Below are 115,343 nucleotides of genomic sequence, written 5' to 3' on the forward strand. Positions count from 1 at the left end.
TGGAAAAAAGAACCAGAAAAAAATGAAAATGCCTCTGTATATGGCAATTCAATTGAAATGATGAAGAAGATAAACAAAAAATAATGGTTGGTAAAGCTATTAATTGAATCGGAAAAAATAACAAGGTATTGGTAAATATTGGAAAAGTGTCAGTGACCACGGCGGCGATAGGAGCGGCAGGTGCTGTAGCAGGATTTTTTGGCGCTCCTGTTGTGGGCGTGGTAGGAGCAGGTATTGCAATGTCCTGGGAAATAAATTTCTTAGATAAGAAGTTTAAAGCAACAGAAAATTTAAAACATGGAGTTAATTCAATGATAAAAGGCATTCGGGGGTGGGGAAATGAAAGATATAATAAAAAATTACATTCCAAATCAATACAAAATAAGGAGCAAGAAAAAAATAACAACCAGAACAATAAAAAGAGGCTTGTATATACTTTTAGCTACATTCTTATTGCAGATTTTTTATTATGTATTTGGTAATGATATAGTAATTGACAAGCTATTTCTAGATATATTAACCTTTATCACTATATTTATAATAGTTGTAAATATAAGTATATATTTAAATTATGTTTTCAAAAGCAGTATAAATAAGTGGGCAGGAATTTTTTTCTATGTATCTATGATAGTGGATATATTTTTGATACTAGGTTGTATATCATTTTTATTAGATAATTCTTTTGAAACTTTTGTCGAAGTTAGTATAGCTACTTTAGTTACATTTGTAATAGCTGAAATTTTATATCTATTCTCTATTAAACGCTCAGTTATCAAAAATAATTATAAAATAAGAGATAAATTTTTTAACTTTCTGCTCAATGGAGTTAGTTTATTAGGGATAGTATTTCTGTTTATATCAGATTTTACAGATAATTGGTTTTTGGGAATCTTAGGTTGTGCATGTATTTTAATCATGACTCTTCTTTTAGCAACTATTCATTTAAATAGAATCCTTCTTCTGTGGAAACCAAATAATTCGAATAATGATCAAACGTCAATCTATGGTAATTCCATTGAAATGATGAAGAACAAGAGAACCAAAAAATAGCTATATTTCTTCCAGAATTAAACGAATGTCAGACGGTACTTTAGTCATCAAAAAAGCCGGGAAATGGTTGAGTAAGTTTGATAAACTAACCGGAATTGATAAATATATGAGAAAAGGCAAAGACTTTACTCGACTAAGCACCTCAGGAGGCTTAAAACAGTTTACTGATTTAGGTGATTCATTACTAGATAAATTGAAGTTAGTGGATAAAAATGTTGTATTAAAAGGATCAAAACAAGCCTTTAAAGAATCAGTTAAAGGTATTGGTAAAGGAACTTTAAAGAGTGCTGGTGGTGCGTTGAAAAAAAGCGTAAGTTTTGGGATTAATGGTGTTGTGAAAGATGCCAAATCATTAGTCAATGCAAAAGGTGCAGGAAAAATTGTGCCAGGGTTGAACATAGCCTTAGGAGCTATAGATGTCGTGCAAGGAATAAGCAAGAGTGAAAAACAAGCCAGAAAAGATGGCTTGAAAGGGCATGAATTTACCGCAAGTAAAGTTGGCGGTGCATTGATGGATGTCGGGAAAGTGGCGATAGGAGCGGCTGGGGCAGCTTTGGCTATAGTTGGAACACCTGTATGGGGAGTTGTGGTAGCAGGGATGGGAGTTGGTTGGCTTGTAAATAAAGTAGATAAAGATAATAAATTTACGGAAAAAGCTAAAGGGGCAATTAATTCAATGATAAAAGGAGTGTCTGGATGGTTCAAATAAAAGAAATCTTTAAAAACTTCCTTCCAAACTTTTATAAAAAAACTAGCAAAAAAATATATACAAAAAAATCTTTTTTGATTGTTGTAGGATCTTATTTTTCCTTTCTTATTTTTTGGTTAGTGGGTAAGTGGGCAGGAAATTCAGAAGGAGTTATATCTAAGGCATCTAATAGTTTTATCAATACTTTTTCGTACTTAATGATATTAATTATTTTATTTAATATCATGGGCTTTCTTTTATTTGATAAAAAAATTGAATTTCAGAAATATTTTGCTTTAGGTTTGTATTTTTCGGGAATGTTCTTTTGTGTATGTATAGTCGCTTTATTAACTTCTTTAGTGAATGGGTCTTATGAAACTTTTATCTTTAAATTGTTTTTTGTAATCATTCTTGTAACTATAGAGGTTCTATATAATTTTATACTGGTGAGTATTTCGCTGTCTAAATCAAATTTGTCTATTCGAGATAAAGGAGCCAATTACTATATAAATTTGATAACAATAATAGGTGGTATTTTGATTGTTTTAGCAACTCAAATAAATAATGAAAATCTTCTTCATACTGGAATGTTAATGGCAATAAGTAGTTTTTTATGTGTTGGAATTTTCCATTTCCCTCGCGTAATACGATATTGGAAGAAACCACCAGAGATTGACCTAAACAAATCTATATATGGAAATTCCATTGAAATGATGAAGAACAAGAGAACCAAAAAATAACTATATTTCTTCCAGAATTAAACGAATGTCAGACGGCACTTTAGTCATCAAAAAAGCCGGGAAATGGTTGAGTAAGTTTGATAAATTAACTGGCATTGATAACGATATGAGAAAAGGCAAAGACTTTACTTGACTCCAAGCACGCAAGGAGGCTTAAAACCAGCCTTCAAAGATTCAATCAAAGGAATTGGTAGGTATTGAAAAATTTAAAAATAGATCGATTTTAGGAAATTAATTTAATGAAAAGAGGGAAAAAGATGATTGAAAAAGTTTCATTGGAAATGAACAATTTAGTGTATATTGAAAAACGAGCAACAACAGATCAATTAGTGGATTTAATTTTACAATCAGAAGAATTAACTTATGAAGAAGGTTTTTATAAAAATGGACCAACAATGATTGAACTAAAACCAACTGAATTAAGTGAAGAAGAACAAACGTATAAATTTTATATTCCTGTGAATGAGCCAGTTGAAAGTGGCGAGATTTTTACTGTAGAAAATATTCATTATGATCATCTAGTTCGTAAAAGAATTCCTTTTGATGATGAACTTGGCGCTAATATTGAGGAAATGACGGATTACTTGCTGGAACAAAAGATTGAATTTGATGATAAATTATTGTTGGTAATGACCTTAGTTTATGATGAATATTGGGTAGATGTTTTAATCCCAACAAAAGAGTAGGTGAAAAAATGAGAAAAACAATTGGCTATAAACAATCATTACATTATCAAAATGTCATCAGTCGTTATTATGTAACGACTTCAGAGGAGATGGGTCGTTGTTTAGAAGATGCTTTGGAAACAATTTTTGAAGCAGATTATTCTTTATCAGACAGCTTTTTCTATTCAATGAATTCTGACATTCGTGAAGAAGAATTGCTGATTCAAGTTTTTTTACCTGTCAATGAAGAATGCCAAGAGAATCTTCCAGCTGAATATCGTTTCCAATCTTATTTTCAGGTGAACAATATGTTAGCAACTAGAGCAAAAGGCGATAAGTTATCTGAATTCTCTAAAGCATTAGAAGAGTTAATCACTATAGTTGTTCAGGAAGATTTGACAATTGTTTCACCAATTTTCTATTGTCCGCAAGTAATAGATAATAAGGTATACACTGATTTGATGATTGGTATTAAATAGTTTTGAACTGATTAGAGTTTTCTCGTAAGGAAAGAGGAGAGAAAAGTTTGAGTTTGCTTATAAATGAGGAAGAGATATTTGAAGTGAGACTGACTAAGGCAGATGGGTACAAAAAAATTGGTATAGGACTAGGTGTTATTTTTGTCACACTTATTTGCTTGGTATGGTTTTACTTTTCACTCTATAAAAATCCAGTGACAAGTAATATAATTTTTTTTGTTTTTTTAACAGTAGTGGCTATACTAATCAGTGCTTTATCCTTACTTAAATTAATATGTATGTTTGCTTTTTTGATAATCGAAACCGGGATTAATGAGACTAAGTATATCAGAAAATATGGTGGCATTTTATATAGAATGGACAGTCATGGTTTGTCATATCATGAAAAGGGATTTCTAATAGTGCGTAGTTGGTCGGAGGTCATTGATGTAGGACTTTTCAGACAAATGGAAAGTGAGGTTATTTATAATTATCAAATAAAATTTAGTGATGATGATAGACACACTTTTGATTTAAGAGGGAATTATCCAACGATAGCATTCAAAGAAAAAATTGAAGAATTCTGGTTTAAATACAATAGCTAAATTAATCTTCATTCCCCCTCCTAGAAAACACAAAACCGTGGTACAATAACTTACGTAATAGACACACCTACTCCGAATGTCAAAAAAGGGCAGAAAAGTAGACAAGAAATTGTTTAAGGAGTAAAGTAAACTTACTTAAAATTTTGGGGGAAATAAAATGTATGATGTAATTATCATTGGTGCCGGTCCTGCTGGGATGACGGCAGCACTTTATGCATCACGGTCCAATCTTTCTGTATTGATGATTGAACGCGGTGCGCCTGGTGGGCAAATGAACAACACTGCTGAGGTAGAGAATTACCCAGGCTTTGATTCTATTATGGGTCCAGAATTGGCCTATAAAATGTATGAAAATGTAGAAAAATTTGGTACGGAAAATGCGTATGGTATTGTGATGGGCATTGAAGACCACGGATCCTATAAAGAAGTGATTTGTGATGACAAATCTTATGAAGCTAAAGCGGTAATTATTGCAACAGGCTGTGAACACCGAAAATTGGGTGTAAAAGGCGAAGAAGAATTTGCTGGCCGTGGTGTTTCTTATTGTGCCGTTTGTGATGGTGCTTTCTTTAAAAATAAACGCTTAGTAGTCGTTGGCGGCGGCGATTCTGCAGTTGAAGAAGCAATCTATTTAACACAATTTGCTTCTGAAGTAGTGATTGTTCACCGTCGTGATGAATTGCGTGCGCAAAAAATCATTCAAGATCGTGCCTTTGCAAATGAAAAGATTTCCTTTGTTTGGGATACAGTTGTCGAAGAAATTGTTGGCAATGAAATGGTTGTGACAGGTGTGAAAGCACGGAATGTCAAAACAGATGAAGTTTCTGAAATTGAAGCAAACGGCGTGTTCATTTACGTGGGGCTAGATCCATTAACAGAACCATTTAAGAAAGCTGGTATTACGAATGAGGCTGGTTGGATTGAAACAGACCAAGAAATGAGAACAAAAATTCCTGGTGTTTATGCCATTGGTGATGTCCGTGAAAAAACATTGCGTCAAATCACGACAGCGGTCGGTGAAGGCGGTATTGCTGGACAACAAGTATTTAACTATATTGAAGAATTAAAATAAAAAAATGCTTTTGCCTTTAATAATAAGGGCAAAAGCATTTTTTTAATAGGTTCCTTTAATGACAAAATAAGAGCCGCGAATGGTTCCAGCTAATTTTGATTTTTGACGAGCAAATTTGAATTTTCCTTCAAATTCTGCAGGGATTGCCATACCATCTGAAAGTTTAAACCCAACGGCACGTTTGCCTTCCTCAGCTAATGTGTACATCACGTTAACTGCTAAGCCGTTTTCATAAAATACATAGGCTATTTTTATGCCATCTAAAGTGAAAGAAGAAATTTCAAGTGGCTTGTAAGGGAAATGTAATTCTCGTTCTAATAAAATTTTTTCAATCCAGGCCAATGTTTCTGGAGCTTCAGAGGCAGGGACGGTCGTAAAGCGATGTTTGTATTTATTCCAAAAATAGCGAGCTTCATTCGCTCTTAGTCCAGCAAGGGCAGGTGCCACTGGTGAACTTTCTAAACCAATAGTGGCTACTTCTTTAAAATCAACTGTATAAACCATGAATTGATACTCCCATCTTTTCTTTTAAACTAAGTATAACGGTAGCAGGGGTAACGAACAATTATTATTACTTAAAAGAATGAAATTGGGACAGAACGATCGGCTTCGGAAAATGTTAAGGTTTCCTAATGCGTAGTTTCTGTCCCAAAGAGTATTTTAAGATTTGGTTATTTCGTGATAAGTTATACGCTTGTGCTTATTTATTGGCATCTAAGGTAACTTTTTCATCTGCCGTAGTCGTTTTAACATCTACTGTATAAACAAGTTTATTGTTATTTTTGGTTAACTTCCAAGTCAAAATACGTGGAGAAAGTCCTCCAACTTCTTTTTTTGCTTTGGCTAAAACGTCGTTAACAGCGCCTAATTCTTTGACTTCAGCAGCTGAAAAGGCTGTCTCGTTTTCGCCAAGTTGATTTGCTTCAGTATTTTTGGTGACTTTTCCTGTTTCAGGATTCACGTAAAGTGTTTCTGTCTCGTTGGTAAAGATATAGCTGTAGTCACTTGCTGGTTCTGTATCAAATTGGACATTTACTAATGGTTTGCTGTTACCAGCTTCTTTTTCGTAGATTTCAGCAGCTTGCTGCAAACTAACTTTGTACTTAGTATCAGTGACAGCATCTTTTCCTATGCCACAACTAGCTAAAATAAAAATAGCTCCTAAAAGTGAAAAAAATAGTAAAAATGGTTTTTTTAACATGAAATTACCTCGTTTCTTTTTATTAAGCATTCACAATCATTTAGTATACGGTGGTTTTATAAAAATTACAAACAAAAAATAATCCTTTAAGAGAAATTAAAGGATTATTTTTTGTTATTTATTCTGCACGTAAAGCAACTGCCGCATCTTTTTTCGCTGCCATTCGGGCAGGAATATGGCCACCAATCATGGTTAAGATTGTGCTAATTACAATCAAAATAATCCCGTGAATTGGATTTAAGGTGGCAACATTTTCTAAATCAGTCAGGTTATAGAGCACTGCATTGATCGGAAATGTTGCGAGAAAGGCAATCACAACACCAAGAATACCAGAGGCAACGCCTAAAATAGCAGTTTCGGCATCGAACACCCGGGTAATATCTTTTTTACGAGCTCCTAACGCTTTCAGGATACCGATTTCTTTGGTCCGCTCAATGACAGAAGTATAGGTGATAATCCCAATCATAATCATACTTGTAACAAGGGAAATCCCAGCAAATGCAATCAGCACATAAGTGATGGCATCCATTAAACCACCTGTTAAGCGGGTCATTGTTCCAGCTAAATCAGAATAGATGATTTGGTCTTTTTTATCTTTTCCTTTGTTATAAGCATCTAAATAATCAAGAATTTTATCTTTTGATTTGAAGTCGTTTGGATAAATCATAATACTTGAAGGGATTTCATTCGCTCCTAAATAAGACAACAGATTTTCTTTCGCGGAAGCATCTAATGTTTCGTTAGTCATAACGTTAGTGTTGCTGGCTTCTTGCGCTTTAACAATGTCAGAGGTTTTGTTTTTGGCAATCATATTAGTTGAAAGTGCATCGCTATAAGCAATTCCAGGTGCTAATAGATTCATTGTTGAAGAATCTTTAATTCTCAAAATCCCTGAAATTGTTAATTCGGTATTTTCTGGATTATCGTAAACAGCTTGCAAATCTTGGTTAGGAATGAAGTTGCCTGTCGGTAATTTGGTGTAAAATGCATTATTATTGGCTAATTTCATTTTTGTGCCAACAATGTCTGAAAAGGCAATCTTTTGATTGTCTTTCACGTCAAAGCCAAGATTTTTTAAAGCATTAATATTGGTGGTATTGTTACTATCGACGATTAAAACGACATCGGTTTCTTTTTCTGGATAATTTCCTTCAAGCAACGAGTAATTGTCTTTTAAGAAATTGTTTTTTCCATTTTCTAGTTGTTTAGGAAAAGCAGAAACGCCGACGCCAGTTTGGGCAGCCATCATAGAAGCCATCGCGTTTGATTGGCCGTCGGGTGCATCGTTTGAAAATTTGACAGCTTGTGCTTTCCCGTTGATTTCTCTTAATAGGTTCATATTGACTAGACGAGTATAGCCGATATTATTACTTAATTCAGGATCAATGTGATTGACATAGTCAATAAACTTTTGATCAATTAAATTCGTGTGTTGCGCACGGTCTGCATCGCTAATTTTAGCAGTCACTTCTTTTTCTTTCGGGAAGGTGCCTTTTTTGTCCTGATTGTTGAAACTTTCTGGATCTTGATCTGTCGCTATTTTAGAAATGGTAATCGGAAATTGCGCTAACGTTTCCGACTGAGTTTTATCAATTTGTTTCTGGAATCCTGTTGAAAGAGAAAGGACAATCGCGATACTGATAATTCCGATACTTGAAGCAAAGGCGGTTAAAAAAGTTCGCCCTTTTTTAGTGCGGATATTATTAAAAGATAAACGCAGCGCAGTCGTGAATTTCATTTTGGTGCGTTTCAATTCGAAAGGTTCTTTTTTTTCATGTTCAATATGAGGACGCGAGTCATGCCGAATTTGGCCATCTGAAAATTCAATAATTCGATCAGCGTATTCATGAGCTAATTCAGGATTGTGGGTCACCATAATGACTAATTTTTCTTTCGAAAGTTCTTGGATAAGTGCCATAATTTGCAGGCTAGTTTCTGAATCCAATGCACCAGTTGGTTCGTCACAAAGTAAAATATCGGGATCGTTAGCTAAAGCACGAGCAATGGCAACCCGTTGCATTTGACCGCCAGATAATTGGGAAGGTTTTTTATGGATATGGTCCTTCAAACCGACACGGATGAGTGCATCTTCGGCTTTTTGGCGTCTTTCTGCTTTTGAAATACCACTCAGTGTCATACCAAGCTCGACATTATCCAGAATCCCTTGATGACTAATTAAGTTGTAACTTTGAAAAATAAAACCAATTGAGTTATTCCGATAAGCATCCCAGTCGGCTTCTTTAAAATTTTTTGTTGATTTTCCGTTAATGATTAAGTCACCAGAATCGTAATTGTCCAATCCGCCAATCACATTCAACATCGTCGTTTTACCAGAGCCGCTGGGACCCAGAATGGCTACAAATTCTTGTTTTCGAAAAGCGACAGAGACGCCATCTAAAGCTTTAGTGGTCGTTCCGCCGACAGTATAATATTTTTTTATCTCTTTGAGTTCTAGCATATTTTTCGCATCCTTCTTCCAATTTATCAACAACACAACCTTAAGTTAGTGTATAACGTAACATAATAGTTAACAAAAATCAATCATTACCATTTGATAATCAAGTGAATTTAGTATACACTAGGTGGGAAACGAGGGAGAACATATGGATAAAGAGAAGCATTCATCAAATTTAGATATTAGTGTCTTTACTGAAATTTTTTCATATATGAGCCAATTGCTTTTTAAAGACCTAGACTTGGAGGATCTAAAATTAACCAAGTTAGACATGTTAATTTTATTAATTGTGGCAACAAATGAAGGAATTAGTATGACGGAGTTAGCCAACCAAGTAGGAACGTCGAAAGTTCAAGTGAGTCGCTCTATTGCGGGGTTAGAAGAACGAGCGATTGTTCAACGTCGCCATAATCAAGAAAATCGCCGCGTGGTTAATGTTTATACGACAAAAGAAGGCGAGAAGCTCTTTAAGCAAAAAGAAAATCAAGTAAAACAGCAACTATCTGAAACGCTTAGTGTTCTTTCCTTAGAGGATTATCAAGAGGTCAATCAACACTTTTTGGCGGTCATGAAAATTTTGTCTAATTATCAAGCGCTACGAAGAAAAACGTGTAAGGAAAACAACGCCAAAAAATAAAAAACATCGTTTGGCTATAAACCAAACGATGTTTTTTCTAGCCTTTGACAGAGCCAGAAGTCACGCCTTCTACATAGAAACGTTGCATTAATATAAATAAAATAGTAATTGGAATGGCAATTAGCACACATCCTGCTGTAAAAGCCATGAATAGTGAATTGGCTGTTGATTTGGTCATCATCGAAAAGAGACCAATCGCAACGGTGTAATTTTCAACTTTATCACCCATAATAACTTTTGCGAAAATAAAATCCATCCAAGGGCCCATGAAGGCGGTTAAAGAAGTATAGACAATAATTGGTTTCGACAATGGCAACGTAATTTTTGTGAAAATTTGCCACTTGTTGGCACCGTCAATCATAGCCGATTCGTCTAAAGCCATCGGAATGGTATCGAAGAAACCTTTGGCGATGTAAAAACCTAGCGCCGAGCCTGCAGAGTAAACCAGAATTAAAGCGAATAAACTTTCAGTTAAATTTAAGGCTTTTAAAATATAGTAAACGGCAATCATGCTCATAAAACCAGGGAACATATTTAAAACGAGCGCCACTTTTAAAAATGGTTTTCTTAAGCGGAAACGCAACCGTGACAGCGCATAAGCCATTGCGATTGTAATAAAAGTTGATAACAGACAGCTTGCGATGGAGACGAACAAGGTGTTCAAAAACCAACGGACAAAGGGGAAGTTGCCAGTCTGATTTGTTAATAATACTTTATAATTTTCTAAAGTGAATGTTTTGGGAATGATATAGGGAACAAATGCACCGCCTTCGCCACGAAAACTTGTTAAGATAATCCACACAATGGGGAACATCCAAAAAACTGCTAAAATGGTTAGAATGATGTAAACGCTGGTAAGTGCAGTGCGTTGTTTTTTCTGGTAACTTTTTGCTTTAGCCATAAGTTACGCCTCCTTAAATGAATTCGTCCGTGTATAGGCAATTAAACTGAAGACTGCGGAGAGAATGAAGATTAAAATACCAATCACAGAGGCTAAATTGTAATCCATTGTATCGACAGTCAATTTGTATAGCCAGGTAACTAAAAGGTCAGTTGAGCCTGCACCGTAGAAGTTAGAATTGGCTGGCCCACCGCCTGTTAATAGATAAATGACATTGAAGTTATTGATGTTGCCAATAAACTGTTGAATCAGCGCCGGGGTCATCACAAATAGAATTTGTGGAAATGTAATACTTTTAAAAATTTGCCATTTATTGGCACCGTCAATTCTAGCTGCTTCGATTTGATCTTCAGGAAGATTTTGGATAATCCCTGTAGAGATTAACATCGTAGCAGGAATACCAATCCACATATTGACAACAATAATGGTTAATTTTGCCCAATTCGGATCTGTTAAGAAGGGGATAGAAGAATCGATTAAGCCCCAGTTTAACAACAGAGCATTGATAGGTCCGGAACCATTTAAGAGGTTTCGCATAATTAAAAGTGAAACAAACGGAGGTACGGCCATCGTGATAACAAAAATAGTCCGCCAAAACGCTTTATATTTTAAGCCTTTTGTATTAATAAGCAAGGCTAAAATGATTCCAAAAAAGAAACAAGTTGCGGTTGCGAAAACAGCCCAAATCAAGGTCCAGCCAAGTACTGGAAAGAACGTTGAAGCCATATCGCCTGTGATTACATTGCCTAGATTTGCCAATCCAACCCAAGTAAAAAGGTTTTTCGGTGGCAAATGGTTATGGTCGTAGTTGGTAAAGGCAATTGAAATCATATATAACAACGGCAAGATGGTAAAGAAAAGAACGCCTAGTAAGGGGATCGTCATTAAAGTTGCATGAAAACGTTCGTTTAACAAGCTACGTAAATCATCCATAGTTGTTGGAATTTTTTTGCCGGCTGTCTTTAATTCATATAGGTGACGGGCGCTTTTTAAATTGATTACATATAAAATGATTAGCGATAAACAGACTAAAATTGCTGCAATTCCGAATAATAATAAGAGCATTGAATTATCGCCTTCTTTTAGAACTTCAATCCCTAAAGAATCATCATATACTAATCCTTGCTGTTGGGTCCCTAGTGTTCCTAGCATCATTAATGCGTGGAAACCATTACGGATTAACCAATAGATAAAGCCAATTTCAGCTGTTAAAAAGATGATTCCCTTTAACCACTGCTTGTTGGCGAAGTTTGCAGCACCCATAACTAAAAAAGATAGTTTTGTAGCGAAGTCGCCTTTTTTAAAGACCTCTCGAAATGACGTCTGGGCTTTCTTTTTCTTGAACATCTTCGTTCACTCACTTTCTACTTAAATAAAAAAGATAGAGGAAATGGGACAGCAGATTGAAGCTCGTCCCATTTCTTTACTCTTTTTATTCTTTTGCTTCTTTTGATGTGTCTTGGACTAATTTATCTAATTTTGCTTGATAATCCGCAGGTTTGATATTGCCTTTGTACGTATCATTGATCACTGCATCCATCGCAGGCCAGAATGAAACGATTTCTGGGATTTTTGGCATTACCACAGAGTGGGTTGGTTGCGCCATTTCTAAGATAGCTTTTGCAACAGTATCTTGTGTAATTTCTTCGTTTGTTTGTAATTTTTTGTTTGAAGGGACAAAACCGATTTCTTTAAAGTAAGTCATTTGTGCTTTTTCGCTGGTTAAATAGTTTGCTAATGTCATTGCGGCCAATGGTGCTTGTGTTTGTTGGTTGACAGCAAAACTACGAACGCCCAAGAAAGCTTTCATTTGTTTTTCTCCATTGCCAAAATCAATGGTTGGGTAGGCAGCGGCCCCCATTTTGTCGCCAAGAGCTTTTTCTACATCGTTTTTAGACCAAGGGCCAGAAAGGAAGGCATCCGTTTTGCCAGAACCTAGATTAGACAATGCTTCTGTATTTGATTGGATCACACCAGGATTATTTTTTTGATCGGCAATCCATTGTAATACTTCTATACCTTGTTGGTTGTTAAAGTTGGTACCTTTTGGATCTTCGCCATTTTCACCATATAAGTAATCGCCGTTACTCATAAATAGAGGACCGAAGATATAATTTGCGCCATCTTCGCCAAAATTGGTACCGATTTTGCCTTTTTCAGTTAAAGACTTCCAAGTTTTGATTTCCTCTGGAGAATACGTATCTTTGTTATAATAAAGAACTTGTGACTCTACGGCATAAGGGTAGGCATAGACTTTGTCTTTCCAAGTGACTCCTGCTACTGCCGAGTCGATATTGTTTTCTTTGACTTCTTTTTCATATTTTGTGTTAGGGTAAATCAGACCAGCTTCTGCCATTTGACCAATTTGATCATGTGGCATCATGAAAACATCTGCGGCAGCTTTAGGATCTTTTGCAATGTCTTTTTTAGCATCTGCCGAATTTCCAGCAGTTAAGTTAACTTTAATATCGGGGTTTTCTTTTTCAAAATCGGCGACAACTTTTTTAAAGACGCCCATATATTCAGTATCAACCCATAATTTTACGTCACCAGCTGCTTTATTTGCTGAACCGCTTTCATTTTCAGCTTTCGTTTTTTCTGCGCCACCACAGGCAGTAAGTAAAACCGCGGAAGCACTTAAAAGGATACCGCCCATTAAAATCTTTTTCCAATTCGCTTTCATTTTTGAACCCTCCAAAAATTATTTTTTACAAGTCTTATTATGCAACCGATTGCGGAAATAATCAAGTGTTTTTCATCGAGAAAGTTAAAAAAGTTTTTTTGTTATAAATAACATACTGTTTGTTTAAAGTGGTGTATACCACTAATTAAGCGTTTTAAATAAAAAAATAAAAAAGGGTATACAAATGCAATCGTTTGCGCTAAAATGTGTTCGAGTATTAGAAAATACACGAAAAGCGACAATTAAAGGAGAGAATTAAATGAACACTGCTGCAATCTACCATCGTCCAGAAAGTGAATTTGCTTATCTTTATACAGAAGAAACAATGCATATTCGTTTGCGTACGGCAAAAGGCGACATTGCCTCTGTCCAATTAGTGCAAGGAGATCCTTATCTTTTAGGGAAAGAAAAGTGGTACCAACAGTCGTTAACAATGAAGAAGTTAGTATCTACGGAGTTATATGATTACTGGTTTATTGCATTAAGTGCAAAATTTAAACGCCTTTCATATGCTTTTACTTTAGTAGGGACGGATGGCTTGACGGCGTTTTATGGCGAACACGGCATTTATCCTTTAGAAGAAAAGTATTTAGCGATGGCGAATAATTATTTTCGGATGCCGTATTTTCATGAAATCGATCGTTTTAAAGCACCTGAATGGGTAAAAGAAACGGTTTGGTATCAAATATTTCCAGAGCGTTTTGCAAATGGTGATCCCGCCAATGATCCTGAAGGGACGTTGCCGTGGGGATCTAAAAGACCAGATCGACAAGATTTTTTTGGTGGGGATTTGCAAGGGGTGCTAGATCATCTTGATTACATTGAAGATTTAGGTGTTAACGGCTTATATTTTTGCCCGATTTTTGAAGCGTTTTCTAATCACAAATATGATACGATTGATTATTTAAAAATTGACCCAGCTTTTGGTGATGGCGCTACCTTTAAGCGTTTAGTCGAAGAGTGTCATCGACGGGGCATCAAGATTATGTTGGACGCCGTTTTTAACCATATGGGGGACACTTCGCCTCAATGGCAAGATGTGTTAAAAAATGGCCAGGACTCAATTTATGCCGATTGGTTCCACGTAAATGAGTTTCCAGCTAGCTATGAAGAAAGTGCTGATTTTGAAGAAGCAAGCAACATTACCTATGATACTTTTGCATTCACTCCGCATATGCCTAAATTAAATACAGCAAATCCAGAAGTGCAAGCCTATCTTTTAGAAATTGCTCGTTATTGGATTGAGGAATATGATATTGACGCCTGGCGTTTAGATGTGGCAAACGAAGTGGATCATGCGTTCTGGAAAAAATTCCGGCAAACATGTGATGACGCAAAAGAAGATTTTTATATTTTAGGAGAAATTTGGCACTCGTCGCAAAGCTGGCTCCAAGGAGACGAATTTCATGCAGTGATGAATTATGCATACACAGATGCGATTATGGGCTACTTTGTCAAGCAAGAACTGTCCTTGGAAAAGATGCTTTCTGAAATGAACAACCAGTTAATGCTCTATCGACAACAAACGAATCAAATGCAGTTTAATGTTTTAGATTCCCACGATACACCACGCTTATTGCATGAAACGAAAGAGGATAAAGAGTTGATGCGCCAAGTATTAGCGTTTACGTATATTCAACCAGGCGTCCCTTGTCTTTACTATGGTGATGAAATTGGTATGACAGGTGATATGGATCCTGATTGTCGTCGTTGTATGGTTTGGGAGGAAAATCAGCAAGATTTGGATTTGAAGGGATTTGTAAAATCATTGATTGCCCTTCGCAAAAAGTATGCGGCTGTTTTTTCTGGTGGAACAATCGATTGGACAGGCACTTCTTTTGAAACGGGGTTGATTAGACTCGCTTGTCGTTTGGATGAACAAACGATCTATGGGATTTTTAATACTGGCCAAGAGACACAATTTGTTGATAGAACTGATCGAGAAGTTTTGCTAAGTTCTTCTATCGAAACTGCTTCAGAACAGATAATGGTTTTACCAAAAGGTTTTCTTTTATATCAAGCATAATAATTAAGCAAAGGAATGTGAAGAAGAATGGAAAAACATTGGTGGCAAGAAGTCGTGGTTTATCAGATTTATCCTCGCAGTTTTAAGGATAGCAATGGAGATGGCATTGGAGATTTACCAGGAATTATTGAAAAATTGGATTATTTGGAAACGTTAGGCATTGGGGCTATTTGGTTATCACCAGTTTATCAATCACCCAATGATGACAATGGTTATGACATTTCTGATTATGAAGCGATTATGACAGAGTTTGGGACGATGGCGGATATGGATCGTCTAATTGAGGAAGCGAAAAAGCGAAAGATTGAAATTATTATGGACTTAGTGGTTAACCATACGTCAGATGAACATCGTTGGTTTATTGAAGCGAAAAAAAGCAAGGAGAACCCCTACCGAGACTATTATGTATGGGCTGATCCTGCTTCAGATGGCGGTGCGCCTAACCGATTGAAATCTGCCTTTTCGGGTTCGGCGTGGACGTTTGATGAAGCGAGTGGGCAATACTATTTGCATTTGTTTAGTAAAAAACAACCAGATTTAAATTGGGAAAACCAACAAATGCGTCAGTCGGTTTACGAGATGATGAATTTTTGGATTGATAAAGGAATTGGCGGTTTCCGTTTAGATGTAATTGACTTAGTGGGTAAAATTCCAGGAGAAGAGATCACCGCGAATGGGCCTCATTTACATCGTTATTTACAAGAAATGAACGCCGCGACATTTGGCGGCAAAGAGCTGTTAACTGTAGGTGAAACATGGGGGGCCACACCTGAGATTGCAAAAATGTACTCTAGTCCAGAGCGTCATGAATTATCTATGATTTTTCAGTTTGAACATATGAGCTTGGATCAACAACCAGGTAAAGAAAAATGGGACCTTCAGCCAATGGAAGTTGCCAAGTTGAAACAGGTTTTTGCAAAATGGCAAACAGAATTAGGAAATGATGGCTGGAATTCTTTGTTTTGGAATAACCATGATTTACCGAGAATGATTTCACGTTGGGGAAATGATCAGGAACATTGGTTGGAAAGTAGTAAGTTATTCGCTATTTTACTGCACATGATGAAAGGCACACCTTATATTTATCAAGGGGAAGAAATTGGTATGACCAATACGCCGATTACAGATATTCGTGAAGCACGGGATATCGAAACAATTAACATGTACCATGAGTATTTAGAAAAAGGATATTCTAAAGAAGAAATTTTGCTGAAAATTAATACTAAAGGTCGCGACAATGCACGCCGGCCTATGCAGTGGACCACTGAAAAAAATGCGGGCTTTACGACGGGTACACCTTGGATTGATGTTAATCCCAATTATCAAACGATTAACGTCGCTGCTGCTTTGGCAGATAAAAATTCACTATTCTATACGTACCAAGAAATGATTCGTTTGAGAAAAGAACATCCTTTAATTGTTTGGGGCAACTTTGAATTGCTAGAAACAGTGGACGAAGTGATCAGTTTTTATCGTACCTATGGTGAGGAACGCTGGCTTGTTGTAACGAACTTTTCTGACAAAGTTCAGCCATTTTCTGCAGACGTTCATGTAGAACAAGTAATGATTGAAAATATGCCGACAGATGTCACTGCTTTAGCAGATTATTCGTTAGCGCCTTGGCAAGCATTTGTTGTGAAAGTGAGTCAATAAGATGGAACAATGGTGGAAAAATGCTGTCGGTTATCAAATTTATCCTCGGAGTTTTAAAGATAGCAACGGGGATGGCATTGGTGATTTGCAGGGAATTATTGAGAAATTACCGTATTTAAAAGAACTAGGGGTCGATTTTTTATGGTTAAATCCGATTTACACTTCGCCAAACGTTGACAATGGTTATGATATTGCGGATTATCAAGGGATTCAGCCAGAATTTGGTACGATGGAAGATTTTCAAGAACTTTTGGACCAAGCGCATCAATTAGGTTTGAATATTATTCTTGATTTAGTGGTCAATCATACAAGTGATCAACATCCGTGGTTTGTTGAAGCGAAAAAAAGTTTAGATAATCCGTATCGTGAGTATTATTTATGGGCCGATGCGACACCAGATCGTATGCCGAATGAATGGCAAAGCTTTTTTGGTGGCTCGACTTGGACGTATGACGCGGGTACAAAGCAAGCATATTTTCATGTGTTTGCAAAAGAGCAACCTGATTTGAACTGGAAAAATCCTAAAGTTCGTGAAGAGATTTATGCGATGATTCGCTGGTGGTTAGATTTGGGAATTGATGGTTTCCGATTGGATGCGATTAGTCATATCCAAAAAGAACCTTGGGATTTTAAAATTACCACGAATCCGTGGGCTCCATTTATGAATGTAAAAGGCATTGAAGACTATATGCTGGATTTGAAAGCTATTTTTGCTGAGTATGACATCATGACAGTGGGGGAAGCTAGTGGCGTTTCAAGTAAAAAAGCGGTGGAATGGACCAATGATGCGGGCTATCTGAATATGATTTTTGAATTAGAGCACAATGTTCGAGAAGGAAAGCCAGGAGAAGAACGGTTAAATATTTTAGGCTATAAAAAAGTAATGGCTCGCTGGCAAAAGCATTTAGGGACAGAAGGCTGGAATGCATTATATGTAGAAAATCATGATAATCCCAGAATCAATTCAATTTTAGGCAATGAAACCTCTCATTCTGCTAAGGCGATTGGAACAATCGCCTTGCTCTTGCGAGGAACACCGTTTATTTATCAAGGACAGGAAATCGGCATGGTTAATTATCCGTTTCAACAGATTGACGAGTTAGATGCTAAAGATTCTCATAACCATTATCGTTTGCTTATAGAAAGTGGCTACGATGCGAAACAAGCATTGAAAGAAGTGGCGCATTGGACGCGGGACCATTCGCGTACGCCTATGCAGTGGACGAGTCAAGAGGCAAGTTCATTCACCTCGGTGCATCCGTGGTTAGCAATTCATCCCAATTTCAAAGAAATAAATGTGGCTGACCAAGAAACGGATGCTCAATCCGTGTTGAATTATTATAAAAAGTTAATTGCGTTGCGGAAAGACAATCCGGTCTTTACAGATGGACAGTTTGAACTATTAGCGCCCAATCATCCGTCTGTTTTTGCTTTTTTAAGAAAAACAACTGAGGCAACAGCGTTAGTGATTGTCAATTTAAGTGGAGAAAAGTGCCAATTTGACTTGCCGAATAAATTACTGGGCAGAAAGTGGCAACAATTGTTAGGGAATCAAGATTTTACAGTGGAGAAACGAATGCAGTTAGCACCTTATCAGGCAGGGGTCTTCCAATAACTGATTTGTTCTATAACGAGTGTAAGAGGCTTACTTTTAAGTGGGACTCTTGCACTCGTTTTTAGGAACTTCAACAACCGAGAGACTTCATAAATAATTGAATTTTTACAGAAATGCGTTATACTTACTTTGGGTAAGTTATTTAATTTTATGAAAGTAGGGGGAAATGATGCCGAAAACACGTGTAGAAGCATTTACAGATGCAGTCATTGCGATTATTTTAACGTTATTAATTTTAGAATTAAAAATTCCTGAAAAAGCAGATTGGTCTGCTCTGACTCAATCTGGACACAAAATCATTATTTATTTAATTAGTTTTGTTACTTTATTGATTTATTGGAACAATCATCATCATTTATTTCAAAGTGTCCGTAAAATTGATGGACGTGTCCTTTGGATGAATAATTTATTAATTTTGACGTTGACGTTTTTCCCGTTTGTTACTGGTTGGGTAGGTGAACATCCGTTTTCTTGGCCGCCACAAGCTTTGTATGGCTTAGTAGTATTAGGAGCTGATGTTGCTTATTATCTAGTGGTGCGGGCATTGATTCAGGCAAATGGGCCCAAATCCGAAGTACAACGTTTGTTTGGCCACTATCCAAAATTAACGCTTTCGATTGTGTTGAATATTATTGCGTTGATTGTAGGCAAACTAGTAGCGCCAATCGCTGTCCTGATTATTGATACGATTGTTTTAGTCATGTGGTTTATTCCTGAGCGAAAAGCAGAAATAAAGGAAATTTTAAAGTAGTTATTTTTTATTTATAACAAAAAAGTCATAAATCTTTTGACAAGAATGTCAAACTCCTCTATTATAAGAAGTGGATAAAAACTGAATAATTGTTAGGTGAGGCTCCTATTTGGACAAATGCTGCTGCCGCGAAAGGATCGAGAGACCCTTAGTTGGTTGAACAGGAATAATCGTGAAGGTTATTCATAATGTAGCTGATACATGTTATCTACGCCCTATAGTGCTAAAGCTCAACGATAGAGAATCTTATTTAAAGATGGTATTTTGGGACGTACTCTATTGTTGAGTAGGTCCTTTTTTGTGTGTTTGGCAAAAAAGCAATTATTCACTGGAAGTATAAATAAGAAAAAGAAAGGATGACTGTCATGGAAGACCCTGGAAGTGAACAGAGAAACAAAATACAGTCACCAACGAAAGGAGAAGATTTTAGCGCTCTTTTCGGCAGGTGACCACAACCTTGGAGGAAAAGAAAATGATGAACAAAAAAACAATGGATATGAGAAAAGCAACCAAAGATCAAGAATTACGTAAATTGGCGTTGCTTTCTGAACGGGAATTAATGATGGAATTACGGACATCTGAAAAAGGACTCTCGAATGAAGATGCCGAAAAAAGATTAGAGGAATTTGGACCAAACGAAGTTTCTGCACAAAAGCCAACCCCAGCAATTATTTTATTTTTAAGTGCATTCAAAGATCCGTTTGTCTATGTCTTAGCCTTATTGATGGTCGTTTCAACTTTAACGAAAGATTTCGAAGCCGCTATCGTGATGGGCGTGATGATTTTAGCCAGTGTCTTGATTGCTTTTATACAAGAGTATCGTTCTCAAAAAGCGAGTTTGGATTTAAAAGAATTAATTGAAAATACCGCTGCAGTGACACGGGAAGGGATTACGAAAGAAATTCCAATGGACGAAATTGTTCCAGGAGACATTGTAACTTTAGCTACAGGAGACATGATTCCTGCAGATGCCGTGTTGATTTGGACCAAAGATTTATTCGTTAATCAATCGTCGCTAACAGGCGAATCCATGCCTGTCGAAAAATTTGTGGATGCAGGTGTGGATCGTCAACAAACAGAGGTTTCTGCATTAGATATGCAAGACCTAGTGTTTATGGGCACAGATGTCTTGAGTGGACAAGGAAAAGCGATTATTTTAAAAACTGGGCAACATACATTTTTTGGTGATATTGCTAAAAATGCTACAACACAACGAGGAAAAACTAGTTTTGACTTAGGCTTAGCAAAAGTCAGTAAGTTTTTATTACGAATGGTAATGATTTTGTTTCCAATCGTTTTCTTGATTAATGGTTTAACTAAAGGTGCTTGGGGCGAAGCGTTTTTCTTCGCGATTGCCGTTGCAGTTGGTTTGACACCAGAAATGTTGCCAATGATTGTTACGAGTAACTTAGCCAAGGGTGCATTATCCTTATCGAAACATAAAGTCATTGTTAAAGAATTAGCGGCTATCCAAAATTTAGGTGGTATGGATGTGCTCTGTACAGATAAGACTGGAACGATTACCGAAGATCGTGTAGTTTTGGTTCAACATTTGAATCCATTAGGTGATTTGAGTGACGAGGTTCTAAATTTAGCCTACTTAAATTCTTCTTATCAAACAGGTTGGAAAAATTTAATGGATATTGCCGTTATTAATTTTTATGAAGAGCATCAATGGAAAACGCCGTTTAAAAATGTCACTAAAATTGATGAAATTCCTTTTGATTTTTCCAGACGCCGCTTAACGGTTGTCGTGAATGCAGATGATCATCAATTGATGATTACGAAAGGCGCCGTGGAAGAAATGGAAGAAGTGTGCACGCATGCGCAAATTAATGGCGAAATTGTACCATTAAGCAGTGCTGTACGAGAAGAACTACGCCGAGTAAATGTTCAAATGAACAAACAAGGGATGCGTGTGTTAGCGGTAGCTGTAAAAAAAGATGTCCATAAAGAAGCAGTTTATTCAGTTGAAGATGAAAAAGAGATGACATTGATTGGGTTTATGGGGTTTCTTGATCCAGCAAAAGAGTCAGCCGTCAGCGCTATCCGCTCCTTACATGAACATGGTGTCAACGTGAAAGTGCTAACGGGCGATAATGACATTGTCGCCAAAAAAGTCTGTAAAGATGTAGGCATTGAAGTTTCCCATGTGTTATTAGGTTCTCAAATTGAAGCAATGACAGATGAAGAGTTGCGGGCGCAAGTAGAAGAAACTAATTTATTTGCCAAATTAAATCCGATGCAAAAATCTAAAATTATTGAATTGCTACAAGCAAAAGGTCATACGGTTGGTTTTATGGGGGATGGCATTAATGATGCACCGGCATTACGAAAAGCTGATGTGGGCATTTCAGTAGATACTGCAGCTGATATTACTAAAGATGCTAGCTCGATTATTTTACTGGAAAAAAGTTTAAATGTACTGGAATCTGGTGTGATTGAAGGACGAAAAGTATTTAGCAATATGATGAAATATATTAAAATTACCATCAGTTCTAATTTTGGGAATGTCTTTTCAATTTTAGTAGCCAGTGCCTTTTTACCATTTCTACCAATGCTTTCCTTACAACTCTTGATTCAAAATTTGATTTATGATGTAGCTCAGTTGACAATTCCTTGGGATAATGTCGATGAAGAAGAGTTATTAAGCCCTGTTCGGTGGGAAACGAACGGACTAGCGAAATTTACAGTATGTATTGGCCCGGTAAGTAGTATTTTCGATATTCTAACGTATCTTGTCATGTGGTTTGTGTTTAGCGCCAATAGTTTGGCAACTCAACATTTATTCCAAACAGGTTGGTTTATGGTGGGACTTGTTAGTCAAACGTTAGTTGTTCATATGGTCCGGACGCGGAAAATACCATTCATTCAAAGTCGTGCGTCAATGCCTGTGATGTTAAGTAGTTTAGGCGCAATTTTACTCGGTTTCCTGATTGTAGCAACGCCTATAAGAGAGGTTTTTGACTTTGTGAAACTTCCGGCTAACTACTGGCCATGGTTCTTTGGAATCATCATTGCGTACATGTTAACTGTTGAAGTAGCTAAACGTTTATATATTAAAATTACTAAGGAATGGATTTAGTAAAATCTACTGAAAGAGAAAAGAAATTGCTAAGCTGTATTACTCGTTTTGCGAAAATTTGGTGATTTTAAGCAATGAATGTTCGTGATAAAACCTAAGGCAAAGTATTTGGCAAAAAAACGAGCCAAAAAAAATAAAAATTAACGAAAAAAACTTTGTTCTCTAAAAAATAAAAAACCGCATGCTGAGTAGGTTACTCGGCTGACGGTTTTTATTTTTTGGTTTTTTCAAGATAATTTTCATGAAAACGCAAAGTTCGGAAATCAGATTACTAGCCAGCTCGGGGATGAGGGGGCTCGAATTAATAGAACTGTTATATAATATTTTCAAAATAGAATATAACAGTTAGGAGAAAAATAGTACAGAAGAAGTGTGGAACAGAAACCGTTTTCTTGTTTGTGAAAATTATCACTAAACCGCAAAAACATGCGGTTTTGCTCTTTTGTGAAAAAATGAAGAAATTAGAGTTTTTTTCTTGCGCTTTTTCGAATTTAGTGATAATTTGTTAAGTGTAGTCGATAAAAAGTAATACAGTTTCGCACTCTGTTTTACTTTTATCGAAATTAAAGAAACGTAATAGAGAGGATTGTGTGACAAAATGGCAAAGGCTAAGAAACAAAAACCTATTGACTTTAAAGAGCTAATGGCTAAAGTCGACGCTGATTTCCCAACTTTCCAAATCTTGGATCAAGATGGAAAAATTGTGAATGAAGATTTAGTACCTGATTTATCGGATGAGGAATTAGTTGAATTAATGACACGCATGGTTTGGTCTCGTGTGTTAGACCAACGTTCTACTGCATTAAACCGTCAAGGACGCTTAGGATTCTTCGCGCCAACAGCTGGACAAGAAGCAAGCCAATTGGCAAGCCAATTTGCAATGGAAAAAGAAGACTACTTACTACCAGGTTACCGTGATGTACCTCAATTAGTACAACATGGTTTACCATTAAGAGAAGCTTTCTTATGGTCTCGTGGTCACGTAGCAGGGAACTACTACGCGGAAGATTTAAATGCATTACCACCACAAATTATCATTGGTGCTCAATACATCCAAGCAGCTGGTGTTGCTTTAGGATTAAAAAAACGTGGAAAAGAAAATGTTGTCTTCACTTATACTGGTGACGGCGGTTCTTCACAAGGGGACTTCTATGAAGCAATTAACTTTGCTGGTGCTTACCAAGCAAACGGTGTCTTCATTATCCAAAACAATGGTTTTGCGATTTCTACACCTCGTGAAAAACAAACAGCGGCTAAAACTTTAGCTCAAAAAGCTGTTGCAGCAGGAATTCCTGGTATTCAAGTTGATGGTATGGATCCATTAGCAGTTTACGCAATTGCAAAAGAAGCACGTGATTGGTCAGCTGCAGGAAACGGTCCAGTTTTAATTGAAACATTAACCTATCGTTATGGTCCACATACTTTATCTGGAGACGATCCAACACGTTACCGTTCAAAAGAAATGGATGACGAATGGGTACAAAAAGATCCATTGACTCGTTTCCGTAAATATCTAACAGATAAAGGCTTATGGTCTGAAGCAAAAGAAGAAGAAATTATTGAAAAAACAAAAGAAGAAATCAAAGTAGCGATTGCAGAAGCGGATAAAGCGCCAAAACAAAAAGTTTCTGATTTCTTGAAAAATATGTTTGAAGTTCAACCTCAAACAATTAAAGAACAAATTGCATTTTATGAAGCGAAGGAGTCGAAATAAAAATGGCACAAAAAACTATGATCCAAGCAATTACAGATGCCTTAGCTCTTGAATTAGAGAAAGACGAAAATGTCTTAATCTTCGGTGAAGACGTTGGTAACAACGGTGGGGTTTTCCGTGCAACTGAAGGTTTACAAGAAAAATTTGGTGAAGACCGCGTCTTCGATACACCTTTAGCTGAATCTGGTATCGGTGGATTGGCTTTCGGTCTTGCCTTGCAAGGTTACCGTCCTGTTCCTGAAATCCAATTCTTTGGTTTCGTTTTTGAAGTATTTGACGAAATCGTTGGTCAAATGGCTCGTACGCGTTACCGTATGGGTGGAACTCGTAATATGCCAATTACTGTTCGTGCCCCATTTGGTGGTGGTGTTCATACACCAGAACTTCACTCAGATAACTTAGAAGGATTAATCGCACAATCACCAGGTGTTCGTGTTGTTATTCCATCAAACCCTTACGATGCAAAAGGACTATTAATTTCATCTATTCGTAGCAACGATCCAGTTGTTTACTTAGAGCACATGAAATTATACCGTTCATTCCGTGAGGAAGTGCCAGACGAAGCTTATGAAGTGCCTTTAGATAAAGCGGCTGTAACTCGTGAAGGAACAGACGTATCAATCATCACTTACGGCGCTATGGTTCGTGAAGCGATTAAAGCAGCTGATAGCTTAGCGAAAGACAATATTTCAGCAGAAATCATTGACTTACGTACAGTGGCTCCTTTAGATGTGGAAACAATTATTAACTCTGTTGAAAAAACTGGCCGTGTGGTTGTCGTTCAAGAAGCACAAAAACAAGCTGGCGTTGGCGCTATGGTTGTTTCTGAAATTTCTGAACGTGCCGTATTATCATTAGAAGCACCAATCGGACGTGTATCTGCTCCAGATACAATCTTCCCATTCGGACAAGCAGAAAATATCTGGTTACCAAATGCGAAAGATATCGAAGCAAAAGCTAGAGAAATCGTCGAATTTTAATAGTTATTCGAAGTAGATAAACGAAGAATTAAACAGGTGGAATACGGCTATAGGCATGAAATGTTCAGCTACTATAGTCGTTTCCCCGCGTTTTGCTCCTAAGAAAATAGACAGATCCAACGAAGAAGGGAAGACTTAAAAAATGGCTTATCAGTTTAAATTACCGGATATCGGTGAAGGGATTGCCGAAGGCGAAATCGTTAAATGGTTTGTAAAACCTGGCGATACAATCAACGAAGACGATACGTTATTAGAAGTACAAAATGACAAATCAGTGGAAGAAATTCCATCACCAGTAACAGGTACTGTAAAAAATATCGTTGTACCAGAAGGAACAGTTGCAAACGTTGGTGACGTGTTAATCGAAATCGACGCACCTGGTCACGAAGATAACGATGCAGCACCAGCAGCTCCTGCACAAGAACAAACACCAGCACAACCTGCTGCTGTACCAACAACCGAAGCAGCTGGCGGATTTTTCCAATTCAAATTACCAGACATCGGTGAAGGAATTGCCGAAGGAGAAATCGTTAAATGGTTCGTTAAAGCGGGCGACACAATTAATGAAGATGATTCATTATTAGAAGTACAAAATGACAAATCAGTAGAAGAAATTCCATCACCAGTAACAGGTACTGTAAAAAATATCGTTGTACCAGAAGGAACAGTTGCCAATGTGGGTGACGTGTTAGTTGAAATTGACGCACCTGGTCATAATTCTTCAGCAGCACCGGCAGCCGCAGCACCAGCTACTGACGCTCCTAAAGCGGAAGCATCAGCTCCAGCCGCTTCAACAGGCGTAGTTGCAGCCGCTGATCCAAACAAACGCGTTTTAGCAATGCCATCTGTTCGTCAGTATGCGCGTGAAAAAGACGTTGATATTACACAAGTAACTGCAACTGGTAAAGGTGGCCGTGTCATTAAAGCGGATATTGATGCCTTTGTTTCTGGTGGCTCTCAAGCAGCACCAGCTACTGAAGCTGCCGCAACAGAAGCAGCACCTAAAGCGGAAGCAGCTGCACCTAAAGCAGCGCCAAAAGCCTTTACTTCTGATTTAGGCGAAATGGAAACACGTGAAAAAATGACACCAACACGTAAAGCAATTGCTAAAGCAATGGTTAACAGCAAACACACTGCTCCTCACGTAACATTACATGATGAAGTAGAAGTTTCTAAATTATGGGATCACCGTAAGAAATTTAAAGATGTTGCTGCTGCAAATGGTACAAAATTAACATTCTTACCATACGTTGTAAAAGCATTGACTTCAACTGTTCAAAAATTCCCAATCTTGAATGCATCAATCGATGACGCAGCACAAGAAATTGTTTACAAAAATTACTTTAACATTGGTATTGCTACTGATACAGATCATGGCTTATATGTACCAAATGTTAAAAATGCTAATACGAAGAGCATGTTTGCTATCGCTGATGAAATCAACGAAAAAGCAGCATTGGCTATCGAAGGCAAATTAACTGCACAAGATATGCGTGATGGTACAATCACAATTAGTAACATTGGTTCAGTCGGTGGCGGCTGGTTTACACCAGTAATCAACTACCCTGAAGTTGCTATTTTAGGCGTTGGTACAATTGCACAAGAACCAGTTGTTAATGCAGACGGCGAAATCGTTGTGGGACGCATGATGAAATTATCATTAAGCTTTGACCACCGTATCGTTGACGGCGCAACTGCTCAAAAAGCAATGAACAACATTAAACGCTTATTAGCTGATCCAGAATTACTATTAATGGAAGGATGATTAACAAATGGTAGTAGGAGATTTCGCCATTGAACTAGATACAGTCGTAATCGGAGCTGGTCCTGGAGGATACGTTGCCGCAATTCGTGCCGCAGAAATGGGTCAAAAAGTTGCGATTATCGAACGTGAATACATCGGAGGCGTTTGTTTAAACGTTGGATGTATTCCTTCAAAAGCTTTAATTGCTGCTGGACATCATTACCAAGAAGCACAAGATTCTTCAACTTTTGGTGTAACAGCTAAAGGAGTCGAATTAGACTTTGCAAAAACACAAGACTGGAAAGATAACACAGTTGTTAAATCATTAACAGGCGGCGTTGGTATGTTATTGAAAAAACACAAAGTAGAAATTATTGAAGGCGAAGCATTCTTCGTTGACGAAAATACATTGCGTGTTATTCACCCAGACTCAGCACAAACTTACTCATTCAATAATGCTATTGTAGCAACAGGTTCTCGTCCAATTGAAATCCCAGGATTCAAATTTGGCGGACGCGTGTTAGATTCTACAGGCGGTTTAAACTTAAAAGAAGTTCCTAAAAAATTCGTTATTATCGGTGGCGGTGTCATCGGTGCTGAATTAGGTGGCGCTTATGCTAACTTAGGTTCAGAAGTAACAATTTTAGAAGGTAGCCCATCAATTTTACCAACTTATGAAAAAGATATGGTTAAAGTTGTCACTGACGACTTCAAGAAGAAAAACGTAACAATCGTGACTTCAGCAATGGCTAAAGAAGCTGTTGACAATGGCGATAGCGTCACTGTTAAATATGAAGTTAACGGAAAAGAAGAAAGTGTTGAAGCAGATTACGTAATGGTCACTGTTGGACGTCGTCCAAACACAGACGACTTAGGCTTAGAACAAGCGGGCGTTGAAATTGGCGAACGTGGTTTAATCCCAGTTGACAACCAAGGACGTACTAACGTGAAAAACATCTTCGCAATCGGCGACATCGTACCAGGTGCTGCGTTAGCGCATAAAGCAAGCTACGAAGCAAAAATTGCTGCTGAAGCAATTTCTGGTAAGAAAGTTGCAGTTGATTACAAAGCAATGCCAGCTGTTGCCTTTACTGATCCAGAATTGGCAAGCGTTGGTATGACTGTTGCAGAAGCAAAAGAAGCGGGAATCGAAGCAAAAGGCTACAAATTCCCATTTGCTGGTAACGGCCGTGCAATCTCTTTAGATAAAACTGAAGGATTCATGCGTTTAGTTACAACTGTAGAAGACAATGTCATCATCGGTGCACAAATTGCCGGTGTCGGTGCAAGTGACATGATTTCTGAATTAGCTTTAGCTATTGAATCTGGCATGAATGCAGAAGACATTGCTTTAACAATCCACCCACACCCATCATTGGGCGAAATTACTATGGATACAGCTGAATTGGCTTTAGGTTTACCAATTCATATTTAATAGTATCACTTTGTCGCACGACAGATATAATGCGCCTTTTGCACTTGTTGCATTAGCCACAGCAAGAGCAAAGGTGTAAAAAAACAACGACTTCTCGGAGTCGTTGTTTTTTTATGCTCTGTTCTTTCTTTTACGGTATTTAAGAGGTGTTTCACCCGTTTCTTGTTTAAAGATACGGACAAAATAGCTATCTTCAACAAACCCTAAATCTTCACTGATTTGGGCGATCGTTTTATCTGTCTCCAAAAGAAGCTGTTTAGCCCATGTGATTTTTAATTGTCGATAAAATTGACTAAAGGGAATACCAAACTCCTCTTTTAATAAACGACTTAAATACGTCGGTGTCAAATGAACAAGGTCTGCCAGTTCTTGTAAATTTAAACGCAGCGATTTGTTTTCCCAAAGGGCATCTAAAACCGGTTGTAATTGCTTATTTTTAGTTTGATAGGCACTTGAAGGAGTTAATTGAGCAGTTAATAAAGTTTGTTGAATATCTTTTTGGATCATATTCAATGGCTCCAGCTCTTCTTTTCGCGAACTAATCTGTAAGGATTGTTTGTACGTATTGATTAAATAATCTTTTTTGATGGCTTCAGAAATAATATATTGGCTTAGATCAGCGATTAATGTCGCGCTCTTTTCTAAGTCTGCTAGTTCTAAAACAGGGTATTGTTGATACAGCTCTTGGTGTGTTACTAAAAATTCTTGAATGAAGGCATCATTCATGGTTAAAACCTGTTCTAACTCTTCTTGGTGATCTTCGAGCAAAACTTCACCAGCCATAATGGCTCCTACATACTGGTCATCAACAATAATGGGGATGGCCATATCAACGATGTTAAAGTGACAACGGTAGATAAAAGGCTGACCAGTGCGAACAGCTTCCAAGCCACCACGAGCATCACATTTTTCACAAAGTTTCGAGAGCTCAGGGGAGTGACGTACCAGTTGGCAAAAGGGTTGAACTTGACTATGTTTCGTCACAGGACGACCTTTATAATCGACTAAAATAATGGCTAAACGAGTGCTTAAGGCCAATGATTCTTGCAATTTTTCCCACTTTTCTAAATCTAAAATATTTTTTAATTCTACAGTCATAAGGCAATCCTTCAATCTAAAGTTTAAAAATCATAATATTTTATTATTTCACAAAATAATTCTATCATTTTTTGCAAGAAAACGATACCAAAAGTTCAATGCTTTTTGAATGAAAGCGTTCTATACTATGTATGTAAACAAAATATAGGAGGCTATCAACATGAGAAAAGCATTGATTTTACCAACGAAATATGTTCAAGGGGAAGATGAATTACTAAACTTAGGTTACTTCGTTTCAACTTTTGGAAAAAAAGCGTTACTAATTGCAAATCCTGCTGACGTTGATCGTGTACGTCCACAATTGGAAGAAACAGCGAAAAAGTTTGACATTACCTTCGTAGAGGGTGGCTTTAGTGGAGAAGTAACGCGTGAAGAAACAAAGCGCTTGCAAAACGTTGGACAAAAAGAACAAGCAGACTGTATCATTGGTTTAGGTGGCGGTAAAGCAATCGATGCTTCAAAAGTCGTAGCAGAAGGTGAAAACTTAATTATTGTACCAACGATTGCGGCTCAAGATGCACCAACTTCGCATTCAGCTGTACTATATCATGAAGATGGCTCATTTGATGATTATGCTTACTTTAAACAAAGTCCAAGCGTCGTGATGGTTGATACAAAAGTGGTTGCCAAAGCGCCAACTAGATTTTTAGTTGCTGGAATGGGGGATGCCTTATCCACATATTTTGAAGCACGCGCAACACACAATTCATATTCTCGGGTTAATGCTAGTTTGCCAATGGGTTCAAGAGAAGGCTTAACGCCCGCTGCTAGCGGCACATATGCAGCTTTGGCCATGGCGAAACTTTGCTGGGAAAACCTCCAGGAAGATGGGTTAAAAGCGAAATTAGCTTGTGATGCAAATGTGGTTACTGAATCATTGAATAAGATTATCGAAACAAATATCTTACTTTCAGGCTTAGGTTTTGAAAGTGGCGGTTTAGCTGCAGCGCATGCGATTCATAACGGTATGACAGTCTTACCTGGTGCGCACAGTTATTTACATGGTGAAAAAGTAGCCTTTGCAACGATTGCACAACTTGTATTAGAAGATGCAGCAAAAGACGAATTAGAAGCTGTTTTAGACTTTAGCGCTTCTGTAGGTTTACCATTAACGCTTTCAGACATTGGTGTCGATGAAATCACTTATGAAGAAGCGTTGGAAGTAGCCAAAATTGCTTGCATTCCAGAAGAATCAATTCATTCAATGCCATTTCCAATTGTCGTTGAAGAAGTAGCGAATGCAATCATTGTTGCAGATAAAGTCGGACAAGAATATAAAACAAGACATAAATTAGATTAAGGAAGTGTCCACATGAAAGCAGATATTTTACTCGTTTCACATAGCAAAATGATTACAGATGGTATTAAAGAGATGATTGAACAGATGAACGCCAGTGAAGAAATTACAATTCATTCACTTGGTGGTACATCAGATGGTTCATTAGGTTCAGATCCAATGAAAATCATTGACACGATTAACGAAGCGGACTCTGACCGAGAATTTTTAATTTTTGCCGATTTAGGCAGTGCCGTTTTAAGTTCAGAATTAGCTTTTGATATGCTAGAAGAAGACCAACAGAAACATTATCATTTAGTCGATGCACCATTGGTTGAAGGTGCCTTTGCGGCAGCAATTACTGCAGGTGTCTCAGATGATTTGACGCAAATTTTAGCAGAAGCTCAAAATGCTGGTAAGAAAGGGTGGAACTAAATGAAAAAAATTATTAATGAACCTGGTAAAATTGTCGAAGAAATGCTCCAAGGAATTGTGAAAAGCTATGGAAACCTTGTTCATCAAGTCGAAGATTCTCGCGTGATTGCTCGCAACGACTCAAACAAACAAGTTGGGTTAGTATCTGGTGGCGGAAGTGGTCATGAGCCTGCACATGCTGGGTTTGTTGGTGATGGAATGTTAAATGCCGCAGTTTTAGGTGATGTCTTTACTTCACCAACACCAGATCAAATTTTAACAGGGATCCAAGCGGCAGACCAAGGGGCCGGTGTTCTGTTAATCGTAAAAAATTATACAGGCGATATTTTGAACTTTGAAATGGCCAAAGATATGGCTGATATGGAAGACATTCATGTAGAAATGGTCGTTGTCGATGACGATATTGCTGTTGAAGATAGCACCTATACCGCTGGAAAACGCGGCGTTGCCGGGACTGTTCTTGTCCATAAAATTTTAGGACACCATGCCCGCCAAGGTGCTTCTTTAGAAGAGCTCGTTTCTTTAGGAGAAAAGATTGTAGCAGCCACGAAAACAATTGGAGTGGCTTTAAAAGCAGCCACTGTGCCTGAAGTTGGCAAACCAGGTTTTACTTTACCAGAAGATGAAATTGAATTTGGCGTAGGGATTCACGGAGAACCAGGCTATCGTCGTGAAAAAATCCAACCATCGAAAGAGTTAGCGAAAGAATTAGTTGAAAAAACATTAAGTAGCTATGAGCAACAACCACAAACAGTGGGGGTACTTGTCAATGGCATGGGCGGCACGCCATTAATGGAACAATTTGTATTTATGAACGACGTGCTAACATTATTAGAAGATAAAGGTGTTCAAGTGACCTTCCATAAAGTGGGTAACTATATGACGTCTATTGACATGCAAGGATTATCTTTAACGATGATTGACTTGGCGACAAAAGACTGGCAAACAGCGCTAGAAAGCAATGTAACAACAATTTCTTGGTAAGGGTGATAAAAGATGGAATTAACAGTAAAAGACATTCAAACATGGTTAGACAATTATTCAAAAGTTATTGAAGAAAAAAAAGACTATTTAAGTGAATTAGACACGCCGATTGGTGATGGGGATCACGGTAACAACATGGCTCGTGGTATGGCTGAATACAAAATTGCGTTTGACAAAAAAGTACCAACAACAATCACGGAGACATTTAAAGTCCTATCCATGGCTTTGATTTCAAAAGTTGGCGGAGCTTCTGGTCCTTTATATGGTACTGCGTTTATGAATATGACTAAAGCGACAAAAGATTTGGAAACCATCAGTTCGCCAGAGCAATTAAAAGAAATTGTTCAGCAAGGTCTAGCTGGGATTCAGATGCGTGGCAAAGCTGAACCAGGAGATAAAACGATGGTTGATGTCTGGGCACCTGTTGCTGAAGTAATTGGAACGGAACAATTTAATGAAGAAAAAATTGAACAATTTGCTGAAGCAACAAAAGATTGGGTGGCGAAAAAAGGACGTGCCTCTTATTTAGGGGAACGAGCAATTGGTCATATTGATCCAGGAGCAGCATCTAGTGCATTATTATTTGAAGAACTAGTCAAAGTAATCAATCAATAACAGTGAGAAAAAAGTTTAGCAAGTGCCTCTCTTGAAGCGCTTGCTAAGCTTTTTTATAAATAATGGTTTCTTTTGTTCATCTATGGGATAATTTAAGTAACAAAAAATAACAAAGATAGACAAATGGGGGATTTAAAAATGAAAAAGCATGTGATTGTGGGATGTTTATTAATCGTTAGCTCAATGTTTGTAAGTGCTTGTGGAAATTCATCAGACGTGACCACAGAAAAAACCAGTGTCACAAAACAAGTCGAAGCTACGGGACAAAGCACATCCTCTTCCGTAGACCAAACCAAGTATGATGCCATTATTAAAGAAGCTAAAAAGTTAACGGCAGAGGGGCAATATAAAGAATCAGAAGAAAAATTAGCTACGATCCCTGTTAGCGATTTAGGGAAACCACACTATTCGATCGTTAAAGAAACGGTTGAGAAACTAAATAATCAAAATAATGAAGGCTTAAAAAGACAAGAAGAAGTCGCGGTTGAAAAGCAAACGAAGTCGAGTCCGGCACCAACGGAATCACTTAAACCAATTCCAGATGAATTTGCTAAATGGGCAACCACGTATCTTTTTTATTATCCACGAGGAGATCAAAAGCAAGCGGGTTTAATCATTGAAGCGAATGGAGCGGTCACGCAGACGAATACGAATGGCGAAATTTACACAGGAAAAGCCGAAATAAGTGGAGCTTCGGGCACTATTTTAAGTTATGATACGACTAGTTATCGCCCGACGACCCAACCAGCTACAAAATCGATTACTCCAAATGTTAAAATCACTGTTACTTGGAACAATGGCGGCGGTGTTGATGTTTATTATGGCTACGTTTCTTATTCACAACGTTTAGCTTTGACAGATGGTATCGCCGTGACAGACGGGGTCAAAGAAGTTTGGCTTTCATAAAAAGAGCTAGACATTCAAGTTTTTGCTTGAATGTCTAGCTCTTTTGTTGATTGAATCGGGGGATTTAAATACTTAGTTTCGATAAGAACGAACGGTATTATTAATAGCAGAAATACTATATTTTAATTCATCTTCTAACGTTTGATCAATGTCTGTGTCTAAAGTTTCTGCAAACATGGCTTCATATTCAGCGATAGAAAGTTCTGTCCGATTATCCAGCAGTGCTAAATGAGTTTCTTTTTGTAAATGATTTTGATAACCAGCTACTAATTCACCAGTGAAAAATTCAGCGACAGCACCAGAACCATAACTGAATAACCCAATTTGATTGCCTGCGGTTAAAGTCGTTGCATTTTCTAAAAGGGAAATGAGTCCCAGATAAAGTGAACCCGTATACAAGTTTCCTACGCGACGACTATAGATGATGCTTTCTTCATAACGGGCTAAAATTCGTTCCTGTTCTGCTTCAGTTTGGTCGGAGATTTTTGCTAATAAGGCTTTTTTGCCCATTTTTGTGTAAGGAATATGGAACGCTAAAGCATCATAATCTGCAAAATCAAGACCGGTTCGTTTTTTATGTTCATCCCAGACTTGGGCAAAAGATTGGATGTAGGTTTCGTTTGACAAAGGACCATCGACCATAGGATATGGATGGCCTGTTGGACGCCAAAAGTCATAGATATCTTGCGTCAGCATCACATTATCCTCTTTTAAAGCCAAAATGCGCGGTTCACTAGCAACTAACATTGCAACCGCCCCAGCTCCTTGTGTAGGCTCACCGCCAGAATTTAAGCCATATTTTGCAATATCTGCCGCTACGACCAAGACTTTTTTATCTGGATGTAAGGCTACGTGATTCTTAGCTAACTGTAAGCCTGCTGTTGCTCCGTAACAAGCTTCCTTGATTTCGAAAGAGCGAGCGAAAGGTTGAATCCCCATTAAACGATGTAAGACAACTGCGGCCGCTTTTGACTCATCGATACTGGACTCAGTCCCGACAATCACCATATCAATGGCCTCTTTATCTTCTTTGGTCAAGATCGCTTCTGCGGCATTGGCTGCAAATGTCACAATATCTTGGCTGATTGGGTTCACCGCCATTTGGTCTTGCCCAATACCAATATGAAATTTTCCAGGGTCTACATTTCTGGCTTCAGCCAGTGCCGTCATATCAATATAATAAGGGGGCACAAAAAAACTAATTTTATCAATCCCAATTGTCATTTCTTTAACTCCTTTACGATAAATAGATTCATTATATAAAATAGCACGAAATGAACCAAAATGGGGAATTTTTGTATTAACTTCATAGATTATTAAAAAATATCTTATAAGTCTGTTAACATTCAGTAATTGGCACTTGTGATTCTGGGATTATATGATATATTTCAAGATGGAGGTGCATTTAGTTGAAAACAGTAGTTATTATTGATGCATTACGAACACCAATTGGAAAATATAAAGGCAGCTTAAGTCAAGTAAGTGCCGTAGACTTAGGAACACATGTTACAACACAACTTTTAAAAAGACATTCCACTATTTCTGAAGAAATTGATCAAGTAATCTTTGGAAATGTTTTACAAGCTGGAAATGGCCAAAATCCCGCACGACAAATAGCAATAAACAGCGGTTTGTCTCATGAAATTCCCGCAATGACGGTTAATGAGGTCTGCGGATCAGGAATGAAGGCCGTTATTTTGGCGAAACAATTGATTCAATTAGGAGAAGCGGAAGTTTTAATTGCTGGTGGGATTGAGAATATGTCCCAAGCACCTAAATTACAACGATTTAATTACGAAACAGAAAGCTACGATGCGCCTTTTTCTAGTATGATGTACGATGGGTTAACGGATGCCTTTAGTGGTCAGGCAATGGGCTTAACTGCTGAAAATGTGGCCGAAAAGTATCATGTAACTAGAGAAGAGCAAGATCAATTTTCTGTACATTCACAATTAAAAGCAACTCAAGCACAAGCAGAAGGGATATTCGCTGACGAAATAGCCCCATTAGAAGTGTCAGGAACGCTTGTGGAGAAAGATGAAGGGATTCGCCCTAATTCGAGCGTTGAGAAGCTAGGAACGCTTAAAACAGTTTTTAAAGAAGACGGTACTGTAACAGCAGGGAATGCATCAACCATTAATGATGGGGCTTCTGCTTTGATTATTGCTTCACAAGAATATGCCGAAGCACACGGTCTTCCTTATTTAGCTATTATTCGAGACAGTGTGGAAGTCGGTATTGATCCAGCCTATATGGGAATTTCGCCGATTAAAGCCATTCAAAAACTGTTAGCGCGCAATCAACTTACTACGGAAGAAATTGATCTGTATGAAATCAACGAAGCATTTGCAGCAACTTCAATCGTGGTCCAAAGAGAACTGGCTTTACCAGAGGAAAAGGTCAACATTTATGGTGGCGGTATTTCATTAGGTCATGCGATTGGTGCCACAGGTGCTCGTTTATTAACGAGTTTAAGTTATCAATTAAATCAAAAAGAAAAGAAATATGGCGTGGCTTCTTTATGTATCGGCGGTGGCTTAGGACTCGCTATGCTACTAGAGAGACCTCAGCAAAAAAAAAACAGCCGATTTTATCAAATGAGTCCTGAGGAACGCCTGGCTTCTCTTCTTAATGAAGGCCAGATTTCTGCTGATACAAAAAAAGAATTTGAAAATACGGCTTTATCTTCGCAGATTGCCAATCATATGATTGAAAATCAAATCAGTGAAACAGAAGTGCCGATGGGCGTTGGCTTACATTTAACAGTGGACGAAACTGATTATTTGGTACCAATGGCGACAGAAGAGCCCTCAGTGATTGCGGCTTTGAGTAATGGTGCAAAAATAGCACAAGGATTTAAAACAGTGAATCAACAACGCTTAATGCGTGGACAAATCGTTTTTTACGATGTTGCAGATCCCGAGTCATTGATTGATAAACTACAAGTAAGAGAAGCGGAAATTTTTCAACAAGCAGAGTTAAGTTATCCATCTATCGTTAAACGGGGCGGCGGCTTAAGAGATTTGCAATATCGTACTTTTGATGAATCGTTTGTATCTGTCGACTTTTTAGTAGATGTTAAGGATGCAATGGGGGCAAATATCGTTAACGCTATGTTGGAAGGTGTGGCCGAGTTGTTCCGTGAATGGTTTGCGGAGCAAAAGATTTTATTCAGTATTTTAAGTAATTATGCCACGGAGTCGGTTGTTACGATGAAAACGGCTATTCCAGTTTCACGTTTAAGTAAGGGGAGCAATGGCCGGGAAATTGCTGAAAAAATTGTTTTAGCTTCACGCTATGCTTCATTAGATCCTTATCGGGCAGTCACGCATAACAAAGGGATCATGAATGGCATTGAAGCTGTAGTTTTAGCTACAGGAAATGATACACGCGCTGTTAGCGCTTCTTGTCATGCTTTTGCGGTGAAGGAAGGTCGCTACCAAGGCTTGACTAGTTGGACGCTGGATGGCGAACAACTAATTGGTGAAATTTCAGTTCCGCTTGCTTTAGCCACGGTTGGCGGTGCCACAAAAGTCTTGCCTAAATCTCAAGCAGCCGCTGATTTGTTAGCAGTGACGGATGCAAAAGAACTAAGTCGAGTAGTAGCGGCTGTTGGTTTGGCCCAAAATTTAGCGGCGTTACGGGCCTTAGTCTCTGAAGGAATTCAAAAAGGACACATGGCTCTACAAGCACGTTCTTTAGCGATGACGGTCGGAGCTACTGGTAAAGAAGTTGAGGCAGTCGCTCAACAATTAAAACGTCAAAAAACGATGAACCAAGACCGAGCCTTGGCTATTTTAAATGATTTAAGAAAACAATAAAAAATAGTTCAGCAGAAATTATTCTGCTGAACTATTTTTTTTCACATTAGGTAGCCGTTTCAGGCCACGAATTGGTTTTACTTTTAAGACATCTAAGAAGAAAGTGAACACAGGGATTCCTACAATAAGTCCCCATACACCAAAGAGACGCTCACTAACTAATAAAATGACAAACGTATAAAAGATTGGTAACTCTGTTTTACTAGACATAAATTTAGGATTTAGCACGTAAGATTCAAATAAATGGACGATTGTAATTAAAGCTAAGATATAAATCACATCGTTCAAGCCACCTTGGGAATAAGCGATGAAACTTAGCGGAATGCAGGAAATAATCACACCAGCAACTGGGACTAAGCTCAAAATGAAGATCATAATAGCTAAACTAGGTAGCTGAGTAAAGCCGATTATCGCCAAGGCCAAGGTAGTAATGACTGTATTCACCACAGCAATGAAAAACTGAGCTTCCATTACGACACCAAATGTGTTGACGAACTTGTTGGCAAAATAATAGATATCCTGAAAAAACCAATCAAAATCACTTTTTAAAAATAACTTAGAAAAATCAGCCATTTGCTTCTTCTCAATCATAAAGAAGAAACTTAAAATAAAGGACATGACAAATGATAAACCGACAGCACCAATATCTTGAATGTAGCGTAAAATCATTGAAGCGCCATTCTGGAGTTGAGAGAGTAAATTAGATTTTTCCAAGTATTGATCAATAAATTGCAATACTTGATTTGTATCTGTATGTGGACTTTGATAAAAATCAACTACAGAATTAATCATTTGAGTCGTTTGGTTAACTAGAACGGGAACATATTTAGTAATCGCTAAATAGATGAGAAAAACAACCAATGCATAGGTTAAGAGAACGATGACAAACGTCGGGATTTTCATATAGCGTTGAACAAAATGGACCAAACGAACAGCTAAATAGGTAAAGATAAATGTTAAAAGAATTGTTGTAATCATACTTCTGGATAAATAAAGCACAAAAATAATCAAAGCAAGGACGCAAAAACGTCGCAAACGTTCATTTTGAATAAATTTTTGATACAAACTCATAGGGGAAACTCCTTCTTTACTGAATAATCAATCCTGTTAAGAATAACATAACCATACCGATGGCAGCTAGGCCGCAAACAATAATATGGCGGCGTTTGTACATCACTACAATGGCGATGAACTCTCGAATAAACGCGTTAGGTAAAAAATAAAAAGCGGTTTTTGCACCAATGCCATCAGCTTTTAAGCCAGCCATTCGAGCGAAAAGACCCGCTCGGAAAAGGTGATAATTGTTTGTAGTAAAAATGGCTTGGAAATTAGCATTTCCAAAATCCTCAATCATTGTTTCTTTGGAAAAACGCATATTTTCTAGTGTGTTTTTTGAATGAGCTTCTACTAAAATATCATCATCAGGAATACCTTGTGTTAAAGCATACATTTTCATCGCGACACTTTCAGGAAGTAATTCATCGGGGCCTTGGCCACCAGACATGACGATTTTTGGTGGATTTAACGTTGCGCGATTTTGAGCCTTGTAAAATTGAATGGCTTTGTTGATGCGGGCTTGCAATAACGGCGGCACAATCTCACCATTGATTAACCCCGAACCTAACACAACAATATAATCCTGTGTATATTTTGGCTGATTAAATTGATACAACGTAGAAACAGTTAAAAAATTATAAAAAACAAACGCGAAATAAGTCAAAATAAATGGCGCAATAGTTAAGGGTAAGGAGAGCCACGTTGGTAACAACGATTGAAAAAAGAAATTATAAATTAATAGTAATGTTAAGCCAATTGCCAGCAACAACGTCAACAAGTTCCCTAAAGAACGACCTTCTTTTCTCATAACAACGACCGCATTCCAATAGAGGAAAATAATTAAGGCATAGAGTCCTAAAGCCAAAGCGATAAAAATCGCCAGCAGGGCAATAATTGCTAAGGTGATTAGAAAGTAGTTGTTTGTACGAATCGCAGTAATCCCTAAATAAGTCGCTAGAACCACAAGAAAAATATTAAATAATGTTCCATTCAGTAAACGCCTTTTTTCTTTGAAGTAGAAGAGCGCAAACAAGCCAAAAAAAGCAATGGGAATTAAAAAGAAGGCTGTGCCACGAATGATTTCTAAATATAAAACATATGAGAAGAACATAAAGACAGTCCAGCCAAACATCCACGGCAACCAATCGTGTTCTTTTTTCTTTTTCCGCCACGAGGGAATGAAAAAGAGACCCAATAAATAAACACCTAAAAAGGTTAAATCACCATAAAATTGCATAAATAAACTCCTTTAAAACATTTTTCCTCTTCAGTATAACGAAAACTCTTCAAAAAAAATAGAGGAAGCACTTAGTTTCAGAAAGTTTTCTTGTTCTTTTTTTTATAAAAAAAACCTGACGATTAACGTCAGGTTTTTGAGTCAGTATTGTTTAATTAAGCTTTAGTAACGTTAGTTGCTTGAGGGCCACGTTGACCTTCTTCGATTTCGAAAGTTACTGCTTGACCTTCTTCTAAAGTTTTGAAGCCGTCACCTTGGATAGCTGAGAAATGTACGAATACATCGTTTCCGTTTTCTGCAGTGATGAAGCCAAAGCCTTTGTCTGAGTTAAACCATTTTACTGTACCTGTTTCCATAATAAATATCCTCCTAGATGTGTGTTATAACACATTCATATTTTGCAATTACTTGAAAGGTGAAAAATGTGGAAGATGTTTATTTGAAACAGCTACCCATATTACCGAACAAAAACTACATCTATTACTATAGCATACTAACTGGTTTTTGTATAGCGATAACCTTATTTTCTTTTTTATCGGATGTTTTTTAAAAACTAGAAAGTGAAGATAAGGCTGTTATAGTGCTGTTTCAATAAGTCTCAGAAAAAAAGCCCATTGTAAGGCGCTTTCTTACAATGGGCTTTTTGCCTGTTTTTAATAACGGAGGATAGCCGCTAAAGACTTTTCATCTGGTGCAGCTTTTTGGTCTAAAACAAAAACTTGACCGCCGTTTTGAATGACTTGGTAAGCAATGGTGTTTAAAAGTTTGCGGCGATCGTACTCTTCAGATGACATTTCATTGTTTTCAGTAACAAAGAGTGACGTTGCAATAAAAAGATGGGAAATTTTGCCGTCAGCTGCCGCTGGCGAAATATCTGTAAATTGATCTAAGAATTTACGATCTAGTAATTTGTTATAAGAAGCTGTTTCTTTTTCTGTTAACTCTGCAGCTATTTTTTCACTAGCGCTGCGGATATCTTGAATGGTTGCTTGTGCAGGTGAAGCAGCAACTGAAATTGAGCAATCATAATAAGGATTTTTAGCAATCTTTTTAAAGAGTGTTTGGTTTTCTGGTAAAGCATAAAGATAAAGCGGTAATTTTTCAGGATTATCCAGTTGATCTTTTAAGAAAGTATCGACTGCTTGATAGTAGTTCACCCAATCAATTTCAACTTCTTTATCTTTAGTATTGATGCTATGATAAGCGACACCTTCTTTAGAACCGTTAGAACTACCTTGAGTTGAAAAGTTTAAATTACCACCCGTTAATTCATCACCTAAAGCTGTGACCACGTCTGTTGGCGCGTCTTTAGGCAATTCAACAGGAGTCACAGTCGTATGATCGACTTTGTAAAGTTTCATTGAATCGCGATTTAGAGCAAGTAGGTAATAATGGTAGTTAAATTGTTTGTCTTTGACTAGTCCAAGTAAATAAGGGATCGTGTCCACGTAATATTGATCGTCAACGGGCACATCTAATCGTTGAACAAAGGTGTTTTCTGGAGATAAGATGATTGAAACACTTGCTGTGCCGTTGCGCCAGAAGGAAGCATCAGCTAGAAGTGCGTCAATTTTTTCTTGGAAAACAGCCCATTTTTCCTCAGGAAATTTTTTTTCAAAGCGTGTTTTTGCCGCTTTTGCAAAATTTTTCAAAACAAGCGAATCTTTTTCTACGTTTTGATGAGCGACATGGGTGTTAAACAAGAAAGTAACAAACGGTCCATGAACTTCTTCAGAAAATAATGTTGATAAGCTATCTTTTTTTTGATTTGCCATAATAAAATCCCCCTTCTAAAAGTAAGTGTAGCACAGGAAATCGAATGTTTAAAACAATATGTTCAATAAAAGAAAACGCTTTAAATAATCTAAATAAAGGACTGTTAATGGTGTTCTAATAAAAGTTTTATAAAAAATATAGCTGAAACTCATGATAAAAAAGGCACAAACCACTATACTTACGTTATGCCAATTATCCCGAATTGGTTTTTTCATACTTACTCCTACCAAGAGTAAATAACAACCTTCATTTCCACCACAGACGACGGTCGTGGTGGTTTTTTTGTTTAGGTTCTAGTTTTTGCTATCAATGACTAGGAGAAGTGAACGTTCTTTAAGAATTTGTCATTTCAAATTTACGGAACCGCAAGAAACGATTTGCTTCTTCCTCTAACTGAGTAATTTCTTCTTCTGTTAACTCTTCCGTAGTAATGTGAATATGTAACTCTTTTTGTGTGCTTGTCATAGGTGCCTGATGATTAATCTCTGTTTGTTGGGTGCGGCCCATTAAATAGTCCAAGGAGACAGAAAAATAGTCTGCTATTTTTAAAAGATTCTCTACTTTAGGCGAAGAGGTATCCCAACGACGAATTTGTCCATTGGAAATGCCGACGTTTCTTTCTAATTGGGCGAGGGTTAGTTGCCTTGACTGAGCTAATTGTTTAATGCGAGAAATTAAGGTCATTTCAAGTCCTCCTTGTGTTTTCCGTTTGCTAATTTTAAATTAGCGTAAAAGCGAATGGTTGTCAATTGCGAGCGTGTAATAAGAAGGTGAACATCTCATGAGTGATTTTTTAGAAAATTTCCGATGAAAAAAAGAAGAAATAGAGTTATTATTAGTAAGTAAACTGTTTTGGAGCGAGAGGGGATGAATCAATGGAGAAAATTAAAAGTTACCAAGAGGATTCTGAAGTGCAGAAAAATCGTTGGTGGATCTTAGTTTCTGTGGCTATGTTTACCTTCATGTCTACATTAGATTCCAGCATTGTAAATATTGCTTTACCGACTATTTCAAAAGAAATGTCCGTACCCATGAATCAAGCGGAATGGGTCGTATCTATTTATTTAATGGTTGTCTGTGCTTGTTTATTATTATTTGGAAAAATTGGCGACAGTTTTGGAAAAATAAAAGTTTATCGAATTGGCACGGTTATTTTTACGATTGGTTCGTTACTTTGTGGCTTTAATCAATCGCTGAGCTTTCTATTATTTGCGCGAGTCGTTCAAAGTATTGGTGCTAGCATGACCATGGCGACCAATTCAGGAATTATTACGGAAGTATTCCCTTTAAATGAAAGAGGGCGGGCGCTTGGTGCAGTAGGTGCCTTTGTCTCTTTAGGCGCGATTGCTGGTCCTGGGATTGGTGGATTGATCTTATCAAACTTTTCTTGGTCGTATATTTTTTGGATTAATGTTCCCGTGGGGCTAGTTACAATTTTAATTGGTGAAAAGTTTCTACCAAAAGATATTACAAAAACAAAAGAAAAAATCGATTTTTCAGGATTTGCTTGTATTGCCATTGCGATTATGACGTTCTTCGGCGGGATTTTCCTCGGACAAGAGAGCGGGTTTGGCTCGTTACAATCCTATTTATTGTTCATTATTGCAGTAATCGCATTAGGATTATTTATAATGGTTGAACGAAAAAGAAAAAGCCCACTTATTAAGTTCGCAATTTTTAAAAACAAAATTTTTACTTTAAGTTTATTGTCCGCCGTTTTAATTTTTGCCTCAAACTTTTTTGTAAATGTTGTCATTCCATTTTATTTGCAGGATGCACGCAAACTAAGTGCTAGTTATGCTGGTCTATTAATGATGGTATTTCCGTTATTAATGGTGGTTGGGGCTCCTCTGAGTGGCTATTTGACGGATAAAATTGGCCCAGGTATTTTAACATTTGGCGGATTGTTGCTCTTGTGCTGTACGTCGTTAATGTATATGTTTTTAGATATGAATTCGCCTATCTGGTATTATGTGATTGCAACAGCCATTATGGGCTTGGGAAATGCACTTTTCCAGTCTCCAAACAATACAATGGTTATGAGCAGTGTTGAAAAGCAAGATTTAGGTGTAGCAGGAAGTATGAATTCTTTTGCTAGAAACTTAGGAATGGTCATTGGGATTGCGTTGTCAACGACCATTTTATATCGTGGTATGAGCGAAGCCTATGGTGAACGAGTAACCACGTATCTGGCTAATCGCCCAGATATATTTATTGTGGGAATGCGTGAAACCTTTTTTGTCGCCTTTCTATTATGTGTGGCGGCCTTTATATTAACGATTTTACGTTTTCGGAAAACAACCAAATAAGTAAAAAGAAGCAGACGAGAAAGATTCATGATTTTTCTCGTCTGTTTCTTTACTAGCTAAGAAAATAAGCAAATGCGATTGTATATTTCTAATTCTCTGTTACAATAAAGAAAGTAAACTGTACTAAACTGTACTACTTTTAAGAATGAATTTGACGATTAATTATCATAAGAGTGTGTAGAAAATACCGTAGGAGGAATACAAATGGAACTGATAGGACATGGACATTCATGTATTGAAATTCGTCTAAACGACGGCACGAACCTTTTATTTGATCCTTTTATTAATGGCAACCCTTTAGCGGACGTTTCACTTGAAGATTTACACCCTGATTACATCTTAATCACCCACGGACACAGCGATCATATTGGCGATATGCTAGCAATTGCTCAAGCCAACAAGGCAACGATTATTGCGATAGCTGAAGTGGCTACGTATGCACAGTCGCAAGGGGTAAAAGCGCATGGAATGAATCTAGGTGGGCGTTATGTCTTTCCTTTTGGTTCGGTTAAATTTGTGCCAGCTTTGCATAGTTCCGGTTATGAAATAGACGGCGTAATGACCTACATGGGCGAAGCAAGTGGGATTATTTTAGAAGCAGAAGATAAAAAAATTTATCACGCTGGTGATACGGCGTTGTTTTCAGATATGCGCCTTTTTGCAAAAGACCAATCCATTGATGTAGCGTTCTTACCAATTGGCGATAATTACACGATGGGACCAGAGGATGCGCTACAAGCAGTCTCTTACTTAAATCCCAAAATAACCATTCCAATTCATTACAATACCTTTCCTGTTATCCAACAAAATCCAGCAATATTCGTAGAACAAGTAGTTGGCGGGAAAGTATTAAACCCAGGAGAGACGATCCTAGTTTAGGAGGAAATTATGGCGACGAAACATGATCAAATTTTAAAACATATTGAAGAATTACCAATTGGCGATCGAATCTCTGTTCGAAGCATTGCCAAAAGTTTAAGTGTTAGTGAAGGAACAGCGTATCGGGCCATCAAAGATGCAGAAAATATTGGGCTTGTTTCCACCATTCAACGTGTTGGTACGATACGAATTGAGCGGAAGTTAAAAAAACATATTGAAAAATTAACATTTGGTGAAGTGGTCCGGATTATTGAAGGGGATGTGTTAGGCGGTAGCTCTGGTCTAGACAAAGTCCTTAATAAATTTGTAATTGGTGCGATGACAGAAACCGCGATGACGCGATATATTACTCCCGGATCCTTAATGATTGTTGGTAACCGCCAAGGCGTGCAAAAGCTTGCTTTAGAAAATGGGGCAGCCGTTTTAATTACAGGTGGATTTGAAACATCTGAAGAGATTGCGCAGTTAGCAGATCGTCTGGGTATGCCTGTCTTGAGAACCACATACGATACATTTACTGTGGCTACTATGATTAACCGTGCTTTAAGTGATCAGCTGATTAAAAAAGACATTTTACTCGTCAGTGATATTTATACAGCGCTTGAAAAAACCAATTATTTGTTGACAACTCAAACGATTGCAGATTATCAGGCATTATCTGAAAGTACCCATCATTCTCGTTTCCCAGTAGTAAATAAGAAATTACGTTTAGTGGGGATTGTCACAGCCAAAGATGTCATTGGTAAAAGTGAACATTTAACCGTGGATAAAGTCATGACAAAGGACCCCAATGTTGTGAAAAAGATGATGAGTGTAGCGAGTGTCAGTCATCAAATGATTTGGGATGGTCTAGAAGTCATGCCGGTGGTGGAAGATGATTTAGCGCTTGTTGGGATTGTTTCTCGCCAAGATGTGATGAAAGCTATGCAATTGGTGCAACGACAACCACAAATTGCAGATACAATTTCAGATCAAATTTCCGGGGAAGTGATGCCTGTTGAAGAAAATGGCAAAGAAACAACCCGTTTTCGTTTTTCGGTTGCGCCCCAAATGGTTAACAGTGTTGGTACTATCTCGTTCGGTGTCCTAAGTGAAATTATTTCTAACGTGACACAACGAACAATGTTGATGAATCAAAAAAGAAATGTACTAATTGAACAAGTGAATCTACATTATTTGCGGCTAATCCAGTTGGAAAGTGAATTGGACATTCGTCCACGGATTTTAGAAATTGGTCGTCGCTCTGCAAAATTAGATATTGAAGTTTATTTAGAAAATGTCATTGTGGCAAAAGCAATTGTTGTTTGCCAAGTGATGGAGAGAACGTAGGAGGCTACAAAGAATGGACGTAGTAAAAGAAATTATGGCAGCAATTAAACAATATGAAACAATTATTATTCATAGACATCAAAGGCCGGATCCAGATGCAATTGGCTCACAGGTTGGGTTAGCAGAACTCTTAAGAGCGAGCTTTCCTGAAAAAAATATTTATCAAGTAGGCGGACCAGTGGAAGGCTTAGAGTTTTTAGCTGAAATGGACGTTATTACTGACGATGTCTATCGAGGTGCATTAGTCATTGTAACAGATACTGCAAATGCTCCACGAATTAGTGATGCGCGTTTTTCTTTAGGCGATCAATTAATTAAAATCGATCATCATCCGAATGATGAACCTTATGGAGATTTAGTTTGGGTGAATACAAATGCAAGTAGTTGTAGTGAAATTATTGTTGATTTTTGGCAACAGCATTTAGCAGAATTAACGATGACAGATAATGCAGCTCGTTTATTGTATGCTGGGATTGTGGGGGATACAGGACGTTTTCTTTATCCTTCCACTTCGGCGCATACACTCGCTGTCGCTGCGCAATTGCGTACGTTTAACTTTAATGCCGCAGACTTAAATCGTGAGTTAGACCAAATGCCTTTAAAGGTTGCTAAATTAGCGGGTTATATTTATCAAAATTTAGAAATCGACGCAAATGGCGCTGCTCGTGTCGTTTTACCACAAAGTATTTTAAACAGTTATGATATTGTCGATTCTGAAACGGCAGCCATTGTTTCAATGCCAGGAAAAATTGAAGATGTTCTCTCATGGGCAATCTTTGTTGAACAGCCGGAAGGTTATTATCGCGTTCGGTTACGTTCCAAAGGGCCAATCATTAATACAATTGCTAAAAAACATCATGGCGGCGGCCATCCTTTGGCAAGTGGCGCTAATGCACGTGATGCGGCTGAAATTGAAGTGATTTACCAAGAAATCCAAGCAGCTTGCCAAGAGTGGGCGCAAAAATAAATAAGTAATTAGAAAGTAGTTATCGGACGTTGATAAATCATTAGGACTACTTTTCATTCACTAGAAAATAAGGTAAAATGAAAAAGAATTATTTTTTACAAAGGAGAACGTTAATGACAGAGCAATTACCAAACTGCCCTGAATGTGGGTCGGCATATGCCTATGAAGATCGCGGATTATTTATTTGTCCAGAATGCGGTCATGAATGGTCACCAACAGAAGAAGTTGCAGAAGAAGGCTTAGTAGTTAAGGATTCAAATGGCAATCTTTTAGCGGATGGTGACAGTGTTACTGTAATCAAAGATTTGAAAGTTAAAGGTGCCAGTGGCGCAATTAAACAAGGCACAAAAGTGAAAAACATTCGTTTAGTGGAAGGTGATCATAACATCGATTGTAAGGTAGATGGCTTTGGTCCAATGAAGTTAAAATCAGAGTTTGTTAAGAAAAATTAAATTTCATTTGAATGATGAGACAGTAAGAGTCTAGGACACAACCATCGTCCTAGACTCTTACTAATGTTTATCGGTCTTGTATTTTATCATTGTACGAAGGCCGTGCCAAGCGTTGTAAAGTGTGAGGATTAACCCGATACCTAAAGGAATCCATAACCATTGCGGAGAATAAGCGGCATCTTTTAACGTTTCAGGGTTGATGGTCCATGATTCTTGCAATACTTGGAAACTAAAAACCATGAGAAATGTTGAAATAAGTAACAAAATAAACCGTAAATAATGAATCGTTGTTTGACGGTGAATCAGTGCAAAGAGTAAGTAGAGCACAAGTAAAAATAGCGGCACTCCAAACGCAAAATATGGCTGTAACATGAGAACGTCCTCCTTTTTCTTAATGATACTGCAAAGGAGAGGATTTGCAAAATAAAATTTATTGTTGGTACATTTTTTTAGAAACAAGTATAGTGTTATTGAGGCATTCATACTTGAAATTGTTTATCTTGGAGGGATTTTTATGGCAGTATATAGCGAACCAATTAAATGGGCAATCATTATTTTCCCGTTTCTAGCATTTTTTATTTCTGGGGCATTATTAATCTATGAATACCGCAAATATGGTTCATTTGTTTGGACACGAGCAATGATTTTGTATTCATTTGTTTTTTATTTATTATGTGCCTATTTCTTGGTAATTTTACCGTTGCCATCTCGAGCAGAAGTGGCTCAATACACAGGACCAACAATGGAACTGCGGCCTTTTCATTTTATTTCAGGGATTTTAAACGAAACTGTTTTTTCGATCAAAGATCCTAGTACGTATTTGCCAGCATTAAAACAACATGCCGTTTTAGAACCACTGTTTAATGTTTTATTAGTTTTACCTTTTGGTGTGTATTTACGGTATTATTTCAAATGTTCATTTTTAAAAACAGTTCTTGCGAGTTTTTTATTGTCATTATTTTTTGAATTAACACAGTTATCTGGCCTTTATTTTATTTATCCACGTTCGTATCGCTTGGCGGATGTCAATGATTTAATTAATAATACCGTCGGAGGCATGGTCGGTTATTGGTTGACGCCACTCTTTACCTTTTTATTGCCAACACGAGAAGAAATTGATGCCACCTCTTATGAAAAAGGGCAGACAGTTAGCCTGTTGAGACGTTTCTTTGCATGGGGGATTGATTGGTTGGTGATTGGCTTTGTGCAAGGCCTGCTCGTTTTTGGACTAAATTTCATTCCAGCTTATAAAAATTGGGCAACCAATTATCCGATTTTTTCAGATCGGATGTGGTTCTTTATCATGGTGTTTGCGGTCTTTATCGTCATGATGAAACTGACAAATGGTCAAACGTTAGGGAAAAAAGTTGTTCGCATTCGGGTGGTTGAAACAGGACATGAAAAAATTCGTTTAAAAGCCTTGTTTGTTCGCTACGGTTATTTGTATTTTGTGTATGGTTTAATTAGTATTTATCTAGCCAATGCCACTGATTTATTGAATTCTTCTAATCGGATGTTGCAAATGGTGTCACTGCTTCTGTATTTGTTCTGTTTAATTTTATATTTACTGTTTTTGATCAACGTTTTGTTAACCTTGATTCGTAAAAAACGGCGTTTGTTTTATGAAAAAGCCAGCCATACTTATACAGTCAGTACATTAGAAGTTGCGAAAACAAAGGAATCAGCAGGTGAGTAAAAGTTGTTTTTGTGTTATAATGCCAAAGTGCATAAAGAATTTAACGAGAAGAGGTGAGGCAAGTGCCTTCATTTAAACAATTTCAATTTCAACCTTTTATCAACGAAGCACTCGCAGAAAAAGGGTTTGAAGAACCAACAGAAGTCCAAGAAAAATTAATCCCAATCATTAAGAAAGGGAAAAGTGTCATTGGACAATCGCAAACAGGAAGTGGAAAGACGCATACTTTTTTACTTCCATTAATGGATAAAGTTAAGCCAACTATCGACGAAGTACAAATTGTGATTACTGCGCCTAGTCGTGAATTAGCCAATCAAATTTATCAAGAAGCGCAGCAACTGGCTCGTTTCAGTCAACCAGAAATTCGAGTGTCAAATTTTGTTGGCGGAACAGATAAACAACGTCAATTAAATAAATTAAAGCATCAGCAACCTCATGTGGTGATTGGTACACCAGGGCGTATTTTAGATATGATGAATGAACAAGCCTTGAAAGTGCATACGGCTTTTGCCTTTGTTGTCGATGAAGCAGACATGACATTAGATATGGGCTTTTTAGCAGAAGTCGATCAAATTGCGGGTCGTTTGCCAGAAAAATTACAAATGCTCGTTTTTTCTGCAACCATTCCAGAAAAATTACGACCATTTTTAAAAAAATATTTAGAAAATCCAGTGATTGAACATATCAAACCAAAAGCAGTTATTTCAGAAACAATTGACAATTGGTTGATTTCCACCAAAGGAAAAAACAGCAATCAAATAATTTATCAATTATTGACTATCGGGCATCCTTATTTAGCGATTGTTTTTGCAAATACTAAACAAAGAGTTGATGAAATCACCGATTACTTAAAAGATCAGGGCCTAAAAGTTGCCAAAATTCATGGAGACATTACACCACGCGAAAGAAAACGTGTGATGCGTCAAGTTCAAAATCTTGACTACCAATATGTAGTAGCTACTGATTTAGCCGCACGTGGGATTGATATTGAAGGGGTTTCACATGTCATCAATGCAGAAGTTCCACATGAATTGGACTTCTTTATCCATCGGGTTGGCCGCACAGGACGTAATGGATTGAATGGGACTGCCATAACATTATATTCACCAGCAGATGATGAAGCGATTACTCAGATTGAGCAGTTAGGTGTTTCTTTCAAACCAAAAGAAATTAAAAATGGTGAGATTGTAGAGACGTATGATCGTAATCGTCGAACAAAACGAGAAAAATCTCGAGAAGAATTAGACCCAACGTTAATTGGTTTAGTGAAAAAGAAAAAGAAAAAAATTAAACCAGGATACAAGAAAAAAATTAATTGGGCAATTGAAGACAGCAATAAGAAAAAACGTAAAATTGAACGTCGTCAAAAAGATCGTTCTGCTAGGAAAGCAAAAAAGAATTCTTCTAACTAAAAACGTTGTGGATTATAAAAAGTAAGGGACTAGAATCGTAAAGATTTTAGTCCCTTACTTTTTATATGATAAATATTTAAGTCACTTTTAAAATAACTCTTTTTTAAAAGTAGTTATCGTTAAAAGTAGAGAAAATTACCGATTAATTGTAAAGATTTTTGTCGAAAACATCAAAATGTTAGTGTTAAACATCAACATTTTGATGTTTTCTCGAGAAAAAAATAATAAAATTACAGAATTTTTGGCGTGTTTTAGCAAAAAGTAGGAAGTTTCGGCACTTTTTTTGTTAAAAAATCAGCTTTATTAGTTGATATTAAAGGAAATTCATTTTTTTTTACGGAGGATAAAAAAATTTTACACACAAAAAAAATCATTTTCTAATATAATATAAATAACCACCAAAATAAAGAATAAAGGAGCGAAGAGAGATGAAGATAAAAAGGTGTTTATTAACCAATCGATGGAGAAAACACACGATTTGGTAACGTATTTTGATTGGTGCGTTTAGTTATTGGTAGCAGAAAGAGTTCTAGGAGGAAAGAAGAAATGAGAAGGATTTTGGTATTAACAAAGAACATTTTAGTTGAGCAAACATTTCAGCAGCAATTACAACATTTAAATTATGAAGTCTTTTGTACGAACTGCTGTGAAGAAACTATAGAACATGAGTTAACTTTTTTTAATTATTTTGATGCAATTGTATTAAGCGAAACACTATCTCAGAACGATTGCTTGAGATTATTAGGAAGTCTTTCATCGTTAGAGAAGCCGATTTATCGACGTTCACAATCGATGTGTAATAAACGTGAAGCGGAGATTTGGCAGGAAAGAGGTATTATCCGGTGGTTAGGCCTCAAAGATTCATTGGAAGATATTCGTGAAAAAATTGACACTGTCGATCAAAGTTTTGCCGAAGTCACAGCCGAGCTACTTGATGACCAAGTAAAAAAGATTCGCTTTACAAAAAACGAGCAACGCTTTTTAAAAATCTTGTATCAGCATGCCCACGAAGGGTTGGATCGTGATCAAATTTGTCGCTTGCTTTGGCAGAAAGAACCAGATGCTTCTACAAAATCGCAGCTGTCTTTCGTATGTAAACGAGTGAAACAAAAATTTAGTGATGCAGGTATGAACGAAGAGATTATTACAACCTCTTGGGGAAAAGGGTATCAAATAAATGAACAAATTTTGCCTTATTTAGAGCAAACGTTATTTGAAACAGCTCAGTAAGGAAAGATTCCTACGAAAACAATTGACTTTTTAGCAGATCTTTCTTATACTTTTGACTATAAGCTAAAGGATATGAGGAATCTTATTTTGATCACAGAAAGCCGTTCATTGCTGAGAGAAGGGCATCAGATAAATTTACTTGCTCCCTTTAGATGGACTTGATAGAAATATCAACGCGACTCTGCGTTATAGAGCTTAAGAGGTAATGATCCAACATCATTGCAATCAAGGTGGTACCGCGAGCAATCGTCCTTGACTGCAATGGTGTTTTTTGTGTTCACAGTCTGCCGCTTAAGAGGGTACAAAACATAAATAGTTAATTATTAATAGAAAGTAGGAAAATCAATGAAAGAATTAACAAGTAGTCAAGTTCGTCAAATGTATTTAGACTTCTTTAAGTCTAAAGGACATTCAGTAGAACCAAGTGCTTCTTTAGTACCAGTAAACGATCCGACATTATTATGGATTAACTCTGGTGTTGCAACCTTGAAAAAATATTTTGATGGCTCTGTTGTGCCAGAAAATCCAAGAATTACGAATGCTCAAAAATCTATTCGTACAAATGATATTGAGAATGTTGGGAAAACGGCTCGTCATCATACAATGTTTGAAATGTTAGGGAACTTCTCAATTGGAGATTATTTTAAAAATGAAGCGATTCACTGGGCCTGGGAATTTTTAACTGGTGCTGAATGGCTTGCTTTTGACCCAGAAAAATTATATGTGACTGTTTATCCGAAAGATACAGAAGCAAAACGCATTTGGCGTGATGAAGTTGGTTTATCTGAAGACCATATTATTGATGTAGAAGATAACTTCTGGGATATCGGTGCTGGTCCTAGTGGTCCGGATACGGAAATCTTTTATGATCGCGGCGAAGAATTTTTAGATATTCCAGAAGATGATCCAGAAAATTATCCTGGTGGCGAAAATGAACGCTATTTAGAAATTTGGAACTTAGTGTTCTCTGAATTTAACCATACACCAGAAGATACGTACGAACCATTACCACATAAAAACATTGATACGGGCATGGGCTTGGAACGTGTTGTATCTATCATTCAAGATGCACCAACAAATTTTGAAACTGATTTATTTATGCCAATCATTCATGCGGTAGAAGCTTTAGGAACTAACGTGAAATATGGAGATGCACCACAAACGGATGTTTCCTTTAAAGTGATTGCTGACCATATTCGTGCTTTATCCTTTGCAATTGGTGATGGTGCGCTTCCTTCAAATGAAGGTCGTGGCTATGTGTTACGTCGTTTATTACGTCGTGCGGTAATGCACGGGAAAAAATTAGGCATTAATGAAGCCTTTTTATACAAATTAGTGCCTGTTGTTGGCGAAATCATGGTAAGCTACTATCCAGAAGTATTACAACAAAAAGACTTCATCGAAAAAGTGGTTCGGACAGAGGAAGAACGTTTCCATGAAACCATCAATGAAGGTTTAAGCATGTTAAATGAGGTTATTAAAGAAGTTAAAGATGCAAAAGGCGATACATTAGATGGAAAAATTATCTTCAAACTTTATGATACTTTTGGCTTCCCCGTAGAATTAACGGAAGAAGTTGCAGAAGATGAAGGCTTGAAAGTCGACCATGCTGGGTTTGAAACAGAAATGGAAGCACAGCGTGAACGTGCTCGTTCTGCCCGCAGTAAAGAAACTTCAATGGGTGTTCAATCTGCTTTATTAACAGATATTAAAGTAGAAAGTAAATTTGTTGGCTATACAGAATTAACACATGATAGTGAATTATTTGTTATTATTCAAGGTGACGCACTAGTAAATGAAGCATCTGCAGGAACAGCCGAATTAATTTTTGCTGAAACACCATTTTATGCTGAAATGGGTGGACAAATTGCTGACCGCGGCTATGTAAAAAATACCGCAGGGGAAGTCGTTGCCAACGTGGTGGATGTGAAAAAAGCACCAAACGGTCAATTTTTACACAAAGTAGAAGTTTTGGCGCCATTAGCAGAAGGTCAAATTTATCAATTGCAAGTGGACGAACGGATGCGGACACGTATTTTGAAAAACCATACGGCAACCCATTTATTGCATCGTGCTTTAAAAGATGTGTTAGGGGAGCATGCCAACCAAGCAGGCTCATTAGTTGCACCAGGACATCTACGTTTTGACTTTACTCATTTTGGGCAAGTTACATCAGAAGAACTAGCGCGGATGGAAGCCATCGTTAACGAAAAAATCTGGGAAGCTATTCCTGTTGTCACAATTGAAACAGATATTGATACAGCGAAAAACATGGGCGCAATGGCGTTATTTGGCGAAAAATATGGCAAAGAAGTCCGTGTAGTTAATATTGGGGATTACTCTATCGAATTATGTGGTGGAACACATGTTGCTAATACAGAAGATATCGGGATTTTCAAAATTGTTTCTGAATCTGGGATTGGTGCAGGAGTACGCCGTATTGAGGCAGTGACGAGTAAAGAAGCGTATCAACTTTTACAAGAAGAAGAACGTCAATTGAAAGAGATTGCTACACTAGTTAAATCACCTCAATTAAAAGAAGTGGTTACGAAAACAGAGCAATTGCAACAACAATTACGTGATCTACAAAAAGAAAACGAACAATTGGCTGGCAAATTAGCGAACCAACAAGCTGGTGACATTTTTAAAGATGTCAAAGACGTCAACGGTGTTCGTTATATTGCCGCTCAAGTCAATGTTAAAGACATGAATCAATTACGCCAATTGGCTGACCAATGGAAACAAAAAGAATTGTCTGATGTACTAGTTCTAGCAACTGCACAAGATGAAAAAGTAAGCTTGTTAGGGGCTATGACAAAAGACATGAACGGAAAAGGCTTAAAAGCCGGTGACTTAATCAAAGCAATTGCGCCAAAAGTTGGCGGTGGCGGCGGTGGTCGTCCTGATATGGCTCAAGCTGGTGGGAAAAATCCAGCAGGGATTGCGGATGCCTTAGCAGAAGTTGAAAACTGGTTGGCAAATGCCTAATTAAAAATGTTTTCCCTATTATTAATATAAGGAGAATGCTCTTTATAGCAATAATGACAGCCCTCTTCAAAGTTATGAAATTGATTTTGAAGGGGGTTCTTTTTTATAAGTGATTAGGGAGAGAAAACAGTAGATTGCACGAATGTGTAAGTTTTCATCTTCAATTGACAATGGTATAATAAGCAACGGAGGAATCAAAAATATGAATGAAAATCAATTATCAAAACGTCTCGCAACGGTTGGTGATTTAATCCCTAGAGGAAGTCGCTTAGCAGACATTGGTTCAGACCATGCTTATTTACCAGTTGCTTTAATGTTAGAAAATAAACTGTCTTTTGCTGTGGCTGGGGAAGTGGTGGAAGGCCCTTATCAATCTGCCAAAACCCAAGTCAGTAAATCCAATTTGACGGATAAAATTATCGTACGTTTAGCGAACGGGCTAGATGCAATTGAACCTGAAGATCAAATAGACGTCATTAGTATTTGTGGAATGGGCGGCACATTAATCCGAGATATTTTAGAAGCTGGACGCAAAAAAAATCGTTTAACAGGGAAGGAACGCCTTGTTTTACAACCGAATATTGGTGAACCAACTTTACGCCGCTGGTTAATGGCAAATGACTACAGTATTATTGATGAAACAATAGTGGAAGAAAACCGTAAGTTGTATGAAATTATCGTAGCTGAAAAAACAGAGCAATCCGTTTCTTATACGGACCAAGAATTACTATTTGGGCCAGTTTTAATTAAAAAACAAGGACCGGTTTTTACTAAAAAATGGCAACGAGAATTAAAACAGCGCAAAACTGTTCTTGCACAACTAGCAAAAGCAAGTGGAGAACATATTGAAAAACAAGCGAAACTACAGCAAGACCAACAATTAATTGAGGAGGTGCTGGCCAATGGCTGTGAACGGTAAGACATTGATTCGACGTTTCAATGACTATTGTCCCGAGTGGCTAGCTGAAACGGGAGATCCTGTGGGCTTGCACATTGGTACGTTAGATAAACCAATTGAAAATGTGATGGTTACCTTAGATGTTCGTCCTGAGGTCGTTGCAGAAGCAATTGAGAAGCAGGTTGATTTAATTATTGCGAAACACCCACCTATTTTCCGCCCAGTTAAGCGATTAACCACAGATAATTTTCAAGAAAAAATGTACGCTGATTTATTAAAACACGATATTGCTGTTTACGCAGCGCATACTAATATGGATATTATTGACAATGGGCTAAATGATTGGTTTTGTGAATTATTGGGAATTAAACAGACCACCTTTTTAACTAAAACACATACTGTTCCTTATAAAAAATTAGCCGTTTTTGTGCCAATTGATGAAGCTCCGCAAATGAGAGAAGCTTTAGGTCTAGCTGGCGCCGGGTCTCAAGGTGATTATTCTAAAACAAGTTACTCTTTAATTGGAACAGGACGTTTTACACCAACACAAGGAGCAAATCCCACGATTGGCGAAATTGGTCAAGAAAGTGTCGTCCAAGAAGCAAAAATCGAAGTGATTTTCCCTGAAACTAAGCAAGAACAAGTTCTTGCAGCTATGTTACAGGCGCATCCTTATGAAGAACCGGCGTATGATGTTTATACCATTGAAAATCAATCAAAAGAATTTGGTTTAGGTCGGGTTGGAGTATTAGACAAGCCTGTGAGATTCTCTGATTTTGTACAGCAAGTCAAGGAAGCTTTCCAATTGGATGGCTTGCGGGTCATTGCAAAAGATGATACTAAAATGATTCAACGGGTAGCCATTTGTGGTGGAAGTGGTGAAAAGTTCTATCATGATGCATTACGTAAACAAGCCGATGTCTATATTACTGGTGATGTGTATTATCATACGGCACATGACATGATTGCTGAAGATTTACCAGTCATCGATCCTGGTCATTACATTGAAGCGCTTTGTAAGCCAAAACTTGTGGAATTAATGAATCAATGGAAACAAGAAAATGAGTGGGCTGTATCCATTTTTGAATCAGAAGCGAATACCAACCCATTTCGTTTTAAATAAAAAAATGAAGATTAAAGGAGTGTTCTTTTATGTATGAAAATTTATTACCTCGTTTTTTACGCTATGTGAAAACAGAAACACGCTCAGATGCAACAAGCACAACGACACCATCAACACAAACACAAGTAGCCTTTGCACAAACCTTAAAAAAAGAATTAGAAGAATTAGGGATGAACGATGTTATTTATAACGAAACAAATGGTTTTGTGATTGCTACGTTACCTAGTAACGTGGAGAAAGACGTTCGTTCAATCGGCTTTATTGCCCATATGGATACCGCTGATTTTAATGCAGTGAATGTTTCTCCGCAAATTGTTGAGAACTATGACGGAGAATCAACGATTCCTTTAGATAAAGAAGGCAAATTCACTTTAAACACGAAAGACTTTCCTAACTTAAAAAATTATCGTGGTGAAACACTTATTACAACCGATGGTACCACTTTATTAGGAGCTGATGATAAATCAGGTATTGCGGAAATAATGACAGCCATGGAATATTTAATTAATCACCCAGAAATTAAACATGGCACCATTCGTGTGGCTTTCGGTCCCGACGAAGAAATTGGTGTAGGTGCCGACAAATTTGATGTCGCTCAATTTAACGTGGATTTTGCTTATACAATGGATGGCGGACCAGTAGGTGAATTACAATTTGAAACGTTTAATGCGGCGCAAGCAGAAATTACAATTCAAGGGAAAAACGTTCATCCAGGAACAGCAAAAAATACAATGATTAATGCGTTACAATTAGGAATTGATTTCCATAATGCCTTACCTGCTGACGAAGTTCCAGAAAAAACAGCAGGTGAAGAAGGCTTTTATCATTTAGCAGCGTTTGCTGGAACGCCAGAAGAAGCTACAATGACGTATATTATTCGCGATCACAATCGCGAGATTTTTGAAGCACGTAAAGCTAAAATTAAAGAAATTCAGCAAACATTGAATGCACCATTTGATGAAGAACGAATCAAAGTTGATTTATTTGATCAATACTATAATATGCGAGAAGTGATTGAAAAAGATATGTCCATTGTCGAAATTGCTAAACAAGCAATGGAAGAATTGTCAATTCAACCAATTATTGAACCTGTTCGCGGTGGAACGGATGGCTCAAAAATTTCTTATTTAGGGATTCCAACACCAAATATCTTTGCTGGTGGCGAAAATATGCATGGCCGTTTTGAATTTGTTTCATTACAAGCCATGGAAAAAGCGACCAATGTGATTATTAAAATTGCTGAATTAAATGCAAAATAAATGAGACACTCAATAGGAAAGTAAGAAAACGGGCAACCGAGAACTTACTTTCCTGTTGTAGTTTCATGAGTCATTGAAAAATTTTTTGCAATTAGAATCAGAACAAGGTATCCTAGTACAGTAACTAGTTAGGAGGCCAGAAAGAATGCTTCAGTGGATAGTAATCATTTATTTCCTCGTCATTAATTTAGTATTGTTTAGTATGATGGGTTATGATAAAAAACAAGCAAAACGTGGGAACTGGCGTATTCCAGAACGCCGCTTATTGACGATAGGACTTGTCGGTGGCGGTCTAGGTGGGCTAATGGGACAAAAGAAATTTCATCATAAAACCCAAAAACCAGTTTTTGCATTGTGTTATTCAATTGGCGTAATCGCGATGATTAGTTGCATCTATCTAACGTTTAAGTAAGAACAAAAAAGGAGAAGCGATGAAAGGAAAAGTAAAAATTGGCTTAAATATGTTGTTAATGATTATCGTTTTAGGCGTAATCTTTTATGTCATGGATAATTCATTAAGTGATATTTTTGCTCAACTGATGGAAACGAGTTGGCTGGTGCTGATTGCTGTTATTTTTTTTGGAGTAGTTTATCAATTTGCAGAAGGGCGCTCAATCAAGGAAATAGCTCGTTATTTTAACAAAGACTTTACAACAGTGGATGGTTTTTTTACTTCTTGTTATGTAGCATTTTATCGAATTATTTCATTTGGCACGGGAACCTTGCTTTCAGAAATTTATTTTTATAAGAAAAAGGGAATTCCTGTTTCTAAAAGTGTGGGGATAACGGCATTACATATGATTATGTACAAAGCAGCCGTGATTTTTTTAGCAATTATTGGTTTGATTATTCAATTTTCCCTGTTTTATGAAAATGCGCCTAAGATGATTCCATTCATTTTAGCAGGTGTTATTTTAACATTAGTAATAATTGCAGCATTACTTATTTTATCTAGTAGCTTAAAGTTGCAAGTTTTATTGGTTAAGTTTGCCAATCGTTGGTTTAAACGACCAAAACTAAGAGATTGGGTGGATAATTGTAATTTACAAATCTATTCCTTGCGGGCAGCTGTCCAAACAATTACACAAGATCGCTCAGCGTTGCTTCGAATCTTTTCATGGAATGTATTTAAATTATTATTTTGGTACATTATTCCTTACATTGTTTTAGTAGAAAATCACCCGAATATTGATTTATTATTAGTGATGTCCTTTACCAGTTTTGCTGTTATTCTTTCAGGAGTTATTCCGACACCTGCTGGCATTGGTCCATTTGAATTTGTTTACTTATTGTTGTTTAAACCATTGGTCGGCAATGTTGATGCTGTAGCATCTGTTTTACTGTATCGATTTGGTAGTTTTGTGTTACCCTTTTTGATTGGCTTGGTTTATGTCGCCATTGAGAAACGAAAATCATTACGCATTGAGATTGAAGAAATAAAACGTCAAACAGATGAATAAGGTAGAACGAGAAAAAGAGTCGCTCTTTTTCTCGTTCTTTTTTTTTAAAAGGAATTGACTTGTACGAGGGATGTCTTATAATAGACTTAATACATGACTAAAAAATATTTTTTTGAACTAACAAAAATTATGGTAAAGGGGTGGCGAAAATTATTGCTGATTGTACAGCAGTGCTGTTATGCGGCGGGAAAAGTTCACGGATGGGATTTGATAAAGCATTATTGAAAATTCAAGGCCAATACGTGATCTTGCAAACAGCTGAAAAGTTAATGGAACTGTTCGAAGAGGTTATTTTAGTAACGAATGATAGTCAAAAATTTCCTAAGGCGTTTAGAAAATGCACAATCATTCAAGATATGTATCTTGGAAAGGGGCCATTAGGTGGGATTGTGACAGCAATGAACTATACTCAGAAAGCTGAAGTGTTTGTAATTGCCTGTGATATACCAACTTTTTCTCCTAAACTTGTGTATCAGTTAGCCTCTAAGCGTGGACAAAATCAAGTAACAATCTTTGACTTTGAAGGTCGTCAAGAACCATTATTTGGCTTTTATCGATGTTCTTGTCTACCAACATTTCAAAAACAGCTTGCGCAAAATAACTATCAGATTCGGCAAGAATTTGAGCATCTATCTGTAAAAACGGTGCAACTATCAAAAGAGAATCAACTTAAAAATGTCAATCGAAAAGAAGAATTGTCTCAGTGGTATCGATAAAAAGGAGGAATCGTAATGGATTTTTTCAGTAGTGAAGAAATAGTTGCAAGCTTAGGTGATAAGGCAAAAATGAAAGGGGAATTATCGTTTGTTCGACTCTGTATTTTAGGCATCATGGCTGGTTTTTGTATTGCACTGGGTTACTTGGCGTTTATTCGTATCACTGGAACTGCCCCCACAGAATGGGGAAGTTTTAACAACTTTCTGGGTGGAGCTTTATTTCCAGTTGGATTGATAGCGCTTACTTTTGTTGGTGGTGAGTTAGCAACAGGCAATATGATGGTAATGACATTAGGCGTATTACAGAAAAAGGTTCGAGTGGGCGCTCTTTGTTATAACTGGCTAGTTGTTTTATTGACCAATTGTCTAGGCGGATTTCTTGTGGCGTATTTATTTGGCCATATTGTTGGGTTAACTGAAGGTGCGTTTCTGGATAAAACAGTCGCAGTTGCTCAGGCGAAAATTGCTGATCCACCGATAGTTGCTTTTGTTTCAGGGATTGGCTGTAATATTTTTGTTTGTTTAGCGGTTTATCTCGGAGCGTTGGCAAAATCATATTTAGGTAAAATGTTTGGCTTATGGTTTCCTGTCATGGTTTTCGTTGTTTGTGGGTTTCAACACGTGGTCGCCAATGCGTTTATTATTCCAGCGGCAATTTTTTCACAAAGTACCACAATCAGTTGGTGGGATTATTTGCAGAATACATTATGGGTATTTTTAGGCAATGCAGTAGGTGGCAGTCTTTTTATGGCCGTACCATTGATCTTTATGACAAAACCAGCAACTGTCAAACCAAGAGTTGAGAAAACGATTCAGACGGAGGAGCTCTATGGCAATTGAGGTACCAAATATGATTCAAATTGGATCTACTGGTCGGAATAGTGGCAAAACGACATTAGCCGAAGCCCTTATTAAACAGTACCAAGAAATCTATCCAATTTATGGCTTGAAGATTATTACGATTAGTGGTCAACGAGGGGTGTGTCAACGAGGCACAAAGGGATGTGGAATTTGTACCAGTATTACAGCTGGTTATGAATTAGTAGAAGAGAAAGAGACGATTGGCAATAAAGATACCATGAAATTATTAGCTGCAGGCTGTCAAAAAGTTTTTCTATTGAAAGTTTTTCAAGAAAATTTGGCGGAAGCCATTCAGCAATTTCTGAAAGCTGTGCCGGCCCAAGCATTAATCATTTGTGAATCAAATTCATTACGTAATGTTGTGCAGCCAGGACTATTTCTTATGATGAATAACCAGAATCGCCAAAAAGAATCAGCAAAAAAAGTCATAGATAAAGCCGATTTTTGTTTACTATCTGCTGAAATACCAAAAGAATTGCGTATCTATTATCAAGGAGAACAACTTCAAGTTTCACTAAAAGGGGGGAATAAAAAGGAATGTGTGCATTAAGCTTAATTGAAAAAGAAGCGATTATTCTAGAAAACGATGCTGATCCACAACGAATTTTAAATATTTTAATTGAATTACAATTTGCTTCAGAAGAAGGGTATATCGATCAGGAGACAGCTCAATTAGTTGCAGAGCATCTACATTTAACGGAAGCGCGAGTCTATGAAATCGTCAGTTTTTATGCCATTTTAAAGACGGAACCGCAAGCGAAGTATGTCTTGAAGATTTGTAACAGCACACCGTGTCATTATACTGGTGGGGCGATGGTTGCCGAAGTTTTAGAAACCATTTTAGAAGTGCCAGAGAATCAGCCGACACCAGATGGCTTATTTATGTATCACAGTATTCCTTGTATCGGGGCTTGTGATTTAGGTCCAGTAATTAAAATTAAGGACACCGTTTTTAGTCAACTAACAGAAGAGAAAATTTATCAATTAATTCAACATTTACAAAATGATTGCTATGAAGGACTGTAGGAGGTGAGTCAATGCTTAAGAGAAACCAACCAATGTTATTAGAGAGAATGGGAAAAATGCAATCTGCGACCGATGTTGCTGAATATTGTAAATACGATGGATTTGATGGTTTAAAAAGAGCAATTTCACTATCGGATGAAGAAATTTTAAACGAACTGGATGTTGCTCACTTAAGAGGTCGCGGTGGAGCAGCCTATCCTTTAGGAAAAAAATGGCGCCATCTTTATCATGCAAAAGGAACCACAAAGTACATTGTTTGTAATGCTGATGAAGGCGAACCAGGGACCTTTAAGGATAAAGTACTTTTATCTGAAGATCCATTGAGTGTGATTGAAGGAATGATCATTGCTGGTTATTTATTTTCAGCAAAAGCAGGTTATATTTATATGCGAGGAGAATATCGCAGAATCCAAAAAACATTTCAAGAAGCACTGGATAATGCACGACAAGCTGGCTTTTTAGGGGAAAACATTTTAGGAATTGAAGGATTCAATTATGATATTACGATTATTTCTGGTGCTGGCGCCTATATTTGTGGGGAAAATTCAGCACTTTTAAATTCAATTGAAGGAAAAACGGGGCGGCCGCGTGTCAAACCACCACACTTAGCAGATGTTGGTTTATATTTGCAACCAACATTAGTGAATAATGTTGAATCATTTGCAAGTGTTCCCGTAATTTTACGAGAAGGTGGACAAGCCTTTTTAGAGATGGGTACTGCCGATGGTGGCGGCACAAAGCTAATTTGTTTGTCTGGACATATTAAAAATCGGGGCTTATACGAGGTCAACCTTGGAACACCATTAGAAGAAATAATTTATGGCGAGCAATACGGCGGAGGCTCTGCAACTGGTCGAGCATTAAAATTTATTCACTTCGGTGGACAATCCGGTCCAATTGGTGCTGTCGCAACGTTAAGGGATTGTTTGTATTCCTACGAAGATTTATGGGCCCATGACTTATCTGTCGGCTCTGGTGCAATTGTAGTAATGGATGATTCAGTCAATGTTGTGGACTATTTAGTACACGTGGCGGACTTTTTTGCTCATGAGTCCTGTGGTAAATGCACCCCTTGTCGATTGGGAACAACTAGGATTTTGGAATTATTGAGTAAATTCAATCGGAACGAGGCAACAGCTAGTGATTTGCCACGATTGGAAAAGATGCTCACACATGTCACGCGATTATCAGCTTGTGGTTTGGGCCAATCCGTCGCAAATCCAATGAAGAGTGCATTGGCTTTGTTTCCAGAAGAATTTGAAACGACTGCTGAAACAGAAATTTATGCCACCAGCAAAGGAGGTTGGTAAAAATGAAAACAAAGTTGCATACGCAAACAGTTACGTTGTCTATTGATAACCAAGAAGTAACTGTGCCTAAAGGGACTACTATTCTCGAAGCAGCGAAAGGGCTAGGTGTTGAAATTCCAACGCTCTGTCATTTAAAGGAATTAGCACCTGATGGTTCTTGTCGGATGTGCGTGGTTGAGGTGGAAGGCGGCCGACGTGGTGGCTTAACAACTGCTTGTACGGCACATTGTCAAGAGGACATGGTTGTGGCAACACATTCTGAAAAAGTTGCTGATTCCAGACGTTTTATTCTTGATTTATTATTGAGTAATCATAAATTAGACTGTTTTTCTTGTGGAAAAAACGGGGATTGTCAATTACAACAGTATGCGCTAGATTATGGGATTGATGCCACTAGCTTTACCGAGGGAAAAAGAATGCCTTGCCATCAAGAAGATACCAGTAATCCATTTTTCTCTTATGATCCAGAAAAGTGTATCATGTGTCGTCGTTGTGCCCGTGTCTGTCAATTGCGGCAGGGAAGAGATGTACTTAGTATTGCTAATCGTGGCTTTGAAACAAAAATGATGCCGAGTTATGGGCAGGCGTTTGATCAATCTATCTGTGAATCATGTGGCAATTGTGTCTCTTCCTGTCCTACAGGTGCGTTAACAGCAAAAGATACGAAAGAGTACCGCAAATGGGAAACCCAGAAAATCCCTACAACTTGTCCGCATTGTGGGACAGGCTGTCAGATGAATTTACTCGTTAAAAATAATCGTTTGGTGGGTGTTGAACCCCTGGATGGACCAGCTAATAAAAATTTACTTTGTGTGAAAGGAAAATTTGCTTCATATAAATTTGTTGGGTCAGGAGATCGCTTAACGGAGCCATTAATTAAACGGAATGGGATTTTTGAACCTGCTTCTTGGGAAGAAGCCTTAGCGCTTGTTTCGTCAAAATTTAACGAAATTAAAGCAGAAAACGGCGCGGATGCTCTTGCCGGTTTTTCGTGCTCTAGAGCGACAAATGAAGATAATTATGTCTTTCAAAAAATGGTGCGTGCTGCTTTTGGTACCAATAACGTTGATAACTGTGCCCGTGTTTGTCATTCGGCTTCGGTCCATGGTTTAGCCCAAACCTTAGGCTCTGGTGCGATGACTAATCCTATTGCTGATATCACTGAAGATGTCGACATGATTTTATTAGTAGGTTCCAATCCAGAAGAAGCTCATCCAGTTATTGGTGCGCAAATTCGCCAAGCTGTCCAAAGAGGAACGCAAGTTGTTGTTGTTGACCCGCGGAAAATTAACTTAGTGAAGGATAGTGCACTGCATTTACAAGTTCAGGCGGGAACGAATGTCGCATTTGCTAATGGCATGATGCATGTGATTTTGAAAGAAGGTTTAGCAGATCGCCACTTTATTGAAGAACGGACAGAAGGATTTTCAGATTTAGAAAAAATGGTGGCTGATTATACGCCGGAAAAAGTCGCAGAAATTTGTCATATTCATCCAGAAGATCTAATTCAAGCAGCACGCATGTATGCAAAAGCAGAAAAAGCACCAATCATTTATTGTTTAGGCGTAACGGAACATTCGACAGGAACTGAGGGTGTTATGAGTATGTCTAATTTGGCAATGTTGGTTGGTAAAGTTGGAAAACCTGGCTGTGGTGTCAATCCTTTGCGAGGTCAAAATAATGTTCAAGGTGCTTGCGATATGGGCTGTATGCCTTATGATTTCCCAGGCTATCAAAAAGTCAATAATCCAGAAGTAATCGACAAATTTGAAAAAGCTTGGCATGTGCCGTTAAATCGAAACACAGGTTTAACTTCTACTAAAGTCTTGCCAGCAGCAGCGGCAGGAAACGTCAAAGGCCTTTATATTTTTGGAGAAGATCCAATTGTTACGGATCCAGACACAGGACATGTTCGTCAAGCTTTAGAAAGTTTAGACTTTTTAGTTGTTCAAGAATTATTTATGACAGAAACGGCTGCTTATGCAGATGTCGTTTTACCAGGCATCAGTTATGCAGAAAAAGACGGGACATTTACAAATACAGAACGGCGCGTGCAAAGAGTTCGTAAAGCTGTTGAACCAAGAGGACAAGCGCGAGAAGACTATGAAATTTTTTGTGAAGTCATGACACGAATGGGCTATCCTTGTGCGTATGAATCTGCAAAAGAAATTATGAAAGAAATTTCAGCTGTGACGCCTTCGTTTGGTGGAATTAATTATGAACGATTAGAGAAGGAGAGCTTACAATGGCCTTGTCGTAGCTTGACAGATCCAGGTACGCCGATTATGCATGTGGGCAGTTTTGCTCGTGGGAAAGGTTTATTTAAAGCAATTCCGTATAAGCAAGCACAAGAATTACCAGATGAAGAGTACCCGTATTTAATGTCGACAGGCCGAATGCTTTACCATTACAATACCCGAGCAATGACAGGACGAACGGAAGGGATTAACCAAATAGCGAATCACTCTTATATTGAGATAAATGCAGTCGATGCACAAGCTCTGGGAATCCAAGAAGGTGACAAAGTTGAAGTTCATTCTCGACGTGGCAAAATCGAAACCTATGCGGCTGTCGGAAATCGAGTATTTCCGCAAGAAGTCTTTATGACATTCCACTTTCCAGATGGGAATGTTAACGAAATCACCAATGCTGTATTTGATGATATCGCCACAATTCCTGAATATAAAGTTTGTGCCGTTGCGATTAAACCAGTGAATAAATAAAAAAGGATGGTTAAAACATGATCGAGTTGGAAGAAGCACGAGAGAAAATGACCCAACATATGAAGAGTCAATGTGAAACAGAAGAAGTGGCGCTGCTTGATTCCTTGGGACGGATTAGCGGAGAAACCATTTTTGCAGAGACAGCGATTCCTCATTTTCCTCGTGCCGGGATGGATGGGTATGCCGTTCGTGCAGTAGAAACACGAGGTGCGACTGCTGAAAGCCCAAGTTGTTTAAAAGTCGTCGGTTCTTTAGTGGCAGGGGATTCCATGTTTTATTGTAATCAGACGAATAACTGTGCGATTAAAATAACAACAGGTGCTTTTATTCCAACCGATTTTGATGCTGTAGTGCCACAAGAATGGACGGATTTTGGGCAAGACCATGTTAAAATTTTTCGCTCTGTCACTGCGGGCCAAAACTATGCGGAAATTGGAGAAGATATTGCTTTTCAGCAAAAAATTTTAGCAAAACATCAACAGATTAATAGTCGCATGATTGGTCTGTTGGCAATGCAAGGGATTGATAAAGTTGTTGTATTGAAGCGCATGAAGGTGGGGATTTTAACGACAGGTAGTGAGTTAGTTTCTTTGGAAGAACCGCTGTCAGTTGGGAAAATTTATAATAGTAATCTCTACATGTTAGCAGCTTTTGTCAAAGCGAGTGGCAATGAAGTAATCCACCTAGACCATTGTTCAGATGACCCTGAAGAATTAGCGAAGAGGCTGATTGAGATTTCACCAAAACTTGATTTATTAATTACTTGTGGTGGTGTTTCGGTAGGTGAAAAGGACAATTTACCTTTAGCGATTAAACGTATCGGAGGAACAGAGTTGTTTCATTTTGTAAATATGAAACCTGGAGCCCCAGTTATGGGAAGTCAATTTCAAGAAACACTCATTTTAAGCGTTTCAGGCAATCCGTTTGCGGCAATGGTTAATTTACATCTTTTTTACTGGACATTATTAGCTACTTTTTTTAATTGTGTCGAGTTAAATCTCAAGGAACGAACAGTAATTTTAGCGCATGAATTAGCCCCCAGTAGACTACGTCGATTTTACCGAGCGAAAGAAATAGATGGCACAGTAAATTTAGTGACAAAAAGTCATCTTTCATCCAATTTATCAAATACTTTAGAAACAAATTGCCTGCTAGAACAACCAGCTGGTGTACTACTCAAAAAAGGCGCGCTTGTAAAAGTCTATTATTGGCAAACTTGATGACAACCTGACCTAAGATTAGTATGAAAGTAAAAGCCTGGAACAAAAATCACTTTGGATTTTTGTTCCAGGCTTAAAAATTGATAAACGGCGGGAACAGAAGCAACACTACGCGTTGCTCCGATCTCAACAACTTCTAAGGTGTTTTCTCGACATGCGTCTCGTCACAGTACAGCCTTCAAAAGAGCTACAGCTCTAAGAGTTGCGATGTTTCACTGTGAAGCATGAACAGATGAAATCATCGTACCTACTTGGTGAAGGTCCTTCGGAAATAAGCCGAAATTGTTGAGAATCACGAAGAACGTAGTGATTCGATGATGAACAATACCTACTTGGTCTCCAAAAATTAAAGAACACCGGGTAGGTATCATGCAACATCAATTCGTACCTCGTTGTGTTTTATGACAATTTTCGGAAATTTCTTCTTATTGCTGAGAAACACTATTTGCAAAGCAAATAGATGTTGAACAGTACCTACTTGGTTCTCGGAGTTAAGCACTTCTGTCCCGACCTCTTATTGCTTATCAAGTTTTAAGACTTAGACAAAAGTCTGGTCAGGCTAAGCGAATCACGTAATTTTTGTCGCTTAACATTTTTAACTTCGATTTCTCACTAAAAAAAATTATGGATGCCAGATTGTTTTTTTGATGCAAGAGTGATACACTTGAAAAAGAAGTATTGTGTAAACGTTAACAAATGTCAAATGTGAGGTGGAGAAATGGTTCAAAGTAAGGAATTTACGCACTTGAATACACAAGGAGAAGTGCATATGGTTGATATTTCGGAAAAAAATGACACTCAAAGAACAGCCCTCGCTTATGGAGAAATTCACATGTTGGAAGCGACAGCAGAAGCGATCCAGACCCAAATGATTAAAAAAGGTGAAGTATTACAGGTAGCAAGAGTCGCTGGGATTACCGCGGCAAAACGAACGTTTGAATGGATTCCTTTGTGTCATTTGGTTGCTTTGACAAAGTGTGAAATTCAGTTTAATTGGCGCAATCAAACTTGTTTAGAAGTACGTTGCTTTACAAAAACAGTGGGTTCAACTGGCGTTGAAATGGAAGCGCTAACAGGTGTGCAGGCAGCACTCTTAACAATTTATGACATGTGTAAAGCAATTGATCGCGGAATGACAATGACAAACATTGGTTTATTAGAGAAAAATGGTGGACGCAGTGGTCATTTCATTCGTTCTTCAATTAAATCAAAGGAAAGTGATGAGTGAACAGCATGAAAGATGCATTTAACCGTGAAATTGATTATGTTCGTTTGTCTTTAACAGATCGTTGTGACTTACGTTGCACGTATTGCATGCCAGCAACAGGTCTTTGCTTTTTAAAAAAAGAGCAGCTTCTAACAGATGATGAGATTATTTTTTTATTGAGGATACTAGCGAAAGAAGGCATCAAAAAAGTTAAATTAACAGGTGGTGAACCGCTTGTTAGACCGAATTTACTCTCTTTAATTAAAAGGATAAAGCAAATCTCAGGCATCGAAAAAGTAACCCTAACGACTAATGGCATGAAGTTAGCTCGTGAGGCTCAAGGGTTAAAAGAGGCGGGCTTGGACGGCATTAATATTAGCTTAGACACTTTGGATCCAGAAGAATTTCGAGAAATAACAAGAGTTGGTCAGTTAAGGAATGTTCTGGCGGGCTTAGAACAAGCGATTGATGTGGGATTACCTAATATCAAAATTAATACTGTAGCTAGGAAAGAGCTAAGTGAAGCAACAATTGTAGAACTGGCTGAAATCGCTAAGAAAGAGACTGTGCATCTTCGTTTCATTGAAATGATGCCAATTGGATTAGGGAAGGAGCATCCAGGTAAGCAACAAGAAGAAGTAGAAGACATTTTAACTAAACATTATGGAACGTTACAACCATACCAAAAACCATTGGGCAATGGCCCTGCTAGTTATTACGCCTTAAAAGATTTTAAAGGAAAAATAGGTTTTATTAGTGCATTAGGGCATTGTTTTTGCGAGACGTGCAATCGGATTCGAATTACTGCAGACGGTCATTTAAAAACGTGCCTGCATTCTGCAGACGGCTACTCGTTAAAGGAAGCTTTAGCTATGGAACAAACAGCAGAATTGTTAGGGATTATCAAGAGTGGCATTGCCTGCAAGCCTGAAAAACATCTTTTCATGGAACAACAAGGAGAACAACGATTTATGTCACAAATAGGAGGGTAAGTATGAAAACAGGAGAAATTATTGCAATAAATATTAGCCCGCGAAGAGGCACACAGAAAAAGGAAATTCCTGAAGTCAACTTAATTAAAGGCTTTGGATTAGAAAATGATGCGCACGGCGGGAATTGGCATCGACAAGTCAGTTTGTTATCTTTTGAAGAAATAACGGCTTTCAATGAAAAAGGAGCTCGGGTTGGCAATGGTGCTTTTGGGGAAAACATAATCGTCTCAGGGATTGATTTACGTCAATTACCTGTTGGAACGAAAATGAAAATAGGCGATTCCGAATTGGTGGTTACTCAAATTGGGAAAGAGTGCCATAAACACTGTCAGATTTACGCGCGAGTGGGCGATTGCATCATGCCTAGAGAAGGAATCTTTGCAGTCGTTGTGACAGAAGGTCATATTAAAAAAGGAGACCAGTTAGACGTTGTTTAAAGTGGGCATTGTAACATTAAGTGATCGTAGCTTTCAAGGGCTTGCTGTCGACCAATCGGGTCCCTTGATTCGTGAACAGTTACCTGCGCTCTACCAGGTAACCAAACAAACCATTTTACCAGATGAAGAAAATCAATTAGTAGAGCTATTGCAAGAGTGGTCTAAGACCTGTGATTTGATTTTAACGACAGGCGGCACAGGGTTGAGTGAACGGGATCGGACCCCAGAAGCTACCTTACGTGTAGCAGAGCGAATCATTCCTGGGATCAGTGAGGGCTTGCGTCAACTTAGCTTGGAAAAAACACCATTTGCTATGTTAAGTCGAGGCGTTTCTGTTCAAAGAGGACGCACGCTCATTGTTAATTTGCCTGGTAGCCCGAAAAGTGTAACAGAACATTTGCATTTTTTGTTGCCTGTTTTGCCCCACGCTTTGGATTTAATCACAAATAAAAAAATCATACATGATGAGGAATAAACCATGAAAACAATTCGAACAGAAGAGGCAGTTGGCCTTCCATTGAGTCATGATATTACGCGAATTGACTATGGGAAGACCAAGGAAGTGTGTTTTAAAAAAGGACATATAGTTGTTCAAGAAGATATTCCAATTCTTTTATCATTAGGGAAAAAACATCTGTTTGTTTCCTTGGATCCAGCAGAAATACATGAAGAAGAGGCAGCGACATTTTTGTATAACCTGTTAACAGATGACTCATGTCAGCCGAGTGAAGTCCATGAAGGAAAAATTGTTGCTAAAGCTAGCACGAGAGGCCTTTTAAAAGTCAATCGAGAAAAATTAATTGCTTTAAATGAAATTGAAGGTCTCGCCTTGTCAACTAAAATTACCAATATAGAAGTTCAGAAAGATGAAAAAGTTGCAGCCTTTCGAGTGATTCCACTAACAATTTCTAGAGGGCAATTAGAAAAGGCACGCCAGCTCAGCACGTCTGAGCCACTAATCTCTGTGAAACCTTTCAAAAAAATACGGGTCGGGATTGTAACTACTGGCAGTGAAGTTTACACAGGATTGGTTGAAGATGCTTTTTACCCTGTGTTAAAAGCCAAGTTCTCCGCGTATCCTTTAGTTACGATTGTCAAGCAAGAAATTGTCGATGATCAGCCGCAAAAAATTACTGTTGCGATCAAAAAGATGTTAGCACAAGGGCTTGATCTGATTGTTTGTACAGGTGGTATGAGTGTAGATCCTGATGATTTGACACCGTTAGCAATTAAGCAGACAGGTGCTGAAATCGTAACCCATGGGACACCAGTCTTACCAGGCTCAATGTTTTTGCTAGCTTATAAAGGAGAGCAAACGATCATTGGCTTACCAGGTGGTGTTTTATTTTCAGAAAAAACGGTTTTTGATTTGTTGTTACCAAGATTAATGGCCAAAGAAGTGATTAAAAAATCTGAAATTATTGACTTGAGTTATGGCGGGTATTTATAAAAGAAAAGAGGCGTTCAAATGTCTAAACAAAAAAAGACTGTGTTCTTGCTTAGTTTATTCAGTTTAGTTGCCCTAATTGCTGCATGTACAAATCAGCCGCAAAAAGAAACAGTTTCAACAAAAAAAGAAGAAATAACCCTTGCGGCAGCAGCTAGCTTAGAATCAGTCATGGAGAAGAAAATTATTCCAGCCTTTGAAAAAGAGCATCCAGATATTCAGGTAACTGGAACCTATGATAGTTCTGGAAAATTACAGATGCAAATTGAAAAAGGCCTAAAAGCCGATGTATTTTTCTCGGCTTCGACAAAACAAATGAATGCATTGGTTGCAGAAAAACTAATTAATAAGAAAAGTGTCGTTCCTTTATTGGAAAACCAGCTCGTTCTAATTGTACCTAACCAAGATAAAGCAAAATGGCACGATTTTTCTGATTTAAAAAAAGCCCAAATGATAGCAATTGGTGATCCTGCAAGTGTTCCAGCTGGTCAATATGCCGAAGAAGGCTTAAAAGCTTTAGGCGCTTGGTCTTATGTAGAAAAACACGCAAGCTTTGGCACGAATGTAACAGAAGTCCTTGAATGGGTGGCTAATGCAAGTGCAGAAGCTGGCTTGGTTTATGCGACAGATGCAGCAACCAATTCAAAAGTAGCGATTGTTGCGGCCATGCCTGAAGCTGCTTTGAAAAAGCCAATTATCTATCCAGTTGGTAAAGTTGCCGCCTCTAAGAAACAAAAATCAGCAGATGCTTTTTTAAATTTTTTACAGAGTCAACAATGCAGAAAATATTTTGAAAATATTGGCTTTAAGTTAATAAAGTAGGTGGGAAAATGGATGTTCGACCAATTCTTTTATCTTTTCAGACAGCAATAATCGCCATTTTATTTACTTTTGTTTTAGGAACAGGCGTTGCGTATATTGTTTTTCGTTTGAAAAATCGTAAATTAAAAATTCTTTTGAATAGTTTATTTACGTTGCCATTAGTTTTACCGCCGACTGTTTTTGGTTTTTTTCTCTTAACTATTTTTGGTGTTCAGCAACCAGTGGGCCAGTTTTTACTTGATTTTTTTGCCATTCAAGTTGTTTTTTCATGGCCAGCTACGGTTATTGCTGCCGTTGCTGTTTCATTTCCTTTAATGTATCGTTCAGCCTTAACGGCGTTTGAACAAATGGATAGTGAATTGTTGGCGGTGGCCCAGACACTCGGGTTTTCGGAAAGTCGATATTTTAGAAAAATTGCGTTACCTTTGTCGATGAACGGTCTCTTGGCCGGTGGCGTGTTAGCCTTTGCCCGTGGGTTAGGCGAATTTGGAGCGACGACAATGTTAGCAGGGAATATTGCTGGCAAAACAAGAACGCTTCCTTTAGCTATCTACTCTGCTGTAGCAAGTGGGGATTGGCGCTTAGCCAATCAATATGTTGTGATTATGTTATTACTTTGCCTGATTATTTTATTTTTTACGGAATTTTTTAGTCAGCGCGCTTGGAGAAGATCGGAATGAGATTAATTGTTGATATTCAAAAAGAATTGAAAAGTCATACTTTGCAAATTCAGTTTGAAACAAAGACGCAAACAACAGGAATTTTAGGTGCTTCTGGTTGTGGCAAGAGTATGTTATTAAAATGTATTGCGGGTGTTGAGACTGCGGATAAAGGTCAGATTGTTTTAAATGATCAAGTCTTATTCGATGCTGAACAAAAGATCAATTTGTCGCCGCAACAACGAAAAATTGGTCTTTTGTTTCAACAGTATGCGTTGTTTCCTCATTTGTCGGTAGTAGAAAATCTGACGTGCGTGACAAAAGATTTACAATTGGTCACTCAATTGCTTGCATCTTTTCACTTAACTAAAGTCCAACAACAATATCCTAGTCAACTTTCTGGAGGACAAAGACAGCGAGTGGCTTTTGCGCGAATGCTAGCGGCTCAGCCGGCTTACCTGTTATTAGATGAGCCATTTTCCGCATTAGATGCACCCTTAAAGGAAGAGCTGCAAATTGAACTTCAACAGCGATTAAGTAATTTAAATCAACATGCCTTAATTGTGAGTCATAGTTTAGATGAACTGTATAAGTTATGTCAGAGTTTAGTGATAATCACAAAAAACCAAACACTTTTTGGTGCAACAAATCAATTATTTAATCAACCTCAAACGATTGAAGCAGCTAAACTCACTGGTTGTAAAAATATTTGGCCTGTCAAACGCATAGATGCGCACAGAGTCCAAGTGATTGGCTGGCAACAAACACTAACGGTTACACAAGAAGTTCCTATTTCTTGTCATTCTATTGGAATTCGGGCCCATGATTTCACAACAGAACCGCAGGCAACCAATCAGATCGAAGTGCATCACTTACAAACATTGTCAGCACCTTTTGAACAAAGTGCTTGGTTTCAACACCAACAAACCAAAATTTGGTGGAAAGGCAGCAATAGACTCAATCCGAAAGTTATTACTCAGTTATCCATTCCACCTACAGCAATTATGCCATTATGTCTATAAAATAGAAAAAGATTACGTGAAGCGGTTGACATATGATTGCATCTTCATTTATAATAGATTCATGAAAGGTTATTCATGTAAACGGAATAATCGCTATTATATAGGGAGTGAAGGTGTTTAAATGCAAAAGAGTTATAAACTAGAAGGACTTGATTGTGCAAGTTGTGCAGACAAAATTGAAAAATCTGTCCAAAAAATTCACGGAGTAGAAAAAGCGCGTGTGGACTTCATGGCTGAAAAAATGACACTGGAAGTTGAATCAGGACATGATTTAGAAGTCGAAAATGAAGCGCGTGCAGTGATTGGTAAGTTAGAACCAGATGTCAAAGTTATTTCTTTAAAAGATGTCAAAGAAGAAGAGGGACGTAATCCCAATAAGAATCGCTTAATTCGTATCATTATTGCATTTGTTTTATTTTTAGCACTTATTATCATTAAACCAAGTAATAATTGGGTTGCTTTGGCGTCTTATTTAGTCGTTTATGTCTTAATTGGTGGCGACATTGTCAAACGAGCGGTAACGAATATTTTTCGTGGGGAAGTGTTTGATGAAAATTTCTTAATGTCTGTGGCAACGATTGGGGCATTCTTTATTGGGGAATATCCCGAAGCTGTGGCAGTAATGTTGTTCTACCAAGTCGGCGAATGGTTCCAAAGTGCTGCGGTTGATCAATCCAGAAAATCAATTGCCAAATTAATGGATATTCGTCCAGATTCAGCAAATCTTTTAGTAAATGGACAAATAAAAGCGGTCGCTCCAGATACAATTGAAATTGGGCAACAAATATTAGTGAAACCAGGTGAAAAAGTTCCATTAGATGGTCAAATTATTGATGGATCAAGTATGGTAGATACCTCTGCGTTGACTGGTGAATCCGTTCCAAGAACGGTCAAAGTCGGCGATGAAATCTTAGGTGGTTTTATCAATAAAAATGGGGCCTTGACCATTAATGTTACGAAAAAATTTGGGGATTCAACAGTTAGCAAAATTTTAGATTTAGTTGAAAATGCTAGCAGTAAAAAAGCCCCTGCAGAAAACTTTATTTCTAAATTTGCTCGCTACTATACACCAGTTGTCGTTGTTTTAGCTATCCTATTGGCAGTGATTCCACCATTTATTTTCCCTGATACTTCTATTAATGAATGGGTTTATCGGGCATTAACGTTCTTGGTTATTTCTTGTCCATGTGCCTTAGTCATTTCTGTTCCTTTAAGTTTCTTCGGTGGAATTGGCGGAGCCAGCAAACTAGGTGTTTTAATTAAAGGAAGCAACTATTTAGAAATTTTAGCGAATACGGAAACGATTGTTTTTGATAAAACTGGTACGCTAACAAAAGGAAATTTTGTGGTTCAAAACATAACTAGTGTTGTTTTACCTGAAGAAGAGTTGTTACGTTTAACAGCAACAGCAGAACAATTATCCACTCATCCTATTGCTATTTCTATTAAAGAAAGCTATGGCAAAGAAACTGTTCCAGCAACAGCAATTGAAGAGGTTGCCGGACACGGTATCAAAGCCACAATTGAAGGCAAAACAGTTTTAGTCGGTAATGCGAAGTTAATGAAACAATTTGGTATCGAAGCACCAGAAGTGAAGGAAGCGGGAACTTTAATTTTTGTCGCTATTGATAATCAATTTGCGGGCTACTTAGTGATTGCGGATCAATTGAAACCAGACGCCATTTCAGCAATAAAAGAATTAAAAGCTGAAGGGGTCAAACAAACTGTTATGCTGACTGGAGACAATCAACAAGTTGCAGAAGCTATTGCAAAAGAAGTTGGTGTTGACAAAGTTTATGCAGAACTTTTACCAGATGGCAAAGTGGATCGTTTAGAAGAGTTGTTAAAAGCATCCTCACCTAAAAACAAAGTTGCCTTTGTTGGTGACGGCATGAATGATGCACCTGTTTTAGCCCGGGCTGATGTTGGGATTGCCATGGGTGGTTTAGGAAGTGACGCGGCAATTGAAGCTGCTGATGTGGTGATTATGAATGATGAACCAAGTCGTATCGCCTCTGCGATTAAATTATCAAGAAAAACATTGAGAATTGTTAAACAAAACATTATCTTTGCGATTGCTGTTAAAATCATTGTTTTGGTACTAGGTGCATTAGGCTTGGCTTCAATGCAAGCAGCAGTGTTTGCTGATGTTGGTGTAACTATTATCGCTGTATTAAATGCTATGCGTTGTTTACGTGTAGAAAAGATGAAAGATAATAACTAAGCCTTAAAAAGTACAGCTGAAACAAACCTTTTTAGCTGATTATCAGAGTTTGAGCGTGGGACAAAAATCACTTTGACTTTTTGTTCCACGCTTTTTCTCCTACACAATTTCTATTCGTTCTCAAATTGCCAGAGTTCTTGTAAAGAAATCTTTAAATTTTTCGCTTTGTGGCATATAATAAGAGAGAATTTGTACGAAAATTGCGCTTCGCTTTTTTTTCATGGTACAATAAGCAAGAATGGATTGATTTACAGGAGGGAACCTCAACATGGCATCAAATGAAAAAACACGATATAAAGCAATCATTGCAGACCATACGTATACAATTATTGGCCAAGAGTCAAAACAACATATGGATTTAGTCACAAAAATTGTCAACGAACAACTGGCGGAAATTAAACATCTTTCTCCGCAAACTGATACGGAACAAGCTTCTGTTTTATTAGCAATTAATGCAATTTCAGATCAACTAAAAAAACAAGAATATGCTTTAAAATTGGAAAAACAAGTAGCAGATTTAAAACAGAAAACCATTCGTTTGGCTGAATTAGAGAATCGTGTGCGCCGAATGGAAATTATCGAAGAAGAAGCACGGGATGTTTTGAAAAAGAATGGACAAGAAGATGTAGAAATTCATAATCATGTGGAAGCCCAACAAATTTTGAATGAAAATCGAAAACAGCAGATTCAAAATAAAGGTGTTTCGGAGTAGTTCCTGAAAGGATGACAAGATGTTAACAATACTTATTTTATTACTTTTAGCCTTTGGATTTTATACAGGAGCTAAACGAGGCTTGATTTTACAAGTGCTCTATTCGGTAGGTTACTTAATTTCATATTTTGTTGCTCGAACTTATTACAAAGAGGTCGCCTCTCATTTAGAATTGTATATTCCATATCCATCGGTTACGCCAACGTCAAAGCTTGTCTTTTTTAATCAAGAGATTTCTTTAGACTTGGACAAAGCCTTTTATTCAGCGGTTGCGTTTTTATTATTGCTGTTTGCAGGCTGGTTGGTCGTTCGTTTTTTAGCTATCTTTTTACATGGATTAACATTTATTCCAGTTTTGAAACAGGTAAATGGACTATTAGGTGGCGTATTAAGTGTTCTTGTGTTATACGTGGGTCTTTTTCTAGTGTTAGCTACGGCGTCAATGATTCCGTCAGATATTGTCCAAAATCAGTTTCGATCAAGTGGCTTGGCACGAGGCATTGTAAAAAATACCCCAATTCTAACAAAACAAGCATATGAATTATGGGTTGAACCAATTACGAAATAAAGCTGAATGGGACTGAGATAGAGATAAGAAGTAAGTGAGCAAAGCGAAACTTCTTATGTTATGTCTCAGTCTTTTCAACAAATGAAAAAGTTAGAAAAGTAGGTGGAAAAATGAATCAGCGTATTCTATCAACATTAGGGTTTGATAAAGTAAAACAACAGTTGTTGCAATTTATTGTGACAGCTCAGGGGACAAACGAAGTTTCGGAATTATTACCGATTGCTGATGAAAATAAAATTCAAGCATGGCTAAATGAAACACAGGATGGTTTAAAAGTTCATCGATTACGTGGTGGAATCCCCATTCCTAAATTAGAAAATATCCAACCACACATGAAACGGATTGAAATTGGTGCGGATTTAAATAGCATAGAATTAGCACAAGTAGGCCGTGTCTTGTCGACTACTTCAGAACTGACTCGTTTTTTTGATGAGTTAAGTGAAAATGAAGTGGATTTTGAACGTTTATATATGTGGCGAGAGCAACTAGAAGTTTTGCCTGAATTAAATCGCCAACTCAAACAAGCCATTGATGATGATGGCTACGTCACAGATGAAGCTTCGCCAGCCTTAAAGGCAATTCGGCAAAATATTCGACGTAGTGAGCAGACCATTCGAGAAGAACTAGATAGTATTATTCGTGGGAAAAACGCACGTTACCTTAGTGATGCCCTTGTTACTATGCGAAATGAACGCTACGTGATTCCAGTCAAACAAGAATATAAAAATATTTTTGGTGGCGTGGTTCACGACCAAAGTGCTTCAGGACAAACCTTATTTATTGAACCTAAACAAATTTTAGAAATGAATAATCGCTTGCGACAACAACAAATTGCCGAAAGAAATGAGATTACTCGCATCTTGGCAGAACTGTCGGCCGAGTTGGTCCCTTATCGCCGTGAAATTACGCATAATGCTTATGTCATCGGTAAACTTGATTTTATTAATGCTAAGGCACGACTAGGAAAAGAACTAAAAGCAGTTGTTCCAGAAATTAGTCAAGCAAATCATGTAGTTTTTAAACAAGCCCGGCACCCGCTATTGGATCCAGAAAAAGCTGTAGCCAATGACATTGTGATTGGAGAAGAATATCAAGCAATTGTGATTACGGGGCCTAATACCGGCGGGAAAACCATTACTCTGAAAACGCTAGGTCTTTTACAATTAATGGGCCAAGCTGGATTACCTATTCCAGTGGAAGAAGAGAGTAAAATGGGGATTTTTACAGAAGTATTTGCGGATATCGGGGATGAACAATCGATTGAACAAAGTCTAAGTACTTTCTCTTCACATATGACGAATATCGTGTCTGTCTTAAAGAAAGTCGATCATCAAAGTTTAGTACTATTTGATGAATTAGGTGCTGGGACAGATCCGCAAGAAGGGGCCGCTTTAGCGATTGCCATTTTAGATTCATTGGGTGCTAAAGGAGCCTATGTGATGGCAACAACCCATTATCCTGAATTAAAAGTGTATGGCTATAATCGAGCTGGAACAATCAATGCCAGTATGGAATTTGATGTAGATACTTTGAGTCCAACCTATCGTTTATTAATTGGCGTGCCTGGCCGAAGTAATGCTTTTGAAATTTCGAAACGTCTTGGATTAGACAACAGTATTATTGAAGCTGCAAAACAAATAATGGACGGTGAAAGTCAAGATTTAAACGAAATGATTGAAGACTTGGAAAACCGTCGCAAAATGGCCGAAACTGAATACTTAGAAGCTCGCCACTATGTCGATGAATCGGCCGCTTTGCATAAGGAACTAAAAGAAGCCTATCAAGTATTTTTTGAAGAACGAGAAAAAGAATTACAAAAAGCGCGGAAAGAAGCGAATAAAATTATTGCAGAAGCGGAAGAAAATGCGGAAACCATTATTTCTGATATTCGCAAAATGCAATTGGAAAGTGGCCAACAAGGTGGTGTCAAAGAACATCAGTTAATTGATGCGAAAACACAACTTTCTCAATTACACCATGAAGAAACCAAGCTTGCTAAAAACAAAGTGCTGAAGAAGGCGAAAGAACAGAAAAAATTAAAAGCTGGCGATGAAGTAATTGTCAATACTTACGGCCAACGAGGGACCTTATTAAAAGACAACGGCAAAGGACAATGGCAAGTCCAATTAGGCATTTTAAAAATGAACGTATCTGAAGAGGATATGACGCCTGTCGCTCCACAAAAAGAAGCAAAACCAAGAGTTACAACGGTTCGTTCTGCAGAAAGCAGTCATGTTGGCACACAACTAGACTTACGTGGCAAACGCTACGAAGAAGCATTGGCAGAAGTTGACCAATACATTGATGCTGCGATTCTAGCGGGCTATCCACAAGTAACCATTGTTCACGGTAAAGGAACAGGTGCATTAAGAACCGGAATAACGGAATTTTTAAAAAATCACCGCAGTGTGAAAAGCTATGAATTTGCGCCACAAAACCAAGGTGGTAATGGTGCGACTGTCGTGAAATTCCAATAAACAAGGACTTACAATAAGTAAGCAGAACACTCGCTATCTTAGAGATGACGTGTTATACTAAGCATGTAATAAGAGTAAAGAGTAGGAGGTTTGTGAAATGACACAAGCAATTACCGATAAAGATTTTGCAACAGAAACAGATGAAGGATTAGTCTTAATCGACTTTTGGGCAACTTGGTGTGGCCCTTGTCGTATGCAAGCACCCATCTTAGAACAATTATCTGAAGAATATGATGAAGACGAAGTAAAAATCGTCAAAATGGATGTTGATGAAAATCCTGCAACACCAGCAAGTTTTGGAATCATGAGCATCCCAACATTGCTATTGAAAAAAGATGGCGAAGTTGTTGAAAAAGCAGTCGGTGTTCATACAAAAGACCAATTGCAAGCAATGATTGCCAAACACTTATAAACGTTGATTAGTCATTACGAATAGTCTGATTCAGTCTGAAGAGAAATCATTAGCGATTGTCTTTTCAGGCTGTTTCTTTCGTACATAAAGTAGCGGCTTTTTTTGTTTAATTACAAAAAGAGGTGTATAATAGACGAAGCATTTTGTTAGAAAGGAAGTATCGTATGAACGAACGAATAAAAAATAAATTAGCACTGCTTCCTGATCAACCTGGTTGTTATTTAATGAAAGATAAAAACGGCACGATTATCTATGTTGGGAAAGCCAAAATTTTGAAAAACCGTGTCCGGTCTTATTTTCGTGGTAGCCATGATACTAAGACAGAACGATTAGTCAGTGAAATCGATGATTTTGAATATATTGTGACAGAATCGAATATTGAAGCACTTTTATTAGAAATTAATTTAATCCATAAAAATAATCCCAAATATAACATCATGTTAAAAGACGATAAAACCTATCCTTTTATCAAAATCACAAACGAAAAATATCCTCGTTTAATGATTACTCGAAAGGTTTTAAAAGACAAAGCGTTATATTTTGGCCCATATCCAGATGTAAATGCAGCGAATGAAACAAAGAAACTGTTAGATCGGCTTTTTCCTTTGCGAAAATGTAATCCGTCGCAAAAAACACCTTGTTTGTATTATCATTTAGGACAATGTCTGTGTCCCTATGCTTTTGATGTGGATCCGCAAGTCTACAAAGATATGGTGGAAGAGATTAAAGGGTTTCTCTCTGGTGGACATACAGAAATTCAGGACCGCTTACAAGAAAAAATGGCTTATGCAGCAGCACATATGGAATTTGAAAAAGCTGCAGAATTTCGCGATCAAATTAAAGCGATTGAAACAGTTATGACCCGCCAAAAAATGACGAATGTAGATTTAATTGATCGTGATGTGTTTGGTTATGCTGTTGATAAAGGCTGGATGTGTGTCCAAGTATTCTTTGTCAGACAAGGAAAATTAATCGAACGTGATGTATCGATTTTTCCATTTTATGATGATGCCAGTGAAGCATTTTTAACTTTTATTGGACAATTTTATCAAGAGAATGAGCATTTTGTGCCAAAAGAAGTCTTGATTCCTGATGACATTGATAAAGAAAGCGTCGAAGCTTTATTAGCTACGAAAGTCTTGCAGCCGCAACGGGGAGAAAAGAAAAAACTGGTTAAATTAGCCAGTAAAAATGCTGCAGTTGCTTTAAATGAAAAATTCGATTTGATTGTACGGAAACAAGAACGAACAATTGGCGCAGTTGAAAAATTAGGCAATGCGATGAACATACCTGCGCCCATTCGAATTGAAGCATTTGATAATTCAAATATTATGGGAACAAACCCTGTTTCTGCGATGGTTGTGTTTATTGACGGACGGCCAGCTAAAAATGAGTATCGAAAATATAAAATAAAAACTGTCCAAGGTCCTGATGATTACGCTTCTATGAGAGAAGTCATTTATCGCAGATATTCACGAGTTTTAAAAGAAGGCTTGCCTTTTCCTGATTTAATTTTAATCGATGGTGGTAAAGGTCAAGTCGATGTTGCTAAAGATGTGTTAGCCAATCAACTAGGAGTCGATATTCCTGTAGCTGGATTAGCCAAGAACGACAAGCACAAAACGAGTGAACTTTTATTTGGTCCAAACTTAGAAGTTGTACCATTGGAAAGAAACTCACAAGAATTTTTCTTGTTGCAACGAATCCAAGATGAAGTCCATCGTTTTGCCATCACATTTCATCGTCAATTACGTAGTAAAAATAGTTTTGCTTCCAAATTAGATAACATTGAAGGTTTGGGACCAAAACGTAAAAAAAATCTTTTAAAAGAATTTAAATCGCTTAAAAATATTACGGCAGCCAGTGTTGAAGAATTAAGAAAAGCTGGGTTACCTGAAACTGTCGCAAAGAATGTGTATCGTCATTTGCATCAAGAAACAACCTCTAAGATAGAAAAATAAATGAAAATAAGCCAGAGGTCGGGACAGAAACGTTTAGCTCCGAGAACCAAGTAGGTACTGTTCAACATCTATTTGCTTTGCAAATAGTGTTTTTCAGCAATAAGAAGGAATTTCCGAAAATTGTCATAAAACACAACGAGGAACGAGTTGATGTTGCATGATACACTACACTCCGTTTCGTTCGCATCAATTTCTAAGCATGGAACATGCTAGAATTGAAGGACCCGGTGTTCTTTAATTTTTGGAGACCAAGTAGGTATTGTTCATCATCGAATCACTACGTTCTTCGTGATTCTCAACAATTTCGGCTTATTTCCGAAGGACCTTCACCAAGTAGGTACGATGATTTCATCTGTTCATGCTTCACAGTGAAACATCGCAACTCTTAGAGCTGTAGCTCTTTTGAAGGCTGTACTGTGACGAGACGCATGTCGAGAAAACACCTTAGAAGTTGTTGAGATCGGAGCAACGCATAGTGTTGCTTCTGTTCCCGCCGTTTATCAGTTTTTGAGCGTGGAGCAAAAATCCAAAGTGATTTTTGTCCCAGGCTCTGTTTTTTTATTCAATTTTTTCATGAAAAGTTGAACTCTCAAGAAAATATGATAACGATTTCTTTCGTGATATACTAAAACTAACTTAAAAGAGAGGTCGTCTGATCATGAAAATACTAACACCCGTTTATCAAATAAAATTTAAAAAAGTACCAAATCAATTACTGATTGATGAGCGTTTAATGAATGAATTGGGTACGTGGTTGAATCGTACAGGTCGAATTTGGGCCTGTCAATCATCAAAATCGGCAAAGGAATTTGAAAATACATTTTATGAAAGCACAGGCTTGGCCGCAAATGAAGTGCATATTTCTTCCGAGACGGATGGCCTTTTTCGTTTAGCAGAAAATAAAGCGTCTGATTAAAGTGCAACATCTTTCCATAACAATTGTCATTGACATGCCAACACAGTAAAGATACGATATGAGTAACTAAACAGCGGTTTAGAAAAAGTGAAGGGGGCGTTTATGTGTTAGAGGTAAAAGAGTTAGTCAAAACCTTTGGGGATTTTAAAGCAGTTGATCATGTATCCTTTACGATACCGGACGGGAAAATTTTAGGATTAATTGGCCAAAATGGTGCCGGGAAGACAACTACGTTTCGCTTGATTTTAAATTTTTTAACACAAGATAGCGGGTCAGTTTTATGGAATGGTCAACCATTAAACGAAAAAGAGTACAATATTATTGGTTATTTACCAGAAGAACGGGGTTTATATCCTAAAATTACGATTGAAGACCAACTAATTTATTTCGCTTCGTTGCGGGGAAAAACTAAAAAAGAAATTGAACCTAAAATTGACTTTTGGATGGAAAAATTTCAAGTTAAAGGCAAAAAAACAGATAAAGTTAAATCTTTATCAAAAGGAAATCAACAAAAAGTTCAATTGATTGCGACACTTATTCATGAACCGAAGTTAATTATTTTAGACGAACCATTCAGTGGCTTGGATCCAGTTAATGCAGAATTATTAAAAGACGGCATTATTGAATTGAAAAATCAAGGTTCTTGTGTCATTTTTTCCAGTCATAATATGGACAATGTGGAGAAAATCTGTGACCATTTAGTCATGTTAAAAAATGGACGCATGGTTTTAGATGGTCAGGTTCATGAAATTCGACAACAATTTGGTCGAACAAAATTATTTTTAGAATCACCGTTATCTGTTGAGGAAGTTGCTGCTACAGCAGGTGTGAAAGAAGCACACTTACGACAAGATGGCGTCTTAGAAGCGACATTAGAAAACGCTGAAGTGGGCAAAGTGTTGTTTGATAAAGCGACAGCCAACGGCTACATTCCAATGTTTAATCAACAACCACCAACATTGGAAGAAATTTTCAAAATGAAAGTAGGTGGGCAAGATGAGTAAATTTTGGATTATTGCGACTGATGTCTATAAGAAAAATGTGAAGTCGCTGTCTTTCTTAATCATGATTTTAGCGCCATTTCTTCTTGTAGGAATTGTTTACTTAGCGGGCTCTCTAGCTAGCGGTTTTTCAGGAGATACTACCATTGGTCTGGTTTCGGAAAATCAAGCGCTCGTTAAAGAGTTGACAAAGAATAAAACAGAGGACTTTTCTTTCAAAGCTGTTTCTTCTGAGAAAAAGGCCCAAGAACAATTAAAAGACGAGAAAATTGATGCCTATTTACTTTTGGACACTACAGATAATCAGATTTCTGGTCAGATTTACTCTGAACGCTCTTTAGGAAATGCAACCGAGATGCTAATTCCTCAAATGTTAAACCAATTACAAACAATGGCGAATGCCAATCGTTTAAACCTAACAGCTGAGCAAGTTGCCATGTTGAATCAACAAGCAACATTTAAAAAAGCCAAAATTAGTTTTGATGAAAATGGCAAAATAAAAACAGGAGAAGATAACACAGGGATTCAAATGGTGTTAGCAATGGGGATAACAATTTTGTTATTTGTCTTCATCAGCAGTTATTCTTCAATTATTGCCCAAGAGATTGCTTCTGAAAAAGGCACTAGAATCATGGAAGTTATTCTCTCTAGTACAAAAGCGCAAACCCATTTTTATGGCAAATTAACTGGGGTTATTCTAGTAGCTTTAACACAAATTTTTATTTACGGAGTGGCGTTTGTTCTCGGCTATTCTCAATTGAAAAATCTTGATTTTATGAAAAGTCTATTAAGTGGTATTTCACCACAAAGTATTTTTTCATCAACCTTTATTTTTACATTAGGCTTTTTCATTATTGGTATTCTCGTTTTTGCTGTTTTGGCAGCACTTTGTGGTTCTCTTGTTTCCAAACCAGAGGATACAGCAAAAGCAGTTCAGCCCATCATGTATATTGGTTTAATCGGTTATATGATTGGCATTACGTTTGGGACGAATGATCCGCAAAATATCGTGGTGAAAGTGACTTCCTTTATTCCGCTGATTTCGTCATACATTATGCCAGTACGCTTGGCGACCGAAACGGCATCAACAATGGAAGCAATTGTCTCATTAGTGATTTTGGCAGTTTTTGGAATTATTTTAACAATCTTCTCTGCTCGTTTATACAAATCAAACGTTCTTGTATACAGCGAAGGCGGCATGATTCAATCCTTAAAACAGTCAATTTCTATTTTAAAAAATGAACAAAAGCATAAATAATTTTTGTTTAACTCTAAAAGGACCCGGTAAATCAGTCAAAGTGACTGATCTGCCGGGTCTTTTTTAGGCACCGTTCGTCGTTCAACTAGACGAACGGTTAATTTTTTTTCAGGAATGTTCGTCTGATTTAATTGGTTGTATAGGTAAATAAATGAGTTTTCGGCTTGATACTGAATGGCATAATCAACAGTCGTAATATGCATCAATTCACTGACATAACTATTATCAAAGCCAATGACAGCGACATCGCGAGGAACGGCATAATTTAGATTTTCAAGTTCTGAAATAAACTCAGCTGCTACGTGATCATTATAAAAGGCCAAAGCTTCTGGCTTTTCGGTTAATTGTTGCCAGTAATGGGCAATTTTGCGACCAGAATGGTTAGTATACTGATCATTAATCAGCCACTCAGCTTGCCAAGGTGCCTGAGTGTTTTCATAAAAATCTTTCATTGCACGTTTTCGTGCGTGCGTGTTTAAATTTTCGGGATTACCGAGGACATGACCGATTTTTTGGTATCCTTGTTGTTGTAAATATTCTAAGGAACGATAGTAACCAGAGTAATGATCAATGTAGGAAGAGTATATATTAGGTGAATCGATACGATGCCAGGTTGCTAAAGGGCCATACGCGCTGTAAGGCTCAATCACCGACCATTCATTTGTTCGTGTCAATAAAAACAAGCCATCTAATTGTTTGTATTTTAATTGGTTCAAGGCATCAATTTCTTTCTGCTGATCGCCATCTGTAAAAAATAAGGTTACGGAATAATTGTATTTTTTGGCAATTGAAATAAAGCGATTCAAGAAAATACCTAAGGAACCTAAATAGCTAGGGGCTAAAAAGCCAATGGTTTTTGTGGCACCTGCTCGTAAATTCCGCGCCACATAATTCGGGGTATAATTTAATTCTTTCATTGCTTTGAGAATTTTTTCTTGACTATCGGCACTCACATATCCTTTTCCAGAAATTAAGCGAGAAACAGTCGATTTCGAGACACCGGCAACTTTTGCTACATCAATGATAGACGTCATTTTTTACCTCCAAAGTGGAATGTATTCTTATAAGAAGTATAGCATACATTTTTTTGAAAATAGTGCTTGACATGGGAACATTCCCATAATTTATCCTAAAGATGTAAACGATAACAATTTAATCAAGGAGGAAGAAGACGGATGACAAGAGGAGCATTAAAAATTGCAACAATTGGTGGCGGTTCTAGTTATACACCTGAATTAATTGAAGGATACATTAAAAGAAAAGATGAACTGCCAATTAAGGAAATTTGGTTAGTCGATATTGAAGCTGGTAAAGAAAAATTGGAAATCGTTGGTGCAATGGCGAAGCGCATGATTAAAGCTGCTGGTTTAGATTGGGAAGTTCATTTAACATTGGACCGTGAAGCAGCCTTAAAAGGGGCGGATTTTGTTTCAACACAGTTCCGTGTAGGATTATTAGATGCTCGCATTAAAGATGAACGGATTCCTTTGTCCCATGGAGTATTAGGCCAAGAAACAAATGGCGCAGGAGGAATGTTTAAAGCATTTCGAACAATTCCTGTCATTTTAGCTATTATTGACGATATGAAACGTCTTTGCCCAGATGCTTGGTTAGTGAATTTTACTAATCCAGCTGGAATGGTTACGGAAGCTGCAATTAAACATGGCGGTTGGAAAAAAACAGTTGGCTTATGTAATGTGCCGATTGGTCATAGAAAACAAGCGGCCGAAATGCTGGGAATTCCAGAAGAAGACTTATTCTTTAAATTTGCTGGAATTAATCATTTCCATTGGCACCGCGTTTGGGACAAAGAAGGACAAGAGCGAACACAAGAACTCATTGATTTAATTTACGGACCTAAGCAAGAGCAAGAAAGTCATTTGAAAAATATTTTTGATGCGCCGTTCCATTATGAACAGTTAAAAGATTTAGGAATGTTACCATGTGGTTATCATCGCTATTATTATATTGAAGATGAGATGTTGAAGCATTCCATCGAAGAGTATGAACGGGGCGAAACAAGAGCACAAGTGGTTAAAGAAACGGAAAGTCGTCTGTTTGAATTGTATAAAGATCCCAAACTAGATTACAAACCAAAAGAATTAGAAGAACGGGGCGGCACACACTATAGCGATGCAGCTTGTGAAATGATTGCATCAATTTATAATGATAAACGAACGGATATGGTTATTTCTACTGAAAATAATGGGACAATTACTGATTTACCGTATGATTGTGTTGTAGAAGTATCTGGACCTGTGACAGCTCATGGCCATGAACCTTACAACTGGGGGGCCTTTCCGCCAGCAGCAAGAGGAATTATTCAAAATATGAAAGCTATGGAAGAAACGGTTATTCGAGCAGCCATCAATGGTGATTACGGCGCAGCATTGCATGCTTTCACTATTAATCCATTAGTTCCTGGCGGCGTCATGGCGAAGACCTTGTTGGACGAATTATTAATTGCCCACAAAGCGCATTTACCGAATTTTGCAGATGCGATTAATAAAATTGAAGAAACACAACCAGAAACAGTCACATATGTGGCCGAATTAATGAAAAGTAATTAAAAAATATCGCACGCTAAAGATTCGTTTAGTGTGCGATACTTTTTTTAGAATAGGAAGCAAAGGATTCCGTTTTTTTCTTGACAGTAAAATGATAGGTTTGTTGCCGGAACAGCCACTGAATACCAGAGTAAATTAAAATTTCAGCAATAATAAACGTCGAAAGTTTCTGTGCGGAAAGGAATAATAGCGTTAAAATTAAAAATAAGACGACACAGGTATAAAAAACGTGTTGCAATTTTTTAGAATTGATAATCGTGATTTCTTTGGTATCTTCAGTAACTTCAATGCGCCGATAAAATTGGAACCAGCCTTCATAGAACGTTAAAACATCTCCAGGATCAGCCTCAATTTCAATAGGTACATTAGTAAAAAGTTTCCCTTGATGCACACCATTTTTATAAAATGTAAAATAGCGTAACGCGCCCCAAGCTGATGTTTTTCGTGTCAATGTAATCTTCATGGTTTTCACCTCCGTTTTTATTTTGCCATAGTTTCGGTAAAATTGTATCCTACTAAAGTCCGATTCTCTCATTTTAGGGTCAGAATTGACAAAAGAAAGCAGAGGTGTTAATGTGGGAGTAATTAAACGAGGAGGTATAATTGTATGTTGGCATCTATCAGAATTTGGATTGACTTTTTGACAAAATAAATTGAATAAATCTTATCAAAAAGTCTGAAATTAAAATTCATGGGTGACGTGTGTACTTTTATACGAAACTACAAGGATAGCGATTAGGCTGTCCTTTTTTGCGTACCCAAGATTCTTTCGTTTCAGAAATGAAAGAAGAGGGCAAAATGAAAAAATTGGGATTATTGGTAAAAACGGCGCAGGAAAATCAACACTGCTCAATTTAATTATGGGTAAGATTCAATCAGACAAAGGAAAAGTTCAAAGATTGAACGACTTTCATTACTTGGCACAAGTAGCTGAAGAAATAACGAATGAATCAGAGAAAACTGACAAAAACTGTTTGCTAAATCAGAAAAATCAAAAACTAAGTGGTGGCGAAAAAGTCCAAAAACGCTTAGCAACATTATTTTCAGAGTATCCAACCGGGGTTATTTTAGATGAACCAACCACACATTTAGATAAAGAACATCGTCAGTTGTTAGTGGCAGATTTAACGTATTATTATGGGACCGTTTTGTTTGTTAGTCATGATCGCTTTTTCTTGAATCAATTAGCAGAGAAAATTTGGGAAGTTTCGGATGGACATGTCAAAGAATATTTAGGGAACTACGATGCGTATTGTCGTCAAAAAGAATTGGAACAGCAAACACAATATAATGTCTATCATCAATATCAAAAGGAAAAGAAAAAATTACAGGAATCTTACGCAAAGAAACAAGCACAAGCGCAAAAATCTAGTCATGTTTCAAAAAAACAAAAACAAAAGCAAATTAAACCTAGTCGTTTAGCTGGTTCTAAACAAAAAGATACCGTACAAAAAGCACTCCAAAAACAAGCGAAAGCGATTAATGCCAGAATTGACAGATTACCCGATGTTGCGCAAGCAAAACAAGAGCGAAAAATTATTTTTCCTACTAATAATCAGTTCTCTTTATACAATCCATATCCAATTAGAATTGAAAATTTAACTTTCGCTTATGAGAATCGAACAATTCTTAACCAAGTGAACGTTCAAATTCCTTTAAACGAAAAAATAGCACTTTGTGGAAAAAATGGTGCTGGGAAGAGTACCTTCCTTCAACAAATTGAAGCTCGTCACCCGGCCATTTACTTTTCTCCCAAAGTCCGGTTAGGAACGTATCATCAATTAGATTATCGATTAAAAAATGATGAGCCACTGTTGACTTATTTATTGAAGCGGACAAATTATTCTGAAAAGGTTGTGCGTTCACTTTTATATCGGCTAGGTTTTCAACAAGAAAATTTACAGACAAAGATATCTTCTCTAAGTGGTGGCGAAGCCATAAAAATTACTTTGGCGCAACTGTTTATAGAACCAAATAATATTATCTTATTGGATGAACCCACCAATTTTCTTGATTTAGAGACAATCCAAGCACTTGAAGAATTTATAAGTGCCTATCAAGGAACAGTAATTTTCACCTCGCATGATGAAACGTTTGTGGAAAAAGTAGCCACCCGCACTATTTATTTAGAAAACGGGAAAATTATTGATAAATAAAAAAAGTAAACAAAAAGTCGCTATTTTAGCGACTTTTTGTTTAGACTTCTTCAATTGGTAAATAGGTGTATTCTGCAATTTCTGCGGCATGGGAGCCAGCAACATGTCCAGTGACAAATGCAGCTGTAACATTGTAGCCTCCAGTATAGCCATTAATATCTAAAAGTTCACCAGCAAAAAATAAACCATTGACTAATTTGCTCTCCATTGTTTTAGGGGTCACTTCTTTGAGGGAAATCCCACCGCCTGTGACAAAAGATTTTTCCAAAGGCAATGTTTTCGTAACAGTGAACTGAAAGTCTTTCAGTAGTTCCACAAAGGAAAGACGTTGCTTTTCTGTTAGTTGTTTGGCAGGCACTTCTTCAATTGCTAGTTTCTCTAGATAAAAAGTAAGCAGACGTTCTGGTATTAAAGAATGAAAGGCATTTTTTGCCACTTTATTTGGCTGTTCCTCAATCATGTAATCAACATTTTTCAGCACTTCTTCAAAAGATTTTGTCGGAAACACATCCAAGGCTACCGTGACAGGTTGATTGCCGTTGCGAGTTAACTCTTGGTTAATAAAACTAGAACAGCGGAGCGCGGCAGGTCCTGAAATGCCAAAATGTGTAAACAGCATATCCATTTGATGATTAACTAAAGGTTTTCCTTTTTGGTTCAAAACAGTTAAATTAATATCTTGTAAAGAGAGACCTTGCAACGTTTTATCAAGGATAAAAGGTTCTTCAGAAATAATAGGCGATTCGGTAGGGTAGAGCGGGCTGATGGTATGCCCCATTTTTTTGGCTAGTTTATAGCCATCACCAGTTGCTCCTGTGGAAGGATAAGTGCGGCCGCCAGTTGTTAATACAACACACGGTGCATAAATTTTTTCCAGTTCGGTTTCAACGCCAATTATTTGATCGTCTTTTCGTAGTAATTTTGTGACCTGTGTTTTTGTAAAAACAGTGACTCCTAATTCGTTAATGCGGTTAAATAGCGCATCAACAATTGACTTCGATTTATCTGTAACAGGGAACATGCGTCCGTGATCTTCTTCTTTTAAGTGAATACCATTGGATTCAAAAAAGTTCATGATATCATAGTTATCAAATTGTGAAAATGCGCTGTATAAAAATTTTCCATTCCCAGGAATAAATGAAATGATTTCTTCTGCGGGCCGATTATTGGTTACATTACAGCGGCCGCCACCAGTCATTAATAATTTTTTCCCAACACGGCGATTTTTTTCAATCAATAATACTTGAGCACCAGCTTCTGCGGCCGCAATCGTGGCCATCATACCACTCGTCCCAGCACCGACAATAATTACATCAAATTTCTTCATAGTTCTCCTCCAATTCAATAGGTAGTGTACCATAATTACAGGATTTTTTCTGGATTTAAGGAAAAAATAAACGTTTGACTATGGTAATTTTTGAATTTTCAGTTAAAATAAACCTATAACAATGAGAGGATGATTAAATGGACGCAAAAAAATATGTTAAAAATATTCAAGAAAAGATTCACCAATTAGACCAAGGTCAAACAGAATATTTACAAGCAGTCGATGAGTTTTTACCAACCGTAGAAGGTTTTTTAGAAAAAAATCCTCAATACATTGAAGCAAATGTTTTAGGTGTCTTGATTGAACCTGAACGTATTTTTCAATTTCGTGTGCCGTGGCAAGATGACCAGGGCAATTGGCATGTGAACAGAGGCTATCGTGTCCAATATAATTCAGCGATTGGACCATACAAAGGTGGTTTGCGGTTTCATCCAAGTGTGAATTTAAGTGTGATGAAGTTTTTGGCCTTTGAACAAATTTTTAAAAATAGTTTAACTGGTTTGCCAATCGGTGGCGGCAAAGGCGGTAGTGATTTTGATCCAAAAGGTAAGTCAGATGCTGAAGTGATGCGCTTTTGTCAAAGTTTCATGACCGAACTTCAAAAACATATTGGTCCAAGTACAGATGTTCCAGCAGGCGATATTGGCGTAGGCGCTCGTGAAATTGGTTATTTGTTTGGCATGTATAAACGCTTGCGCAACTATGATGCAGGAGTGTTGACTGGAAAACCTTTAGGATACTGGGGAAGCCAAGCAAGAACAGAAGCGACGGGTTATGGAACGGTTTATTTTGTTAAACATTTATTAGCAGATAAAAACGATACGTTTGAAGGCAAAAAAGTTGCTGTTTCTGGTAGCGGGAATGTCGCAATTTATGCCATGGAAAAAGCAACTGAGCTAGGCGCCACAGTAATCACATGTTCCGATTCGTCTGGTTTTGTCTATGATCCAGAAGGAATTGATGTGGCGTTAGTAAAAGAACTAAAAGAAAAAAATCGTGAACGCATTTCAAAATATGTTGAAACACGTAAAGGCGCAACTTATTATGATAAAGAATCTGTTTGGGATTTCGAAACAGCGTATGACATTGCGTTACCATGTGCAACACAAAATGAAATCAACGAAAAGCAAGCCGCTATTTTAGTGAAAAATGGAGTGAAAGTCGTGGCAGAAGGCGCAAATATGCCTTGTACACTAGAAGCAGTCGCCGTTTTTGCTAAATCAGCTGTAATTTATTGTCCAGGCAAAGCCGCTAATGCAGGTGGTGTTGCGGTTTCTGCATTAGAGATGAGCCAAAATGCTGAACGTTTAGCTTGGTCCTTTGAAAAAGTTGACGGTATGCTAGATCAAATTATGCAAAACATTTATGAGACTTGTCGTGATACGGCTAACGAATATCAGGCACGAGATAACTTTGTTTTAGGTGCGAATATTGCTGGCTTTGAAAAAGTAGCGGCAGCGATGCTAAGTCAAGGACTCGTTTAATAACAAAAAATGCTAGGATTTCCTAGCATTTTTTCTTGGTTTGTTTGATTAAGAGAATAAATATCTCTAATTAAATAGTTAAAATTAAACAATTGGTCTATCCAAAAGAATTTGCTTGAAAAAATGTCTAAAAACACGTAAAGTATACATGTAGTAAGTTTACTTTCGAGGAGGAAAAGGAATGTCACACATTCAATTAGATTATTCCAAATTAGCACCATTTGTTGCTGACCATGAATTGGAATACATGCAAACACAAGTCACTGCAGTGGACAAAGCATTACGTGAAGGTACAGGAGCTGGTAATGATTTTACTGGCTGGATTGATTTACCAGAAAACTATGACAAAGAAGAATTCGCGCGCATTAAAAAAGCAGCAGCAAAAATTCAATCTGACTCTGAGGTATTAGTAGTCATTGGTATCGGTGGTTCATATTTAGGTGCCCGTGCAGCAATTGAATTTTTGACACATTCATTTAATAATCTATTATCCAAAGAAGAACGGAAAGCGCCACAAATCTTCTTTGCTGGAAATAGCATCAGCTCAACTTATTTAGCTGATTTAATCAATGTGATTGGTGATCGTGATTTTTCTGTGAACGTTATTTCAAAATCTGGAACTACGACAGAACCAGCGATTGCTTTCCGCGTCTTTAAAGAGTTATTAATTAATAAATATGGCAAAGAAGAAGCCAATAAACGTATTTATGCGACAACTGACCGTGCTAAAGGAGCAGTAAAAGTTGAAGCTGATGCGGAAGGTTGGGAAACATTTGTGATTCCTGATGATGTGGGCGGCCGTTTCACTGTTTTAACGCCAGTAGGTCTTTTACCAATCGCTGTTAGCGGTGCGGATATTGATCGTTTAATGGAAGGTGCAAATGATGCACGTAAAGAATACGGCGCAACGAGCGACTTAAAAGAAAACCAAGCCTATCAATATGCTGCGTTACGTAACATTTTATATCGTAAAGGCAAAACAACTGAAATGTTAATTAACTATGAGCCTGGCATGCACTATTTCTCTGAATGGTGGAAACAATTATACGGTGAATCAGAAGGAAAAGATGGCAAAGGTATTTTCCCAGCAGCCGCAGACTTTTCAACTGACTTACATTCTATGGGTCAATATGTTCAAGAGGGTATGCGTAACTTATTTGAAACAGTGGTTAAAATTGAAAATCCACGCCATAGCATTTCAATTCCAGAACAAAATGAAGACTTAGATGGCCTAGGCTATTTACAAGGAAAAGAAATTGACTTCGTCAATACAAAAGCGTTCGAAGGTACGTTGCTTGCTCACACAGATGGTGGTGTGCCAAACATGATCGTTAAAGTGCCAACAATGGATGCTTATTCATTAGGTTATGTTATGTACTTCTTTGAAATTGCGGTGGGCATCTCAGGTTACTTAAATGGGGTTAATCCATTTGATCAACCAGGTGTTGAAGCTTACAAACGCAACATGTTCGCTTTATTAGGTAAACCAGGTTTTGAAGAATTAGCAAAAGATTTAAATGCACGTCTATAATTTGTAAATAACAGAAGAAAAGAGCCAGAAACACTTACGTTTCTGGCTCTTTTCTTCTGTTTAAATTATTTTTCCAATGGTTCGTTCCATTTTTTAGGACTCCAAATGGTTCCTTCCAATGCAACTTGAAGACTTTCATTATCATCTTCTAATTGCTCAATATATTTGATGGTTTCCTCGATAATAAAAGAATTTGTTTCTTCGCTGATTGACTGAAGTTGTTCTGCTAACCATGTATTTCTCATTTTTCTTCACCTCAAAATGTAGTCTATCATAGGTGAGCTTTTTAGTAATGAAACTTGCTTATTGGTTTTCCTTTAAAATAGCATAAATTCGTTCAATATCCGCTTGGGTACCTCTTAATTCATAGTCAGCTAAGAAGGGGAAGTTAAATTGTTCCGCATACTGTTTAGCTGTCAGGCAGTATTGGTGGTTAAAGTTTTTATTGCCGCTGCCCACCACGCCAGAGCAATAACGATAATTATTTTCAAAAGCAAGATATTCTCGCATGACTTCTGTTAAAATTTCGGTATTGCCGTTGTTGATGCCATCGCCACCATCTAAATAGGTAGGCACAAAGGTAAAAAATGGTTCTGTTTCTACTTCTAACGGAGAATTTTCCGAAATTTCTTTGAAAGTAATCGTAGGATTTTTTTCGTTTTGCTGATGTTGCTCTTCAGCATAAGTTGTTAAACGTTGAACAAATGAGCGCGTATTACCAGAGATTGAAATATATCGTATATTCATCAGAGATCCCTCCAAATAAATTTAATTGTTTACGTAAGTATAGCACATTTATGTGAAAAAAATTCAAGATCAATAATTATAAAGCGAAAAAAATAATGCCTTTTTATTACCTATTATAAAAGTGAAAATTTGTTATTTTAATTCATTTGGGTAAGTATTGAATTTTGCGAAAAACTTTGCTAAGATGGTAGAGTATTGAATAAAGAATGGTTGGGCGAAAGCTTCAAGGATTCAGTTCTTCAAGGGGTGAGAAGAACAATTTTTGAGTTTGCGCCTTTTTGCATACCTAAAACAAAAGGGCTGAGCGTATCTCTATTTCGCTAGTCCTTTTTCTTATATGCTAAAGGTGTAAAAACTAAGGAGGTGGAGACAATGGTACAAGAAGTACTAGAGCAAATCAAGGCAGCGGAAGATGCGGTGGAAGAGCATCGGCAACAAGCTAAGATGAATTGTCGTTTATATGAAGAACAGAAGCAAGAACGTTTAGCTGAACTACGTCAAGAGAGTGAAGAAGCTGTTGAAAAAGTGCTGACGGATTCACTAGCAACGCAAGAAAAGATGTTACAACTTGAAAAAGAACAACTTTTAGATGAAACAAAGCGCACTGAACAAGCGCTTCACGAACGTTATGAAGCGAACAAAGAACAAGTCATTGATTCAATTATTGAGAGGGTGAAAGACGTTTATGGCAGTTAGTAAAATGGAAAAAATGACAATAATTGCCGCTGCCGAAAAAGAAGCAGCAATTCTACAAGCCATTCAAGGCTTGCAAATTGTCGAAGTAAAACGGATTTTTCATTCGCCTGAAGAAGAACAAGCCTTAAAGAGTCAATATTCTTTTTTACAAGCAGAACAGTCAACTGAACAGCTACGTAAATATGAAACGATGCTACAACAATTGCAAGAGCTTCTTTTATTTTTGACACGCTCTTCAGGAAAAGGCTTAAAGATAAAAAGAAAAGTCTATACCTTAGAAGAGTTGGAACAAACCTTTGATGAAGAAACATTACAAAGCTATTTGACGGAATTAAAGAATATTCAAGAATCTTTGAAACAAATTCAAACGGATCGTCAAGGATTAGAAGCCGAAGAAGAATTATTAGGCCGCTGGCAATATCTGGATATTTTACCGCATAAACAACAGTTAAAAAGTAGTTATGTCGTTCATGGTTCGATAAATCTAGCCAATAAAGCCAGTTTCTTGAGCGCTTTGTCTCAATGGCCAACGGTTTATTTTGAAGAAATTTATCAAAGTATGCATCATAGTTACTTTACACTCGTTTACCTGAAGGAACATCAGCAGAGTGTAACCGAGTTATTAAACCAATATAGCTTTGAACCACTCCAATACCGTTATGATGTTCCGCCTAAAGAGGCATATCAACAAGTCAAAGAACGATATGAAATTTTACAAAAAGAAGAAAAAGCCTTAAAGCAACAACTGGCTTCTTATCATGATTTCTATGAAACGTTTTGCTTGGCTGAAGAAGTCTTATTGGCGGTTATCCAAAGAGAACAAGCACGTCAACATTTGTTAAATGCTTCATCATTTTTCATCTTGCAAACGTGGATTCCAGTCGAAGAAAAAGCCGAGATTTTGACAGCGATTGAAGAAAAAGTTCCTAAGGACGAAATAGCTCTTACTTTTGAAAATCCTACGAAGGCGGAAATTGAGACGGATATACCAGTTAAACTAGCGAATAATAAATTGGTGCAGCCGTTTGAAATGTTAACAGAGATGTATAGCTTACCAAAATATGAAGAAGTTGATCCGACACCTGCGATGATGCCGTTTTATCTAGTCTTTTTTGGCATGATGGTAGCGGATATTGGCTATGGCTTACTGATGCTACTCTTGTCTATTATTGCGTTGAAAGCATTTGTTTTACCGAGAGGCATGAAGCGTTTTGCCGACTTTTTCTTGATTTTATCATTTCCAACAATTATTTGGGGCTTCATTTACGGTTCGTTTTTCGGTGCAGCATTACCGCCAACAATGTTTGGAATCAAATCACCATTTCCGATTTTATCAACGACCGAAGATGTAAATACGATTCTAATTTTATCGGTTATTTTTGGGTTTATCCAATTGGTTGTCGGTTTAATGATTAATGGGATTCAGTTATCAAAACAAAAGCGCTATTTAGATAGTATTAACGAAAGTTACGCTTGGTTAGGGATTTTGTTTGGTTTAGCATTGTTAGTCGTTGGTAAATTAGTGGTTAAAAATGAAGGTTTATTTACAGCAGGTGCGATTTTAGCTAGCCTTTCTGCCATTGCAATTATTGTGATTCCAATGATTCAATCGAAGGCCAAATTAAAAGGCTTAGCCAAAGGACTGTATGGACTATACGGTGTGACAGGTTATGTCGGTGATTTAGTTAGTTATACACGTTTGATGGCGTTAGGAATTGCTGGGGGAAGTATTGCTTCAGCGTTTAATATGCTCGTAGAGTTCATGCCGCCAGTTGCCCGTTTTAGCGTGGGCATCTTGCTGTTAATTGTTTTACATGCGTTAAACATATTCTTATCGTTATTAGGTGCTTATGTTCATGGCGCACGTTTGCAATATGTTGAGTTCTTTGGAAAATTTTACACAGGCGGTGGCCGGGCGTTTAATCCGCTAAAAACAAAAGAAAAGTATGTCAATGTTGAGAAAAAATAGAAAATTATTTATTGGAGGAAAATAGAGATGATGGATTACTTAATTAATAATAATGGTGGAATTGTTTTTGCAGTATTAGGAATGGCGATGGCGACAATTTTTGCTGGGATTGGATCAGCCAAAGGGGTTGGCTTTACTGGGGAAGCAGCAGCAGCTTTAACGACGGAGCAGCCAGAAAAATTTGGTCAAGCGTTAATTTTACAGTTATTACCAGGTACACAAGGACTATACGGTTTCGTTATTGCTTTCTTAATTTATATTAACTTAGGAAACGATATGAGTATGGTTCAAGGATTGAACTATTTTGTAGCAGCTTTACCAATTGCTTTTGCAGGATTGTTCTCTGGGATTGCCCAAGGTCGTGTAGCCGCTGCGGGGATCCAAATTTTAGCGAAGAAACCAGAACATGCAACAAAAGGAATTATCTATGCTGCCATGGTTGAAACTTATGCCATCTTAGGGTTCGTAATTTCCTTCTTACTTGTATTGAACGTCAAATAATTGAGGAGGCAGATGGATGGATGCCATTGAAAAAATCATCAGTGAAATTAAGCAACAAGGAAAGCAAGAAGTCGAAGCCTATGTCACCAGTGAACAAACGCGCATCGATCAAGAATTCCAAGCAGCACAACAAGAAATTTTGCTGAAGCAAGAACATGAAATAGAAAAACGACAACAACAATTATTAAAAGAATTTAAACAACGCCAACAACGGCAAACACTAGAAATTCGTCAGGATGCATTAAATAAAAAACAAGCATATCTTAATCAATTATTTGACGAAGTGGTCTTAAAGATGAGTGAATGGTCAGCGGAAGAATTTCAAGAATTCATGAAAGCACAATTAGGTTCACTTGAATTAACAGGAAAAGCAACCATTCTTTTAGGCGAGTATTCTCAAACGAAAGTGACGCAAGAATGGCTGACCGCCCTTTCTGATGCTACTGTTCAATGGGAGCTTTCAGAGGAAGTTGTCCCAAAAGAAAGTGGCTTTATCGTTGCAAAAGACGGTTTGGATTATAATTTTCTCTTTTCAGCATTAGTTGAAGAGATTCAAAAAACAGAAGGCTTTAAAGTAGCAGAAAAACTTTTCAGTTAAGAAGGGAGGACGTAGCATGAGAAAACCAACGTATCATCAAATTAATCCGCTGATTCGTTTAAAAGAAACGGAGCTGCTTTCTGAGCAACAGTTTCAACAACTTTTAGAAGCGGAAACAGTTGAAGACGTTAAAAATATGTTAAAAAGTACGGTTTATCAACCTTATTTAACCGAAACTTTTGAAGAAAAATTTGACTACCATTCTTCTGAAGCGCTGGGAAGTCTTTATCGCTGGTTATATGAAATTGCTCCAGAACCAGCTGTAGTAACGTTGTATACGATGCGTTTTACCTTCCATAACTTGAAAATTTTGACGAAAGCTGAGCGAACAGGTAAAGATTTTGATTATCTTTATTTAGAAGATGGTCGTTATTCTCTAAACACAGTCAAAAGTGCCATTCATACAAAAAACTCTTCCGAACTTGAGCCAGCATTATTAGAAGTGATCCGTGATGTTTTTGCCTATCTGGAAGAGGGCGGTTTGCCGCAAGCAATTGATATCCTTTATGATCGAGCATTTTTAAAGCAACAACGAAAATTGGCGGATGAATTGGGCTATGAAGAGTTAACGAAGGAAGTCATCGCTTTTATTGATTTAACCAATCTATCAACGATGGCTAGAGGGATTGTTCAACATCAAAACAGTAACTTTTTATCAACCGTGCTTTCTAGCGCTGGCAGTCTCTCAAAGAAAGAGCTGTTGACCTATGCGGAAAAGTCACTTGTAGAATTTACAGCATTTGTCAGAACAACGAATTACGGACAACTATTAGAAAAGATTATCAATAAAGAAACCAATGAATTAAATTTATTGGCTTTTGAAAAACTCAAAGATGATTACCTGACCTCAATGTATGAAAACGGTCGGACGGTTGCTTTTGGGCCGCTCCCATTACTAGCCTTTTTGAATGCGAAAGAGGTTGAATGGAAAAATCTACGTTTAATTTTGGTCGGAAAACATAGTGGGTTTTCAAATGAAAAAATTCGAGAAAGGATGCGAAAAGTCAATGGGGTATAAAATTGGTGTCATTGGAGACAAAAATTCAATCTTACCATTTAAACTGTTTGGCTTTGAGGTCCATCATGCCATTTCAGAAATGCAAGTTAGAGAAGCCATTGAAACTATGGCAAAAAATAAGTTTGGGGTCATTTTCATAACGGAAGAAGCCTCTACTTTAGCAGAAGAAACGATTGAACGATACAAAGAACAAGTGACACCAGCGATTATTTTAATCCCAAGTCATAATGGTACAATCGGAATCGGTTTAAGTGAGATTGAAAAAAATGTTGAAAAAGCAATTGGACAAAATATTTTATAATGCAAAGGAGAATGAGCGTGCAAATTGGAAAAATTGTCAAAGTTTCAGGTCCTTTGATTTTAGCTGAAAACATGTCAGATGCTAGTATCCAAGACATTTGTCATGTAGGAGATTTAGGCGTTATCGGAGAGATTATTGAAATGCGAGGCGACGTCGCTTCGATTCAAGTATATGAAGAAACAACAGGCATTGGACCAGGAGAACCAGTTATTTCAACAGGAGAACCATTATCTGTTGAATTAGCCCCAGGTTTAATTGCCGAAATGTTTGATGGTATTCAACGACCATTGGATACATTTCAAGAAGTAACCCACAGTAACTTTTTAGGCCGTGGCGTTAAAATTGATGCATTAGATCGTGAGAAAAAATGGACGTTTGAACCGACTGTGGCAGTTGGTGAAGAAGTGTCGGCAGGTGACATCGTCGGTGTGGTTCAAGAAACACCGATTATTCAACATAAAATTATGGTGCCTTTCGGCGTTTCAGGAACGATTGCCGAAATTAAAGCAGGTGACTTTGCCATTGATGAAACAGTTTACTCAGTGGAAACGGCTAAAGGAACGGAAAGTTTTAGCATGATGCAAAAATGGCCCGTTCGGCGGGGACGTCCCATTTTAGAAAAACTAAGTCCCAAAGTACCGATGGTGACCGGACAACGCGTAATTGATACCTTTTTCCCAATTACGAAAGGCGGAGCGGCAGCAGTTCCAGGACCATTTGGCGCTGGAAAAACAGTCGTTCAGCACCAAATTGCCAAGTGGGCCGATGTCGACTTAGTCGTTTACGTTGGTTGTGGGGAACGCGGGAATGAAATGACAGATGTTTTAAATGAATTTCCAGAATTAATTGATCCAACAACTGGTGAGTCTTTGATGAATCGGACGATTTTAATTGCGAATACGTCAAATATGCCGGTAGCGGCACGGGAAGCCTCGATTTATACAGGGATTACCATTGCAGAATATTTCCGTGATATGGGTTACTCAGTCGCAATTATGGCGGATTCTACTTCTCGTTGGGCAGAAGCGTTACGAGAAATGAGTGGTCGGTTAGAAGAAATGCCTGGTGATGAAGGCTATCCAGCCTATTTAGGTAGTCGCTTAGCTGAATATTATGAACGAGCAGGACAAGTCATCGCGTTAGGAAAAGATCATCGTGAAGGAAGCATTACGGCGATTAGTGCGGTTTCGCCATCTGGTGGGGACATATCAGAACCTGTCACACAAAATACGTTACGCGTTGTTAAAGTATTCTGGGGCTTAGATTCTCAATTAGCACAAAAACGTCATTTTCCTTCTATTAACTGGTTGCAAAGTTATTCTCTTTACTCCACAGAAGTAGGGCAATATTTAGACTTGGAATTGCAAGGAAACTGGGCCGCTATGGTAGCTGAAGGGATGCGGATTTTACAAGAGGAATCTCAACTGGAAGAAATTGTTCGCTTGGTTGGGATTGATTCCTTGTCGGATAAAGACCGTTTAACGTTGGAAACAGCCAAATCATTACGGGAAGACTATTTGCAACAAAATGCTTTTGATGACGTGGATACGTTCACTTCTCGAACCAAACAAGCGAAAATGTTGCAATTGATTCTAACTTTTGGTGAAGAAGGTCAAAAAGCCTTAAGTTTAGGCACTTATTTCTCTGAGTTAATGGCGGGAACAGTTGAAATCCGCGATCGCATTGCTCGTAGCAAGTATTTACCAGAAGAAGAATTAGAAAAATTGGATCGTTTACAAGCAGAAATTAAAACAACGATAAAAGAAATCATTGCTGAAGGAGGAATGACGAATGATTAAAGAATATCGCACAATCAATGAAGTCGTTGGTCCTCTGATGATTGTTGAAAAAGTGGCAGGCGTAAAGTACGAAGAATTAATTGAAGTACGCATGCAAAATGGCGAAATTCGCCAAGGGCAAGTTTTAGAAATCAATGGAGATAAAGCGATGGTCCAAATTTTTGAAGGAACGAGTAACATCAATATTCGTGATTCAAAAGTTCGCTTTCTGGGACATCCTTTAGAATTAGGGGTTTCGCCAGATATGATGGGGCGCGTTTTTGACGGCTTAGGTCGCTTAAAAGATAATGGACCAGAATTATTACCTGAGAAAAAATTAGATATTAACGGCGAAGTTATCAATCCAGTTGCTCGTGATTATCCCGATGAGTTCATCCAAACAGGGATTTCAGCGATTGACCATTTAAATACCTTAGTTCGTGGTCAAAAATTACCTGTTTTTTCAGCTTCTGGCTTACCTCATAAAGAATTAGCGGCGCAAATTGCCAGACAAGCCAACGTGTTAAATAGTGAAGAAGAATTTGCCGTAGTTTTTGCGGCCATTGGGATTACCTTTGAAGAAGCGGAATATTTTATGGAAGATTTCCGTCAAACAGGCGCAATTGATCGTTCAGTCTTGTTTATGAACTTAGCGAATGATCCAGCCATTGAACGGATTGCAACACCTAGAATGGCTTTGACAGCCGCTGAATATTTAGCTTATGAAAAGGGCATGCATGTCTTAGTTATCATGACGGATATGACCAATTATTGCGAAGCGTTGCGAGAAATTTCAGCAGCACGCCGTGAAGTTCCAGGACGTCGTGGTTACCCAGGTTATCTTTACACGAACTTAGCAACGTTGTATGAACGGGCAGGCCGAATTCGTGGCTCAAAAGGTTCCGTAACACAGATTCCTATTTTAACAATGCCAGAGGAGGATAAAACACATCCAATTCCCGATTTAACTGGCTATATTACGGAAGGGCAAATTATCTTGTCCCGGGAACTATATAAGAGCGGTATCCAACCACCAATTGATGTATTGCCATCACTTTCCCGTCTTAAAGACAAAGGAACTGGCGAAGGCAAAACGCGCGGGGATCACGCAGCGACGATGAATCAATTGTTCTCAGCCTATGCACAAGGGAAACAAGCCAAAGAATTAGCTGTCATTTTAGGAGAATCAGCTCTTTCTGATGTCGATAAAATTTACGCAGCTTTTGCCCAACGTTTTGAAGAAGAATATGTCAACCAAGGATTCGATACAAACCGTTCGATTGAAGAAACGTTAGATCTTGGGTGGGAACTATTAAGTATGCTACCGAGAACAGAACTAAAACGAATTAAAGAGGATATGCTCGATCAATATTTAACTGAAGGGAAGTAGAAAAATGGCTCGATTAAATGTTAATCCAACCCGTATGGAACTTTCCCGATTGAAAAAACAGTTAACTACGGCCACGAGAGGTCATAAGTTGCTGAAAGACAAACAAGATGAATTGATGCGACGGTTTATTGCGCTAGTCAAAGAAAACAATGAGTTACGTATTCAGGTTGAACAAGAAGTGACGGATGCGTTATCAAATTTTGTATTGGCAAACGCAACGTTGAACGAAGCCTTTATTGAAGAGTTAGTGGCAATTCCAGCCGAAAAAGTTGAATTAGAAATTATTGAACAGAACATCTTAAGTGTGCCAGTTCCTAAAATGATTTTTGATTACGATGAATCTGTTCAAGAAGCACCCTTAGATTATGGCTATGTGAATTCAAACAGCGAGCTTGATCAAGCTTTTGCTAAAATTTCAAGCATTTTACCGAAATTATTAGCACTTGCAAATGTTGAAAAGACGTGCCAATTATTATCAAAAGAAATTGAAAAAACGCGTCGTCGTGTCAACGCCTTAGAGTATATGACGATTCCACAATTAGAAGAAACAATTTACTACATTCAAATGAAATTAGAAGAAAATGAACGTGGCGAAATTACACGTCTAATTAAAATTAAAAGCATGAACAAAGAAAATTAGTGGTTAGAAAGAACGAGTGCGAAGCCAGTTGGTAGCTTTCGGGCTCGTTTTTAATAAAAAAGGGAGTGGAAAAAATGAAAAATGAAGAACGCCGCAAAGCGATTGCACTGAATTGTCAAAAGTACGAAAGTGACTATGCTCGCTTGGTGGAACCAATCAATGAGCTACTGTTAAACTTGGGAGCGGCTATTTCAGAAGAAGCCGCGAAGCAAATCATTCTGAATGTAAAACGATATCATCACGGCGTGAAATATCTTCCTGAGTGTCATTTAGATGAAAGTAACCAGTTTATCGAAGATGGGCTTGAAGCTCTTAAAAAGGGAGATTTAGGCAACGGTGCGTTACAACTATTTGGGGCTGGCTTAAACTTTGCTAGTTTTGCAGCAAAAGCACAAGGAACCAAAAAAATTGATGCCCACCAAATGTTGGCAGAACGTTTTACGAAGTTGTTGTCTGTACAAATGGATAATGATAACAAACAATAAAAAAATACCCTTGGTTTATTAAGTCATCTTAATAAACCAAGGGTATTTTCTTAACTGTTATCATTAGGATATTCAGACACCTGTAATTGCCATAACTTATCTGTCACTGAAGCAATAAACGCAGCACTCTTAGCATTATCAGGTCCTTTAGTAAAAATTGCTAAAGCAAAGGGGTGAGGTGTTTCTAAAATCCCCATATCATGAATAAATTCATCATAGGAACCAATTTTATGAGCAACTTTTCCTTGAGTTGTGGGAGTTTCCATTCTTTCATGGAAAACACTTTGTTTCATAGAATCATAAATCGCTTGGTAATCTGGTTTTGTTGCTTTTTCAGTATATAATTTTTGTAGAATAACAAGCGCATCTTCAGAAGAAAATTGTGGCTCTTCAATCGAAGGTGTCTTGTGCAAATAACGCTGATACATTTCTCGTTTTGCTTTTGCATCACCACCCAATGTGTCATAGAGCATATTTTTAGCGATATTATCAGAATAGGTGATGGCATATTCTTGTAACGTTTTTAATGGATATTCTGGTTGGATATTATAGGCAATGATCCCAGTTCCTTCTTCATAATCTTCTTCGGCGTTATAGGGAATCAGGTCTGTCCATTTTTTTTGACCAGAAGCAACCGTGTCGGCGACTAGCATCGTCAGGGGCACTTTAATAGTACTAGCTGTATAAAATTCATGTTGGCCATTCACGGAACGCTGTTCGCCAGTTTCTAAATCCAAATAACTAATCCCGACCGTTCCTTCAAATTCTTTGACAGAAGCGACGAGCAGGTCATTTATTTTATCAAAAAATACTGTATTTACTGTATTTGCTGAATTATTTTCTTCCTTGTCTTTCGTATGCTTCTCATGTTTGGCGGAATCAATTGTAACTTTTTGTTCAGATTCTTTGGCATAATCTTCGCCACGACTTGAGAAGAAGAAGCCCACAATTAGGAAAAAGCAAAGAAAGAAAATGATGCCGTATAGTGAGAGTTGCTGTTTCTTCAATGTAAAACCCTTTCCGTTTCTCTAATAGATATTTTTCTCAACTCCTCCATTTAATCATTTTTCGGATAAGAGCGCAAGCGTCTTTTTAACGGCACTACTGGTTTTGTTTCATTTGTTTTTGGAGTGCTTGCGATTGCTTTAATAGCTCTTTGCCGATAGTGGTATCTTTTACCAATAGCCGCTGTAAGGGACGATCGATGACTTGTTTGATGGAATGAATGTCTTGATTATTTAAAATGGCTGTTTCTTTACTAGAAAAAGATTTATGCGCGGTCAGTTGTAAACCAAACGAGTTGTACAACAATGTATAACCAGCAATTCCAGTAATTGTCTGATAAGATTTTGAAAAGCCGCCGTCAATTACGAGAAGCGCGCCATTTGCTTTGATCGGCGATTCGCCTTTTGTTCGTTTAACTGGTGTATGGCCATTAATGATATGTCGATTTTCACCAGTCACTTCAAATTCATCTAGGATTCTTTCACAAACTTCAACCGTATCACGCAAAGAGTAATAAGGATTCTTTTCTTCGTAATGTGTTTCTTTTTCAGCGAGAAAATAACGCTCGAAGGTTTTCATAGCTCGTTTGCCAAATAATGAGGAACCTTCGCCACACCAAAGATACCATAAACAATCTGTCGCATAGTCATCTGTACTAGCAGGCTGAGCGTAAGCTTCTTCTAACATTTCCTGAAAGAAGTCAACTAAAGCTTTTCCTGAATAGGAGTGGCCTTTAAATGTGTAAGCTTGAAAAGTACCGTCCGCATTCAGAGGCAGACAGCCATGAATCAATAAATTTTGATTATACACAAGGTAAAGAGAGGCTTTTTCCATTAGAAAGCGCATGTGTTTTGTTAACCGCGGCGAAGACTGAAATTGCGTTAATAAATCATCAATTATCTGTTTTTCCTCACGTGTTAATTGGTAAGGCTGCTCTTCAGAAACGGTTTGGAAACAGCTGTTAATTAATGTATAACGACATTTGTCAAAAGTAATAGTTTCCCCTTGAATCTTATCTAAGCGTAGCCGATGTGCCAAGTTAAAATCAGGGCGTCGACCAATAATTTGGCCTTCTAGTTTTTCTTGAATAATGGCAATGGCTTGTTGCACACGCATCGCTACTTGTTTTTCAGCTTCAGTTAACGCACGATAGGGATTTTTCTTGGGTGCAAAAGCAGGATTTTCTTTATACGTTTCTAAACTAAATTTTTTTAAGGCGGTTAAATCGATAGCATAACGTTCTTCTAACAAATCTAAATTTCCATAGCGAGCACAAATACGTACTACATTGGCTAAACAAGCCAGTGAACCACTATAAGCAGCCAGCCAAATCATATCATGATTGCCTAGTTGAATATCCAAGGAGTGATAGGACATTAATCGGTCCATAATTTTATCTGGTGCTGGCCCCCGGTCATAGATATCCCCAATAACATGTAGGTGATCGATAATCAGACGTTGGATTAGATAAGCTAATTCTGTTACGAAACGTTTGGCTTCACCTAGTAAAATAATTTTTTCAATAATTTGTTGATAGTAACCGTTTTTGGTTGTTGTTTCATCATATTGATAAATCAATTCTTCGAGAATATACCCATAGGTTTCAGGAAGGGCTTTGCGAACTTTAGAACGTGTGTACTTCATCGAAGAAGAACGGACGATTTCAACCAGACGGCGAATCGTTAATAGCCACCATTCATAAGAGAGGGCGCTTTCATTTTCTAAAAGTGTTAATTTTTCTTCTGGATAGTAGATAATAAAACAAAGCTCGTCCATCTGATGGGCATTTAATTCTTGTTTAAATAAAAATTGAACTTTTTCTCGGATTCGCCCAGAACCATTTCTTAAAATATGGTCAAAAGCTTCAAATTCACCATGTAAATCACTGACAAAATGTTCTGTTCCTTTCGGTAAATTCAAAATTGCTTCCAAATTAATAATTTCTTCAATTTGTTGATCGCGGTTCAGTGTAGCCAAGTCATCTGCCTTCTTTCTTTTTCGTATATACCAATTTTTATTTAAAAGATTAAAGTCTTGATAATAAAGGTTTTTTATTCGTATGCCAATTATTGTAGGCTATTTGGCGAAAAAAAGCAACAGGAGAAAGTCAGAGAAAAATGTGGAAAATTATAGGAAGCTACTGGGTTTTATGCTATGATTTTTAATAAAACAAAATGAAGGGGCGGGAAAACATGTTATTTGGTACAGCAAAAATGAATCGGGAAAGTCATTTAGAAATCGGTGGTTGTGACACCGTAAAGTTGGCGCAAAAATTCGGGACGCCGTTATTTGTCTATGATGTCGCTCATATTCGCGCACAAGCACGTGGTTTTAAACAAACGTTAAATCAATTAGGTATCAAAAATAAAGTGGTTTATGCAAGTAAAGCATTTAGTTGTTTAGCTATTTATCAAGTGTTAAAGGAAGAAGATATTGCTTGTGATGTTGTCTCTGGTGGAGAACTATTCACAGCTTTAAAAGGGGGCATGGAGCCAGCGGAAATTGAGTTCCATGGAAATAATAAAATCCCTGAAGAATTACGTTATGCTTTGGATAACAAAATAGGTACAATTGTCATTGATAATTTTTACGAAATTGACTTGTTGGAAGAATTATTAGCTACACGAAACCAAACACAAAAAGTTCTTTTTCGGGTGAGTCCTGGCGTGGATGCAGAAACACATGATTACATTTTGACAGGCCAAGAAGATTCAAAATTTGGTTTTGATGTTGCAAGTGGCCAAGCAACAGAAGCGCTCGTTCGCCTTTTATCAAATCCCTCTTTTGATGTGCAAGGGGTCCATTGCCATATTGGCTCGCAAATTTTTGCTGTGGAAGGCTTTTTAGCTGCTGTTGAAAAAATGTTCACTATTTTAGAAGACTGGCGGCAAGTCCATCAATTTACAGCACGTGTTTTAAATATGGGTGGTGGTTTTGGTGTGCAGTACACGCAACAAGATGAGCCATTAGCACCAGCAACATTTGTTGAAAAAATTGTTTATTCCTTGAAAGGTCATTGTGAACAATTAGGGTATCCACTGCCTGAGCTTTGGATTGAACCAGGCCGCAGTTTAATTGCCGAAGCGGGCACAACGATATATACAGTTGGCGCGCAAAAAGAGGTTCCTGGTGTTCGTCATTTTGTTTCCGTAGATGGTGGCATGGGTGATAATATACGGCCTGCTTTGTATCAAGCAGTTTATGATGGTTTTCTAGCGAATCGTGATGGGCATGATTCAGTCAAGAAAGTCACAGTGGTTGGTAAATATTGCGAATCAGGCGATGTCTTACTTCGAGATATTTTATTGCCAGAAGTTAAAGCAGGGGATTTATTGGCCATCAGTAGTACGGGGGCTTACGGTTATTCAATGGCAAGTAATTACAACCGAAATCCTCGACCAGCGGTGGTTTTTGTCGAAGATGGACAAGCAAAATTAGTTGCTCGCCGTGAGACATATGAAGATATGACAACGTTGGATTGTTGATAGATTAAAAGTAGCCGCCTCTTTTTGAGACGGCTGCTTTTTTTCAAAAAATAACAAAATGTAAGGGTGATTTCTTTCAGAAATGAAAAATCCATAGTATATTAAATGAAGAAGGAAATACTTTAGAAGAGGGTGTGATTTGCAGATGAAATGGCTCCTCGGGTTACTGATCATTTTTGCAATAATTGGCGTTGTTTTTTCTTTTTACATTGCCAATTATTTTTTGAAAATTGCGTTGCTTAAAGACAACCCTTGGTATCATAAAAAAGGGCATCGGTTATTAAATCCTGATAATTTTCAAGAACGTGAAACAAGATATACAAAAATAGAAGAACAACAAAAACAAGAAGGCGAAGCTTTTTGGACAGAGTCTTTTGCTGAAGATCGTTGGTTGAAAATTAAAGATGAAACATTGTATGCACGGTGCTTTATTCCTTATCCAGATAACCATCGTTGGGCGATTTGTGTGCATGGTTATCGTTCAAACGGAAAACGCGATATGGCATATACTGCATTACGTTTTGCAGAAGAAGGCTACAATGTTTTAGTTCCCGATTTGCGTGCGCACGGGAAAAGTTCAGGGAATAAAATTGGGATGGGATGGCTGGATCGGTTAGATTTATTAAGTTGGCTTAGTGAAGTTCTTGCCATTGATATGGAAGCAGAAATTATTTTAGTGGGCGGTTCCATGGGAGCGGCTACTGTCATGATGGCAAGTGGTGAAAAGTTACCAACGAATGTCCGCGGATTAATAGTGGATTGTGGCTATGCTTCTGTTTATGATGAATTTAAATATGTCCTACATGAATCTTTTCATTTACCCGCTTTTCCTATTTTAACGATTGCTAATCAATTAGCATTAAATAACTATGGCTTTCAATTGAAAACTGCTTCTTCCGTGAGACAATTACACAAAAATACGTTGCCCACATTCTTTATTCACGGTACAGGTGATCGCTTTGTTCCAATGACAATGTTTGAAGAAAATTTAGCGGCAACTCAGGGGATAAAAAAAGGTCTCATTGTTGCTAAAGCACCACATTTATCTTCAAGTGTCTACGAACCTGAAAATTATTACAGTAGTATTTTTGAATTTTTGGAAGAAAACTGTCCTGCGGTAAAAACAATATCCGACTAAAAAAGACATGGATTTTCATGATTCCATGTCTTTTTTTTGTCTGACTCGTTTAGTTAAATTTAAAGTGCTTAAAAAGAAAAATAACGGCGCCAAACTACCAAGGCAAAGAAACCATTTCATTGAATAAGTTAACTCTTGCTGTAAAAGAGATTCTCGTATATAGCTGAAACCTTCGCCATGGACCCGCAAATAAATATAAATGTAAGCAAAAAGAATCACTAAAGGCAAAATACAGACTTCTAATATTTCCAAAAGATAAGGAAATGTTTTATTTAATAATTTGAGGCGTGTCTTATTCAATAGATAAGCAAAAATGAAAATTGACCATAAAAAACCAAAAAAACTAATCAAATAAAAAATCAGATTCGCACTTCCTGCATTCATAAAAGCTTTCGGGAAAAGTAGTCTGCCGATGAATGTATTTTTAATTGTAAAAGGCACATCAAAAATGGAAATATAAAGACAAAAAAGTACTAATGTTAACAAGGCATGCCAAATCTTTTTCTCCATTTCATTTAAAAAATATCTAATTACTTGGTACATTTCCATAAACTGTCGCTCCGTGTTTGAAATAATCGTAGTTTTGACTATACCATAGCTGTTCTCAATTTTCTTGAAAAAAATACACGCAACCAGCCTCGACTATACGAAACACACAGAGTGTCTAAAAAATAAGTTGCCGATCGCATTTTTTCGCATGCTAGTGTTGCACTTCTGTTTCGTTGGTGTTTTCTAATTGCTGATTTGTTGATTAAAAAAGGGAAGGAGGGAGCGTTTTTCTAGTATAATAATATAAAAGAATATAGAGAAAATCGTAGGATGGGAGTTATTCAAAGTGGCGGAAATTACAGTTAAGACAATTTCAGCGAAAGATGATTTAAAGAAGTTGCTTTTGGGTCAAGAGTATGACCACCAGCAGCCGGTTAAAAATATTTTAAAAGCTAGAACATCGAATGTCCATATTGAAAAGTACGAGGTTGTGGAGGATGTTTTTTTAAAGTTAACTGGGAAGGCGACCGTGCACAAAGATATTATGAACTCATTTTGGACAACGTATAAAATTATGTTACAACTTGTTTATCCCGATTTCTTTAGACCAGCGGAAGTAATTGGGGAAAATCAAGAAAGCTATTTAGAAAAACCTTCTGAACAGAATTTGCTTGCAGTAAATAGCAAGTATCCGCCTCATGATTCCGGGACATCGGCTGTGATTTCGGACCGATATTTAACTTATTTTGACCAAGTTTTTCCTGACTATTTACCAAATCCTGTACCAAAAAAATATACATGGAATGAATTCCTTCTCGACAATTTTACTAAATTTGAGCGAGTTCATCAGGACCCACAATTAAAGCGTTTTGCCGAACTTACCCATTCAATTGGAAACATTACAGTAGTTCCACTAGGATTTAACAGCGGAAGAAGCTTATCGTTTAAAGATTATTGGGATTATTCTTTAGAACAACTTTCGATATTTTTAGCTTCATTTCATTCATGGGAAAGCTACGTTCATACGTATGAGATGCAACCATTTTTAAATGAACAGTATCAACCAGTAGCGCTATGGAAAAATCATTTGAAAAAAGACTCGTTTATCTTACCTCAGAATATAGAGGAGATAAATGAATATTTAGTTCAAGTAAATCAACGAATAGAAAAAAGAGGGCAGCGAATAGTGAATCGGTTGTAATGAAATAAGAATCGACTTTTCACTAAACGTTGAAAGTCTCGAATCGTGTGCTCTTTTATTGACTCAGGAACAGAGAACGATTAAACTACTAGATTAGTATCAAAAAATAATTGCGTATAGGGCTAACCAGTCGCATGTTTAAATAACTTTTAGGTCTTATGTAAGTAACAAAAGTTATTAGTACGAAGCAATCATTTTAGAAAGGAGCTTTTATGCAATTCACATTATTAAATCAAGAAAATCAAGCCTATTGGGAAGCAACCTACATAGAAGCTTTTCCAGAAGAAGAGAGACTGCCGTTTGGTCAATTATTGACGTCTTCTCAAGAAGGAAAATTTCATTTGTTTGTTATTCAAGAGGCGGATGAGAACGTGGGGATTTTGTTAAATAGTCAAATTGCACCTGAAGCAACCTATGTCTTTTTCTTTGCAATTGATCAGCACCACCGAAACAAACGATTAGGCTCAACCGTGTTAGCGTTATTGAAGACACGTTATCCTAAGGGGGTTCTTTTAGAGAGTGAAGAAATTGGCAAAAATGCAGCGAATGAAGCCCAAAGAGAAAAACGTTATCAGTTTTATGAAAGAAATGGCGTGCTGGATACAGGGTATCTGATTATGGATAGAGGGCTCACTTTTCATATCATGTTTGCTGGAGCGTCAGGCTTCGGTGGAACGCAGCTACAGTTTTTATTAGACTTCCATCCAGTAGCAAAAATTTGGAAAAAGCCAAGTATTGATGGCATCAGGTAGTTTTTTTCAAATAAGTAAATTAAACAAACAAAAAAACATATGAAAGAACGGACCAATCGGTTCTTTCATATGTTTTTTATCATTAGTCTCGAAATAACTAGCGAATACCCAAAGCAATTCGTGCGTAACGGCTCATTTTATCCGTTGTCCAAGCAGGGTACCAGACTAATTTTACTTCGATATTATTCACTTCAGGAATATCTTTTAAAACACCATGGATTTGTTCTGTTAAAACATCTGCTAACGGACAACCCATTGTGGTTAAGGTCATTTTGATGACAGTATCACCAGTTTCTTCTGCAAATTCAACTTCATAAATTAGTCCTAAATTAACAATATCGATGCCTAATTCAGGGTCAATCACTGTTTCTAATGCAGTTAAAATATCTTCTTTAATTGCTTCAACTTCTTCGGTTGAACGTTGTTGAGGTTGTTCACTCATTCGTCTTCTACTCCTTTGCAAGTTGCCTCTTTACTATCATACCTTTTTTAAGAATGTTTGTAAATGAGAAGTATCTCACATGTCATGGAATTTACTGATTTATTAAAAAAGCTCATAAAATTCGAAATTCATTTTATTTTAATCTAAATCTCATTATTTTATTGACATTAGAAAACAATGAGTTTAGAATGATCGATAACAATCTAAATTTAATTTTTGGATATTTTTAAAAAACTGAATTTTCAGTCAATTGGAAATATCAAAGGGAGGATTTTATGAAAATTAAGCAGGTACATGTTAGGGCATCGAAAATTAAACTGAAAGAAACATTTACGATCGCTTTGGGGACGATAGAATCAGCGGATAGTGCAATTGTGGAAATTGAAACAGAAGAGGGATTAGTTGGATATGGAGAAGGAGGGCCAGGCATTTTTATTACCGGTGAAACGTTGGCTGGCACGCTTGAAACGATCGAATTATTTGGCCAAGCAATCATTGGCTTAAACCCCTTTAATATTGAGAAAATTCATGAAGTGATGGATAAAATATCTGCTTTCGCTCCAGCGGCAAAAGCAGCAATCGATATTGCTTGTTATGATTTGATGGGTCAGAAAGCTCAACTGCCTCTTTATCAATTGTTAGGCGGCTATGATAACCAAGTAATAACGGATATTACACTAGGTATTGATGAACCAAATGTGATGGCACAAAAAGCCGTCGAAAAAGTCAAACTAGGTTTTGATACATTAAAAATTAAAGTCGGAACAGGAATTGAAGCTGATATCGCAAGAGTAAAAGCGATTCGTGAAGCAGTTGGCTTTGATATCAAGCTCCGCTTAGATGCGAATCAGGCTTGGACGCCCAAAGATGCAGTTAAAGCGATTCAAGCATTAGCAGATTATCAAATTGAATTAGTGGAACAGCCAGTTAAAAGACGCGATTTAGAAGGTCTAAAATACGTTACTTCACAAGTTAATACGACAATTATGGCTGATGAAAGCTGTTTTGATGCTCAAGATGCGTTGGAATTAGTTAAAAAAGGCACAGTCGATGTTATCAATATAAAATTAATGAAGTGTGGCGGCATTCATGAAGCGCTGAAAATTAATCAGATTTGTGAAACAGCAGGCATCGAATGCATGATTGGTTGTATGGCGGAAGAAACAACCATTGGCATCACGGCTGCTGCCCATTTAGCTGCTGCTCAAAAGAATATCACACGAGCAGATTTAGATGCGACATTCGGTTTAGAAACTGCGCCCGTAACTGGGGGCGTATCCTTAGAAGCAAAACCATTATTGGAATTAGGAGAAGCAGCTGGATTAGGCATTTCTCATTAAAAAAGGAGTAAAGTAAATGAAGTATGATTTAAAGTATCTTAGTGTTCCTTTGCCTGAGGAAATTCAAAGGGTGAAAGAATTTGGCGATTTTGCAAGTGCGGATATTGCCATTGATTTTTGGTTGACAAAAGAACTTCCGCAGGCATTAAAAGAACGTTTGATAATTGAAAAAGATGTCATTAAAATGATGCGTATGAATGAGTATCCTCATAGCTTTGCAAAAGCTGATCAAATGATGAGAGATACTTTTCAGGATTATCAAACAGAGGAATTAATTCGTTTAAAAGAAACGGGATTAGTGGACTGGGTTTATATTGATGGTGAACCGTATTTCCAACTTCGATTTTTGGCCAATTTAATTAAAACAAATGCGGCATATGTTGCACGTTTGCGGGAAGCAGAAAGCAATCAATTAGAAATTCTCCGCAAAAAAGAACTAAAAGAGAACATCGAACAAATGCAAAAAAACGGTGGTAGAAAAGTGAGAACAACAATTAAAGCCACCATTCAGGTGAAAAAAGAATTTGAGCGTCCAGGTGAGCGTGTTCGTGTCCATTTGCCGCTGCCCAAAGCGTGTCAACAACAATCAGAAATTGAAATCCTAGCTACGTCACCTGAAGCAACCTATATTGCGGCAGAAGATGCGCCTCAACGAACACTGTGTTTTGAAACAATCTTAAAAGAAAATCAAACGTTTACAGTTGAATATTGTTATGTTAATCGGATGGTTTACCAACAGTTAGAAGAAAATAACGTAGACAAAATGCAACCAAGCTTTGATTTAGAGGAACAGTTACCGCATATTCGATTCACGCCTTATTTAAGAAATTTAGCAGATGAGATTGTGGGCGATGAAAGTAATCCCTTAAAAAAGGCACGCTTGATTTATGACTTTGTGACGACAAAGATTCATTATTCTTTCATGCGTGAATATTTTACAATTTCCAATATTTCAGAGTATGCTGCAA

At 37.5% G+C, this 115,343-nt stretch carries 104 protein-coding genes, 1 pseudogene, 1 riboswitch and 1 other annotated feature (2 of these 107 cut by a window edge); of the genes and pseudogenes, 82 read left to right on the plus strand and 23 right to left on the minus strand.

Features of this window, described 5'->3' with window-relative positions; genetic code table 11:
- The 8 genes from IGJ37_RS05545 to trxB all read left to right on the plus strand — a co-directional run.
- Positions 1–84 carry the 3' portion of a hypothetical protein gene (locus IGJ37_RS05545; protein WP_192189750.1) on the plus strand. 642 nt of this gene lie to the left of the window's left edge, so the window shows 84 of its 726 coding nt (coding positions 643–726); its start codon lies beyond the left edge, outside the window; its stop codon occupies positions 82–84.
- A gap of 68 nt (positions 85–152) precedes the next feature.
- A complete protein-coding gene (locus tag IGJ37_RS05550) occupies positions 153–482 on the plus strand; it encodes a hypothetical protein (RefSeq protein ID WP_192189749.1) in 330 nt (109 codons plus the stop codon).
- 593 nt (positions 483–1,075) lie between these two features.
- Entirely contained in the window at positions 1,076–1,759 is a 684-nt protein-coding gene (locus IGJ37_RS05555) for a hypothetical protein (RefSeq protein ID WP_192189748.1), read from the plus strand.
- Positions 1,747–2,478 carry a hypothetical protein gene (locus IGJ37_RS05560; RefSeq protein WP_192189747.1) on the plus strand — a complete coding sequence of 244 codons (732 nt, stop codon included), beginning with the start codon at positions 1,747–1,749 and terminating at the stop codon, positions 2,476–2,478. The genes IGJ37_RS05555 and IGJ37_RS05560 overlap by 13 nt, the downstream gene beginning before the upstream one ends.
- A gap of 239 nt (positions 2,479–2,717) precedes the next feature.
- A complete protein-coding gene (locus IGJ37_RS05565) occupies positions 2,718–3,164 on the plus strand; it encodes a hypothetical protein (protein WP_002357783.1) in 447 nt (148 codons plus the stop codon).
- Positions 3,165–3,172: 8 nt separating this feature from the next.
- Positions 3,173–3,622, plus strand: coding sequence for a DUF5085 family protein (locus tag IGJ37_RS05570; RefSeq protein ID WP_002357782.1), 450 nt, complete (start codon positions 3,173–3,175; stop codon positions 3,620–3,622).
- Between the two features lie 47 nt (positions 3,623–3,669).
- The gene (locus tag IGJ37_RS05575) at positions 3,670–4,206 is read left to right on the plus strand and encodes a hypothetical protein (RefSeq protein ID WP_252671494.1); all 537 of its coding nucleotides are present in this window, start codon (positions 3,670–3,672) and stop codon (positions 4,204–4,206) included.
- A 157-nt stretch (positions 4,207–4,363) separates the two neighbouring features.
- Positions 4,364–5,278 (plus strand): thioredoxin-disulfide reductase, encoded by a 915-nt coding sequence (trxB, locus tag IGJ37_RS05580; RefSeq protein WP_002357780.1) that lies wholly within the window; start codon positions 4,364–4,366, stop codon positions 5,276–5,278.
- Positions 5,279–5,320: 42 nt separating this feature from the next.
- On the opposite strand, the gene IGJ37_RS05585 is transcribed toward trxB, so the two are convergent.
- The 3 genes from IGJ37_RS05585 to IGJ37_RS05595 all read right to left on the minus strand — a co-directional run bounded on the left by IGJ37_RS05585 (position 5,321) and on the right by IGJ37_RS05595 (position 8,937).
- Positions 5,321–5,782 (minus strand): hypothetical protein, encoded by a 462-nt coding sequence (locus IGJ37_RS05585; RefSeq protein WP_002380143.1) that lies wholly within the window; start codon positions 5,780–5,782, stop codon positions 5,321–5,323.
- Between the two features lie 196 nt (positions 5,783–5,978).
- Positions 5,979–6,479, minus strand: coding sequence for a plasmid sex pheromone cAM373 precursor (camE, locus tag IGJ37_RS05590; protein WP_002355961.1), 501 nt, complete (start codon positions 6,477–6,479; stop codon positions 5,979–5,981).
- 118 nt (positions 6,480–6,597) lie between these two features.
- Complete coding sequence (locus IGJ37_RS05595) at positions 6,598–8,937, minus strand: ATP-binding cassette domain-containing protein (protein ID WP_002360456.1); 2,340 nt, start codon at positions 8,935–8,937, stop codon at positions 6,598–6,600.
- Positions 8,938–9,061: 124 nt separating this feature from the next.
- On the opposite strand from IGJ37_RS05595, the gene IGJ37_RS05600 reads away from it, so the two are divergent.
- The gene (locus IGJ37_RS05600; protein WP_002365578.1) at positions 9,062–9,571 is read left to right on the plus strand and encodes a MarR family winged helix-turn-helix transcriptional regulator; all 510 of its coding nucleotides are present in this window, start codon (positions 9,062–9,064) and stop codon (positions 9,569–9,571) included.
- 37 nt (positions 9,572–9,608) lie between these two features.
- On the opposite strand, the gene IGJ37_RS05605 is transcribed toward IGJ37_RS05600, so the two are convergent.
- The 3 genes from IGJ37_RS05605 to IGJ37_RS05615 form a co-directional block, all read right to left on the minus strand.
- Positions 9,609–10,472: a sugar ABC transporter permease gene (locus IGJ37_RS05605; protein ID WP_002360454.1), complete on the minus strand. Its 864-nt coding sequence runs from the start codon at positions 10,470–10,472 to the stop codon at positions 9,609–9,611.
- 3 nt (positions 10,473–10,475) lie between these two features.
- Positions 10,476–11,819 carry a carbohydrate ABC transporter permease gene (locus IGJ37_RS05610; RefSeq protein ID WP_002357775.1) on the minus strand — a complete coding sequence of 448 codons (1,344 nt, stop codon included), beginning with the start codon at positions 11,817–11,819 and terminating at the stop codon, positions 10,476–10,478.
- A gap of 85 nt (positions 11,820–11,904) precedes the next feature.
- Positions 11,905–13,155 (minus strand): extracellular solute-binding protein, encoded by a 1,251-nt coding sequence (locus IGJ37_RS05615; protein WP_002382263.1) that lies wholly within the window; start codon positions 13,153–13,155, stop codon positions 11,905–11,907.
- A 259-nt stretch (positions 13,156–13,414) separates the two neighbouring features.
- On the opposite strand from IGJ37_RS05615, the gene IGJ37_RS05620 reads away from it, so the two are divergent.
- The 9 genes from IGJ37_RS05620 to lpdA all read left to right on the plus strand — a co-directional run bounded on the left by IGJ37_RS05620 (position 13,415) and on the right by lpdA (position 28,158).
- Positions 13,415–15,181 carry a glycoside hydrolase family 13 protein gene (locus IGJ37_RS05620; protein ID WP_047649367.1) on the plus strand — a complete coding sequence of 589 codons (1,767 nt, stop codon included), beginning with the start codon at positions 13,415–13,417 and terminating at the stop codon, positions 15,179–15,181.
- Between the two features lie 27 nt (positions 15,182–15,208).
- Positions 15,209–16,834: a glycoside hydrolase family 13 protein gene (locus IGJ37_RS05625; protein WP_048941662.1), complete on the plus strand. Its 1,626-nt coding sequence runs from the start codon at positions 15,209–15,211 to the stop codon at positions 16,832–16,834.
- A gap of 1 nt (position 16,835) precedes the next feature.
- Positions 16,836–18,449: a glycoside hydrolase family 13 protein gene (locus IGJ37_RS05630; protein WP_430598986.1), complete on the plus strand. Its 1,614-nt coding sequence runs from the start codon at positions 16,836–16,838 to the stop codon at positions 18,447–18,449.
- Between the two features lie 169 nt (positions 18,450–18,618).
- Positions 18,619–19,200, plus strand: a complete 582-nt coding sequence (locus IGJ37_RS05635) for a TMEM175 family protein (RefSeq protein WP_002392546.1) — start codon at positions 18,619–18,621, stop codon at positions 19,198–19,200.
- Between the two features lie 81 nt (positions 19,201–19,281).
- Positions 19,282–19,449, plus strand: a riboswitch (M-box (ykoK) riboswitch).
- Between the two features lie 223 nt (positions 19,450–19,672).
- Positions 19,673–22,285 carry a magnesium-translocating P-type ATPase gene (gene mgtA / locus IGJ37_RS05640; RefSeq protein WP_002413922.1) on the plus strand — a complete coding sequence of 871 codons (2,613 nt, stop codon included), beginning with the start codon at positions 19,673–19,675 and terminating at the stop codon, positions 22,283–22,285.
- A 598-nt stretch (positions 22,286–22,883) separates the two neighbouring features.
- Positions 22,884–23,999, plus strand: a complete 1,116-nt coding sequence (pdhA, locus tag IGJ37_RS05645) for a pyruvate dehydrogenase (acetyl-transferring) E1 component subunit alpha (RefSeq protein WP_002357768.1) — start codon at positions 22,884–22,886, stop codon at positions 23,997–23,999.
- A 2-nt stretch (positions 24,000–24,001) separates the two neighbouring features.
- Entirely contained in the window at positions 24,002–24,979 is a 978-nt protein-coding gene (locus tag IGJ37_RS05650) for an alpha-ketoacid dehydrogenase subunit beta (RefSeq protein WP_002357767.1), read from the plus strand.
- A 142-nt stretch (positions 24,980–25,121) separates the two neighbouring features.
- Positions 25,122–26,744, plus strand: coding sequence for a dihydrolipoyllysine-residue acetyltransferase (locus tag IGJ37_RS05655; protein WP_430598987.1), 1,623 nt, complete (start codon positions 25,122–25,124; stop codon positions 26,742–26,744).
- Between the two features lie 7 nt (positions 26,745–26,751).
- Positions 26,752–28,158 carry a dihydrolipoyl dehydrogenase gene (gene lpdA, locus IGJ37_RS05660; protein ID WP_002357765.1) on the plus strand — a complete coding sequence of 469 codons (1,407 nt, stop codon included), beginning with the start codon at positions 26,752–26,754 and terminating at the stop codon, positions 28,156–28,158.
- Between the two features lie 111 nt (positions 28,159–28,269).
- On the opposite strand, the gene IGJ37_RS05665 is transcribed toward lpdA, so the two are convergent.
- A complete protein-coding gene (locus tag IGJ37_RS05665; protein ID WP_002382271.1) occupies positions 28,270–29,256 on the minus strand; it encodes a PocR ligand-binding domain-containing protein in 987 nt (328 codons plus the stop codon).
- Positions 29,257–29,416: 160 nt separating this feature from the next.
- Here IGJ37_RS05665 and IGJ37_RS05670 point away from each other — a divergent pair, with 160 nt between their 5' ends.
- The 5 genes from IGJ37_RS05670 to IGJ37_RS05690 all read left to right on the plus strand — a co-directional run bounded on the left by IGJ37_RS05670 (position 29,417) and on the right by IGJ37_RS05690 (position 33,472).
- Positions 29,417–30,556, plus strand: coding sequence for a glycerol dehydrogenase (locus tag IGJ37_RS05670; RefSeq protein ID WP_002363858.1), 1,140 nt, complete (start codon positions 29,417–29,419; stop codon positions 30,554–30,556).
- 12 nt (positions 30,557–30,568) lie between these two features.
- Complete coding sequence (gene dhaM, locus IGJ37_RS05675; RefSeq protein WP_002357762.1) at positions 30,569–30,967, plus strand: dihydroxyacetone kinase phosphoryl donor subunit DhaM; 399 nt, start codon at positions 30,569–30,571, stop codon at positions 30,965–30,967.
- Entirely contained in the window at positions 30,968–31,951 is a 984-nt protein-coding gene (gene dhaK / locus IGJ37_RS05680; RefSeq protein WP_002357760.1) for a dihydroxyacetone kinase subunit DhaK, read from the plus strand.
- A gap of 12 nt (positions 31,952–31,963) precedes the next feature.
- Positions 31,964–32,566 (plus strand): dihydroxyacetone kinase subunit DhaL, encoded by a 603-nt coding sequence (dhaL, locus tag IGJ37_RS05685; protein ID WP_002360441.1) that lies wholly within the window; start codon positions 31,964–31,966, stop codon positions 32,564–32,566.
- Positions 32,567–32,689: 123 nt separating this feature from the next.
- Positions 32,690–33,472 carry a hypothetical protein gene (locus IGJ37_RS05690; protein ID WP_325814776.1) on the plus strand — a complete coding sequence of 261 codons (783 nt, stop codon included), beginning with the start codon at positions 32,690–32,692 and terminating at the stop codon, positions 33,470–33,472.
- A 72-nt stretch (positions 33,473–33,544) separates the two neighbouring features.
- On the opposite strand, the gene IGJ37_RS05695 is transcribed toward IGJ37_RS05690, so the two are convergent.
- On the minus strand, positions 33,545–34,696 hold the full coding sequence (locus IGJ37_RS05695) for a hydroxymethylglutaryl-CoA synthase (protein WP_002357756.1): 1,152 nt from the start codon (positions 34,694–34,696) through the stop codon (positions 33,545–33,547).
- A 185-nt stretch (positions 34,697–34,881) separates the two neighbouring features.
- Between IGJ37_RS05695 and IGJ37_RS05700 the strand changes: the two genes are divergently transcribed.
- A complete protein-coding gene (locus IGJ37_RS05700) occupies positions 34,882–37,293 on the plus strand; it encodes a hydroxymethylglutaryl-CoA reductase, degradative (RefSeq protein ID WP_325814777.1) in 2,412 nt (803 codons plus the stop codon).
- An 18-nt stretch (positions 37,294–37,311) separates the two neighbouring features.
- On the opposite strand, the gene IGJ37_RS05705 is transcribed toward IGJ37_RS05700, so the two are convergent.
- From IGJ37_RS05705 to IGJ37_RS05725, 5 genes are all read right to left on the minus strand, one after another.
- Positions 37,312–38,364: an AI-2E family transporter gene (locus IGJ37_RS05705; RefSeq protein WP_325814778.1), complete on the minus strand. Its 1,053-nt coding sequence runs from the start codon at positions 38,362–38,364 to the stop codon at positions 37,312–37,314.
- A 16-nt stretch (positions 38,365–38,380) separates the two neighbouring features.
- Positions 38,381–39,586: a YdcF family protein gene (locus IGJ37_RS05710; RefSeq protein WP_002382277.1), complete on the minus strand. Its 1,206-nt coding sequence runs from the start codon at positions 39,584–39,586 to the stop codon at positions 38,381–38,383.
- A gap of 155 nt (positions 39,587–39,741) precedes the next feature.
- Entirely contained in the window at positions 39,742–39,942 is a 201-nt protein-coding gene (locus IGJ37_RS05715; RefSeq protein ID WP_002357750.1) for a cold-shock protein, read from the minus strand.
- Positions 39,943–40,239: 297 nt separating this feature from the next.
- Entirely contained in the window at positions 40,240–41,361 is a 1,122-nt protein-coding gene (locus IGJ37_RS05720; protein ID WP_002357749.1) for a hypothetical protein, read from the minus strand.
- 334 nt (positions 41,362–41,695) lie between these two features.
- Positions 41,696–42,046, minus strand: coding sequence for a helix-turn-helix domain-containing protein (locus IGJ37_RS05725; protein ID WP_002365589.1), 351 nt, complete (start codon positions 42,044–42,046; stop codon positions 41,696–41,698).
- Between the two features lie 191 nt (positions 42,047–42,237).
- Between IGJ37_RS05725 and IGJ37_RS05730 the strand changes: the two genes are divergently transcribed.
- The 5 genes from IGJ37_RS05730 to IGJ37_RS05750 all read left to right on the plus strand — a co-directional run bounded on the left by IGJ37_RS05730 (position 42,238) and on the right by IGJ37_RS05750 (position 47,298).
- Positions 42,238–43,671, plus strand: coding sequence for an MFS transporter (locus IGJ37_RS05730; protein ID WP_002357746.1), 1,434 nt, complete (start codon positions 42,238–42,240; stop codon positions 43,669–43,671).
- 204 nt (positions 43,672–43,875) lie between these two features.
- Positions 43,876–44,550, plus strand: a complete 675-nt coding sequence (locus IGJ37_RS05735; RefSeq protein WP_002410711.1) for a metal-dependent hydrolase — start codon at positions 43,876–43,878, stop codon at positions 44,548–44,550.
- Positions 44,551–44,559: 9 nt separating this feature from the next.
- Complete coding sequence (locus IGJ37_RS05740) at positions 44,560–45,879, plus strand: DRTGG domain-containing protein (RefSeq protein WP_002357743.1); 1,320 nt, start codon at positions 44,560–44,562, stop codon at positions 45,877–45,879.
- A 13-nt stretch (positions 45,880–45,892) separates the two neighbouring features.
- Positions 45,893–46,846, plus strand: coding sequence for a DHH family phosphoesterase (locus IGJ37_RS05745; RefSeq protein WP_002357742.1), 954 nt, complete (start codon positions 45,893–45,895; stop codon positions 46,844–46,846).
- 113 nt (positions 46,847–46,959) lie between these two features.
- Positions 46,960–47,298 carry a zinc ribbon domain-containing protein YjdM gene (locus IGJ37_RS05750; RefSeq protein ID WP_002357741.1) on the plus strand — a complete coding sequence of 113 codons (339 nt, stop codon included), beginning with the start codon at positions 46,960–46,962 and terminating at the stop codon, positions 47,296–47,298.
- A 60-nt stretch (positions 47,299–47,358) separates the two neighbouring features.
- Here IGJ37_RS05750 and IGJ37_RS05755 read toward each other — a convergent pair whose 3' ends face one another.
- The gene (locus tag IGJ37_RS05755) at positions 47,359–47,757 is read right to left on the minus strand and encodes a hypothetical protein (RefSeq protein WP_002382283.1); all 399 of its coding nucleotides are present in this window, start codon (positions 47,755–47,757) and stop codon (positions 47,359–47,361) included.
- 55 nt (positions 47,758–47,812) lie between these two features.
- Between IGJ37_RS05755 and IGJ37_RS05760 the strand changes: the two genes are divergently transcribed.
- From IGJ37_RS05760 to IGJ37_RS05920, 33 genes are all read left to right on the plus strand, one after another.
- Positions 47,813–48,994: a VanZ family protein gene (locus tag IGJ37_RS05760; RefSeq protein WP_010707619.1), complete on the plus strand. Its 1,182-nt coding sequence runs from the start codon at positions 47,813–47,815 to the stop codon at positions 48,992–48,994.
- Positions 48,995–49,047: 53 nt separating this feature from the next.
- Positions 49,048–50,406 carry a DEAD/DEAH box helicase gene (locus IGJ37_RS05765; RefSeq protein WP_002385937.1) on the plus strand — a complete coding sequence of 453 codons (1,359 nt, stop codon included), beginning with the start codon at positions 49,048–49,050 and terminating at the stop codon, positions 50,404–50,406.
- Positions 50,407–50,952: 546 nt separating this feature from the next.
- On the plus strand, positions 50,953–51,636 hold the full coding sequence (locus IGJ37_RS05770) for a helix-turn-helix domain-containing protein (protein ID WP_002381934.1): 684 nt from the start codon (positions 50,953–50,955) through the stop codon (positions 51,634–51,636).
- A 345-nt stretch (positions 51,637–51,981) separates the two neighbouring features.
- Complete coding sequence (gene alaS / locus IGJ37_RS05775; protein WP_325814780.1) at positions 51,982–54,624, plus strand: alanine--tRNA ligase; 2,643 nt, start codon at positions 51,982–51,984, stop codon at positions 54,622–54,624.
- Between the two features lie 202 nt (positions 54,625–54,826).
- Positions 54,827–55,543 carry a tRNA (adenine(22)-N(1))-methyltransferase gene (locus IGJ37_RS05780; RefSeq protein ID WP_002357733.1) on the plus strand — a complete coding sequence of 239 codons (717 nt, stop codon included), beginning with the start codon at positions 54,827–54,829 and terminating at the stop codon, positions 55,541–55,543.
- On the plus strand, positions 55,527–56,645 hold the full coding sequence (locus tag IGJ37_RS05785; RefSeq protein WP_002369477.1) for a Nif3-like dinuclear metal center hexameric protein: 1,119 nt from the start codon (positions 55,527–55,529) through the stop codon (positions 56,643–56,645). Before IGJ37_RS05780 ends, IGJ37_RS05785 begins: the two co-directional genes overlap by 17 nt.
- 29 nt (positions 56,646–56,674) lie before the next feature.
- Positions 56,675–57,904, plus strand: coding sequence for a peptidase T (gene pepT, locus IGJ37_RS05790; protein ID WP_002378325.1), 1,230 nt, complete (start codon positions 56,675–56,677; stop codon positions 57,902–57,904).
- Positions 57,905–58,049: 145 nt separating this feature from the next.
- Entirely contained in the window at positions 58,050–58,316 is a 267-nt protein-coding gene (locus tag IGJ37_RS05795) for a DUF1294 domain-containing protein (RefSeq protein WP_002360427.1), read from the plus strand.
- A 19-nt stretch (positions 58,317–58,335) separates the two neighbouring features.
- Positions 58,336–59,364 carry a lysylphosphatidylglycerol synthase transmembrane domain-containing protein gene (locus tag IGJ37_RS05800; RefSeq protein WP_002360426.1) on the plus strand — a complete coding sequence of 343 codons (1,029 nt, stop codon included), beginning with the start codon at positions 58,336–58,338 and terminating at the stop codon, positions 59,362–59,364.
- 140 nt (positions 59,365–59,504) lie between these two features.
- Positions 59,505–60,080 (plus strand): molybdenum cofactor guanylyltransferase, encoded by a 576-nt coding sequence (gene mobA, locus IGJ37_RS05805; protein WP_002361748.1) that lies wholly within the window; start codon positions 59,505–59,507, stop codon positions 60,078–60,080.
- Positions 60,081–60,095: 15 nt separating this feature from the next.
- Positions 60,096–60,920 carry a formate/nitrite transporter family protein gene (locus IGJ37_RS05810; protein ID WP_010818374.1) on the plus strand — a complete coding sequence of 275 codons (825 nt, stop codon included), beginning with the start codon at positions 60,096–60,098 and terminating at the stop codon, positions 60,918–60,920.
- Positions 60,910–61,491, plus strand: a complete 582-nt coding sequence (locus tag IGJ37_RS05815) for a hypothetical protein (RefSeq protein ID WP_002384574.1) — start codon at positions 60,910–60,912, stop codon at positions 61,489–61,491. The genes IGJ37_RS05810 and IGJ37_RS05815 overlap by 11 nt, the downstream gene beginning before the upstream one ends.
- The gene (locus IGJ37_RS05820; protein ID WP_002357722.1) at positions 61,479–61,967 is read left to right on the plus strand and encodes an NAD(P)H-dependent oxidoreductase subunit E; all 489 of its coding nucleotides are present in this window, start codon (positions 61,479–61,481) and stop codon (positions 61,965–61,967) included. Before IGJ37_RS05815 ends, IGJ37_RS05820 begins: the two co-directional genes overlap by 13 nt.
- 11 nt (positions 61,968–61,978) lie before the next feature.
- Positions 61,979–63,277: a complex I 51 kDa subunit family protein gene (locus IGJ37_RS05825; protein ID WP_194928167.1), complete on the plus strand. Its 1,299-nt coding sequence runs from the start codon at positions 61,979–61,981 to the stop codon at positions 63,275–63,277.
- A 2-nt stretch (positions 63,278–63,279) separates the two neighbouring features.
- On the plus strand, positions 63,280–66,000 hold the full coding sequence (fdhF, locus tag IGJ37_RS05830; RefSeq protein WP_207491286.1) for a formate dehydrogenase subunit alpha: 2,721 nt from the start codon (positions 63,280–63,282) through the stop codon (positions 65,998–66,000).
- A gap of 17 nt (positions 66,001–66,017) precedes the next feature.
- Positions 66,018–67,220: a molybdopterin molybdotransferase MoeA gene (locus IGJ37_RS05835; protein WP_325814782.1), complete on the plus strand. Its 1,203-nt coding sequence runs from the start codon at positions 66,018–66,020 to the stop codon at positions 67,218–67,220.
- Between the two features lie 718 nt (positions 67,221–67,938).
- On the plus strand, positions 67,939–68,448 hold the full coding sequence (moaC, locus tag IGJ37_RS05840; protein WP_002360420.1) for a cyclic pyranopterin monophosphate synthase MoaC: 510 nt from the start codon (positions 67,939–67,941) through the stop codon (positions 68,446–68,448).
- Positions 68,445–69,419, plus strand: coding sequence for a GTP 3',8-cyclase MoaA (gene moaA, locus IGJ37_RS05845; RefSeq protein ID WP_080296903.1), 975 nt, complete (start codon positions 68,445–68,447; stop codon positions 69,417–69,419). Before moaC ends, moaA begins: the two co-directional genes overlap by 4 nt.
- 2 nt (positions 69,420–69,421) lie before the next feature.
- Positions 69,422–69,856 (plus strand): MOSC domain-containing protein, encoded by a 435-nt coding sequence (locus IGJ37_RS05850; protein ID WP_002357714.1) that lies wholly within the window; start codon positions 69,422–69,424, stop codon positions 69,854–69,856.
- Complete coding sequence (locus tag IGJ37_RS05855) at positions 69,849–70,331, plus strand: MogA/MoaB family molybdenum cofactor biosynthesis protein (protein WP_033917974.1); 483 nt, start codon at positions 69,849–69,851, stop codon at positions 70,329–70,331. The genes IGJ37_RS05850 and IGJ37_RS05855 overlap by 8 nt, the downstream gene beginning before the upstream one ends.
- A gap of 3 nt (positions 70,332–70,334) precedes the next feature.
- A complete protein-coding gene (locus IGJ37_RS05860) occupies positions 70,335–71,306 on the plus strand; it encodes a molybdopterin-binding protein (RefSeq protein WP_002369467.1) in 972 nt (323 codons plus the stop codon).
- A gap of 18 nt (positions 71,307–71,324) precedes the next feature.
- Complete coding sequence (gene modA / locus IGJ37_RS05865; protein ID WP_252671696.1) at positions 71,325–72,125, plus strand: molybdate ABC transporter substrate-binding protein; 801 nt, start codon at positions 71,325–71,327, stop codon at positions 72,123–72,125.
- A gap of 8 nt (positions 72,126–72,133) precedes the next feature.
- The gene (modB, locus tag IGJ37_RS05870) at positions 72,134–72,805 is read left to right on the plus strand and encodes a molybdate ABC transporter permease subunit (RefSeq protein WP_002357709.1); all 672 of its coding nucleotides are present in this window, start codon (positions 72,134–72,136) and stop codon (positions 72,803–72,805) included.
- A complete protein-coding gene (locus IGJ37_RS05875; protein ID WP_010709397.1) occupies positions 72,802–73,806 on the plus strand; it encodes an ATP-binding cassette domain-containing protein in 1,005 nt (334 codons plus the stop codon). Before modB ends, IGJ37_RS05875 begins: the two co-directional genes overlap by 4 nt.
- Before the next feature lie 121 nt (positions 73,807–73,927).
- Positions 73,928–76,030, plus strand: a complete 2,103-nt coding sequence (locus tag IGJ37_RS05880) for a heavy metal translocating P-type ATPase (protein WP_002378314.1) — start codon at positions 73,928–73,930, stop codon at positions 76,028–76,030.
- A 268-nt stretch (positions 76,031–76,298) separates the two neighbouring features.
- Positions 76,299–76,742 carry a cell division protein ZapA gene (gene zapA, locus IGJ37_RS05885; RefSeq protein WP_002357706.1) on the plus strand — a complete coding sequence of 148 codons (444 nt, stop codon included), beginning with the start codon at positions 76,299–76,301 and terminating at the stop codon, positions 76,740–76,742.
- A gap of 19 nt (positions 76,743–76,761) precedes the next feature.
- Entirely contained in the window at positions 76,762–77,310 is a 549-nt protein-coding gene (locus IGJ37_RS05890) for a CvpA family protein (protein WP_002357705.1), read from the plus strand.
- A gap of 110 nt (positions 77,311–77,420) precedes the next feature.
- Entirely contained in the window at positions 77,421–79,787 is a 2,367-nt protein-coding gene (locus IGJ37_RS05895; protein WP_252671698.1) for an endonuclease MutS2, read from the plus strand.
- Positions 79,788–79,884: 97 nt separating this feature from the next.
- Entirely contained in the window at positions 79,885–80,199 is a 315-nt protein-coding gene (gene trxA, locus IGJ37_RS05900; RefSeq protein WP_002357703.1) for a thioredoxin, read from the plus strand.
- Between the two features lie 164 nt (positions 80,200–80,363).
- A complete protein-coding gene (gene uvrC / locus IGJ37_RS05905; RefSeq protein WP_002361765.1) occupies positions 80,364–82,160 on the plus strand; it encodes an excinuclease ABC subunit UvrC in 1,797 nt (598 codons plus the stop codon).
- Positions 82,161–82,818: 658 nt separating this feature from the next.
- Positions 82,819–83,076 (plus strand): DUF3884 family protein, encoded by a 258-nt coding sequence (locus IGJ37_RS05910; RefSeq protein ID WP_252671041.1) that lies wholly within the window; start codon positions 82,819–82,821, stop codon positions 83,074–83,076.
- A gap of 104 nt (positions 83,077–83,180) precedes the next feature.
- Positions 83,181–84,080, plus strand: coding sequence for an ABC transporter ATP-binding protein (locus IGJ37_RS05915; protein WP_002357699.1), 900 nt, complete (start codon positions 83,181–83,183; stop codon positions 84,078–84,080).
- Complete coding sequence (locus IGJ37_RS05920; RefSeq protein ID WP_252671042.1) at positions 84,073–85,335, plus strand: ABC transporter permease; 1,263 nt, start codon at positions 84,073–84,075, stop codon at positions 85,333–85,335. The genes IGJ37_RS05915 and IGJ37_RS05920 overlap by 8 nt, the downstream gene beginning before the upstream one ends.
- A gap of 35 nt (positions 85,336–85,370) precedes the next feature.
- Here IGJ37_RS05920 and IGJ37_RS05925 read toward each other — a convergent pair whose 3' ends face one another.
- A complete protein-coding gene (locus IGJ37_RS05925) occupies positions 85,371–86,369 on the minus strand; it encodes a LacI family DNA-binding transcriptional regulator (protein ID WP_002360405.1) in 999 nt (332 codons plus the stop codon).
- 141 nt (positions 86,370–86,510) lie between these two features.
- Here IGJ37_RS05925 and IGJ37_RS05930 point away from each other — a divergent pair, with 141 nt between their 5' ends.
- The gene (locus tag IGJ37_RS05930) at positions 86,511–87,905 is read left to right on the plus strand and encodes a 6-phospho-beta-glucosidase (RefSeq protein ID WP_325814785.1); all 1,395 of its coding nucleotides are present in this window, start codon (positions 86,511–86,513) and stop codon (positions 87,903–87,905) included.
- 25 nt (positions 87,906–87,930) lie between these two features.
- On the opposite strand, the gene IGJ37_RS05935 is transcribed toward IGJ37_RS05930, so the two are convergent.
- Positions 87,931–88,437 (minus strand): hypothetical protein, encoded by a 507-nt coding sequence (locus IGJ37_RS05935; RefSeq protein WP_002357693.1) that lies wholly within the window; start codon positions 88,435–88,437, stop codon positions 87,931–87,933.
- Positions 88,438–88,696: 259 nt separating this feature from the next.
- On the opposite strand from IGJ37_RS05935, the pseudogene abc-f reads away from it, so the two are divergent.
- Positions 88,697–90,058 (plus strand): annotated as a pseudogene (gene abc-f / locus IGJ37_RS05940) (ribosomal protection-like ABC-F family protein); the annotation flags it as partial.
- A 40-nt stretch (positions 90,059–90,098) separates the two neighbouring features.
- Here the strand turns inward: abc-f and IGJ37_RS05945 are convergent.
- Complete coding sequence (locus IGJ37_RS05945) at positions 90,099–91,385, minus strand: NAD(P)/FAD-dependent oxidoreductase (RefSeq protein WP_002361770.1); 1,287 nt, start codon at positions 91,383–91,385, stop codon at positions 90,099–90,101.
- A gap of 137 nt (positions 91,386–91,522) precedes the next feature.
- On the opposite strand from IGJ37_RS05945, the gene gdhA reads away from it, so the two are divergent.
- Together gdhA and IGJ37_RS05955 are read left to right on the plus strand one after the other, a co-directional pair.
- A complete protein-coding gene (gene gdhA / locus IGJ37_RS05950) occupies positions 91,523–92,869 on the plus strand; it encodes an NADP-specific glutamate dehydrogenase (RefSeq protein ID WP_430598991.1) in 1,347 nt (448 codons plus the stop codon).
- A gap of 181 nt (positions 92,870–93,050) precedes the next feature.
- Positions 93,051–94,400 (plus strand): glucose-6-phosphate isomerase, encoded by a 1,350-nt coding sequence (locus tag IGJ37_RS05955; protein WP_002357685.1) that lies wholly within the window; start codon positions 93,051–93,053, stop codon positions 94,398–94,400.
- 65 nt (positions 94,401–94,465) lie between these two features.
- On the opposite strand, the gene IGJ37_RS05960 is transcribed toward IGJ37_RS05955, so the two are convergent.
- Both IGJ37_RS05960 and nrdI read right to left on the minus strand, forming a co-directional pair.
- A complete protein-coding gene (locus IGJ37_RS05960) occupies positions 94,466–94,645 on the minus strand; it encodes a hypothetical protein (RefSeq protein WP_002410696.1) in 180 nt (59 codons plus the stop codon).
- 58 nt (positions 94,646–94,703) lie between these two features.
- Positions 94,704–95,147 carry a class Ib ribonucleoside-diphosphate reductase assembly flavoprotein NrdI gene (nrdI, locus tag IGJ37_RS05965; RefSeq protein WP_002389303.1) on the minus strand — a complete coding sequence of 148 codons (444 nt, stop codon included), beginning with the start codon at positions 95,145–95,147 and terminating at the stop codon, positions 94,704–94,706.
- 208 nt (positions 95,148–95,355) lie between these two features.
- Positions 95,356–95,403 (plus strand) — a sequence feature (sodium ion sensor (DUF1646 type); this cis-regulatory element may regulate processes involved in with the transportation of sodium ions).
- A gap of 116 nt (positions 95,404–95,519) precedes the next feature.
- Between nrdI and IGJ37_RS05970 the strand changes: the two genes are divergently transcribed.
- The 10 genes from IGJ37_RS05970 to IGJ37_RS06015 all read left to right on the plus strand — a co-directional run bounded on the left by IGJ37_RS05970 (position 95,520) and on the right by IGJ37_RS06015 (position 104,523).
- Complete coding sequence (locus tag IGJ37_RS05970) at positions 95,520–95,843, plus strand: V-type ATPase subunit F (RefSeq protein WP_002381927.1); 324 nt, start codon at positions 95,520–95,522, stop codon at positions 95,841–95,843.
- The gene (locus tag IGJ37_RS05975) at positions 95,833–97,812 is read left to right on the plus strand and encodes a V-type ATP synthase subunit I (protein WP_002394429.1); all 1,980 of its coding nucleotides are present in this window, start codon (positions 95,833–95,835) and stop codon (positions 97,810–97,812) included. The genes IGJ37_RS05970 and IGJ37_RS05975 overlap by 11 nt, the downstream gene beginning before the upstream one ends.
- A gap of 27 nt (positions 97,813–97,839) precedes the next feature.
- Complete coding sequence (locus IGJ37_RS05980) at positions 97,840–98,313, plus strand: V-type ATP synthase subunit K (RefSeq protein WP_002363905.1); 474 nt, start codon at positions 97,840–97,842, stop codon at positions 98,311–98,313.
- A gap of 16 nt (positions 98,314–98,329) precedes the next feature.
- The gene (locus IGJ37_RS05985; RefSeq protein WP_002357678.1) at positions 98,330–98,911 is read left to right on the plus strand and encodes a V-type ATP synthase subunit E; all 582 of its coding nucleotides are present in this window, start codon (positions 98,330–98,332) and stop codon (positions 98,909–98,911) included.
- A gap of 16 nt (positions 98,912–98,927) precedes the next feature.
- On the plus strand, positions 98,928–99,929 hold the full coding sequence (locus IGJ37_RS05990; protein ID WP_174119002.1) for a V-type ATPase subunit: 1,002 nt from the start codon (positions 98,928–98,930) through the stop codon (positions 99,927–99,929).
- Positions 99,919–100,230: a V-type ATP synthase subunit F gene (locus IGJ37_RS05995; RefSeq protein ID WP_002357676.1), complete on the plus strand. Its 312-nt coding sequence runs from the start codon at positions 99,919–99,921 to the stop codon at positions 100,228–100,230. Before IGJ37_RS05990 ends, IGJ37_RS05995 begins: the two co-directional genes overlap by 11 nt.
- A 17-nt stretch (positions 100,231–100,247) precedes the next feature.
- Entirely contained in the window at positions 100,248–102,029 is a 1,782-nt protein-coding gene (locus tag IGJ37_RS06000; RefSeq protein WP_002371187.1) for a V-type ATP synthase subunit A, read from the plus strand.
- Positions 102,022–103,398, plus strand: a complete 1,377-nt coding sequence (locus IGJ37_RS06005; RefSeq protein ID WP_002357674.1) for a V-type ATP synthase subunit B — start codon at positions 102,022–102,024, stop codon at positions 103,396–103,398. The genes IGJ37_RS06000 and IGJ37_RS06005 overlap by 8 nt, the downstream gene beginning before the upstream one ends.
- Before the next feature lie 4 nt (positions 103,399–103,402).
- Positions 103,403–104,038, plus strand: coding sequence for a V-type ATP synthase subunit D (locus IGJ37_RS06010; RefSeq protein ID WP_002357673.1), 636 nt, complete (start codon positions 103,403–103,405; stop codon positions 104,036–104,038).
- A 74-nt stretch (positions 104,039–104,112) separates the two neighbouring features.
- Positions 104,113–104,523 (plus strand): hypothetical protein, encoded by a 411-nt coding sequence (locus tag IGJ37_RS06015; RefSeq protein WP_002388088.1) that lies wholly within the window; start codon positions 104,113–104,115, stop codon positions 104,521–104,523.
- A gap of 50 nt (positions 104,524–104,573) precedes the next feature.
- Here IGJ37_RS06015 and IGJ37_RS06020 read toward each other — a convergent pair whose 3' ends face one another.
- On the minus strand, positions 104,574–105,470 hold the full coding sequence (locus IGJ37_RS06020; RefSeq protein WP_252671410.1) for a serine hydrolase: 897 nt from the start codon (positions 105,468–105,470) through the stop codon (positions 104,574–104,576).
- Positions 105,471–105,624: 154 nt separating this feature from the next.
- Positions 105,625–107,505 (minus strand): fructose-1,6-bisphosphatase, encoded by a 1,881-nt coding sequence (locus IGJ37_RS06025; protein ID WP_252671044.1) that lies wholly within the window; start codon positions 107,503–107,505, stop codon positions 105,625–105,627.
- Between the two features lie 197 nt (positions 107,506–107,702).
- On the opposite strand from IGJ37_RS06025, the gene lysA reads away from it, so the two are divergent.
- Both lysA and IGJ37_RS06035 read left to right on the plus strand, forming a co-directional pair.
- Complete coding sequence (gene lysA, locus IGJ37_RS06030) at positions 107,703–109,013, plus strand: diaminopimelate decarboxylase (protein ID WP_252671046.1); 1,311 nt, start codon at positions 107,703–107,705, stop codon at positions 109,011–109,013.
- Positions 109,014–109,158: 145 nt separating this feature from the next.
- Complete coding sequence (locus IGJ37_RS06035) at positions 109,159–110,151, plus strand: alpha/beta hydrolase (protein ID WP_252671412.1); 993 nt, start codon at positions 109,159–109,161, stop codon at positions 110,149–110,151.
- A 15-nt stretch (positions 110,152–110,166) separates the two neighbouring features.
- Here IGJ37_RS06035 and IGJ37_RS06040 read toward each other — a convergent pair whose 3' ends face one another.
- Positions 110,167–110,700 (minus strand): hypothetical protein, encoded by a 534-nt coding sequence (locus IGJ37_RS06040; protein ID WP_002360384.1) that lies wholly within the window; start codon positions 110,698–110,700, stop codon positions 110,167–110,169.
- A 286-nt stretch (positions 110,701–110,986) separates the two neighbouring features.
- Between IGJ37_RS06040 and IGJ37_RS06045 the strand changes: the two genes are divergently transcribed.
- Positions 110,987–111,841: a hypothetical protein gene (locus IGJ37_RS06045; RefSeq protein WP_173963525.1), complete on the plus strand. Its 855-nt coding sequence runs from the start codon at positions 110,987–110,989 to the stop codon at positions 111,839–111,841.
- 212 nt (positions 111,842–112,053) lie between these two features.
- Positions 112,054–112,593, plus strand: coding sequence for a GNAT family N-acetyltransferase (locus IGJ37_RS06050; RefSeq protein ID WP_430598993.1), 540 nt, complete (start codon positions 112,054–112,056; stop codon positions 112,591–112,593).
- A gap of 97 nt (positions 112,594–112,690) precedes the next feature.
- Here IGJ37_RS06050 and IGJ37_RS06055 read toward each other — a convergent pair whose 3' ends face one another.
- Entirely contained in the window at positions 112,691–113,035 is a 345-nt protein-coding gene (locus IGJ37_RS06055; protein ID WP_002357660.1) for a metal-sulfur cluster assembly factor, read from the minus strand.
- A gap of 275 nt (positions 113,036–113,310) precedes the next feature.
- On the opposite strand from IGJ37_RS06055, the gene IGJ37_RS06060 reads away from it, so the two are divergent.
- A complete protein-coding gene (locus IGJ37_RS06060; protein ID WP_002382304.1) occupies positions 113,311–114,375 on the plus strand; it encodes a dipeptide epimerase in 1,065 nt (354 codons plus the stop codon).
- A 16-nt stretch (positions 114,376–114,391) separates the two neighbouring features.
- Positions 114,392–115,343: the 5' portion of a transglutaminase-like domain-containing protein gene (locus tag IGJ37_RS06065; protein WP_002363924.1), read on the plus strand. The gene runs 425 nt beyond the window's last position; the window shows 952 of its 1,377 coding nt (coding positions 1–952); it begins with the start codon at positions 114,392–114,394; its stop codon lies beyond the right edge, outside the window.

It is taken from the genome of Enterococcus sp. AZ104 (genome assembly GCF_050546705.1).
GTDB classification, from domain to species: domain Bacteria; phylum Bacillota; class Bacilli; order Lactobacillales; family Enterococcaceae; genus Enterococcus; species Enterococcus faecalis.

What these genes read in the sequence shown, in the direction of transcription:
- IGJ37_RS05665 (WP_002382271.1), bottom strand. Translation starts at nt 29,256, where the DNA reads ATGACTGTAGAATTAAAAAATATTTTAGATTTAGAAAAGTGGGAAAAA.
- IGJ37_RS05725 (WP_002365589.1), bottom strand. Translation starts at nt 42,046, where the DNA reads ATGACCTTAATTTCTCGCATTAAACAATTAGCTCAGTCAAGGCAACTA.
- IGJ37_RS05945 (WP_002361770.1), bottom strand. Translation starts at nt 91,385, where the DNA reads ATGAAGAAATTTGATGTAATTATTGTCGGTGCTGGGACGAGTGGTATG.
- IGJ37_RS05985 (WP_002357678.1), top strand. Translation starts at nt 98,330, where the DNA reads ATGGATGCCATTGAAAAAATCATCAGTGAAATTAAGCAACAAGGAAAG.
- IGJ37_RS05615 (WP_002382263.1), bottom strand. Translation starts at nt 13,155, where the DNA reads ATGAAAGCGAATTGGAAAAAGATTTTAATGGGCGGTATCCTTTTAAGT.
- pepT (WP_002378325.1), top strand. Translation starts at nt 56,675, where the DNA reads ATGTATGAAAATTTATTACCTCGTTTTTTACGCTATGTGAAAACAGAA.
- IGJ37_RS05720 (WP_002357749.1), bottom strand. Translation starts at nt 41,361, where the DNA reads ATGGCAAATCAAAAAAAAGATAGCTTATCAACATTATTTTCTGAAGAA.
- alaS (WP_325814780.1), top strand. Translation starts at nt 51,982, where the DNA reads ATGAAAGAATTAACAAGTAGTCAAGTTCGTCAAATGTATTTAGACTTC.
- IGJ37_RS05610 (WP_002357775.1), bottom strand. Translation starts at nt 11,819, where the DNA reads ATGTTCAAGAAAAAGAAAGCCCAGACGTCATTTCGAGAGGTCTTTAAA.
- IGJ37_RS05935 (WP_002357693.1), bottom strand. Translation starts at nt 88,437, where the DNA reads ATGAGAGAATCGGACTTTAGTAGGATACAATTTTACCGAAACTATGGC.
- IGJ37_RS05635 (WP_002392546.1), top strand. Translation starts at nt 18,619, where the DNA reads ATGCCGAAAACACGTGTAGAAGCATTTACAGATGCAGTCATTGCGATT.
- IGJ37_RS05745 (WP_002357742.1), top strand. Translation starts at nt 45,893, where the DNA reads ATGGACGTAGTAAAAGAAATTATGGCAGCAATTAAACAATATGAAACA.
- IGJ37_RS05975 (WP_002394429.1), top strand. Translation starts at nt 95,833, where the DNA reads ATGGCAGTTAGTAAAATGGAAAAAATGACAATAATTGCCGCTGCCGAA.
- IGJ37_RS05895 (WP_252671698.1), top strand. Translation starts at nt 77,421, where the DNA reads ATGAATCAGCGTATTCTATCAACATTAGGGTTTGATAAAGTAAAACAA.
- lysA (WP_252671046.1), top strand. Translation starts at nt 107,703, where the DNA reads ATGAAGGGGCGGGAAAACATGTTATTTGGTACAGCAAAAATGAATCGG.
- nrdI (WP_002389303.1), bottom strand. Translation starts at nt 95,147, where the DNA reads ATGAATATACGATATATTTCAATCTCTGGTAATACGCGCTCATTTGTT.
- IGJ37_RS05670 (WP_002363858.1), top strand. Translation starts at nt 29,417, where the DNA reads ATGAGAAAAGCATTGATTTTACCAACGAAATATGTTCAAGGGGAAGAT.
- IGJ37_RS05750 (WP_002357741.1), top strand. Translation starts at nt 46,960, where the DNA reads ATGACAGAGCAATTACCAAACTGCCCTGAATGTGGGTCGGCATATGCC.
- IGJ37_RS05650 (WP_002357767.1), top strand. Translation starts at nt 24,002, where the DNA reads ATGGCACAAAAAACTATGATCCAAGCAATTACAGATGCCTTAGCTCTT.
- IGJ37_RS05555 (WP_192189748.1), top strand. Translation starts at nt 1,076, where the DNA reads ATGTCAGACGGTACTTTAGTCATCAAAAAAGCCGGGAAATGGTTGAGT.
- IGJ37_RS05585 (WP_002380143.1), bottom strand. Translation starts at nt 5,782, where the DNA reads ATGGTTTATACAGTTGATTTTAAAGAAGTAGCCACTATTGGTTTAGAA.
- camE (WP_002355961.1), bottom strand. Translation starts at nt 6,479, where the DNA reads ATGTTAAAAAAACCATTTTTACTATTTTTTTCACTTTTAGGAGCTATT.
- IGJ37_RS05835 (WP_325814782.1), top strand. Translation starts at nt 66,018, where the DNA reads ATGATCGAGTTGGAAGAAGCACGAGAGAAAATGACCCAACATATGAAG.
- IGJ37_RS05570 (WP_002357782.1), top strand. Translation starts at nt 3,173, where the DNA reads ATGAGAAAAACAATTGGCTATAAACAATCATTACATTATCAAAATGTC.
- IGJ37_RS05795 (WP_002360427.1), top strand. Translation starts at nt 58,050, where the DNA reads ATGCTTCAGTGGATAGTAATCATTTATTTCCTCGTCATTAATTTAGTA.
- IGJ37_RS05910 (WP_252671041.1), top strand. Translation starts at nt 82,819, where the DNA reads ATGAAAATACTAACACCCGTTTATCAAATAAAATTTAAAAAAGTACCA.
- IGJ37_RS05560 (WP_192189747.1), top strand. Translation starts at nt 1,747, where the DNA reads ATGGTTCAAATAAAAGAAATCTTTAAAAACTTCCTTCCAAACTTTTAT.
- moaC (WP_002360420.1), top strand. Translation starts at nt 67,939, where the DNA reads ATGGTTCAAAGTAAGGAATTTACGCACTTGAATACACAAGGAGAAGTG.
- modB (WP_002357709.1), top strand. Translation starts at nt 72,134, where the DNA reads ATGGATGTTCGACCAATTCTTTTATCTTTTCAGACAGCAATAATCGCC.
- IGJ37_RS05710 (WP_002382277.1), bottom strand. Translation starts at nt 39,586, where the DNA reads ATGCAATTTTATGGTGATTTAACCTTTTTAGGTGTTTATTTATTGGGT.
- IGJ37_RS05740 (WP_002357743.1), top strand. Translation starts at nt 44,560, where the DNA reads ATGGCGACGAAACATGATCAAATTTTAAAACATATTGAAGAATTACCA.
- IGJ37_RS05930 (WP_325814785.1), top strand. Translation starts at nt 86,511, where the DNA reads ATGACAAGAGGAGCATTAAAAATTGCAACAATTGGTGGCGGTTCTAGT.
- IGJ37_RS06035 (WP_252671412.1), top strand. Translation starts at nt 109,159, where the DNA reads ATGAAATGGCTCCTCGGGTTACTGATCATTTTTGCAATAATTGGCGTT.
- IGJ37_RS06005 (WP_002357674.1), top strand. Translation starts at nt 102,022, where the DNA reads ATGATTAAAGAATATCGCACAATCAATGAAGTCGTTGGTCCTCTGATG.
- IGJ37_RS05920 (WP_252671042.1), top strand. Translation starts at nt 84,073, where the DNA reads ATGAGTAAATTTTGGATTATTGCGACTGATGTCTATAAGAAAAATGTG.
- dhaL (WP_002360441.1), top strand. Translation starts at nt 31,964, where the DNA reads ATGGAATTAACAGTAAAAGACATTCAAACATGGTTAGACAATTATTCA.
- IGJ37_RS05625 (WP_048941662.1), top strand. Translation starts at nt 15,209, where the DNA reads ATGGAAAAACATTGGTGGCAAGAAGTCGTGGTTTATCAGATTTATCCT.
- IGJ37_RS06040 (WP_002360384.1), bottom strand. Translation starts at nt 110,700, where the DNA reads ATGGAAATGTACCAAGTAATTAGATATTTTTTAAATGAAATGGAGAAA.
- zapA (WP_002357706.1), top strand. Translation starts at nt 76,299, where the DNA reads ATGGCATCAAATGAAAAAACACGATATAAAGCAATCATTGCAGACCAT.
- IGJ37_RS05875 (WP_010709397.1), top strand. Translation starts at nt 72,802, where the DNA reads ATGAGATTAATTGTTGATATTCAAAAAGAATTGAAAAGTCATACTTTG.
- IGJ37_RS05655 (WP_430598987.1), top strand. Translation starts at nt 25,122, where the DNA reads ATGGCTTATCAGTTTAAATTACCGGATATCGGTGAAGGGATTGCCGAA.
- IGJ37_RS05960 (WP_002410696.1), bottom strand. Translation starts at nt 94,645, where the DNA reads ATGAGAAATACATGGTTAGCAGAACAACTTCAGTCAATCAGCGAAGAA.
- IGJ37_RS05705 (WP_325814778.1), bottom strand. Translation starts at nt 38,364, where the DNA reads ATGAGTTTGTATCAAAAATTTATTCAAAATGAACGTTTGCGACGTTTT.
- IGJ37_RS05620 (WP_047649367.1), top strand. Translation starts at nt 13,415, where the DNA reads ATGAACACTGCTGCAATCTACCATCGTCCAGAAAGTGAATTTGCTTAT.
- IGJ37_RS05995 (WP_002357676.1), top strand. Translation starts at nt 99,919, where the DNA reads ATGGGGTATAAAATTGGTGTCATTGGAGACAAAAATTCAATCTTACCA.
- IGJ37_RS05730 (WP_002357746.1), top strand. Translation starts at nt 42,238, where the DNA reads ATGGAGAAAATTAAAAGTTACCAAGAGGATTCTGAAGTGCAGAAAAAT.
- IGJ37_RS05860 (WP_002369467.1), top strand. Translation starts at nt 70,335, where the DNA reads ATGAAAACAATTCGAACAGAAGAGGCAGTTGGCCTTCCATTGAGTCAT.
- IGJ37_RS05800 (WP_002360426.1), top strand. Translation starts at nt 58,336, where the DNA reads ATGAAAGGAAAAGTAAAAATTGGCTTAAATATGTTGTTAATGATTATC.
- modA (WP_252671696.1), top strand. Translation starts at nt 71,325, where the DNA reads ATGTCTAAACAAAAAAAGACTGTGTTCTTGCTTAGTTTATTCAGTTTA.
- IGJ37_RS05605 (WP_002360454.1), bottom strand. Translation starts at nt 10,472, where the DNA reads ATGGCTAAAGCAAAAAGTTACCAGAAAAAACAACGCACTGCACTTACC.
- trxB (WP_002357780.1), top strand. Translation starts at nt 4,364, where the DNA reads ATGTATGATGTAATTATCATTGGTGCCGGTCCTGCTGGGATGACGGCA.
- pdhA (WP_002357768.1), top strand. Translation starts at nt 22,884, where the DNA reads ATGGCAAAGGCTAAGAAACAAAAACCTATTGACTTTAAAGAGCTAATG.
- IGJ37_RS05980 (WP_002363905.1), top strand. Translation starts at nt 97,840, where the DNA reads ATGATGGATTACTTAATTAATAATAATGGTGGAATTGTTTTTGCAGTA.
- IGJ37_RS05880 (WP_002378314.1), top strand. Translation starts at nt 73,928, where the DNA reads ATGCAAAAGAGTTATAAACTAGAAGGACTTGATTGTGCAAGTTGTGCA.
- IGJ37_RS05785 (WP_002369477.1), top strand. Translation starts at nt 55,527, where the DNA reads ATGGCTGTGAACGGTAAGACATTGATTCGACGTTTCAATGACTATTGT.
- dhaM (WP_002357762.1), top strand. Translation starts at nt 30,569, where the DNA reads ATGAAAGCAGATATTTTACTCGTTTCACATAGCAAAATGATTACAGAT.
- IGJ37_RS06015 (WP_002388088.1), top strand. Translation starts at nt 104,113, where the DNA reads ATGAAAAATGAAGAACGCCGCAAAGCGATTGCACTGAATTGTCAAAAG.
- uvrC (WP_002361765.1), top strand. Translation starts at nt 80,364, where the DNA reads ATGAACGAACGAATAAAAAATAAATTAGCACTGCTTCCTGATCAACCT.
- IGJ37_RS06060 (WP_002382304.1), top strand. Translation starts at nt 113,311, where the DNA reads ATGAAAATTAAGCAGGTACATGTTAGGGCATCGAAAATTAAACTGAAA.
- IGJ37_RS05760 (WP_010707619.1), top strand. Translation starts at nt 47,813, where the DNA reads ATGGCAGTATATAGCGAACCAATTAAATGGGCAATCATTATTTTCCCG.
- IGJ37_RS05815 (WP_002384574.1), top strand. Translation starts at nt 60,910, where the DNA reads ATGGCAATTGAGGTACCAAATATGATTCAAATTGGATCTACTGGTCGG.
- IGJ37_RS05890 (WP_002357705.1), top strand. Translation starts at nt 76,762, where the DNA reads ATGTTAACAATACTTATTTTATTACTTTTAGCCTTTGGATTTTATACA.
- gdhA (WP_430598991.1), top strand. Translation starts at nt 91,523, where the DNA reads ATGGACGCAAAAAAATATGTTAAAAATATTCAAGAAAAGATTCACCAA.
- IGJ37_RS05970 (WP_002381927.1), top strand. Translation starts at nt 95,520, where the DNA reads ATGGTACAAGAAGTACTAGAGCAAATCAAGGCAGCGGAAGATGCGGTG.
- IGJ37_RS05955 (WP_002357685.1), top strand. Translation starts at nt 93,051, where the DNA reads ATGTCACACATTCAATTAGATTATTCCAAATTAGCACCATTTGTTGCT.
- IGJ37_RS06010 (WP_002357673.1), top strand. Translation starts at nt 103,403, where the DNA reads ATGGCTCGATTAAATGTTAATCCAACCCGTATGGAACTTTCCCGATTG.
- IGJ37_RS05695 (WP_002357756.1), bottom strand. Translation starts at nt 34,696, where the DNA reads ATGACAATTGGGATTGATAAAATTAGTTTTTTTGTGCCCCCTTATTAT.
- IGJ37_RS06055 (WP_002357660.1), bottom strand. Translation starts at nt 113,035, where the DNA reads ATGAGTGAACAACCTCAACAACGTTCAACCGAAGAAGTTGAAGCAATT.
- IGJ37_RS05565 (WP_002357783.1), top strand. Translation starts at nt 2,718, where the DNA reads ATGAAAAGAGGGAAAAAGATGATTGAAAAAGTTTCATTGGAAATGAAC.
- lpdA (WP_002357765.1), top strand. Translation starts at nt 26,752, where the DNA reads ATGGTAGTAGGAGATTTCGCCATTGAACTAGATACAGTCGTAATCGGA.
- IGJ37_RS05630 (WP_430598986.1), top strand. Translation starts at nt 16,836, where the DNA reads ATGGAACAATGGTGGAAAAATGCTGTCGGTTATCAAATTTATCCTCGG.
- IGJ37_RS05850 (WP_002357714.1), top strand. Translation starts at nt 69,422, where the DNA reads ATGAAAACAGGAGAAATTATTGCAATAAATATTAGCCCGCGAAGAGGC.
- IGJ37_RS05770 (WP_002381934.1), top strand. Translation starts at nt 50,953, where the DNA reads ATGAGAAGGATTTTGGTATTAACAAAGAACATTTTAGTTGAGCAAACA.
- IGJ37_RS06050 (WP_430598993.1), top strand. Translation starts at nt 112,054, where the DNA reads ATGCAATTCACATTATTAAATCAAGAAAATCAAGCCTATTGGGAAGCA.
- mgtA (WP_002413922.1), top strand. Translation starts at nt 19,673, where the DNA reads ATGATGAACAAAAAAACAATGGATATGAGAAAAGCAACCAAAGATCAA.
- IGJ37_RS05820 (WP_002357722.1), top strand. Translation starts at nt 61,479, where the DNA reads ATGTGTGCATTAAGCTTAATTGAAAAAGAAGCGATTATTCTAGAAAAC.
- IGJ37_RS05780 (WP_002357733.1), top strand. Translation starts at nt 54,827, where the DNA reads ATGAATGAAAATCAATTATCAAAACGTCTCGCAACGGTTGGTGATTTA.
- IGJ37_RS05825 (WP_194928167.1), top strand. Translation starts at nt 61,979, where the DNA reads ATGCTTAAGAGAAACCAACCAATGTTATTAGAGAGAATGGGAAAAATG.
- IGJ37_RS05990 (WP_174119002.1), top strand. Translation starts at nt 98,928, where the DNA reads ATGAGAAAACCAACGTATCATCAAATTAATCCGCTGATTCGTTTAAAA.
- IGJ37_RS05810 (WP_010818374.1), top strand. Translation starts at nt 60,096, where the DNA reads ATGGATTTTTTCAGTAGTGAAGAAATAGTTGCAAGCTTAGGTGATAAG.
- IGJ37_RS05715 (WP_002357750.1), bottom strand. Translation starts at nt 39,942, where the DNA reads ATGGAAACAGGTACAGTAAAATGGTTTAACTCAGACAAAGGCTTTGGC.
- dhaK (WP_002357760.1), top strand. Translation starts at nt 30,968, where the DNA reads ATGAAAAAAATTATTAATGAACCTGGTAAAATTGTCGAAGAAATGCTC.
- fdhF (WP_207491286.1), top strand. Translation starts at nt 63,280, where the DNA reads ATGAAAACAAAGTTGCATACGCAAACAGTTACGTTGTCTATTGATAAC.
- IGJ37_RS05690 (WP_325814776.1), top strand. Translation starts at nt 32,690, where the DNA reads ATGGGGGATTTAAAAATGAAAAAGCATGTGATTGTGGGATGTTTATTA.
- trxA (WP_002357703.1), top strand. Translation starts at nt 79,885, where the DNA reads ATGACACAAGCAATTACCGATAAAGATTTTGCAACAGAAACAGATGAA.
- IGJ37_RS05595 (WP_002360456.1), bottom strand. Translation starts at nt 8,937, where the DNA reads ATGCTAGAACTCAAAGAGATAAAAAAATATTATACTGTCGGCGGAACG.
- IGJ37_RS05735 (WP_002410711.1), top strand. Translation starts at nt 43,876, where the DNA reads ATGGAACTGATAGGACATGGACATTCATGTATTGAAATTCGTCTAAAC.
- IGJ37_RS05925 (WP_002360405.1), bottom strand. Translation starts at nt 86,369, where the DNA reads ATGACGTCTATCATTGATGTAGCAAAAGTTGCCGGTGTCTCGAAATCG.